Source organism: Riemerella anatipestifer (assembly GCF_009663465.1).
Lineage (GTDB): Bacteria > Bacteroidota > Bacteroidia > Flavobacteriales > Weeksellaceae > Riemerella > Riemerella anatipestifer_C.
Window position 1 is genome coordinate 1 of the sequence record NZ_QXHU01000002.1, and the last position, 115,343, is coordinate 115,343.

Annotated in this window: 96 protein-coding genes, 3 tRNA genes, 1 rRNA gene, 1 other RNA gene and 2 pseudogenes (1 of these 103 running past the window's edge); 65 read left to right on the top strand and 38 right to left on the bottom strand. The window is 35.1% G+C overall.

Features of this window, described 5'->3' with window-relative positions:
* The first annotated feature begins 216 nt into the window (after nucleotides 1–216).
* Nucleotides 217–324, top strand: a 5S ribosomal RNA gene (rrf, locus tag D1003_RS02255).
* Nucleotides 325–1,049: 725 nt separating this feature from the next.
* Here rrf and D1003_RS02265 read toward each other — a convergent pair.
* The 4 genes from D1003_RS02265 to D1003_RS02280 form a co-directional block, all read right to left on the bottom strand.
* Nucleotides 1,050–2,678, bottom strand: coding sequence for a S41 family peptidase (locus tag D1003_RS02265; protein ID WP_153935569.1), 1,629 nt, complete (start codon nucleotides 2,676–2,678; stop codon nucleotides 1,050–1,052).
* Nucleotides 2,679–2,776: 98 nt separating this feature from the next.
* Nucleotides 2,777–2,860 (bottom strand) — tRNA-Leu (locus tag D1003_RS02270).
* A 10-nt stretch (nucleotides 2,861–2,870) separates the two neighbouring features.
* A tRNA-Gly gene (locus D1003_RS02275) sits at nucleotides 2,871–2,943 on the bottom strand.
* A gap of 6 nt (nucleotides 2,944–2,949) precedes the next feature.
* A tRNA-Leu gene (locus D1003_RS02280) sits at nucleotides 2,950–3,031 on the bottom strand.
* Nucleotides 3,032–3,283: 252 nt separating this feature from the next.
* On the opposite strand from D1003_RS02280, the gene D1003_RS02290 reads away from it, so the two are divergent.
* Complete coding sequence (locus tag D1003_RS02290; RefSeq protein WP_079207358.1) at nucleotides 3,284–3,667, top strand: DUF3127 domain-containing protein; 384 nt, start codon at nucleotides 3,284–3,286, stop codon at nucleotides 3,665–3,667.
* 77 nt (nucleotides 3,668–3,744) lie between these two features.
* Nucleotides 3,745–4,428 (top strand): leucyl/phenylalanyl-tRNA--protein transferase, encoded by a 684-nt coding sequence (gene aat / locus D1003_RS02295; protein ID WP_079207356.1) that lies wholly within the window; start codon nucleotides 3,745–3,747, stop codon nucleotides 4,426–4,428.
* Nucleotides 4,429–4,703: 275 nt separating this feature from the next.
* Here aat and feoB read toward each other — a convergent pair whose 3' ends face one another.
* Both feoB and D1003_RS02305 read right to left on the bottom strand, forming a co-directional pair.
* On the bottom strand, nucleotides 4,704–6,743 hold the full coding sequence (feoB, locus tag D1003_RS02300) for a ferrous iron transport protein B (RefSeq protein ID WP_153935571.1): 2,040 nt from the start codon (nucleotides 6,741–6,743) through the stop codon (nucleotides 4,704–4,706).
* Between the two features lie 33 nt (nucleotides 6,744–6,776).
* Nucleotides 6,777–7,028: a FeoA family protein gene (locus D1003_RS02305; protein ID WP_014937627.1), complete on the bottom strand. Its 252-nt coding sequence runs from the start codon at nucleotides 7,026–7,028 to the stop codon at nucleotides 6,777–6,779.
* A gap of 914 nt (nucleotides 7,029–7,942) precedes the next feature.
* Here D1003_RS02305 and mnmA point away from each other — a divergent pair.
* Together mnmA and hflX are read left to right on the top strand one after the other, a co-directional pair.
* Nucleotides 7,943–9,130 carry a tRNA 2-thiouridine(34) synthase MnmA gene (gene mnmA, locus D1003_RS02315; protein WP_153935573.1) on the top strand — a complete coding sequence of 396 codons (1,188 nt, stop codon included), beginning with the start codon at nucleotides 7,943–7,945 and terminating at the stop codon, nucleotides 9,128–9,130.
* 16 nt (nucleotides 9,131–9,146) lie between these two features.
* Nucleotides 9,147–10,367 carry a GTPase HflX gene (gene hflX / locus D1003_RS02320; protein WP_153935574.1) on the top strand — a complete coding sequence of 407 codons (1,221 nt, stop codon included), beginning with the start codon at nucleotides 9,147–9,149 and terminating at the stop codon, nucleotides 10,365–10,367.
* Nucleotides 10,368–10,432: 65 nt separating this feature from the next.
* On the opposite strand, the gene D1003_RS02325 is transcribed toward hflX, so the two are convergent.
* The gene (locus D1003_RS02325; RefSeq protein WP_153935575.1) at nucleotides 10,433–11,197 is read right to left on the bottom strand and encodes an NUMOD4 domain-containing protein; all 765 of its coding nucleotides are present in this window, start codon (nucleotides 11,195–11,197) and stop codon (nucleotides 10,433–10,435) included.
* A gap of 130 nt (nucleotides 11,198–11,327) precedes the next feature.
* Nucleotides 11,328–12,941, bottom strand: a complete 1,614-nt coding sequence (locus D1003_RS02330) for a hypothetical protein (protein ID WP_153935576.1) — start codon at nucleotides 12,939–12,941, stop codon at nucleotides 11,328–11,330.
* A gap of 86 nt (nucleotides 12,942–13,027) precedes the next feature.
* Between D1003_RS02330 and D1003_RS02335 the strand changes: the two genes are divergently transcribed.
* The 4 genes from D1003_RS02335 to D1003_RS02345 all read left to right on the top strand — a co-directional run bounded on the left by D1003_RS02335 (nucleotide 13,028) and on the right by D1003_RS02345 (nucleotide 17,156).
* Nucleotides 13,028–13,660: an NAD(P)H-dependent oxidoreductase gene (locus D1003_RS02335; RefSeq protein ID WP_153935577.1), complete on the top strand. Its 633-nt coding sequence runs from the start codon at nucleotides 13,028–13,030 to the stop codon at nucleotides 13,658–13,660.
* A gap of 9 nt (nucleotides 13,661–13,669) precedes the next feature.
* Complete coding sequence (locus D1003_RS11370) at nucleotides 13,670–14,203, top strand: rhodanese-like domain-containing protein (RefSeq protein WP_311709681.1); 534 nt, start codon at nucleotides 13,670–13,672, stop codon at nucleotides 14,201–14,203.
* 34 nt (nucleotides 14,204–14,237) lie between these two features.
* Entirely contained in the window at nucleotides 14,238–14,480 is a 243-nt protein-coding gene (locus D1003_RS11375) for a rhodanese-like domain-containing protein (protein WP_311709783.1), read from the top strand.
* Nucleotides 14,481–14,699: 219 nt separating this feature from the next.
* Nucleotides 14,700–17,156: a TonB-dependent receptor gene (locus D1003_RS02345; RefSeq protein WP_153935578.1), complete on the top strand. Its 2,457-nt coding sequence runs from the start codon at nucleotides 14,700–14,702 to the stop codon at nucleotides 17,154–17,156.
* Nucleotides 17,157–17,238: 82 nt separating this feature from the next.
* Here the strand turns inward: D1003_RS02345 and D1003_RS02350 are convergent, their stop codons facing one another.
* Nucleotides 17,239–19,605 carry a TonB-dependent receptor domain-containing protein gene (locus D1003_RS02350; protein ID WP_153935579.1) on the bottom strand — a complete coding sequence of 789 codons (2,367 nt, stop codon included), beginning with the start codon at nucleotides 19,603–19,605 and terminating at the stop codon, nucleotides 17,239–17,241.
* A gap of 547 nt (nucleotides 19,606–20,152) precedes the next feature.
* On the opposite strand from D1003_RS02350, the gene D1003_RS02360 reads away from it, so the two are divergent.
* The 4 genes and pseudogenes from D1003_RS02360 (at nucleotide 20,153) to D1003_RS02375 (ending at nucleotide 23,091) form a co-directional block, all read left to right on the top strand.
* Nucleotides 20,153–20,860: a DNA alkylation repair protein gene (locus tag D1003_RS02360; RefSeq protein WP_153935580.1), complete on the top strand. Its 708-nt coding sequence runs from the start codon at nucleotides 20,153–20,155 to the stop codon at nucleotides 20,858–20,860.
* 301 nt (nucleotides 20,861–21,161) lie between these two features.
* Nucleotides 21,162–21,890: a siderophore-interacting protein gene (locus D1003_RS02365; protein ID WP_153935581.1), complete on the top strand. Its 729-nt coding sequence runs from the start codon at nucleotides 21,162–21,164 to the stop codon at nucleotides 21,888–21,890.
* A 600-nt stretch (nucleotides 21,891–22,490) separates the two neighbouring features.
* A pseudogene (locus tag D1003_RS02370) lies at nucleotides 22,491–22,619 on the top strand (DNA alkylation repair protein); the annotation flags it as partial.
* Complete coding sequence (locus D1003_RS02375; RefSeq protein WP_153935582.1) at nucleotides 22,606–23,091, top strand: YdeI/OmpD-associated family protein; 486 nt, start codon at nucleotides 22,606–22,608, stop codon at nucleotides 23,089–23,091. The pseudogene D1003_RS02370 and the gene D1003_RS02375, both read left to right, overlap by 14 nt.
* A gap of 3 nt (nucleotides 23,092–23,094) precedes the next feature.
* Here the strand turns inward: D1003_RS02375 and D1003_RS02380 are convergent.
* Nucleotides 23,095–23,241: pseudogene (locus D1003_RS02380) on the bottom strand (rhomboid family intramembrane serine protease); the annotation flags it as partial.
* A gap of 645 nt (nucleotides 23,242–23,886) precedes the next feature.
* A complete protein-coding gene (lon, locus tag D1003_RS02390; RefSeq protein WP_153935583.1) occupies nucleotides 23,887–26,277 on the bottom strand; it encodes an endopeptidase La in 2,391 nt (796 codons plus the stop codon).
* A gap of 196 nt (nucleotides 26,278–26,473) precedes the next feature.
* Here lon and msrA point away from each other — a divergent pair, with 196 nt between their 5' ends.
* Nucleotides 26,474–27,103, top strand: coding sequence for a peptide-methionine (S)-S-oxide reductase MsrA (gene msrA, locus D1003_RS02395; protein ID WP_153935584.1), 630 nt, complete (start codon nucleotides 26,474–26,476; stop codon nucleotides 27,101–27,103).
* Nucleotides 27,104–27,111: 8 nt separating this feature from the next.
* On the opposite strand, the gene D1003_RS02400 is transcribed toward msrA, so the two are convergent.
* From D1003_RS02400 to D1003_RS02410, 3 genes are all read right to left on the bottom strand, one after another.
* The gene (locus tag D1003_RS02400) at nucleotides 27,112–27,579 is read right to left on the bottom strand and encodes a GNAT family N-acetyltransferase (RefSeq protein WP_153935585.1); all 468 of its coding nucleotides are present in this window, start codon (nucleotides 27,577–27,579) and stop codon (nucleotides 27,112–27,114) included.
* Nucleotides 27,572–28,198: a ribosome biogenesis GTP-binding protein YihA/YsxC gene (gene yihA, locus D1003_RS02405; protein ID WP_153935586.1), complete on the bottom strand. Its 627-nt coding sequence runs from the start codon at nucleotides 28,196–28,198 to the stop codon at nucleotides 27,572–27,574. Before yihA ends, D1003_RS02400 begins: the two co-directional genes overlap by 8 nt.
* Nucleotides 28,199–28,264: 66 nt before the next feature.
* A complete protein-coding gene (locus D1003_RS02410) occupies nucleotides 28,265–29,029 on the bottom strand; it encodes an alpha/beta fold hydrolase (protein WP_153935587.1) in 765 nt (254 codons plus the stop codon).
* A 217-nt stretch (nucleotides 29,030–29,246) separates the two neighbouring features.
* On the opposite strand from D1003_RS02410, the gene mraZ reads away from it, so the two are divergent.
* The 13 genes from mraZ (at nucleotide 29,247) to ftsZ (ending at nucleotide 44,882) form a co-directional block, all read left to right on the top strand.
* Entirely contained in the window at nucleotides 29,247–29,747 is a 501-nt protein-coding gene (mraZ, locus tag D1003_RS02415) for a division/cell wall cluster transcriptional repressor MraZ (protein WP_311709686.1), read from the top strand.
* Between the two features lie 19 nt (nucleotides 29,748–29,766).
* Nucleotides 29,767–30,660, top strand: a complete 894-nt coding sequence (gene rsmH, locus D1003_RS02420; protein WP_153935588.1) for a 16S rRNA (cytosine(1402)-N(4))-methyltransferase RsmH — start codon at nucleotides 29,767–29,769, stop codon at nucleotides 30,658–30,660.
* A gap of 22 nt (nucleotides 30,661–30,682) precedes the next feature.
* Nucleotides 30,683–31,039, top strand: a complete 357-nt coding sequence (locus tag D1003_RS02425) for an FtsL-like putative cell division protein (RefSeq protein WP_153935589.1) — start codon at nucleotides 30,683–30,685, stop codon at nucleotides 31,037–31,039.
* Nucleotides 31,029–33,020, top strand: a complete 1,992-nt coding sequence (locus tag D1003_RS02430; protein WP_153935590.1) for a penicillin-binding protein — start codon at nucleotides 31,029–31,031, stop codon at nucleotides 33,018–33,020. Before D1003_RS02425 ends, D1003_RS02430 begins: the two co-directional genes overlap by 11 nt.
* A gap of 13 nt (nucleotides 33,021–33,033) precedes the next feature.
* A complete protein-coding gene (locus D1003_RS02435) occupies nucleotides 33,034–34,494 on the top strand; it encodes a UDP-N-acetylmuramoyl-L-alanyl-D-glutamate--2,6-diaminopimelate ligase (protein WP_153935591.1) in 1,461 nt (486 codons plus the stop codon).
* A 33-nt stretch (nucleotides 34,495–34,527) separates the two neighbouring features.
* Nucleotides 34,528–35,769, top strand: a complete 1,242-nt coding sequence (gene mraY / locus D1003_RS02440) for a phospho-N-acetylmuramoyl-pentapeptide-transferase (protein ID WP_153935592.1) — start codon at nucleotides 34,528–34,530, stop codon at nucleotides 35,767–35,769.
* Nucleotides 35,770–35,796: 27 nt separating this feature from the next.
* Entirely contained in the window at nucleotides 35,797–37,122 is a 1,326-nt protein-coding gene (murD, locus tag D1003_RS02445) for a UDP-N-acetylmuramoyl-L-alanine--D-glutamate ligase (protein WP_153935593.1), read from the top strand.
* 6 nt (nucleotides 37,123–37,128) lie between these two features.
* Nucleotides 37,129–38,370 carry an FtsW/RodA/SpoVE family cell cycle protein gene (locus tag D1003_RS02450; RefSeq protein ID WP_153935594.1) on the top strand — a complete coding sequence of 414 codons (1,242 nt, stop codon included), beginning with the start codon at nucleotides 37,129–37,131 and terminating at the stop codon, nucleotides 38,368–38,370.
* Between the two features lie 26 nt (nucleotides 38,371–38,396).
* A complete protein-coding gene (gene murG / locus D1003_RS02455) occupies nucleotides 38,397–39,524 on the top strand; it encodes an undecaprenyldiphospho-muramoylpentapeptide beta-N-acetylglucosaminyltransferase (RefSeq protein ID WP_153935595.1) in 1,128 nt (375 codons plus the stop codon).
* Between the two features lie 2 nt (nucleotides 39,525–39,526).
* Nucleotides 39,527–40,885 (top strand): UDP-N-acetylmuramate--L-alanine ligase, encoded by a 1,359-nt coding sequence (gene murC, locus D1003_RS02460; protein WP_153935596.1) that lies wholly within the window; start codon nucleotides 39,527–39,529, stop codon nucleotides 40,883–40,885.
* Between the two features lie 81 nt (nucleotides 40,886–40,966).
* On the top strand, nucleotides 40,967–41,656 hold the full coding sequence (locus tag D1003_RS02465; RefSeq protein WP_153935597.1) for a cell division protein FtsQ/DivIB: 690 nt from the start codon (nucleotides 40,967–40,969) through the stop codon (nucleotides 41,654–41,656).
* Between the two features lie 22 nt (nucleotides 41,657–41,678).
* The gene (gene ftsA / locus D1003_RS02470; protein WP_052911311.1) at nucleotides 41,679–43,046 is read left to right on the top strand and encodes a cell division protein FtsA; all 1,368 of its coding nucleotides are present in this window, start codon (nucleotides 41,679–41,681) and stop codon (nucleotides 43,044–43,046) included.
* Between the two features lie 30 nt (nucleotides 43,047–43,076).
* On the top strand, nucleotides 43,077–44,882 hold the full coding sequence (gene ftsZ / locus D1003_RS02475) for a cell division protein FtsZ (RefSeq protein WP_052911312.1): 1,806 nt from the start codon (nucleotides 43,077–43,079) through the stop codon (nucleotides 44,880–44,882).
* An 81-nt stretch (nucleotides 44,883–44,963) separates the two neighbouring features.
* Here the strand turns inward: ftsZ and D1003_RS02480 are convergent, their stop codons facing one another.
* From D1003_RS02480 to D1003_RS02515, 8 genes are all read right to left on the bottom strand, one after another.
* Nucleotides 44,964–46,337: an aldehyde dehydrogenase gene (locus D1003_RS02480; RefSeq protein ID WP_153935598.1), complete on the bottom strand. Its 1,374-nt coding sequence runs from the start codon at nucleotides 46,335–46,337 to the stop codon at nucleotides 44,964–44,966.
* An 8-nt stretch (nucleotides 46,338–46,345) separates the two neighbouring features.
* A complete protein-coding gene (locus D1003_RS02485) occupies nucleotides 46,346–47,155 on the bottom strand; it encodes an SDR family oxidoreductase (RefSeq protein ID WP_153935599.1) in 810 nt (269 codons plus the stop codon).
* Nucleotides 47,156–47,167: 12 nt separating this feature from the next.
* Nucleotides 47,168–48,076, bottom strand: a complete 909-nt coding sequence (locus D1003_RS02490) for a YihY/virulence factor BrkB family protein (RefSeq protein WP_052911315.1) — start codon at nucleotides 48,074–48,076, stop codon at nucleotides 47,168–47,170.
* Between the two features lie 13 nt (nucleotides 48,077–48,089).
* Nucleotides 48,090–50,411 carry a BamA/TamA family outer membrane protein gene (locus tag D1003_RS02495; RefSeq protein WP_153935600.1) on the bottom strand — a complete coding sequence of 774 codons (2,322 nt, stop codon included), beginning with the start codon at nucleotides 50,409–50,411 and terminating at the stop codon, nucleotides 48,090–48,092.
* 17 nt (nucleotides 50,412–50,428) lie between these two features.
* Nucleotides 50,429–55,405: a translocation/assembly module TamB gene (locus D1003_RS02500; RefSeq protein ID WP_153935601.1), complete on the bottom strand. Its 4,977-nt coding sequence runs from the start codon at nucleotides 55,403–55,405 to the stop codon at nucleotides 50,429–50,431.
* Between the two features lie 109 nt (nucleotides 55,406–55,514).
* On the bottom strand, nucleotides 55,515–57,320 hold the full coding sequence (locus D1003_RS02505) for a DUF885 family protein (protein ID WP_153935602.1): 1,806 nt from the start codon (nucleotides 57,318–57,320) through the stop codon (nucleotides 55,515–55,517).
* Nucleotides 57,321–57,359: 39 nt separating this feature from the next.
* The gene (locus tag D1003_RS02510) at nucleotides 57,360–57,890 is read right to left on the bottom strand and encodes an RNA methyltransferase (RefSeq protein ID WP_153935603.1); all 531 of its coding nucleotides are present in this window, start codon (nucleotides 57,888–57,890) and stop codon (nucleotides 57,360–57,362) included.
* 82 nt (nucleotides 57,891–57,972) lie between these two features.
* On the bottom strand, nucleotides 57,973–59,595 hold the full coding sequence (locus D1003_RS02515) for an ABC-F family ATP-binding cassette domain-containing protein (RefSeq protein ID WP_153935604.1): 1,623 nt from the start codon (nucleotides 59,593–59,595) through the stop codon (nucleotides 57,973–57,975).
* 96 nt (nucleotides 59,596–59,691) lie between these two features.
* On the opposite strand from D1003_RS02515, the gene smpB reads away from it, so the two are divergent.
* The 3 genes from smpB to D1003_RS02530 all read left to right on the top strand — a co-directional run bounded on the left by smpB (nucleotide 59,692) and on the right by D1003_RS02530 (nucleotide 62,538).
* Nucleotides 59,692–60,150 (top strand): SsrA-binding protein SmpB, encoded by a 459-nt coding sequence (smpB, locus tag D1003_RS02520; protein ID WP_153935605.1) that lies wholly within the window; start codon nucleotides 59,692–59,694, stop codon nucleotides 60,148–60,150.
* A gap of 76 nt (nucleotides 60,151–60,226) precedes the next feature.
* Nucleotides 60,227–61,693: an OmpA family protein gene (locus tag D1003_RS02525; RefSeq protein WP_153935606.1), complete on the top strand. Its 1,467-nt coding sequence runs from the start codon at nucleotides 60,227–60,229 to the stop codon at nucleotides 61,691–61,693.
* A 104-nt stretch (nucleotides 61,694–61,797) separates the two neighbouring features.
* The gene (locus D1003_RS02530) at nucleotides 61,798–62,538 is read left to right on the top strand and encodes a YebC/PmpR family DNA-binding transcriptional regulator (RefSeq protein WP_153935607.1); all 741 of its coding nucleotides are present in this window, start codon (nucleotides 61,798–61,800) and stop codon (nucleotides 62,536–62,538) included.
* Nucleotides 62,539–62,584: 46 nt separating this feature from the next.
* Here the strand turns inward: D1003_RS02530 and D1003_RS02535 are convergent, their stop codons facing one another.
* A complete protein-coding gene (locus D1003_RS02535; protein WP_153935608.1) occupies nucleotides 62,585–63,007 on the bottom strand; it encodes an OsmC family protein in 423 nt (140 codons plus the stop codon).
* A 149-nt stretch (nucleotides 63,008–63,156) separates the two neighbouring features.
* Between D1003_RS02535 and prfA the strand changes: the two genes are divergently transcribed.
* The 5 genes from prfA (at nucleotide 63,157) to D1003_RS02560 (ending at nucleotide 67,422) form a co-directional block, all read left to right on the top strand.
* Nucleotides 63,157–64,245 carry a peptide chain release factor 1 gene (gene prfA / locus D1003_RS02540; protein WP_004917087.1) on the top strand — a complete coding sequence of 363 codons (1,089 nt, stop codon included), beginning with the start codon at nucleotides 63,157–63,159 and terminating at the stop codon, nucleotides 64,243–64,245.
* Entirely contained in the window at nucleotides 64,245–64,658 is a 414-nt protein-coding gene (locus D1003_RS02545) for an RNase adapter RapZ (RefSeq protein ID WP_153935609.1), read from the top strand. The genes prfA and D1003_RS02545 overlap by 1 nt, the downstream gene beginning before the upstream one ends.
* 54 nt (nucleotides 64,659–64,712) lie before the next feature.
* Nucleotides 64,713–65,618, top strand: coding sequence for a DUF4835 family protein (locus tag D1003_RS02550; protein WP_153935610.1), 906 nt, complete (start codon nucleotides 64,713–64,715; stop codon nucleotides 65,616–65,618).
* 35 nt (nucleotides 65,619–65,653) lie between these two features.
* Entirely contained in the window at nucleotides 65,654–66,856 is a 1,203-nt protein-coding gene (lysA, locus tag D1003_RS02555; protein ID WP_079207128.1) for a diaminopimelate decarboxylase, read from the top strand.
* A 71-nt stretch (nucleotides 66,857–66,927) separates the two neighbouring features.
* Entirely contained in the window at nucleotides 66,928–67,422 is a 495-nt protein-coding gene (locus D1003_RS02560) for a hypothetical protein (protein ID WP_154137704.1), read from the top strand.
* 60 nt (nucleotides 67,423–67,482) lie between these two features.
* On the opposite strand, the gene ctlX is transcribed toward D1003_RS02560, so the two are convergent.
* Nucleotides 67,483–68,403, bottom strand: coding sequence for a citrulline utilization hydrolase CtlX (gene ctlX, locus D1003_RS02565; RefSeq protein WP_153935877.1), 921 nt, complete (start codon nucleotides 68,401–68,403; stop codon nucleotides 67,483–67,485).
* Nucleotides 68,404–68,527: 124 nt separating this feature from the next.
* Between ctlX and D1003_RS02570 the strand changes: the two genes are divergently transcribed.
* The 4 genes from D1003_RS02570 to D1003_RS02585 all read left to right on the top strand — a co-directional run bounded on the left by D1003_RS02570 (nucleotide 68,528) and on the right by D1003_RS02585 (nucleotide 74,760).
* Nucleotides 68,528–69,142, top strand: a complete 615-nt coding sequence (locus D1003_RS02570; protein WP_079207123.1) for a TetR/AcrR family transcriptional regulator — start codon at nucleotides 68,528–68,530, stop codon at nucleotides 69,140–69,142.
* Nucleotides 69,132–70,478, top strand: coding sequence for a TolC family protein (locus D1003_RS02575; protein ID WP_153935612.1), 1,347 nt, complete (start codon nucleotides 69,132–69,134; stop codon nucleotides 70,476–70,478). Before D1003_RS02570 ends, D1003_RS02575 begins: the two co-directional genes overlap by 11 nt.
* Nucleotides 70,479–70,484: 6 nt before the next feature.
* The gene (locus tag D1003_RS02580) at nucleotides 70,485–71,540 is read left to right on the top strand and encodes an efflux RND transporter periplasmic adaptor subunit (protein WP_079207120.1); all 1,056 of its coding nucleotides are present in this window, start codon (nucleotides 70,485–70,487) and stop codon (nucleotides 71,538–71,540) included.
* Nucleotides 71,541–71,604: 64 nt separating this feature from the next.
* On the top strand, nucleotides 71,605–74,760 hold the full coding sequence (locus tag D1003_RS02585) for an efflux RND transporter permease subunit (protein ID WP_153935613.1): 3,156 nt from the start codon (nucleotides 71,605–71,607) through the stop codon (nucleotides 74,758–74,760).
* 65 nt (nucleotides 74,761–74,825) lie between these two features.
* Here the strand turns inward: D1003_RS02585 and D1003_RS02590 are convergent, their stop codons facing one another.
* The 5 genes from D1003_RS02590 to D1003_RS02610 all read right to left on the bottom strand — a co-directional run bounded on the left by D1003_RS02590 (nucleotide 74,826) and on the right by D1003_RS02610 (nucleotide 83,547).
* The gene (locus tag D1003_RS02590) at nucleotides 74,826–75,845 is read right to left on the bottom strand and encodes an alkaline phosphatase D family protein (protein WP_153935614.1); all 1,020 of its coding nucleotides are present in this window, start codon (nucleotides 75,843–75,845) and stop codon (nucleotides 74,826–74,828) included.
* A gap of 28 nt (nucleotides 75,846–75,873) precedes the next feature.
* Nucleotides 75,874–77,280 (bottom strand): SusD/RagB family nutrient-binding outer membrane lipoprotein, encoded by a 1,407-nt coding sequence (locus D1003_RS02595; RefSeq protein WP_153935615.1) that lies wholly within the window; start codon nucleotides 77,278–77,280, stop codon nucleotides 75,874–75,876.
* A gap of 12 nt (nucleotides 77,281–77,292) precedes the next feature.
* Entirely contained in the window at nucleotides 77,293–80,172 is a 2,880-nt protein-coding gene (locus tag D1003_RS02600) for a SusC/RagA family TonB-linked outer membrane protein (RefSeq protein WP_260393294.1), read from the bottom strand.
* 157 nt (nucleotides 80,173–80,329) lie between these two features.
* The gene (locus D1003_RS02605; protein ID WP_153935616.1) at nucleotides 80,330–82,549 is read right to left on the bottom strand and encodes a TonB-dependent receptor domain-containing protein; all 2,220 of its coding nucleotides are present in this window, start codon (nucleotides 82,547–82,549) and stop codon (nucleotides 80,330–80,332) included.
* Nucleotides 82,550–82,806: 257 nt separating this feature from the next.
* Nucleotides 82,807–83,547, bottom strand: a complete 741-nt coding sequence (locus D1003_RS02610) for a carboxypeptidase-like regulatory domain-containing protein (RefSeq protein WP_185148328.1) — start codon at nucleotides 83,545–83,547, stop codon at nucleotides 82,807–82,809.
* 174 nt (nucleotides 83,548–83,721) lie between these two features.
* Between D1003_RS02610 and ssrA the strand changes: the two genes are divergently transcribed.
* Nucleotides 83,722–84,121: a transfer-messenger RNA gene (gene ssrA, locus D1003_RS02615) on the top strand.
* Nucleotides 84,122–84,184: 63 nt separating this feature from the next.
* Here ssrA and D1003_RS02620 read toward each other — a convergent pair.
* A complete protein-coding gene (locus tag D1003_RS02620) occupies nucleotides 84,185–85,189 on the bottom strand; it encodes a bifunctional oligoribonuclease/PAP phosphatase NrnA (RefSeq protein WP_153935617.1) in 1,005 nt (334 codons plus the stop codon).
* A gap of 171 nt (nucleotides 85,190–85,360) precedes the next feature.
* Here D1003_RS02620 and rpmH point away from each other — a divergent pair, with 171 nt between their 5' ends.
* Both rpmH and D1003_RS02630 read left to right on the top strand, forming a co-directional pair.
* A complete protein-coding gene (gene rpmH, locus D1003_RS02625) occupies nucleotides 85,361–85,516 on the top strand; it encodes a 50S ribosomal protein L34 (protein ID WP_004917131.1) in 156 nt (51 codons plus the stop codon).
* A 168-nt stretch (nucleotides 85,517–85,684) separates the two neighbouring features.
* Nucleotides 85,685–86,395: a cell division ATP-binding protein FtsE gene (locus tag D1003_RS02630; protein ID WP_153935618.1), complete on the top strand. Its 711-nt coding sequence runs from the start codon at nucleotides 85,685–85,687 to the stop codon at nucleotides 86,393–86,395.
* Nucleotides 86,396–86,414: 19 nt separating this feature from the next.
* Here the strand turns inward: D1003_RS02630 and D1003_RS02635 are convergent, their stop codons facing one another.
* Genes D1003_RS02635 through D1003_RS02645 form a run of 3 tightly spaced genes read right to left on the bottom strand, consistent with a single transcriptional unit; the run spans nucleotide 86,415 to nucleotide 89,164 of the window.
* Nucleotides 86,415–87,122 (bottom strand): tRNA1(Val) (adenine(37)-N6)-methyltransferase, encoded by a 708-nt coding sequence (locus tag D1003_RS02635; RefSeq protein ID WP_052911338.1) that lies wholly within the window; start codon nucleotides 87,120–87,122, stop codon nucleotides 86,415–86,417.
* A gap of 5 nt (nucleotides 87,123–87,127) precedes the next feature.
* Nucleotides 87,128–88,582 carry a HAMP domain-containing sensor histidine kinase gene (locus tag D1003_RS02640; protein WP_153935619.1) on the bottom strand — a complete coding sequence of 485 codons (1,455 nt, stop codon included), beginning with the start codon at nucleotides 88,580–88,582 and terminating at the stop codon, nucleotides 87,128–87,130.
* Nucleotides 88,583–89,164 carry a riboflavin synthase gene (locus D1003_RS02645; RefSeq protein ID WP_153935620.1) on the bottom strand — a complete coding sequence of 194 codons (582 nt, stop codon included), beginning with the start codon at nucleotides 89,162–89,164 and terminating at the stop codon, nucleotides 88,583–88,585.
* A gap of 49 nt (nucleotides 89,165–89,213) precedes the next feature.
* Here D1003_RS02645 and pdxA point away from each other — a divergent pair, with 49 nt between their 5' ends.
* The 8 genes from pdxA to D1003_RS02685 all read left to right on the top strand — a co-directional run bounded on the left by pdxA (nucleotide 89,214) and on the right by D1003_RS02685 (nucleotide 96,443).
* The gene (gene pdxA / locus D1003_RS02650; RefSeq protein WP_153935621.1) at nucleotides 89,214–90,299 is read left to right on the top strand and encodes a 4-hydroxythreonine-4-phosphate dehydrogenase PdxA; all 1,086 of its coding nucleotides are present in this window, start codon (nucleotides 89,214–89,216) and stop codon (nucleotides 90,297–90,299) included.
* A 78-nt stretch (nucleotides 90,300–90,377) separates the two neighbouring features.
* Nucleotides 90,378–90,917: a DUF177 domain-containing protein gene (locus D1003_RS02655; RefSeq protein ID WP_153935879.1), complete on the top strand. Its 540-nt coding sequence runs from the start codon at nucleotides 90,378–90,380 to the stop codon at nucleotides 90,915–90,917.
* A 42-nt stretch (nucleotides 90,918–90,959) separates the two neighbouring features.
* Complete coding sequence (gene rpmF, locus D1003_RS02660; RefSeq protein WP_004917152.1) at nucleotides 90,960–91,163, top strand: 50S ribosomal protein L32; 204 nt, start codon at nucleotides 90,960–90,962, stop codon at nucleotides 91,161–91,163.
* A 94-nt stretch (nucleotides 91,164–91,257) separates the two neighbouring features.
* Complete coding sequence (gene accB / locus D1003_RS02665) at nucleotides 91,258–91,746, top strand: acetyl-CoA carboxylase biotin carboxyl carrier protein (protein WP_153935622.1); 489 nt, start codon at nucleotides 91,258–91,260, stop codon at nucleotides 91,744–91,746.
* An 85-nt stretch (nucleotides 91,747–91,831) separates the two neighbouring features.
* Nucleotides 91,832–93,187, top strand: a complete 1,356-nt coding sequence (gene accC, locus D1003_RS02670; protein WP_153935623.1) for an acetyl-CoA carboxylase biotin carboxylase subunit — start codon at nucleotides 91,832–91,834, stop codon at nucleotides 93,185–93,187.
* Nucleotides 93,188–93,320: 133 nt separating this feature from the next.
* Entirely contained in the window at nucleotides 93,321–94,571 is a 1,251-nt protein-coding gene (gene rocD / locus D1003_RS02675; protein ID WP_153935624.1) for an ornithine--oxo-acid transaminase, read from the top strand.
* Between the two features lie 65 nt (nucleotides 94,572–94,636).
* Nucleotides 94,637–95,431, top strand: a complete 795-nt coding sequence (locus D1003_RS02680; protein WP_153935625.1) for a glycosyltransferase family 2 protein — start codon at nucleotides 94,637–94,639, stop codon at nucleotides 95,429–95,431.
* 4 nt (nucleotides 95,432–95,435) lie between these two features.
* Entirely contained in the window at nucleotides 95,436–96,443 is a 1,008-nt protein-coding gene (locus tag D1003_RS02685) for a glycosyltransferase family 2 protein (RefSeq protein ID WP_153935626.1), read from the top strand.
* Here the strand turns inward: D1003_RS02685 and D1003_RS02690 are convergent.
* Both D1003_RS02690 and D1003_RS02695 read right to left on the bottom strand, forming a co-directional pair.
* Nucleotides 96,440–97,378: a glycosyl transferase family 90 gene (locus D1003_RS02690; RefSeq protein ID WP_153935627.1), complete on the bottom strand. Its 939-nt coding sequence runs from the start codon at nucleotides 97,376–97,378 to the stop codon at nucleotides 96,440–96,442. The genes D1003_RS02685 and D1003_RS02690 overlap by 4 nt on opposite strands.
* Before the next feature lie 12 nt (nucleotides 97,379–97,390).
* On the bottom strand, nucleotides 97,391–97,732 hold the full coding sequence (locus tag D1003_RS02695) for a phosphomannose isomerase type II C-terminal cupin domain (protein WP_052911348.1): 342 nt from the start codon (nucleotides 97,730–97,732) through the stop codon (nucleotides 97,391–97,393).
* A 147-nt stretch (nucleotides 97,733–97,879) separates the two neighbouring features.
* Between D1003_RS02695 and D1003_RS02700 the strand changes: the two genes are divergently transcribed.
* The 15 genes from D1003_RS02700 to pyk all read left to right on the top strand — a co-directional run bounded on the left by D1003_RS02700 (nucleotide 97,880) and on the right by pyk (nucleotide 112,050).
* Complete coding sequence (locus D1003_RS02700) at nucleotides 97,880–100,006, top strand: peptidylprolyl isomerase (protein WP_153935628.1); 2,127 nt, start codon at nucleotides 97,880–97,882, stop codon at nucleotides 100,004–100,006.
* A gap of 104 nt (nucleotides 100,007–100,110) precedes the next feature.
* Nucleotides 100,111–101,049: an MlaD family protein gene (locus D1003_RS02705; protein ID WP_153935629.1), complete on the top strand. Its 939-nt coding sequence runs from the start codon at nucleotides 100,111–100,113 to the stop codon at nucleotides 101,047–101,049.
* 14 nt (nucleotides 101,050–101,063) lie between these two features.
* The gene (locus D1003_RS02710) at nucleotides 101,064–102,401 is read left to right on the top strand and encodes a (Fe-S)-binding protein (RefSeq protein WP_153935630.1); all 1,338 of its coding nucleotides are present in this window, start codon (nucleotides 101,064–101,066) and stop codon (nucleotides 102,399–102,401) included.
* A gap of 40 nt (nucleotides 102,402–102,441) precedes the next feature.
* Nucleotides 102,442–102,984: a GNAT family N-acetyltransferase gene (locus D1003_RS02715; RefSeq protein ID WP_153935631.1), complete on the top strand. Its 543-nt coding sequence runs from the start codon at nucleotides 102,442–102,444 to the stop codon at nucleotides 102,982–102,984.
* A 57-nt stretch (nucleotides 102,985–103,041) separates the two neighbouring features.
* The gene (locus D1003_RS02720; protein ID WP_052911353.1) at nucleotides 103,042–103,827 is read left to right on the top strand and encodes a (Fe-S)-binding protein; all 786 of its coding nucleotides are present in this window, start codon (nucleotides 103,042–103,044) and stop codon (nucleotides 103,825–103,827) included.
* Nucleotides 103,828–103,852: 25 nt separating this feature from the next.
* Nucleotides 103,853–104,347 (top strand): hypothetical protein, encoded by a 495-nt coding sequence (locus D1003_RS02725; protein ID WP_153935632.1) that lies wholly within the window; start codon nucleotides 103,853–103,855, stop codon nucleotides 104,345–104,347.
* Nucleotides 104,348–104,460: 113 nt separating this feature from the next.
* Nucleotides 104,461–105,816, top strand: a complete 1,356-nt coding sequence (locus tag D1003_RS02735; protein WP_153935633.1) for an oligosaccharide flippase family protein — start codon at nucleotides 104,461–104,463, stop codon at nucleotides 105,814–105,816.
* Between the two features lie 235 nt (nucleotides 105,817–106,051).
* Nucleotides 106,052–106,555 (top strand): hypothetical protein, encoded by a 504-nt coding sequence (locus D1003_RS02740; protein WP_052911358.1) that lies wholly within the window; start codon nucleotides 106,052–106,054, stop codon nucleotides 106,553–106,555.
* A gap of 223 nt (nucleotides 106,556–106,778) precedes the next feature.
* Entirely contained in the window at nucleotides 106,779–107,168 is a 390-nt protein-coding gene (locus tag D1003_RS02745) for a hypothetical protein (RefSeq protein ID WP_153935634.1), read from the top strand.
* A 57-nt stretch (nucleotides 107,169–107,225) separates the two neighbouring features.
* On the top strand, nucleotides 107,226–107,741 hold the full coding sequence (locus tag D1003_RS02750) for a hypothetical protein (RefSeq protein ID WP_153935635.1): 516 nt from the start codon (nucleotides 107,226–107,228) through the stop codon (nucleotides 107,739–107,741).
* A 154-nt stretch (nucleotides 107,742–107,895) separates the two neighbouring features.
* Nucleotides 107,896–108,135, top strand: a complete 240-nt coding sequence (locus D1003_RS02755; RefSeq protein ID WP_004917181.1) for an acyl carrier protein — start codon at nucleotides 107,896–107,898, stop codon at nucleotides 108,133–108,135.
* 28 nt (nucleotides 108,136–108,163) lie between these two features.
* Nucleotides 108,164–109,408, top strand: coding sequence for a beta-ketoacyl-ACP synthase II (fabF, locus tag D1003_RS02760; RefSeq protein ID WP_014937892.1), 1,245 nt, complete (start codon nucleotides 108,164–108,166; stop codon nucleotides 109,406–109,408).
* Between the two features lie 3 nt (nucleotides 109,409–109,411).
* Nucleotides 109,412–110,155, top strand: a complete 744-nt coding sequence (locus tag D1003_RS02765) for a ribonuclease III family protein (protein WP_153935636.1) — start codon at nucleotides 109,412–109,414, stop codon at nucleotides 110,153–110,155.
* A complete protein-coding gene (locus tag D1003_RS02770) occupies nucleotides 110,142–110,612 on the top strand; it encodes an IPExxxVDY family protein (protein ID WP_153935637.1) in 471 nt (156 codons plus the stop codon). Before D1003_RS02765 ends, D1003_RS02770 begins: the two co-directional genes overlap by 14 nt.
* Nucleotides 110,605–112,050, top strand: a complete 1,446-nt coding sequence (pyk, locus tag D1003_RS02775) for a pyruvate kinase (RefSeq protein ID WP_153935638.1) — start codon at nucleotides 110,605–110,607, stop codon at nucleotides 112,048–112,050. The genes D1003_RS02770 and pyk overlap by 8 nt, the downstream gene beginning before the upstream one ends.
* An 81-nt stretch (nucleotides 112,051–112,131) precedes the next feature.
* On the opposite strand, the gene D1003_RS02780 is transcribed toward pyk, so the two are convergent.
* From D1003_RS02780 to D1003_RS02790, 3 genes are all read right to left on the bottom strand, one after another.
* A complete protein-coding gene (locus D1003_RS02780) occupies nucleotides 112,132–113,415 on the bottom strand; it encodes an NAD-dependent succinate-semialdehyde dehydrogenase (RefSeq protein WP_153935639.1) in 1,284 nt (427 codons plus the stop codon).
* Between the two features lie 446 nt (nucleotides 113,416–113,861).
* On the bottom strand, nucleotides 113,862–114,620 hold the full coding sequence (locus D1003_RS02785; RefSeq protein WP_153935640.1) for an alpha/beta fold hydrolase: 759 nt from the start codon (nucleotides 114,618–114,620) through the stop codon (nucleotides 113,862–113,864).
* 231 nt (nucleotides 114,621–114,851) lie between these two features.
* Nucleotides 114,852–115,343 carry the 3' portion of a protein-disulfide reductase DsbD gene (locus D1003_RS02790; protein WP_153935641.1) on the bottom strand. It continues 1,581 nt past the right edge of the window, so 492 of the gene's 2,073 nt are visible here — the last part of the coding sequence; the start codon falls outside the window, past its right edge; its stop codon occupies nucleotides 114,852–114,854.

A 115,343-nucleotide genomic window follows, 5' to 3' on the forward strand; every position in this document is an offset into this window, starting at 1 on the left:
CATAGCCGAGTAGTACTAATTACCCGTAGATTTATAGCCTAATGGGTTATGTTAAATAAGCCTTATAAGTGCGAGCAAGGTTTTGTCTTTGTGATGAAAATTACCGATAAAATAGACGTTAGATTAAAGATGTTAGACGTTAGTATAATAAAGATAGTTACCTGTTTTTAAACTCTAAGTTCTAATATCGAACCTCTAATCTCTTATAAAGACCTTTAGGGTGGTTTTAGCGGTGGGGCTCACCTGTTCCCATTCCGAACACAGAAGTTAAGCCCACCAGCGCCGATGGTACTACGAAAGTGGGAGAGTAGGTCGCCGCCAGTTTTTATTTTTGAAAAGCCTCTAGCATTACTGCTAGAGGCTTTTTTGTTTGGAGTGTTCAGGAAGGAGGTGTGTTGTCTTATCAGACGCCACATCGGCGTAGCCTAAGACAACGGAGTGTTGTAGGGTAAAGCAACACATCGGCGTAGGATTATAAAACTCCTTGCACCGTTTTGATTAAAACGGTGCGAGAGATAGGATAACTTCTCGCAGTGTTTTCTGAAAGTTTAAAAGAGTTGGAACTAAGCGATTGAAATTTGTATTATGAATGCCGTTGCGTGAGGGCGAAGGGCATTGTTGGAGCTCATCTTACAAAGGTGTAAGGGATAGGTGTGGGCTTTGTAAGATAGCGACTGCCCGTAGACCGACCCTAGTGCTGGGGTAGACTTGGCAAAGGGACACGCCAAAAAAACTCACTCCACAGAATAATGGAGCGAGTTGTAATTGTTAGCGGATTATGTAATCTTACTGAAATTTAATGTTCATTCCGAACATAAAATTAGTACCCGCTTGTGGGAAGAAGTAGGCATCTGGTGCCCAAACATAACCATTGTTAGCGTATTTCCTATTAAATAAGTTATTTACAAGTAAGCTAAAATCTATATTGGTTCTGTTGAGTTTTAAGTTATATTTTAAAATTTATAATTCTAAAAAAAGCTCAAAAATGGTCATTATCAAGCCGTAATATGAACCAACTGATGCTTATTTTTAACGAAGGAAATCCGAATCTAATTTTTTATGATGGAAGATTGAGGAATTAAATCATAAAGCACAAAGTTTAACATTCTATCATCTTCTTCGATAATATTTTCTGCTTTTTCTTTGAACTCAATATTAGGCATTACTCCTCTTCCCTCTTTATCCACTTTATAAGTAGGCTCTATACTAAGCAATCCAAATCTTATATTGAGTTTTGAATATGGTAACTCAAATCTTGGCATCATACCAGCTACTGTTCCATTGTGTGCACCACCTGTTTCTTCTCCTATCAAGGTTACATTCGGTAAAGATTTGAGATATGCACTAATGATACTAGAGGCAGAAAAACTTTTACCATTGATTAACACATAAACTTTATTGGTATAGCAAGGTGATTTAGGCTGTGTTTTTCGTGATTGTTTAATTGGAGTACGCCAGTATCCGTTAGCATCTTTATAAGTAGAAATTGTATTTTTAAGAAAAAGAGGAATAGTAATGGGAGAAAGCAATATTTTACTCACAATATTCCCGCCTCTAAAGTAATTAAGATACACCATTTTATTTGTTACTATGGGGTCATCAGCCATACGAAACTCCTTTTGAGACAAGTATTTTGATAAGTGGTATATTTGAGAAATACGACCTCCTAAATTATTTCTAAGGTCTAATACTAAGTGTCTAACTTCACGCTCTTTTAATATCTTAAAAACTTCGTCATAAGCCTTCTTACGACCCGAAGAAAAACTTCTGATTTTAAGAACCGCTATACTAGAATCTCCTTTCACGGGGAAAGATAAATCATTTATATAAACTTTTTCATCTGTATCATAACCATAAATTCTCTTTTTCTTATTAGTCTTTCTCTGCTCTAATCTTTTGGCTATTTTTTCCTCTTTCGTCAATTGGTCAACCTCATTTTTAATTTTAGAAAGAGTGTCTTTATTTTGTTCTTTAGGTTTTACTTTTTTGTGAATTGTCTTTTTAAATTCCCTTTTAGCATTAAAAAACACTAAACTATCCGAGCATTTTGCTTTTATCTCTAGACTATCTACAAAACCTAGTTCATTTAGATAGAAACGATTAACCATATCTGCAAAATAGTAAGGAATAAAGGTTTGATTATAACCATCTGACGTAAGACTAGCTCTATATTTTTCATATAACTCCTGAGGTGTTACTCCATTAACCGACACGATTTCCATACCCCTAAGAAGTACATCAGCCTCTTTTTTTGTATTTTTCTCTATAAATAGCCTACCATCTTCATAATAATACCTTAAACCACTCAAAGGGTTTTTAGATTCCTTATATTTGCTTTTCTCTGATTTTGAATAAGTTTTAAGGAGAGGTCTCATAGTGATATGACCTTGTTTTATCTTAGCCACCACTGGAGTTATTTTAAAATAAAATTCCTTTGGAGTTAATGGCTTGTCTATTGTTTTTCTCAAAGAATCAAAAGAATAATGCAACGCTTTTGGGTCTATGTACCAATCTATTTTAGGGTGATTATTAAATAAAACCCTTTCCACATAGTTAATATCCTTTATCAATTTCTCTTTGGAAATGGGCGTTTCTATACGTCGATTATATCTATCTAGCGAATTACAACTCACTAGCACAATCACTAGCAATACAATATAACTTACCTTTGAATGCATACATTTATTTTCTTAAAAAACAAAAGTAAACTTTTTTCATAATGAGAAGTCACAAAACAAAAAACCGTTGAAAATCAAAAAGATTAACAACGGTTTAGTACCCCAGGCGGGACTTGAACCCGCACGCCAAAAGAGGCACAGGATTTTAAGTCCTGCGTGTCTACCAGTTCCACCACCAGGGCATATAGACAGAGCGAAAAACGGGGTTCGAACCCGCGACCTCAACCTTGGCAAGGTTGCGCTCTACCAGCTGAGCTATTTTCGCAAACAGTGCGGATGAAGGGACTCGAACCCCCACGCCTCTCGGCACTAGATCCTAAGTCTAGCGTGGCTACCAATTACACCACATCCGCAAGATGTTTTCTTAAAAGTTTATATTAAAAAGCGTTTACTCTCCGCAACTAGGAGATAACTCCCATTTTGTGGTTGCAAATATAGAAACTTTTTTTAATTCTATCCAACTTTTTTTGTTAATTTTTATAATATTATTTTTATCAACCTGATAATCAATACAAATAAACAATAAAAACAAAGCTTAAAACTGGTATTTTGTAAAATATTTATTTTTAATTCTTATCTTTACCGCTCAAAATATATTTCAGACAATGGAGTTACAAGGTACAATTAAAAAAATAGGAGAAACACAAACATTTCCAAGTGGATTTCAGAAAAGAGAATTAGTTTTACTAACCCAGGAACAATACCCGCAACCTATCAATGTAGAGTTTTTACAAGAAAAGGTTCACGCCTTAGAACCTTTTTCTGAGGGTGATGCCGTGAAAATAGGCATTAATATTAGAGGTAGAGAATGGACAAGCCCTCAAGGTGAAGTAAAGTATTTTAACTCTATTGTAGGTTGGAGAATAGAAAAAACCGAAGGTTCTAGCTACCAAAACGAACCTACACAAGCTATGAATGCTCCACAAGCAACCACCTCTTCATCTAACGAAAATCCTTTTGAAGATGATGATGACGATTTACCATTTTAATTAAAAGAATCACCTAATACCAATCCCACCATTTTACTCTCAATCGGTGGGATTATTATTTCATTTTTTTAACTTCTATGTTTCTTTTACCCAAAGAGCCGATTGTTTTCCCTAACCCCTATTACCAAAAAGAAGATATTATAGCTGTTGGTGGAGACCTTTCTCCCAAAAGGACTCTATTAGCATATCAAAATGGTATCTTTCCTTGGTTTAACGAAGGGGAGGAAATCCTTTGGTGGTCTCCATTAGAAAGATTTGTGTTATTCCCTAGACAGATAAAAATATCCAAATCAATGAGGAAAATTATGAGGAGTAATTGCTTTGATTTTAAAGAAAACTTTGATTTCGAATCTGTTATTAAAAATTGTGCTCTTATAAAACGCTCCGAGCAAGATGGCACTTGGATTACCGAACGAATGATAGAAACCTATCTCGAACTACACCAGCTAGGAGTTGCAAAAAGTATAGAAGTTTATCAAAACAGTATGTTGGTAGGTGGATTTTATGGAATTATAACTAACAATATATTCTGTGGAGAGAGTATGTTCAGTAAGGTAAGTAACGCCTCTAAAGCTGGGCTTATCTATTTTGCAGAGAAATATTGCAACCAAATAAGATTGATAGATTGTCAGGTTTATTCTCAACATTTAGAAAGTCTTGGAGCTACCCTCATAAGAAAAGAGATTTTTCTTGACATTTTAGACCCTCAAATCAAAAATAAAAAGCTGTGTGAACTAAATAGTTACACACAGCAATCCTAATAAATCTAATAAAAAGTAAAAATGAAAGGCTGCAAATCTACTACTTTAAGTAATACAAAACAATAGTCTTTGTTATTTTTTTGAAAATAAATTTTATTACTTCTCTTAAATAATAACTCAAGAACAGCCACAATCTTTATCACAATGGGTTCTCTTACTTTTAAATTTAGTAGGAGAAACACTTTTTTTTATCCCTTTAAAAAGGGAATAACTCGCCATTAAAACAATAAGTAGGATAATAATATACTGTAGCCAAAGCATATTCATCATTTGGTTTACTTGAATATTTGATACACAATTAAAGATGCTATATATGCTAATCCTGACATTCCTATGATTTGGAGCAAAGTCCACTTCCAGCTTTTAGTTTCTCTATAAACTACGGCTATGGTAGAAATACACTGCATCGCAAAAGCGTAAAACAATAATATGGAAAGCCCTGTAGCAAAACTAAATACTTTCTCCCCATTAGCTTTTGTATCTTGTTGCATTTTCTGGACGATAGTACCTTCTTCCACATCTTCATCTAAACTATACAGGGTAGACATTGTTCCCACAAATACTTCTCTCGCTGCAAAACTAGTGATTATCCCTACGCCCATTTTCCAATCGTATCCTAACGGACTAATCGCTGGTTCTATGGTTTTGCCCATTTTGGAAAGATAAGAGTTTTCTAAAGCTACATCGGTACTTATCCATTCGTCCGCCGATTGCTTCGGTCCAAAGTAGCTTAAAACCCACAATATGATACTCACCGAAAAGATAACCTTACCTGCCCCCGTAATAAAATCCCAAACTTTACTTAAGACCAGCTTCAAGTCGTATCCAAAAAGAGGTATTTTATAAGTAGGCAAATCCATAACAAGGAAAGATTTTTCTTTTGTTTTAATAATACTTTTCAGTAATAAAGAGGCTAGAAGAGCCGTAATAAAGCCTAAAAGATACATACCCATAAGTGCCATCGCTCTATAGCTTATCCCTAAAAAATAGTTGTCTGGAATAACCAAAGTAATAATAATGCTATACACTGGCAGCCTTGCGGCACAAGTCATAAAGGGCGTTACCAAAATAGTAATGAGGCGCTCCTTGATATTTTCAATATTTCTGGTGGACATAATCGCAGGTATTGCACAAGCCGTCCCAGAGACTAAAGGCACGATACTTTTGCCATTAAGCCCGAAAGGTCTCAACAATCTATCCATAAGAAAAACCACTCTTGCCATATAGCCAGAATCCTCCAGCAAATAGAGAAAATAGAGAAGAATACCTATCTGTGGTGCAAAGATAATAATCCCCCCAAGCCCTGGTATTATCCCACTGGATACTAAACTATTGACTGGTCCTTCTGGTAATATCTCCGCCGATTTTTCTGCCAACCACGCAAAAGCCTCATCTATCCAAGTCATTGGATAGTCTGCCAGAAAAAATACACTTTGGAAGATAATCATCAATAAAATACCAAAAATAAGATAGCCCCAAAATCTATGTACTAAGAGCTTATCTAGCTTTTCCGTCAGAGTTTCTACCATTTGTGGTGTTCTAGAAATAACTTCTGCTATAACCCCATCTATGGTCTGGTATCTCCTTATCGTTTCTTTAACTTGCAATCTTTTAGGGACAACGCACTTGGCGTCTTTACTATCAAGTTTCTGCTTAATACTTCTAACCTGCCCTAAATATTCGTCTGATGCCAATAAAGTCCATATCTTATAATGGTTACTTTCTTGGATTTGCTGTGATAATTTCTGTATTAAGCCTGATTGTTCGCTAGGTATACTAAAGGCGTTTCCGTTTGAAACCCTAAATAAATTTTGATAAATCGCCTCTTTGATACTGTCTAATCCTGCATTCTTTTTAGCATTTGTGGCTAAAACCTTAACACCTAAGTTTTTTTCTAGAAGTGCAATGTCTAACTTAATCCCCTTTTTCTCCGCTTGGTCTATCTGATTAACCACCAACAAAACAGGTATGCCTAAATCTTGTATTTGCTGAAATAGCAACAACCCTCTCTTAATACTGATGGCTTCTAAAATATACACCACACCAGAATATTCTTCTTGATGGCTAAGGAGGTACTGGCTGAAAACCGCCTCATCTTCCGATGAAGGATAAATGCTATAAGCCCCAGGCAAGTCTGTAACTTGTACTGTTTCGTTATTAAAAATATAAGTTCCTGAATGGCTAGACACCGTAACTCCAGCATAATTACCTGTTTTTTGCTGAAGATTGCAAAGTTTATTAAAGATAGTAGATTTCCCCACATTAGGATTACCTACTAGGAGTATTTTTTTAGCGGTCTTATCTTCCGTCATCATTAAGTATTTTTAGTTTTGGCAAACTCTAAAACTTTACATTGGCTCCACTAGAATATAAGCCGCCTCTTCCTCTCTAAGAGCGATGCGATTTTTTTCCTCTCCAAATTCAATATACAAAGGTCCGCTGAAAGGAGCTTGATAAAGTATTTTAAATACCGTATTGGGCAAAAGCCCCATCTCCATAATCTTCGTAGGCATTTCTAGCTGGCTATCATCATAGCCTAAAATTCTACCAAAAGTATCTTTTGGAAAAAAACTTAACTTATCTTCGGCTGTGAGTTTCAATAGAATTCAGTTTTAGATTGCAAATATAGCTATTTAAAACAAATCTAAATAATAAATTACACTAAAACCAAAGATGATAATCATCAGTAAGGTTAGTACAGCCATTATTTTATGTAATACTATAAACCACATTAAGCAGTATTCTTTTATTTTAATCCAGCGACTTCTCACCAAAGCTCATCTAGTGTAATGTTAAATTATTACTGTCCCAAAGTGCCTTCGGTTAAGGCAAAAGGATAACTCATAAATTCTATGCCTATAAAAATTATTTTTATGCTTATAAAAAAAAATCCGATGCTTATAAGTTTTAGATTTTATAGGCATCGTTTTTTTAAGGGGTACTTAGGGATTACTCCAAACCTTCTCGTAAGTGAGTGCCGCTAGGGTATCTTTTACCTCTTTGGTAGGAATGAAAACGCTTTAGCCTGTTAGTAGTACTAGCAGTTATTTCTTTCTCTGTAGCTTCGCTTCCCTGCCGAGGTTCACGCAAAGACAAGTTGAAATTATTAAAAACCTAGCTAGAGATTCACAAAAACCTAACTAGGTTTTAGGCAAAACCTAGCGTCCTTTTGGGTAAAACCTAGTTAGGTTTTGTAACGCCTATGGATAGGGGCTTCCCGAAGGCTAGCTGAAGGGGCTAAAAACCTGCGCAGGTTTTGCCCAAAACTACCGCAAGTTTTACTCAAAACCACAGCAGGTTTTATATAAAACTACCGCAGGTTTCTCTTGAAACCTGCGGCAGGTTTTTTTAGGCTTATAGATAGAGTGGTTTGCTTTTTCAAAACCTGCTACCTCACCAATACCAGCTTTCTATCTAACCAAGAGTTTTTATCAAAAACAAGGTTAAAAATTGTAACTTTGCGGCGTTATTTCGGATTTATATGTGAAATAATTATAATTTTTAAATCATCAAAATGAAAGTAGTTGTAGGTTTATCAGGCGGTGTAGATAGCAGTGTAGCAGCGTACCTTTTGCAGCAACAAGGGCACGAAGTCATCGGCTTATTTATGAGAAATTGGAACGATGCTTCGGTAACGCTAGAAGACGAATGCCCTTGGATTGAGGACAGTAACGATGCCCTACTAGTTGCCCAAAAGCTAGGCATTCCGTTTCAAGTAATAGATATGAGCAAACTCTACAAAGAACGCATCGTAGATTATATGTTTGAAGAATACGAAAAAGGAAGAACCCCAAACCCTGATGTCTTATGCAACAGAGAAGTCAAATTTGATGTATTTATGAAAACCGCTCTTTCTTTAGGAGCAGACAAGGTAGCCACTGGGCATTACGCAAGGCTAAGCACCACAGAAGATGAGAACGGAACTACCACCTATCATCTTTTAGCAGGGAAAGACCACAACAAAGACCAAAGCTATTTTCTGTGCCAGCTCAATCAGGAGCAACTTTCTAAAGCACTATTCCCTATTGGAGAACTTACTAAGCCTGAGGTAAGAGAAATAGCTAAAGAAATAGGGCTGGTAACTGCCAACAAAAAAGACTCCCAAGGGTTATGCTTTATAGGAAAGGTAAGTCTGCCTCAATTTTTACAACAACAGCTAAAACCTAAGGAAGGCCAAATCATAGAAATCTTTAAAGATTTTAAAGCCTATCATCAACCGCTCCCTAGCTTTAGCAATAAGTATGAAGAGTTAAAATACCTTTCCAAAAAAATCACTTACCAAAAATCCGATGGTAAGAGTATTGGTAAACATCAAGGAGCTCAATTTTTCACCATCGGGCAAAGTAAAGGTCTGGGCATTGGTGGGCATAAGGAGAGTTGTTTTATCATTTCTAGAGATGTTAAAGAAAACCTCATCTTTGTGGGAGAAGGCAAAAATTTCCCGGGCTTATTCCAGAAGGTAATTAAAATAGAACCTTCCGATATCCATTGGGTAAGAGAAGATTTGGAACTGAAAAACAACGAAACTATGGCTGTGATGGCAAGGATACGCTACCGCCAACCATTGGAAAAAGCGACCTTACACAAATACGAAGACGGGCTATACATAGAATTTGAAAACCCACAGTCTGCCGTAGCAGAAGGGCAATTTGCCGCTTGGTATTTAGAAGATGAATTGGTAGGAAGCGGTGTAATTTCTTAATTAAAGAATTAAATTTATGTTAGAAAAAAAAGAACATTTATACGAAAAAGCCGTTTTGGTAGGCTTAATTACCAAAGACCAAGACGAAGATAAACTCACCGAATATCTGGACGAACTAGAATTTTTAGCCTATACTGCAGGAGCTACGGTAGAAAAACGCTTCACTCAAAAACTCTCTCAACCAGACTCCAGAACCTTTGTGGGCAAAGGAAAAATGGAGGAAATAAGAGATTTTGTAAAGGAAAACGAAGTAGGAACCGTTATTTTTGATGACGAACTTTCGCCTTCGCAGCTTAAAAATCTTGAAAGGGAAATAGATGTAAAAATCCTAGACCGTACGAATTTGATTTTGGATATCTTCGCCCAAAGAGCTCAAACCTCTTATGCTAGAACACAGGTAGAACTTGCACAATACGAGTATCTACTCCCTAGACTTACTCGTATGTGGACGCACTTAGAACGACAGCGTGGTGGTATCGGAATGCGTGGTCCTGGGGAAACCGAAATTGAAACCGACCGAAGAATCATTAGAGATAGAATTTCTTTACTAAAAGAAAAACTAAAGACCATTGATAAACAAATGGCAACCCAAAGAAATAACCGAGGGAAAATGGTGCGTGTGGCTTTAGTAGGCTATACCAATGTGGGCAAATCTACTCTAATGAACGCCATTTCCAAATCGGAAGTATTTGCAGAAAACAAACTCTTTGCAACGCTAGACACCACGGTAAGAAAAGTGGTGATTGGCAACTTACCTTTCCTTTTGACAGATACCGTTGGTTTTATCCGAAAACTTCCTACCCAATTGGTGGAAAGTTTCAAATCTACACTTGACGAAGTGAGAGAAGCTGACCTATTGGTACACGTGGTAGATATTTCGCACGAGAGTTTTGAAGACCATATAGAGTCTGTAAATCAGATTTTACAGGAGATAGATGCTCATAGGAAACCTGCTATTATGATTTTTAATAAGATAGATGACTTCTCCTATGAGAAAAAAGACGAAGATGATTTAACACCTGCCACCAAGAAAAATATATCGCTAGATGAATGGAGAAAAACTTGGATGGCGAAGTCTAAATTTCCGACTGTATTTATTTCTGCATTAACGAAGGAAAACTTCCCAGAAATGAAAAAATTAATCTATGACGAAGTCCACCGCATACATATTTCTAGATTTCCTTATAATGATTTCCTTTTTCAGTATTATGACAATGATGCCGAAATAGAAGAATAATAAACCAAAAACTCGTTTTGATGATTTTCAAAACGAGTTCTTTTTTATTAAAAACATAATTTTAGCTATGATTCTGGAATTTTGATATGAGCCCAATTTTCGCCACTTTTAATTCGCCAAACTTGCATCGTTGAAATCTCAAATTGCTTTGCAATTTGTTTAACTGGACGATTTCTTTTCAGTTGAGTTTTGATATGTATAACTTGGGTAGAGGTCAATTTCATTCCCTTTGTGCGGTTACTTCCTCTGTATTTACGCCACTTTCGTTCTGATATTACTTTGGGACTATTATTTTGATGGGCTTGATTTTCTTCAAAAGTCATCCATTTAAGATTGCTTACCGTATTATTAGTTTTATCAAAATCTAAATGTCCTACAACAGTTTCCTCTGGTTTTGGTTTTGGCAGAAAATAAGTCGCTACCAAACGGTGTATCAAAAAATGATGGTTGATGGTTCGTTTCTTTAGATTCCTCGCTAATTTTTGACTTAGCTGTTTCTTCTTTTTTTCTAACAACAATGTTGTAGCTTCAAAACGTGCTATATCATTATATTTTTTAATATACTCTCTTCTTTTCTTGTATAACTCCGAGATTTCTGCTTTAAGTTCATCAAACTTTTGCTGCTCTTTTTCTGTTCTTGGTCTATATAATTTAAGTCTAATTATTTTGTATCCTCCAATAGTAGAACCATTTAAAATTCTACCTTGTGAAACTTTATTAAAACTTCTTACTCTCCCTAAGTTAGAAACTTCAAATCTACAATCGTTAGTAAATTCAAAATCAAACTCAATAGGCTTCCAAACTTCTTTACTAAAATCGTTATTATTCATATTTTCAACAATCTGTATAACGAAAAATTCTTTATGAATGATGTACTACAAATATTTTTTCAGGATTTATAAAAGGGATACAAAGGTACAATTTTTAAATTAGACTTCAGAACTTTATTTAGTTGCTTGTTTAAAACCTAGTTGCTAATCCCCAATGTATTTTAACATCTTTAAACCTAAAAGGGCTGCCAAAAGCAGTACCATTAGAGATTTGGAAACTCATAATCCCCAGTGGTAATCTAAAATTGAACCCGGTACCTACACTATAAAAATAGTTCTGAATGCTACTGCTAGAAGCCCTTACTTGAGCCAGTTGTCCAAATACATCAAAAAAAGCCTGTTGCCCTACCAAATAACGATACTCTGCTCCCCCGTATAAATAAGCATTTGTAAGCAGGCTTTCCTCATTGAAGCCTCTTAAAGAGTTCCAACCTCCTATCCTATACAGCTCGTTTACAGACAGGAGTTCTCTAGTTTGCAATCGAGCAGAGTTAAGATGCAAATTGAGATAATGCTTACCCTTGAGGTTTATATTTCTTTCTGCAAAAATCCTATAACGCCACTGCGAAGCCTTACCATCTGTATATTGAGTATTCAGCATATCTGCTTCTGCATTTACTTTCATAAGATACGGCATTAGTTCATTGTCGCTATTTTCAGCGTAATCATACCAAAGCCCCACTCCTTTTCGGCTAAACTCTCTTGCTAAATTGTAAGTTTCGGAAAGCACCGAAGACAATTCAAAACTTACTCTAACACCTATTTTATGTTTAAATTTCCACTGATAATACAAACTTGGCTGAACTTTAACATAAGCAAAAGTAGAGTCTTGCCTAAAAACAGACATTTTAAGCTGCGTTCCTATATCAGAATTAAACAAATAAGGTATCTCAATACCTACATCAAAGGTTTGTCCGCTGTTAGGTGTCCTTTGCCAAAAAAGATTGAGGGTTTCAAAGCTATTAAAAAGGTTTTTTAGGCTAAAATTAAGTGTCCCATTAAGCGTTAGCTTTTCAGACTGATTGTTACCAAATCCTAAAACGCCGTCAAAACTATTGTTTTTCTTTTTTTGTAAAAATAAAAATACTTGGGTGGAATCTAGTGTAAATAATGTCTGAGGTGGTCGTTCTAGCAAAACAAAGCTATGATTTTGCAACCGTTTGTGTAGAGCTATCAATTGGGTAGAGTGGTGTAATTTCCCTTTAAATTCCTTCTCTAAATTATATATAAATCGCTTCGGCACTTTATCGTAGCCTTTTACTTTGAAAACATCTATTACTCTTTTTTTATCTTTAATTACAGAAATACTAGCTATTGGTTTGCCTGTACTACTATCTAAACCTAAAAAATTAGATTTAATCCGGTTAAATGCAAAGCCTTTTTCTAAATAAATTTTATTGATGGTATTTTTCAAAGAATCTAGATTCGTGGTAACAAATGTATTTTTCAAGCCTAATTCGTTCGCTATGGAATCTGATAACTTTACTAAAACTTGCTGATAATTTTGTCCTTTATCAAAATAAATATCAATTCTGTTACCAGTTTTTTCTGTTTTGACTAACTTTGTGGAATAATACTTATCTTCTACCAACGAATCTAAAAACTTAACAGCAGAAAGCGAATCGTTTTTTATAACTATTTTCTTAGTGGCAGTATCGTGCAAAAAATATTGTTTATCTTGTGCAAAGCCTATGGTATACCACAGTAGACATAGGAAATAAAAAAAAGTTTTTAAACTCTGCATTTTCTTATTTTATTGTTTGCAAATATAGGTGTAAATGTGATATACAAATAATAAGGCTTTTTCGGAAATGTTTATATATTTGCTGAATGAATTATATAGATGCTCTCAACAGACGCTACTCTGTAAAGAAATTTGATATAGAGAAAAAAGTTTCGGAAGAATCTCTAAACCGCATATTAGAAGCAGGCAGGCTATCGGCTAGTTCTTTAGGTTTGCAACCATATAGAGTATTGGTAATTTCTTCTACCTCAAAAAAAGAAAATTTAGCTTCGGCTTTTTATAATCCTTCGCAAACTTCCACTTGCTCCCACCTATTAGTTATCATTTCCAAGAAGGAATTAGAGAGAAGTTATGTAGACCGTTACTTTAACCTCATCGTTAAAGAACGGCAAGTTTCTCCAAATTTATTACAACCATTTAGAAATAGTGTAGAAGGCTATATTGGTAAACATAACAGCGAAACGCTTCTTTATTGGAATGAAAAACAATCTTATATACTGCTAAGCAACTTGATGTTTTCAGCCGCTTTGGAGCAAGTGGATACCTGCCCTATGGAAGGATTTGATGCAGAAAAACTAGCGAAAATGTTAGAAATAGACACTTCTAAGGAAATGCCTACTGTATGTTTGGCATTAGGTTATAGAGCCAAAGATGATTTATTTCAACACGGTAAAAAAGTAAGGAAATCTTACGAAGATTTATTTCAATACATTAAATAATATTCCCAAATGTCTCCCATTATTTCAGTAAAAGAATTACAAGACTTAGATATTTCAAGTATAATTTTAGTTTGTGCAGGTAATAATTCTGATAAATACTCGGAGGAACATCTTAGAGATGCATTGTATGTAGATTTAGACAAAGATTTAGCAGAAGTTCCGTCAAATCCCGCTATAGGAGGCAGACACCCGTTACCCACTCTGGATAAATTTCTAGAACTAATTCGTAACTTGGGTATCACCAAGAAAAGCCACGTTGTTATCTACGACGACCAAAATGGAGCAAATGCTGCTGCTAGATTTTGGTGGATGTTGAAAGCCGTGGGTGTTGAAAAGGTACAAGTACTTAGTGGAGGATTAGCTAAAGCCAAACAAAACGGTTATCCCACATCAACGGAGGTTATAAAACCTAGCCCCACAGAAGATGCCATCAAAGTGAACCAATGGCAACTCCCTTTAGCTGATATTTCTTTTATGAAAGAAATATATAAAGACCCAACTTACACCATTATAGACGTGAGGGACTCCACAAGATACTATTGACCTCATTGCAGGACATATCCCAAATGCAATCAACATTCCATTTAGTAAAAACTTAGCTTCTGATGGACAATTTAAAACACCTGATGAACTCAAAATATTTTATAATACTCTACTCAAAGGGAAAGATTTACAAAAAATAGTAGTACACTGTGGTTCAGGAGTTACTGCCTGCCACACTCTTATTGCAATGGTTCATGCTGGACTACAGCCACCTATGCTTTATGTAGGCTCTTGGAGCGAGTGGAGTAGAAATAATCTCCCTATCGAAACATTATAAATTTAATTGTTTAGCAAAAAAAGGAGATGAAAATTATTCTACACATAATTTACCCTAACAAAATAAACAGAAATAAAACACTAACAAACAGTAAATTAAGTATCAAAAATACTATTTTTGTCAATTCAACTAAAAAAATTAACACAAAGTTAAAATTAGTTAAAAAATAATTAACGATATTTGCCCCCGAAAAACTTATTTTTAGATATAATAAATCTTATGAAAATTAAAGCTTTAAGAAAGACGGCGTTCACAGCCGTAGTAACACTCTCTACTGCAAGTGTTTATTTCGCACAGTCGGTGAAAGATTCAGCAAGGTCTAAAGATATTGAGACCGTAGTTCTTACAGGCGTAGCAGATATTGCCAAAGACAGAAAAACGCCAGTTGCTGTTTCTACCATTAGGGAGGCACAGATAGTAGAGAAGCTAGGAAATCAGGAATTTCCTGAGATACTTAACACCACCCCGTCTATTTATGCTACTAAATCTGGTGGGGGATTTGGTGATGCTACAATTCGTGTAAGAGGTTTTGACCAAGTAAACACTGCTATTCTTATCAACGGTGTTCCTGTCAATGATATGGAAAATGGTAAGGTATATTGGTCTAACTGGGCTGGGCTTTCTGATGTTACTTCTGCAATGCAGGTACAAAGAGGCTTAGGTTCTTCTAAACTGGCTATTGCATCAGTGGGTGGTACTATCAACATTCTTACTCGTGCTGCAGATAGAAAGAAAGAAGGTACCGTAACAGCTAGTGTGGGTAATGACCAATATCACAAGCTTTTATTTGCTTACAATACAGGTAAATATGGAAATGGCTGGTCTTCTTCTTTCCTTATGAGTAGAACAGCAGGTAATATGTATTTTAATGGTTCAGAATTTGAAGGATACAACTATTACTTTGCTCTTGGCTATAACCCTAGCCCTAAGCATGACCTCCAATTCACCATCACGGGAGCTCCACAATGGCACCACCAGAGATATGAAACCAGCATCAAAGATTTCTTATTCTACGGTGAAGATGGGAAACCTAATAGAAAATATAACCCTAACTGGGGGTACTTAGACGGGCAGGAGTTTTCTATGATTAGAAACTACTACTATAAGCCTGTTATTTCATTAAACTGGGATTATAAAATATCTCCATCTACTAAACTTTCTTCTGTATTCTATGCATCTAATGGTAGAGGTGCTGGTACTGGTGATGCAGGAAGAATTAATGGAAAAAACATCTACTCTCTAGCTAGAACTGCTGAAGGTCTTATTGATTTTGACAATGTAGTGGATTGGAATAGAGGTGCTACTGTACCTCAGTTTGGTGCGAATAATTCTGCTCCTTTCACAGGAGGAGTTGTGAGAAGAGCTTCTGTAAATTCTCATAACTGGCTTGGAGCTATTGTGAGCTTGAATCATAAATTAAATGACTATCTAAGTCTTAATCTAGGTCTGGACGGTAGGAGCTATAGAGGATACCATTACAGGGTAGTTTCCAACTTCTTAGGAAATACTAGTTATAAAGATACTTCTAACATCAATAATACCCCTAATATCGTAACTAATTCTTATGATGCAGTTCCTACTTGGAATCCATTAGGTGGCAAAAACCATGATGTAAAAGATCAAATAACCTATAGTAATGATGGTATTGTTAAATGGTTAGGAGGTTTCGGTCAATTAGAATATTCTAAAGATAATCTTTCTGCTTTCATACAAGGGTCTGTTTCTAACCAAAACTTCCAAAGAGTAGATTATTTCTTATACAAGGAAGATAAGCAGAAAAGTGAAAAGAAATCTCTTGTGGGGTATAATGTAAAGGGGGGGGTAAACTATAACCTAAACTCTCAGCACAATGTATTTGCTAACGCTGGTTATTACGAGCGTCAGCCATTCTTCAATGCCATATATCCTAGTCTCAATAATGATGTCAATGCTGGAGTAACTAATGAGAAAGTTCTTTCTTTTGAGGCTGGATACGGATTTAGATCTCGTTATTTTACTGCTAATTTGAATGCTTACCTTACAACTTGGGGGGATATATTCAGAAGAATTTCATACAAAGATGCTTCAAATGCAACTTATTATGCTAATTTACAAGGGCTTACACAGAAGCATCAAGGTATAGAATTAGACTTTACTGCAAAACCTAGCTCTATAGTTTCTTTCAATGGTATGGTTTCAGTAGGTAAATTTGAGTTCAAAGGAAACCCTTCTGCTACCATCGTTGATGATGAAAATAAAGTAGTAAACAATACTACTCTCTACCTAGATGGGTTGAAAGTGGGTGATGTAGCTCAACTCACAGCTGCATTAGGAGCAGATATCAAATTTGCGAAGTGGGCTAAGCTAGATGCTACCTACAGATATGCCGATAACCTATACTCTAGATTTGAACCTACCAGCAGAGTTACTCCTGACGCAAACATGGCATTAAAACTTCCTAGCTTTGGGCTAGTGGATCTTGGTCTTAGCTTTAACCACGAATTAAGCTCTGGAGAGAAGTTCATCTTGAGATTCAATGTAAATAACTTACTGGATAAAGTATATATCTCTGAATCTGCTACCAATATACCTGAAAGCACTAACCCTGCTAATAACTGGAACGGCATCAATGTTGACAACCGTGTGAACTTTGGATTCGGTAGAACTTGGAATACTTCTGTTACATTTAAATTCTAAGAAAATAGACTATTTCAAATAGAAAAAGCCGATACATTTATGTATCGGCTTTTTTCTTTTTAGGAGTTATAAGTTATTTCACTTAAAAACTCACATCTATACCTGTGTAAAAGTTGGCAGGCATAATGGGAGCATAAATAATTCCACCATCAAAATAATTACTAAAAGGATTTTTAGCATCTATGATTGGGCGTTCTTGTGTGTAAGAAGTCAAATTTTCTGCTCCTAAATACAATCTAATATTACGATTAAAAAATCTTGATATTTGAGCATTAAGTAGAACATAAGGCTTTGTAAACACTTTCGTTTGATATTCTTCTGGATTTTGGTAAGTATTAGGCAATCTTTGAGTGCCTATCCACTGCAAAGTTGCATCTAAATTCCAGTAAGCCTGTTTGCTGTTTTTCACAGTAGAATATGCCATGTTTATGAAACCTCTGTGTTTTGCGGTAAATGGCACATCCCTTCTTCCCCCTAGATAATCCGCCCATACATCATAATACTTATAAGCTAGCCTAAAATCTAATCTGTTGGCTGGGCTAAAATCCATCTGAGTCTGGAAGGCCAATGCCCTAGACTTGCCTTCTAAATTATAAAAAAGCATCTTTTGAGGAGAATAGTCTAAATCTACAATGACCTGATTTTGAAAATCGGTGCGAAATACATCTGTTACCCACAATGCTTTTCTCTTAAAAAGTTTAAACTCTTTCTGTAAACTTAGTCCATAGTTCCACGCAATTTCTGGAGAAAGTCCATAAATTTTACCGTTAGGATTTAGCACTTCTATTGTTCTATTAGAGGCGAAAAAGTTTTGGTTTTCCGCAAAGATATTAGCCGTTCTAAATCCTCTCCCCGCACTTAGTCTTACAATGGTTTTATCATCAATATCATACTTGAAATTCAATCTAGGAGAAAGTTGCGTTCCTGCCAAATTATGGAAATCAGACCTCAACCCAGCTACCAAAGTATAAGCTGCTCCTGTGAGTGTATATTCTGCAAATACTCCTGCTACTCGCTCTGTTCTTATAAAATTTTGAACTAAATAATCTTCATCATAAGCATCATACAAAAAGCTCCCTCCCACTTTATATTTATGATTGGTATTTCCAATAATACTTTCAAAAATTAAATTGGAATAGAAAGATTGTTGCTTTCCAAAATAAGTTCTCTCTCCGAAAAAGCTATCCTGCTGATGATAAGTAAACTGATTGATGAATCCCAAACTTTGATAAGGTTTTCCTTTAAAAATATAACCTGTTTTATTCCAAATTTGGAACCTAGAAATATCAACACCCACGCCATAAAGATTTTGTTGATGTTGTGTTTTCTTCCAATCATAACCAACCTGCCCTGCTTTTCTTTCATCTTTAACTACATTCAGACCTAAATGATTGCCCCAACCCGTATGGTCTAAATCAGTATAGTTCAACAGGTAAGTTACATTAAGTTGATGACCTTTAGGTTGGTCTAAAAAACCATCTTTATTTCTGTCCATTTCTGGGAAAGTTCCATTAGCGTGTACTAAAATAGACTGATTCCAATGTTCAGAAAGTAGTGAGGTATTAACGAGGTTAAACTCTGTACGCCCGTTTTCATCAGCAAAGAAATTAAGTTCTGTTTTTGGATTTTGGTTAAACTTGACTAACTCTGTGTTAATTTGTCCCGTAATACCTTCGTAGCCACTAACCACGGTACTTCCTCCTTTGGTAAGCTGTATGCCACCAATCCATCTACCAGGAATAAAATTAAGTCCATAAGCGGTTGCCAGTCCTCTTATTTCTGGTAAAAGTTCTTTGGTAAGAGTAGTGTATTTTTGCTCCAAGCCTAGCATTCTGAGTTGCTTTGTTCCTGTTACAGCATTGGTAAAAGCTACATCTACTGTTGCATTGGTCTCAAAACTTTCGGAGAGATTACAGCAAGCGGCTTTTAGTAGCTCTTTGGAAGAAATATTAAAAGTTAAGCCTACCTCTCTTTTATTTAGTGAGGTGGCTTCTCCTACTTTGGTAACCACAACCTCATCTATTTGCTTCGATTTTTGATGATGGTCGTGGTGGTGGTCTTCTTTTTGAATGGAATCTTCCTCGGATTTTAGTGTGATATTAGAAAGTCGTCTAGTGTATAAACAGCATTGGGGCAGCTTTTTATAAGTATCCTCATCTGCTCTATACAACTCATTATCATATCCTACTTCTGCGATTTTTTTGAGAATTTTTTCTTTTGAAGTTTTTTGAGAATCATAAGTATAAGTAAGGATTTTCTTTTCTTTGTCCCAAACGGCTTCCACTACATTTTCCTCATTAGCTGCTTTTTCTATGGTTGCTTTACACATACCACAGTTACCTAATACTATAGCAGTTTCTGTTTTAGGGTTTTGAATTTGTGCTTTTATATGGTTTGCAAACACCAATATTAGAACAATTAACATTGTTCCTTTTAATCTATTTTTCATTGATTTTAGGTTTAATTTATACGATACATTGCCATTTCATCATTTGACGAAACGATATTTAACTACTATTCTTAGGTTATCTCACCTAAAAAAATATCTATAAACTAACCTATCTTGGGTGGTTGCCAAATCTCTACTAAAGGTTTAGTAGGAATAAATCTGAAATAATATGTATTAGGCTTTTTATGAAATTTTAAGTGGCATAATACACTCCATTGATTTATACTTAAAGAATAAACTAATTGATTAAATGAATAAACATTAGGACACTTACTACAATCCGAACCACAAGGGTTCTGGTGTTGGCTTTCTCCTTTAGAATGAGTAGAACAACATTCTTTAGTGTGTTTTTTTCCACAGCAATTAGAAGTTTCTACTTGCCGGTGCAGGGTTTTTGCTACATTTGCATAAAAACCCTGTTTAGGAAAAATAAAAATACCCAAACACAGTAGCAAAAACAATATGCGGACTTTTTGACTCATTAGCAGGACAAATATAATCATTATTTTTTAAGTAACTCTATGCCGTAATCTACTACATTTGCAAAATGATTTTACTAGAAATTAAACAAGCACTCAAAGATTTATCCGACAAGCAAAGAGCTACATTTAGTCTTAAATATTTTAAAGCTAATAAAGGAGAATATGCCGAGGGAGACCAGTTTATTGGTGTTACCGTACCAGACCAAAGACAAGTTGCAAAAGCGTTTTGGCAAACAGTTTCTTTAGAAGAAATTAAGCAACTCCTACAGTCAGAAATACACGAACACAGGCTAACAGCACTGCTTATGCTCGTCCTGAAATTTGAAAAAACACCTCCAAAACGAAAAGAGTTAGTAGATTTTTACTTATCAAATCTTGAAGGTGTTAATAATTGGGATTTGGTAGATACTTCCGCCTATAAACTTTTGGGTAGATATTGTTTTGATAACGATGCTGAATCTCTTTTGGATAGTCTAGCCAATTCTAAAAACCTATGGCACAATAGAATTGCAGTAGTATCAATGCTTTACTACATACGGAAAGAACAATATACGCTTCCTCAAAAACTCATATTGAAACACCTTAATCATCCTCACGATTTAATGCACAAAGCTAATGGCTGGATGTTGAGAGAACTAGGCAAAAGAAACGAAGAAGTATTATTAGAGTTCCTCAAACAGCACTATACTGCTATGCCAAGAACCACTCTAAGATACGCCATAGAAAAACTAGATGAACCTCTAAGACAAGACTTTCTAAATGGAAAAATTTAATAGAATCTATTTTAAATAATTAGCTTATTGTGTTAAATGCACAAACAGAGGTATATATGATTGTAAAACTATCAAAATTTGGACTTTTAAACTCATAGCGTTATTGTAAAGGCTATGGATAATCATTAGTATAGAAAATATTCGGTATTATTTTACATGATGGCATTCTCCTTAATTATCTCTTCTAATACAAGCATCTTGTTCACGCCAAGAATAAGGTAGAAACAATTTTATCAGAAAAATCATATTTTAAAAATTTTAATTACATTTGTTATTTAGAATAATTAAAAAAAATAAAATTATGCCTAAGACACCGAAATGGATGGCAGATGCCTTTGAAGCACTTTTTAGTGGAAGTTATCATCCAGTACAAGTAACGTATACCGAAATGTTGACGAAAACCTTTAAAAAAGTACGATTTGAAGGAGATTTGTCTAAAATTAAAAAACATTTTACCGCAGGAAATATCATTGAATTTCGGGTAAGCGATACCCAATTTCGGCATTATACACCTTCGTATTTTAATCAAGAAAAAGGGGTTTGCGAGGTGTTATTTTATGTTCACAACCAGGGAGTTGGTAGTAAGTGGGTGGAGCAATTGAAAGTTGGGGATAATTATAAACTGATTGGGCCAGGAGGTAAAAACACACTTCGTACCGATGTGGATTTTCATTTTATCTTTGGAGATGAAACTTCTTTGGGTTTAATGGAATGCCTTACTCGTGAAATACCAGAGAGCTACTATTGTTTGGCTGAACTGGACGATAAAAATTTGAATATCGCTGATGAATTGGATTTTGAAATAGAAACTTGCAAAAAATCTACTATCAACAAGGCTCAATATGCTATTGAAAAAACGAAAGAATTTTTAAATAATTATCAAGGAAATAAAGAAAATATTGCTTTTTATTTGACTGGAAATGCAAAATCTATTGCCAACTTACGAAATACTTTAACCAAACTAGGGATTAACCAAAAAACACAAATACAAACTGAGCCATATTGGGTGGAAGGAAAACAAGGTTTGTAAATTTAGATATATTATTTAAATCGGTTGTGTATTTTAAAAAGGAAGTTATTTTGGCAAGTATCCGTGTTTTAAACCTATCGAGTGATTTAGCATAATTACATCGTATCATAATAGGTGTTTCCTCTTTGATAAGTCAAAAGTTGATTTTTCTGATATTTTTTGTAAAACTTGTAAAGCAAGTTGTAACTTGCACTATAGGTTGTTTATTGTATTTTTTTTTAACTTTAACTTAAATAATTATAATACACAACGGATTATGTATAATATTTATAAGAATTCGTTCACATAATAAAAAGAGATTTTATTTAAATGAAAAAATATATATTGTGTTCTCTTATTATAGTTTCTGTTTTTTTTGTTACTTACAATTTTTATTGAATTATAACAGATTTTGAGAATATAAGTATTTTAAATTTGATAGGTAATGCAATTGTATCTATCTATATAGTTGTAAGCATAATATAATATTGAAAAATAAGACGAACATTAAGTAGAGTATAATACAAAATCCTTATCACTTATAAGGATGGATATGAGAGAAGTAACAGACCAGAAAGCATCTCATTACTAATGATGCTTTCTTATTTAAATATTATGATAAAAAACGAAGATGTATTATTAGAGTTCCTCAAACAGCATTATACTGCTATGCCTAGAACCACACTAAGATACGCCATAGAAAAACTAGATGAACCTCTAAGACAAGATTTTCTAAATGGAAAAATTTAATATGAAAACTATTAACTTCACTGCAGAAATTATCCAACACGGAACAGACAATGCTGGTTATGTGGTTTTCCCTTTTTCCACCGAAGAACTTTTTGGTAAAAAAGGACAAGTAAAGGTAAAAGTGCTATTTGACAATAAAGTGCCATACCGAGGAAGCCTTGCTAAAATGGGCAAATCCTACCATTTTTTAATTTTAACTAAAGAAGTGAGGACTTCATTAAATAAAACCTTTGGAGACACTGTAGAGGTAAGCCTTGAGCAAGATTTGGAGGAACGAGTGGTGGTTGTACCCGAGGACGTATTAACTATATTTAATGCTTATCCTGAAGTAGGGTTAGCTTATAACAAGCTATCGTACACCCGAAAAAAAGAACTAATGTTATGGATTACCTCTGCCAAAAAAGAAGAAACTAGAGAAAGAAGAAAGCAACAACTACCTTCCATTATTTTAGAGGAAACCAAAAATAAATAGTTATTACTGCCTACGCAATCTATTAAGTTCTTCCCATATATCAGGTTCCTTCAGTTTTGGGAGTTCCTCAAAATCTTCGGGGTGTTCTTCTTTGTAGGTTTGCCAAAGTTTGTCATCTCTTTCGCTGTAATAATTGGGATATGAAGAGATTAAAACTATGAGCAATAAAATAAGGAACTTATGGAATCGTGGGATATTATATTTTTAAGTTCTAGAGGACTTATCGTTTTATAAGTGCCTTAATCGGAGCATTCTAAACACAGAAGTTAAGCCCACCAGCGCCGATGGTACTACGAAAGTGGGAGAGTAGGTCGCCGCCAGTTTTTATTTTTGAAAAGCCTCTAGCAGTATTGCTAGAGGCTTTTTTGTTTGGAGTGTTTAGGAAGGAGGTGTGTTGTCTTATCAGACGCCACATCGGCGTAGCCTAAGACAACGGAGGGTTGTAGGGTAAAGCAACACATCGGCGTAGGATTATAAAACTCCTTGCACCGTTTTGATTAAAACGGTGCGAGAGATAGGATAACTTCTCGCAGTGTTTTCTGAAAGTTTAAAAGAGTTGGAACTAAGTGATTGAAATTTGTATTATGAATGCCGTTGCGTGAGGGCGAAGGGCATTGTTGGAGCTCATCTTACAAAGGTGTAAGGGATAGGTATGGGCTTTGTAAGATAGCGACTGCCCGTAGACCGACCCTTGCTAGGGCTTTAGAATTGGAAAGGGACACGCCAAAAAAAACTCACTCCACAGAATAATGGAGCGAGTTTTTATGTTTAAATAAGATAGATTTACCCCTAATTTCAACTTTCTAAGGCAAGATTGATGACTTCTTCCATTGTGTTTACATAATGAATTTTTAGGCTATTTAAAGACTTATCTTTTATCTCTTCGTAGTCCTTCCTATTATCTTCGCATAAGATAACTTCTTTGATGCCTGACCTAGATGCGGCTAATAGCTTTTCTTTAATACCTCCTACTGGGAGCACTTTACCTCTTAGAGTAATTTCGCCCGTCATAGCGATATGAGGTCGTACTTTTTTATTTCTGAAGCTAGAAACCATTGAGGTTAGCATAGCTATACCTGCTGAAGGACCGTCTTTTGGTGTAGCCCCTTCGGGAATGTGCAGGTGTATATTGTTTTTGGATAGAGTTTCTTGTTCTATTCCTAGGCTTTGGTGCTTTGCTTTGATGTATTCTAGTGCAATGGTGGCAGATTCTTTCATTACATTTCCTAGATTACCCGTCATAGTGAGATTTCCTTTTCCTTCGGATAAAATACTTTCAATGAAAAGAATATCACCCCCTACGCTCGTCCACGCTAGACCTGTAACTACACCAGGAACATCGAGCATTTCGGATAGATTTTTTTTGATAGGAACGCCTAATATTTCGTCAATGGTAGCAATGTTTATTTTAGGATTATACTCTTTTTCCATTGTAATTTGCAGGGCAATCCATCGTGCTATTTTGGCTATTTTTTTCTCTAGATTTCTCACGCCGCTTTCTCTAGTGTGAGATTCTATGATATGAGTGATTTCTTTAACTCCTAGTTTTAGTTGGGTGTTTTTTAATCCGTTCTCTGCAATTTGCTTTTTTATTAAGTGTTTTTTTGCAATTTGTACTTTTTCTTCTACGGTATAGCCTGAGAGCTGAATGACCTCCATTCTATCCAATAGTGGTCTTTGAATGGTACTTAGGCTATTGGCGGTTGCAATAAACATTACTTTAGACAAATCGTACCCTATTTCTAGAAAGTTATCATAGAAAGTTTTGTTTTGTTCTGGGTCTAGAACTTCTAGCAAGGCAGAGGAAGGGTCTCCGTGTATGCCTTGACCTATTTTGTCTATTTCGTCTAATACGATAACGGGGTTGGAAGTCCCTGCTTTTTTGATGGATTGGAGTACGCGTCCTGCCATAGCACCGATGTAGGTTTTTCGGTGTCCTCTAATTTCGCTTTCGTCGTGTAGTCCTCCTAAAGAAATTCTGATGTATTTTCTTCCTAAAGCATCTGCAACGGATTTTCCTAATGAGGTTTTCCCCACGCCTGGAGGTCCTACAAGGCAAAGGATAGGCGATTTCATATTGTTTTTTAACTTGAGAACGGCAATGTATTCTAGAATCCGTTTTTTAACATCTTCCATACCGAAATGTTCGGAGTTGAGTACATTTTCGGCTCTATTCAAATCAAATATATCTTTGGAGTAGTGTTCCCAAGGTAAATCTGTGAAAAAATCAAGATAGTTCCTTTGTACATTGTAGTCTGGAGAATGAGGGTTTTGTCTGTTAAGGCGATGTATTTCTTTTTGGAAATGTTGTTCTATCTCCTCACTCCACTTTATTTTTTTTGCTTTCTCTTGGAGTTCTGCGGCATCGTTTTCTGGACCTCCGCCAAGCTCTTCTTGTATGGCTTTTATTTGTTGATTCAGAAAATATTCTCTTTGGTTTTTATCCATCTCCCTTGTGGTTTTTTGATGGATAATGCTGCGGAGTTCTAATTTATTAAACTCATCGTGCATCAGTTCGTAACATTTTTTTGCACGAACTAAAAAGCTCTTGGTTTCTAATAATTTTTGTTTTTCCTCAGCGGTAAATTTTGCATTAGCACAGATGTAATTGAGGAGTTCTTCTTGAGATTCAATATTTGTAATTGCAAACCTTGCCGAGTTAGGAATTTGTGGGTCTAGCTCTATAATTTTAAGAGCTAATTCTTTAATGTTTTCTATAAGAGCTTCGTACTCTTCTTTGCTTTTGGTAGAAGTTTCGTTTAGTTTTTCTATTTCAGCTTTTAAGAAAGGCTCTTTTTCTACGAGTTTATTTAGTTTAAACCTTCCGACACCTCGCATAATTGCGGTGATATTACCATCAGGAAGTTTAATGATTTTAAGTATTTTGGCAGTAGTCCCTACTTTGTATAAATCTTTCTCTGTAGGGTTTTGCTCTTTAGCATTTTTTTGAGAAATGATGCCTATAACTTCGTTATTAAGCTGTGCATCTTGTAGTAATTTTATAGATTTCTCTCTCCCTGCAGTAATAGGCATAATAATTTTAGGAAACATCACCATATCTCTTACAGGAAGGATAGGAAATAAGTTTTGCTCTGTATTTTCTGCCTTTTCTTTAATTTCTTCAGTTACGAAACTGAAATTTTCATTTAAAAGTCCGTCTAGAGAAAGTTCTTCAATATCAATCATATCTTTATGGCTTCAAATAAATGTTAAAAGTGACAAACTGTCGCTTTTTTGTTTTTATAATCGTTACTTTTGTCTTTATTTTACTTTTAAATAAGTAGAATTAAAGCAGTGCTTTATAGTCCCAATTCCTATGCCAATTTTAGGTGTAGGTTTTTAAGATAGAAATTGGCTATTAACAAAATGAAAACTTGTTTTGATGAAGAATTTTTTAATACTTTTGGTGAGTTTTATAAGTTTGGTTAATTGTAAAAATAACCAAGTTTCTTTAAATAAAAATGAGAATATGGAAAATATAGAATACTTAACCATAGGAGGTGGTTGTTTTTGGTGTGTGGAAAGTTGTTTCAATATGCTAAAAGGAGTGGAAACGGTAGAGTCTGGCTACTCAGGAGGTCATAAAGAAAATCCAACTTATGAAGAGGTGTGTACAGGAGAAACAGGACATGCGGAGGTGGTACAGATAGCTTACAGACCCAATGAAATCTCTTTTGAACAGCTGATGGAGGTGTTCTTTTTTCTACACGACCCAACTCAACTCAACCGACAAGGAGAAGATATAGGAACACAATATCGTTCAGTTATTTTCTATCGTTCGGAAGAGGAAAAACAAAAAGCGGAACAGGCTATAAAAACATCTGAAGCAACAGGAAAATGGAGTGGTACTTATGTTACAGAGCTTGCTCCTTTTAAAAAGTTTTGGAAGGCGGAGAGTTACCATCAAGGGTATTATAAAGATAATCCCACTCAGCCTTATTGTAGTGCGGTGGTGGGACCAAAAGTCGCTAAATTTAAAGCTTATTTTGGAGCTTTAGGTTGGTTGAAGTAATATTAAAATTACTGTCGAACCATTTCTGTGTGTGGTAAATTATCTTCTAAATACTTTTTGTCAGTATCAGAAAAACCGTATTCTGAATAGAATTTCAAAAGATAGTCTTGGGCAGATATTCTGATTCGGGAAGTTTTATATATATTCTCTATGGCTTCTATGGCGTAAGATACGAGTTGTCTTCCTATGCCTTTTCCCCTTCCAAGAGAGGTAGTGAGTACTCTTCCTATTGAGGTTTCGTTGTATTTTACACCTTCAGGGAAGATTCTACAGTAAGCCAATAGTTGCCCTTTGCTATTCTCTGCCCATATATGAAAGGCTTTTTGGTCTGTGTTATCAGCGTCTTGGTATTTTACATTTTGTTCTATAATAAATACTTCTTGCCTAGCAACCATAATTTTATAAAGTTCCGAAACGGAAAGTTCGTTGAAGGCTTTAATATGCCAAGTTAAATCTGTATAGTTGATGCTATTCATTAAAGTTAACTTTATTCTGTTGTAAAAATAGGTTGGTTTGTTCTATGTATTCTAAAATAGCTTCTGTGCCTGTTTTCTTTTCGGCGGAAGTAATATACATTTGTGGAGCTTCTTCCCAATTTTCTAATAGTTTTTTGGTATAGTCTTCTACATTTCTTTTAGCGGCATTAGGCTTTAGTTTGTCTTCTTTTGTGAAAACAATAGAAAACGGAATGCCACTTTCTCCACACCATTCAATAAATTCCAAATCTATTTTTTGAGGCGTATGTCTTATATCTACAAGAATGAAAAGGTTTACCAAATTTTTTCGATTGAGGATATAATTGGTGATTAGTTTTTCAAAATCTTTTCTTTGGGTCTTAGAAACTTTGGCATAACCATAACCAGGGAGGTCAGTTAAATACCACTCTTCGTTGATAATGAAATGATTGATGAGTTGGGTTTTTCCAGGAGTTTGGGAGGTTTTAGCTAAATTTTTATTTCCTGTAATGGCATTGATTAACGAGGATTTGCCCACATTAGAACGCCCTATAAATGCATATTCTGGAAGATTAGCTTCGGGGCATTCTTGCCACTTTTGGCTACTTTTAACAAACTCGGCACTTTTTATAGAAATCATTTTTATTAGTATTAAATTTTAAATAATAAAAAAGGAAGCATTTAGGCTTCCTCTATTTTCTAGTTCTTATTTATTAACCTTCTTGAGCCAAGAGAGGAGAATTTCGTTGAACTCTTGTGGTTTTTCCATCATAGCTGCGTGTCCACATTTATCTATCCAATATAAATCTGAATTGGGGATATATTTGTGCATATCAACTGCTACCTCTGGCGGAGTTACACTGTCTTGTTTACCCCAAATAATGCAGGTAGGACAAGTAATTTTAGGAAGGTCTTTTACCATATTGTGTTTTATGGCACTTCTAGCTAGCATTACGGTTTTGATGCCTTTCATTCTATCATTAACCACAGAGAATACTTCATCTACTAGTTGGTCTGTAGCTACGGCAGGGTCATAAAAAACTTCCTGTGTTTTTTTTCTGATATATTCTTTATCGCCTTTTCTAGGGAAACTATCTCCAAAAGATTTTTCATATAATCCTGAACTACCTGTAAGAACTAGGTTTTTAACAAGTTCAGGTTTGGCTAATGTCAGGATAAGACCTATGTGCCCTCCCATAGAATTACCTACGACAGTAACCGGCTTTTTAATATCTTCTTTTATAAATTTTGCGACGAACTTAGAAATAGCAGTTAAATTAGTATTTAGAATAGGAAGGTCGTATATGGGCAATTCTGGTACATAGACTTTATATCCTTCTTCAGAAAAGAATTTTATCATATCATCAAAATTGCTCAGCCCTCCCATAAGCCCGTGCAGGAGTACCAGAGGGTGACCCTCTCCCTCTTCAATAAAATTGAATTTCTTTTCTTTTTTAGTTTTAAAAATCATAAAACACTACTAAACCTTGCAAAAATACGAATTAATGATTAAACAAACGATATAAAAATCATAATGTTTTATTTTTATTATACTTAGAAAACCTTGTGTAATTGCAGTTTTGATGGAGGGGAGTTAAATATTTCGTTACACTTAGATAATCAGATAATTAGGCTGCTTTATTGGATTGGATAAAACTTATCCACAATGAGTTAAAAAGTGGAAAAAAGTGGAAATTTTTAGAAAATATTATCTATTTTTGTATCCGATGAATTATTTCTTTGAAACATATGAGTGTAAGATAGATGATAAGGGCAGAATAAAGCTGCCCTCGGCGTTAGCTAAACTTTTGTCAGAAGCTCACGGAAAAGATTTTGTGATAAAGAGAGCGGTGTTTCAGAAATGTTTGGAAGTTTATCCTGTAAGTACTTGGGAGGCTCTAATGGAGCGGCTAAATAAACTGAATAGGTTTGTAAAGAAAAATGTAGATTTCATACGAGTTTTCACTGCGGGAGTAAAGGCGGTAGAGGTGGATAAATCGGATAGAGTTCAGATACCTAAAGATTTAAAAGACTTTGCTGGTATGGAAAAAGAAATCGTAATTTCTGGTGTAGGAGATTTTTTTGAAATATGGGATAAAAAATCCTATGAAGAAAATATAGTAATGAAAGAAGAGGACTTTGCTAGTTTGGCGGAGGAAGTAATGGGGAGTGATTGGGAAGGTTTGTAAATTATAGTAAATTAAAAAGATGTATCATCAGTCAGTTTTATTAAAAGAAAGTGTAGATGCTCTTGTGCTAAATGCAGATGGGGTTTATGTAGATTGTACTTTTGGAGGTGGTGGACATTCTAGGGAAATTGTTTCTAGATTGTCTTCTGCTGGAAGGCATTTTGGCTTTGACCAAGACTTAGATGCTTTGGAAAATAAATTAGATGATGAGCGTTTTACAATTATCAATCAGAATTTTAGGTTTTTAGAAAACTCTCTTATGCTTTATGGGGTTACCCAAGTAGATGGGATATTGGCTGACTTGGGAGTGTCTTCTCATCAGTTTGATGCAGCGGAAAGAGGTTTTTCTACAAGGAGTGATGCGCCGTTAGATATGAGAATGAATGTAATGCAAGGTTTGAATGCTCAAAAGGTGGTTAATGAGTATGAAGAAGAGCATTTGGCTGATATATTTTATCACTATGGGGAGTTAAGAGAAGCAAGGAAATTGGCGAGAGAGTTGGTTCATTACAGAAAATCAAAACCGATTAAGACAACGGAAGATTTAAAAAGTGTTTTTAAATATATTCCTCCACATAAGCAGAATAAATTTTTCGCACAGTTATTTCAAGCGATAAGAATTGAGGTTAATCAAGAATTGGAGGCTTTGAAGGAAATGTTAGAACAAGCTTATAGAATTCTAAAACCTGGAGGAAGATTGGTGGTAATATCTTATCATTCTTTAGAAGATAGGCTGGTAAAACGTTTCTTGAAGAATGGAATGTTTGATGGTGAGCCAGAAAGAGATATTTATGGGAACTATACCAAAGCATTTGAGTTGTTGCAATCCAAAGCATTTGTTCCTACGGAAGAAGAAATTGAGGCTAACTCTCGAGCGAGAAGTGCTAAAATGAGGGTAGGTATTAAGGTGTAAATGTTTTTTTTGAAAGTTAGAGATGGCTAAAAAACAAACATATAAAAAAAAGAAACTAACCTTTAGCGATATTGTTAAAGGTAATTTCTTAAATCGTGATGAGATACAAGCTCATTACAAATACTTTATATTATTAGCCGTGATGATGGCAGGGATTATCTATACCAACCATTTAGCGAGCAAAAAAATAAAGCAAATCAATACTTTGAAAGAGCAAACGGAAGAATATAAATCTAGAAATGCATACGCACAAAGTAAACTAATCAAAATAAAACTAGAGAGTGAATTGGGAAAAGAAGTACTGAAGGATTCTTTGGTTCCGCTAGAGAATCACCCTCATAAATTGATTATAAAATTAGATTCTACTAATGCAAACTAAGAACGAATTTGATAGAAAAAGAACCAAGACATTGATGTGGGGGTACCTTTTTGGAGGTGCTGCTTTCTTTTTGTTTATTACTTTCATTATTCGTATTTTCTTATTGCAAAATACTAATGTTCAGGAGATAGAAGAAGATTATATCAATAAAAACTATAGAGAGGCAACGCTAAAAGCAGTGAGAGGCAACTTGTATGCCTCAGATGGTTCTATACTTGCCACTACAGTTATGAGGTATGATGTTTATATAGATTTTAAGACTATAAAAGATACTTTATATAGTAAGAATATAGGAGCGCTTACCGATTCTTTAAGTAAAATGTTTGGGAAACCTAAGCATTACTTCAGAGAAAATTTTGATGTTCAGCGGAAAAAAGGCAATCAGTATTATTCTCTTAAGCGGGATTTAGATTTTGATGAGTACGACCGTATAAGAAAGTTCCCTATCTTTAATAAAGGTAAAAATAGAGGTGGCTTTATTGTTGATAGAAAATACAAGAGAGAAATGGCTACCGCAAAAATAGGTTCAGGGACTATAGGTATGGATAACGAAGCCTATAAATCTGGACTTGAGGGAGCGTTTAGTGAATATCTGTCGGGTAAAGACGGTTCAAGACTGGAGCAAAGAGTTAATTCAACCCAGTGGAAACCTATTGACCATTGGAAAGCTAAAGAACCTGTTGATGGGCAAGATGTCTATACCACTCTTGATTTAAGGATACAAGATATTGCTCATTCTGCATTAGAAAAGCAGCTAATAAGTTTTAATGCAGACCACGGTACGGTTATCGTTATGGAAACCCAGACGGGAAAGGTAAGAGCTATGGTAAATCTTAGGAAAAAAGAAAATGGAGTTTATGTAGATTCATACAATTATGCCATAAAAAATGCTACGGAACCAGGCTCTACTTTTAAGGTGGTTTCTCTTTTGGCGGCGATGGACGATGGTTTTATAGATGAAAATACAACCGTAAATGTAGGTGATGGAGTATGGACTTATGCTAAACAAAAGATTTCTGATGGACATAGTGGAGGAACTTATGAGATTAGTGATGTTTTGGCAAAATCAAGTAACGTAGGTACTGCCAAACTCATCACCAAATATTATGCGGATAAACCAGAGGTATTCCTTAATCATCTTAGAAGATGGAAGATGTTTGATAAGATGGATATAGAACTCCCTGGTATTACAAAACCAAAGATAGTTACTCCAGAGGATAAGAGGTGGAACAAGGCTACTCTAGCATCTTTGTCTTACGGTTATTCGTCCAGCTTTACATTGTTGCAGTTAGCTACATTTTATAATGGTATTGCTAATAATGGTAAAATGGTAAAGCCTCTTTTTATAGATAAAATAATGAAAGACGGCAAAACGACATACGAGGCCAAACCAGAGGTAATGGTAAATAAGATGGCATCAGATAAAGCTATAAAAATGATGACAGACGCTCTTACCAAAGCAGTGGAAAAGGGGACAGCGAAGAGTATCTTCACACCTAATCTTAAAATGGCAGGAAAAACAGGCACGGCAAGATTTGAATACTGGAAAGCTGGTCCAATGAAATATCAGGCATCTTTTGCAGGATTTTATCCTTCGGATAATCCAAAATATACTTGTATTGTTATGGTTAATCAGCCCGATACTTCTATTGGGTTTTATGGAGGTACAGTGGCGGCTCCTGTATTTAAAGAGATAGCAGGGAAAACCTTCTTAAAAACGCCTCTGAATGTAGAAAAAGAAATGCTTCAGGATAAAAAAGTGAACTTAAACAAGATGACTGCTCCTAAGGTAAAGATAGCAATAAACCGTCGGCAGATGCCTGCATTAGTAGGTATGGCAGGTAGAGAAGTTATTCCACAGTTGGAGAATTTGGGTTATCGTGTAGATTATAAAGGTGTAGGTAAAGTCTTAGAACAGTTTCCTAAAGAAGGAACTATCATAAAGAAAGACCAAAAAATTTACCTTACACTACAAAAATAAAAATTGATAAAATATGTTACTCAGAGAGTTATTACATAATATACCAGTTTTAGAAACCATCGGTGCATTAGACATTGAGGTAAACTCTATTATTTTTGATAGTAGAAAGGCAGAAGCAAAAAGCCTTTATGTAGCTATCAAAGGAAGTGTTTCAGATGGACACCAGTTCATTAGTTCTGCAATAGAAAAAGGAGTTAATGTTATTGTATTGGAAGATTTACCTGAAATTTTAGATGAAACAATCACTTATGTTAAAGTGAAAAATTCGTCTAAAACATTGGGGCAATTAGCATCTAACTTTTATGGTAATCCTTCTGAAAAGCTTAATCTGGTAGGTGTTACTGGGACTAATGGTAAAACATCTGTATCTACCTTACTTTTCGATGTATTTAAAAATTTAGGTTATCCGTCTGCACTTATTTCTACGGTGGAGTATAGGATTGATGATGAGGTTTTCCCATCTACGCACACTACACCAGACGTGGTTAAACTTAACGAACTATTAGCAAAAGCAGTGGCACAAGGTTGTGAGTATGCCTTTATGGAAGTTTCTTCTCACGGTATTCATCAAAATAGAACGGAAGGTTTACATTTTAAAGTGGCAGGTTTTACCAATATTACCCACGACCATTTAGATTACCATAAAACCTTTTTGGAATACCTTAATACCAAAAAATCATTTTTAGATAATTTGCCAGATTCGGCGGTGGCAATTACTAATCTAGATGATAAAAACGGATTGGTAATGCTCCAAAATACCAAGGCTAAAAAGAAAACCTATGCGTTAAAAACCTTGAGCGATTATCATGGTCGATTATTAGAAGTGGATTTTAACGGAATGCTGCTTAATTTTAATGGTAAAGAAGTTTGGACGAGCCTAACAGGGAAGTTTAATGTTTATAATTTACTTTTAGTGTTCGGTATAGCTAGAGAGCTAGGGTTTGATGAGGTGGAAATACTTACGGCAATTTCTCAGCTGAAAAGAGTTAATGGCAGGTTTGAAACGATAAAGTCAGAAGGCGGAATCTTTTTTGTAGTAGATTATGCACACACGCCAGATGCTTTAGAGAATATTCTGGACTCCATCAACGAAATACGAACTAAAAACGAAAGGTTGATTAGTGTGTTTGGTTGCGGTGGTGATAGAGACCAAAGTAAACGCCCTGAAATGGGTAAAATAGCTACACAGAAATCTACTTTAGCAATTATTACATCGGACAATCCTAGAACAGAAGACCCTAATGCCATTATCCAAGAGATAGAGGCGGGCGTGGAGCCACAATGTTTTAGTAAATATACGGTAGTCCCAGATAGAAGAGAAGCTATTAAAATGGCTATAAAATTTGCAGAGCCAAAAGATATTATACTCGTGGCGGGGAAAGGTCACGAAACTTATCAGGAAGTTAATGGGGTAAAACATCACTTTGATGATAAGGAGGTAATATTAGAATTGTGTAAAATGATGAGTAAATAGAAAAACAATAATTTAAAAATAAGAAATACAAATATGTTATACTACTTATACGAATATCTTACGGCTAACGGCATACATATACCAGGTCTTAACCTGTTGAGGTATATTTCTTTTAGGGCTGCTATGGCGGTTCTATTGTCGCTTATTATTGCGTTGGTTTATGGTAAAAAAATCATCAATTTTCTCCGTAGAAAACAGATGGGAGAGTTGGTGCGAGATTTAGGATTAGATGGGCAAAAACAAAAAGAAGGTACCCCTACTATGGGAGGTCTTATCATCATTATAGCTACCTTAATACCTGTATTATTGTTTACTAAGATTACGAATATCTATATTATTCTACTCATTGTATCTGTGCTTTGGATGGGAGCGATAGGCTTTATAGATGATTATCTTAAAAAAATAAAGAAGAATAAAGACGGTTTAAGTGGTAAATTTAAAGTCATAGGTCAAGTTGGTTTAGGGCTGATTGTTGGTGTTACAATGTTTTTTAATTCTGATATTACCGTTAAAAGAAAATATGCAGATGCAAAAGAGATTAATCGCAACAATGTAGAGCAAAACTTTATGAAGGAAGAAAAAAAAGTGATTTCTACCGTACCGATGATTAAAAATAATGAGTTTGATTATAGTGGTATTCTCTTTTGGATGGACGAGCAAGAAGCAGAAGAATTGGCTTGGGTAGTTTTCATTCCGATGGCGATATTTATTGTTACGGCTGTTTCCAATGGGGCTAATATTACCGATGGTATAGACGGTTTAGCTGCAGGTACGAGTGCCGTTATCTTACTCACATTGGCTTTCTTTGCGTATGTTTCGGGGAATATCATCTTTGCAGATTATCTCAATATTATGTTCTTGCCTAATATGGGAGAAACTACCATTTTTGCGGTAGCTATGGTGGGGGCGGTTATTGGTTTCTTTTGGTACAATACCTATCCTGCCCAAGTGTTTATGGGAGATACAGGGAGTTTAATGCTAGGAGGAGTTATTGCAGTTTTATCCATTATTCTAAGAAAAGAATTATTGATACCTGTGCTATGTGGAATCTTTTTAATTGAAAACTTATCGGTAATGCTTCAGGTAGCAGTGTTCAAATACAGAAAGAAAAAATATGGATTAGAATATGCTCAAAATAACCGATTGTTTAAAATGTCTCCTCTTCATCATCATTATCAGAAGAGTGGTTACCACGAAAGTAAGATTGTTAATAGAATGATAATCATAGGGGTAGTTTTAGCAATTATATGTTTAATTACACTTAAAATCAGATAAGTATTTTCAATAAAAACATTAAGGAATATGAAAATAGTAGTTTTAGGAGCTGGAGAAAGTGGTTTTGGGGCAGCCTACCTTGCTAAAAAGAAAGGTATGGAGGTTTTTGTATCCGATAGAGGAAGTATAAAAGAAGAGTATAAAAAACAACTGATAGAGAATAATATAGAATTTGAAGAAGGTCAGCACGATGAAGAACGAATTTTAAATGCCGATTGGGTGGTTAAAAGCCCAGGTATTCCTAAAAAGGCAGATATTGTATTTAAAATCAATCAGAAAGGGATAAGACTGTCTTCCGAAATAGAATTTGCATCGGAATTTACTAATGCTAAAATTGTGGCAATTACAGGCAGTAATGGTAAAACTACTACTACTTCTCTCATCTATCATATCCTTAAAGATAATGGGATGAATGTAGGTTTGGGAGGTAATATAGGGAAGAGTTTTGCTAAACAAGTAGTCGATGAATCTTTTGATTATTATGTTTTGGAAATCAGTAGTTTTCAATTAGATGATATTCAGAATTTTAGACCATACATTTCGTTGCTTCTTAATTTGAGTCAAGACCATTTAGACCAATATAATTATAATTATGAGGAGTACGCTTTAGCTAAATTCCGAATTACTGAAAATCAAGAATATGATAATTTCTTCATCTATAATAAAGATGATGAGATGAGTCAAAAAATTCTTCAGGAGTTAGATTTAAAGGTTAAAAAAGTGCCATTCTCCATAAAAGAAACTCTAGCAGAGGGCGGATATATGGACGATGAAAGCATTGTGGTAAAACTTAAAGATGAGTTTACTATGAAAATTAGAGACTTAGCTCTTATCGGAAATCATAATGTGGCTAATAGCTTAGCAGCGTCTATAGCGGGTAAAATACTTAATATTAGCAATGAAAGTATTAGAAATTCATTGATGACCTTCCAAGCTGTGGATCATAGGTTACAAGAAATAGCTAATCTTAACGGAGTTAAATTTATCAATGATAGTAAAGCTACTAATGTAAACGCTACTTATTACGCTTTAGAAAGTATGACACAGCCTACCGTTTGGATTGTAGGAGGAGTGGATAAAGGCAATGATTACACCGAAATAGAAGAATTAGTTAAGAAGAAAGTAAAAGCAATTGTTTGCTTAGGTATAGATAACCAAAAGATTATAGATTTCTTTAGAGATAAAAAAGAGTTTATCTATAATACTTCTAGTATGGAAGAAGCTATTAAAATTTCAAAATCCATAGCAGAAGCGGGAGATGCTGTACTCCTTTCGCCGTGCTGTGCAAGTTTTGATTTATTTGAAAACTACGAAGATAGAGGTGAAAAGTTTAAAGCTGAGGTTCTAAAATAATAAACAATGGAGCATACAGAAGTAAATAAAAAAATAGAATATCTAAAAGGAGACAGAGTGCTGTGGATTACAGTAATTCTAATTTCTGTATTCTCTATACTTCCTGTTTATTCGGCGAGTTCTAATTTAGAATACATTGTAAATACAGGGACAACCACTAGCCACCTTATCAAGCATGTGATGTTTATTGCTTTGGGATTGTTTTTGATGAGAGTCATCGGAGCTATAAAATATGAATTTATAGGGAAGTTGAGCTCCATACTTCTTGTACTTTCTGTGATTCTTTTAGGAGTTACCATTTTTACAGGGCAAACCATAGATGGGGCTAGTGCTTCTAGATGGCTTAAAATACCAGGTACGGCAATTTCATTTCAGCCGTCGGCGTTGGCAGCTTTGATGTTAGTTATCTATCTATGCCGTTATTTAACCAAAAATATTCAAAGACAAAGGCTTCCCATAGAAAACATTATGTATGTTTTTGGACCAATACTATTGGTATTTATTTTAGTAGCCAAAGATAACGGTTCCACAGCACTTATGATTTTAGCTACCTCTCTAATTGTACTTGTAATAGGGCAATTCCCGTGGAAGTATATTGCAGGATTTGTCTCTTTGTCGGGCTTAGCTTCTATTATTTTTATTTTGGTAGCATTGAACACTAATTTAATGCCTAACAACCGTGTTCATACTTGGATAAGTAGGGTAGAATCTTTCTCCTCCTCAAAAGACGCACAATTAGATAGTGCCGAAAGAGATGCAGTAAAGGCTAAAAATTATCAAGTGATGCACGCTAAGGCAGCTATAGTACATGGAGGTATTACAGGTAAAGGACCAGGCAAAAGTGCTCTTAAACAGAGGTTGCCGCAGTCGGCATCGGACTTTATTTTTGCCATTATTGTGGAAGAATATGGTGTAATAGGCGCAGTTGGCTTATTGGGTATGTATTTTATTATCATTATAAGAATACTAATTATAGCGAGTAGAACTAGGGCTTTTTTCGGTTCTCTATTGGTTATTTCTTTAGGAATTATGATTTTCATTCAGCTCAGTGCTAATATTATGGTGGCACTTAATCTCATTCCTGTAACGGGACAACCTTTACCATTGATAAGCTACGGAGGTACTTCTATGTTAGTAACTTACGCTCAATTAGGTTTAATACTCAATATTAGCTCTAGGATACAAATTTATGATGAAGAAGGCATTGGTAAAAAACAAAACATCGAGGAAATAAATGATATTGCCTAAAAGCTAATTTAATATTAAAGAATAAAATGTCAGAAAATATATATCATATCAATCAAGATTTTGCACCTCGAGTTTTAATGAGTGGTGGTGGTACAGGGGGACATATTTTCCCTGCGATAGCCATTGCTCAAGAGATACAAAGACGATTTCCTAAAGCGGAATTTTTGTTCATTGGGGCAGAGAATAAGATGGAGATGGAGAAAGTGCCTCAAGCTGGGTTTAGAATAGAAGGACTTAACATTTCAGGATTTAATAGGAGCAGTCTTTTAGCGAATTTTAAACTGCCTTTCAAAATTGTTTCTAGTGTTAGGAAAGCCAATCGCATAATAAAAGATTTTAAACCTCATGTGGCAATAGGTACAGGCGGATTTGCCAGTGGTCCAGCTTTATATATGGCTTCTCGTTTGGGTGTGCCTACTTTTGTTCAGGAGCAAAACTCTCTACCTGGGAAGACAAATCTTTTCTTAGGAAAGAAAGCTAAAGCTGTTTTTACGGCGTATCCTGATATGGCTCATTTTTTTCCAAAAACCCAGACGATTTTTTCGGGAAATCCTATTAGACAATCTTTAATGGAGGGGCTTACAGATACTGCTACGGCTAAAGAAAAGTTAGGATTAGACCCTAATAAATTGAGTATTCTTTCCGTAGGAGGTTCGTTGGGGTCTAGAACACTTAATAATGGCTGGTTAGAAAATTTGGAAAGGATTAAAAAGGAAGGTTGGCAACTGATTTTGCAAACAGGAAAAACAGAATATCAAACGATTAAAGATAAGGTTAATTTAGAAGAAGATACAATCCAACTAAAGGAATTTATCACAGATATGGCATTAGCTTATTCTGCGGCAGATGTGATTGTGTCCAGAGCAGGTGCGATTGCTATTTCGGAGTTGGCGGTAGTTAAGAAGCCTATTTTATTAGTGCCTCTTCCCTTCGCAGCAGAGGATCACCAGACCAAAAATGCAATGGTTTTAGTTGAGAAAAATGCAGCAAGAATGGTAAAAGATGTGGAGATGAAAGAGCGTTTTTGGAATACGCTTTCAGAAATTTGTGGTAACGAAAATTTACGAAAGGAAATGGGGCAAAACCTATCTTATTTCGCAAAACCAAAGGCTACAGAGGAAATTGTAGATGAAATAATTAAAGTTTTTAAATAGAAATGCAAAATATTAGTACATATCAAAATTTTTATTTCATAGGCATTGGAGGGATAGGAATGTCTGCTTTGGCGAGATATTTCCATTCCATTGGAAAAACGGTTTTAGGCTATGATAAAACTTCTACTAAACTAACTTCGGCACTTATTTCGGAAGGGATAAAAATCAGTTTTGAAGATAGTATTGATGAGCAAATAAAAGCCTTTAAACCCGAAGACACTTTAGTGATTTATACGCCTGCAATTAAACAACTAGGTATTTTAGATTTTTTCCAAGAAAAAGGTTTTACGATACTTAAAAGAGCGAAGGTTTTAGGACTTATTACTAGCGAAACCGAGTGCATTGCTGTTGCTGGAACTCACGGTAAAACTACTACTTCTAGCTTGGTAGCCCATCTTTGTAAGGAAGTTAATTTACCATTTTCTGGTTTTTTAGGAGGTATTGCCGAAAACTTTGGGTCTAATTTTATATTTAATGGGAAAGATTATTCCGTAGTGGAAGCCGACGAGTACGATAGAAGTTTTCTTAATTTAGCTCCAGATTGGGCAATTATAACTTCTACAGATGCAGACCATTTAGATATTTATGGGGATAAAACTACCATAGAAAAAGGCTTTAGAGATTTTGCCTATTTGGTATCGGAAGAGCGTCAGCTTTTTGTACGAAAAGGTATAAACTTGGATAGAAATGCGACTACCTATGCTGTAAACGAAAAGGCAGACTATTATTCAGACGAGTTGAGGCTGGAGGGAGATTTTATATCGTTTAATTTCTATACTCCAGATGGAGAAACTCAACGCTTTAGTTGGGAAATACCGGGCATTCATAATGTGGAAAATGCCACGGCAGCACTGGCTGTTTTACATAAAATAGGTGTTTCTTTAGAAGATTTAAAAGAGGCTTTGGCTAAATTTAAAGGCATTAAAAGGAGATATACCAAGCATATTTTCCCTAACGGAAAGATTTATATAGACGATTATGCTCATCATCCTACGGAGCTTAATGCGGTAATTGGCTCTATACGAACATTCTATCCAGATAAAAAACTTTTGGTAGTATTCCAGCCGCACTTGTTCAGTAGAACGCGAGATTTTGCAGATGATTTTGCTAAAAGTTTATCGCAAGGAGACGAGTTGATGCTTTTAGATATTTATCCTGCGAGAGAATTGCAGAAGGATTTTGAGGGCATTAGTTCAGATTGGTTGCTAGAAAAAGTAACACTGGCAGATAAAGAGGTTTCTAGTTTGTCGGAGGCTTTTGGTAAAATTAAAAATAAAAACTTTGACATTTTACTTACAGTAGGTGCAGGAGATATAGACACGCTTTATGATGGTATTGTAAGCTGGTTAAAGGAAGCATAGAACTTTAAAATGAAGAACAAATACAGAATATTAAAAATAGCTGTTACGATTATCCTACTGGGATTTTTGTTAAACTTTTCAATGAAAAGATTTAATAATGCCTCTATGGATAAAGTGGCTGTTAATATTATTCAAGGAGAGAAGCCAGTCTATTTTATTGATGAGAAAGAAATAGAAAGCATTGTTAAAAAAGCCAATACTACCAATAGAGTTGGGGATATTGATATCCCAAAATTAGAAAGAAAAATTGCAGAATATTCTGCAGTAGATAGTGCCAATGTTTATCTTAGTCTTGATGGTATATTGCATATAGATATTATGCAAAGAGTGCCTGTGTTTAGGCTAAGTAAAGGGAAGAAAGAGTTTTATGTAGATGAGAAAGGGGTGGAATTTCCTATCAATCGTAACTATTCAGCATCGTGTATGCTCATAAGTGGTAATGTGCAACCAGAGGAATATCCTCAATTGATAGAATTGGTAAAAAAGATAAATCAAGACGACTTTAGTAAAAAGTTTTTCATTGGTGTTGTAAAAGAGAGAGAAAATTATTATCTTATTGCCAATGAAGAAAACTACAGAGTAGAACTAGGAAGTTTGGAAAATATAGATTTCAAAGTAAAAGGTTTCAAAGCGTTTGTAGAAAAATATTTGGTTTATCAACCATCTGATAAATATACCAAAATATCATTGAAATATGATAATCAGATTGTAACTACACTTAGTAAAGGTTACAAAGAAGAAACAGATAAAGAAGAAGAAAAGAACAAATAAAATCAAATTCAAATCAAGATAAATGGAAAGCCAAGAGTATTCAGTAGGATTAGACATTGGGACCACCAAGATTGTTGCTATCGTTGGTCGTCGTAATCAGTACGGTAAGATAGAGGTTATGGGAGTAGGGGTGGCTCCTAGTTTAGGTGTACATAAAGGGATTGTAAACAATATTGCCCAAACCATCAATTCCATTAAAACAGCTGTTAGCGAGGCTCAAAAAAGTGCAGGCGTACCTATTACTAAGGTAACGGTGGGGATTGCAGGTAAACATATCCGTTCTTTGCAACACTCGGATTATATTATGCGAGAAAATCCAGACCAATACATCACAGAGGAGGATATAGAAGAGCTTAAAAATCAAGTTAAGAAATTGGTGATGCTTCCTGGCGAAGAGATTATCCATGTACTTCCACAAGAATATAAGGTAGACTCGGAGGGCGAAATCCAGGAGCCAATAGGAATGCACGGGAAACGTCTTGAAGCTAATTTCCATGTGGTAGTAGGGCAGATGAGTAGCATTAAAAATATCAGCAGATGCGTTAAAGAAGCAGGGCTAGAGATGGAGTCGCTTACTTTGGAGCCATTGGCATCGTCCGAAGCAGTTTTGACTAAGGAAGAAAAAGAGGCTGGAGTAGCTATTGTAGATATAGGTGGTGGTACTACTGATATTGCAATATTTAAGGATAATATTATCCGTCATACTTGTGTTATCCCTTACGGAGGAGGTATTATTACAGAAGATATTAAAGATGGCTGTTCTATTATAGAAAAACACGCGGAGCAACTTAAAGTTCGTTTTGGGTCTGCTGTTCCAGAATTGGAGAAGGAGAGTACTTTTGTTACCATTCCTGGGCTTCATGGAAGAACTGAAAAAGAAATTTCTCTAAAAACATTGGCTAAAATTATTCATGCCAGAGTGGAAGAAATTTTGGAGATGGTAAACACCGAACTTAAAGCCTATGGAGCACACGAGAAAAAAAGAAAACTCATTGCAGGGATTGTGCTTACAGGTGGTGGTTCTAACCTAAAGCATCTAAGACAACTCGCAAATTATATCACAGGGTTTGATAGCCGTATAGGTTACGCTAATGAATATATTTCGAACGATAAAAATCAGCATTTAAAAAGCCCTGAATTTGCAACATCTATAGGGCTTTTAATGGAAAGTTTGTCTATTAGAGATAAAAAAACTAATTCTTTAGTTCAGGAAGAAGTATCTGTTTCTAGCCAAACAGTTTCTGATGAAACCAACCAAGAAGATAAAATTTTAGACAGCGATAAACCAACTCATAATGAGACTGTGATTCAGCAAAATGCCTCTAAAAAGCCTACTATAGGGCAAAACATCTTAGAAAAGATAAAAAAATTCTTTGAGGAATCGGAATAATTAAGTAATTTAGTCATTTAAAATGAAGTAATGGAAAATACCAATAAAACAGGTTTTGAATTTGATTTACCAAAAGGCAACTCATCTATTATCAAGGTGATAGGTGTAGGTGGTGGAGGAAACAATGCCTTAAAACATATGTATGAAAGAGGGATTCACGGCGTAGATTTTGTCATTTGTAATACAGATGCCCAAACGCTAAATAACAATCCTGTTTCTAATAAAGTTCAGTTAGGTATCACAACTACAGAAGGCTTAGGTGCTGGTGCAGACCCAGAAGTGGGAGAAAAGGCTGCAATAGAAAGTATAGACGAAATAAAAAGCACTCTAGGGCAAAATACCAAAATGGTGTTCATTACTGCTGGTATGGGTGGTGGTACAGGTACAGGTGCGGCACCTATCATTGCTAAGGCGGCTAAAGAAATGGGTATTTTAACGGTGGCTATCGTTACAGTTCCGTTTTCTTTTGAAGGAAAAAGAAGATTAGACCAAGCTGAGGCAGGACTAGAGAAACTAAGAAATAATGTGGATTCTCTCATCGTGATAAACAACGATAAACTAAGACAACAGTTTGGTAACTTAGGATTTAAACAAGGTTTTTCTAAGGCAGATGAGGTGCTTACCAATGCAGCCAAAGGTATGGCAGAGGTAATTACGGGTTCTTTTGTTATCAATATTGACTTCCGTGATGCTAAATCAGTATTACAGAATTCAGGTACAGCCTTGATGTCCACAGGAAGTGCTACGGGTGAGAAGAGAGCAGAAGAAGCTGTTAAAAAGGCATTAGACTCTCCGCTTCTTAATGATAACAAAATTACAGGAGCTCAAGATGTATTGCTTCTTATTCAGAGTGGTTCTGATGAGGCTTCTGAAGCTACGATGGACGAAATTGGTCTTATCAACGATTATATCCAAAACGAAGCAGGAAATACAGCTAACATTATCTTTGGTGTAGGGACAGATGAAGAACTTGGCGATGCTATTAGAGTATTGGTAATTGCTACGGGATTTACTAATGAAAACCACATCAATGCAGGTCCTACGGAAGTAGTTAAGGTACCATTGCACGAAACGGCAAATTCGGTTAGAAGAGAATCTCCATTTAAAATTTCTTCTGATGCTAAGAATGCAGGACTAGGTTCTGTTGTTACAGAGAAAAACATCGTGAAGTTAGATGAAGAAGATGATTTTTCTTCGCCACAATTTTCAGCAAATAGATTAAGCGGAGAGCAGTTAGCGGTTCAAGAAGTGCAACCAATGACCTATGTTGAAGAGGTTAATGAAGAGTTTGAAGAAGGAAGTAATGAATTAGATTTATTCTCTTATGATGAAGGATACGAAGAACCAAAAGGAATATCTTTTACTTTTGAATCAAAAGACGAAAGTAGCATACAACCTACCAAATCTTTATTCTTAGATGAAAGACCTGTAGAGTTCAGCTTTAAAATAAAAGAAGAAGAGCCTACTCTTGAAGAGGAAGTAAAAACAGTATCTAATAATGTTGTGTCTCAAGAGCCTCAAGTAATTCATGAAGTAGAAGAAAAACCTATATTTCGTAATGAAGAAATAGCTCAAGAGGAAACGCTTTTTACTTTTATAGAGAAAAAAGTAGAAGACTCTAAAGTACAGGAGAGAAGAAATAAGCTAAAAGAATTTAATTCTCGTTACCAAAATGTAGATGAGGAAAATACTTTTGAAACAGTGCCTGCTTTCAGAAGAAAAAACATTAAGTTAGATGATAGCCCTTCTGATGAGCGTATCAGTAGTTTTTTAGCTGATAACAATGGCAGAGTAGAACTTAGAGAAAACAAATTTTTGAATAAAGATGTAGATTAGTTTCTACATTTTTGATACTTGATTGACTTCTTTAAAAACCTCAGAATAGATATTCATTCTGAGGTTTTTTTATTGGTAAAACTATATCATTTTCTTTACCCATTCAAAAAACCTGAAAGGAACGTACTTGAACGGAAGGTCTAAAAATGTTGGTGTGTTTATGATAGCTCTTTCATTACTGAAGGCTAAAAAACTGTACTTTCCGTGATATTTGCCCATACCACTATTCCCAACACCACCGAAAGGAAGACGATGATTGGCAATATGCATAAGCGTATCGTTGATACAACCTCCACCCGAACTTGTTTTTGAAATTACCTCTTTAGCAGTTTTATTTTTACCAAAATAATACAATGCTAATGGCTTTGCATATTGGTTGATGCACGAGATAGGCTCGTCAATATGGTCGAATGCCATCACAGGTAATAAGGGGCCAAAAATTTCCTCTTGCATAATAGCGAAGTGAGGCTCTACATTATCTATAATAGTTGGTGCTATATATTTTTGATTAAAATCTACTTCTCCGCCTAAATAGATATTTCCTTCATTAAGAAATTTAGAAAGCCTTTCTACGGATTTATCATTTATAATACGAGGATAAAAAGGACTAGATTTAACATCGGAGCCATACATTTCTTTGATATGGTAGGCTATTTTCTCAAGAAGTTCTTTTTTTACTGAACGGTGTACCCAAAGATAATCTGGAGCGATGCAAGTTTGTCCAGCATTGATGAGTTTTCCCCACGCAATCCTTTTAGCAGCAAGGTTGAGGTTTGCATCTTTATCCACAATACAAGGGCTTTTGCCACCTAATTCTAACACGATAGGCGTTAAATTTTCTGCCGCCGCTTTCATAACCACTTTTCCTAAAGATGGACTTCCTGTAAAGAAAATGAAATCAAAACGTTCCTCTAACAAGTAGGTGTTGGTTTCTCGTCCACCTTTAACGAGGGTAATGTACTCTTTTGGAAAACATTCTGTTAGCATTTTCTCCACTACATTAGCGAGATTTGGAGCGTCAGGAGAAGCTTTTAGTAAAGCACAACAGCCAGAGGAAATAGCTCCTACTAGAGGATTGATAAGAAGCTGGAACGGATAATTCCACGGAGAGATAATAAGAGCCACACCCAAAGGTTCGTAAATGATACGGCTAGATGCAGGAAGTACCGAAATAGGCGACCAAACCCTCTTAGGACGAGCCCAACTTTTTAATTTTTTTAAATGATAATTAATTTCACTTAGAACAATGCTGATTTCCGTAAGGTAAACCTCTTCTTTAGATTTGTGTAAATCTTTCCATAAGGCTTCTTCTATTTCGGGCTGATACTTTAGTATGGCTTGTTTTAGTAAAGATAGTTGCTTTAGTCTAAAATCAATAGCCTTGGTTTGTTGAGTCGCAAAAAATGCTTTTTGTTTTTGGACGAGTGCTGATATTTCGGCTTTTGAAGTTTCCATTGGTATAATTATTTTTTATGACCTTTAAAGTCAGCCATTGTTTTATAGATTCCTAGTAAACTTCCTGCAAACCAATCAAAAAAACGAAGAGGAAATAGTCCTTGACCTATACGAGTTAAACGATAGATATACCTAGGAAGCGTTACCATTTTTCTGTTGTTTTCTATAGCACTAATGATGGTTTTAGCCGCTTTTTCAGGGTCTAATATAGGTAGAACGGATTTTACACCATCAAACATTCCTGTGTTGATATAGTAAGGCATAATAGTGGTTACCTTGATGTTTTTTTTCAACTGTTCCATTTCTAACCTAAGGCAGTCGGACCAACCAACAACAGCCCATTTGCTCCCTGCATATACGGACATTTTGGGATTAGATACCAATCCTGCCGAAGAGGCAATGTTGCAGATATGTCCTGAATTTTGCGTAAGCATATCCTGTAAAAATAGATTAGTAATTACCATAGGTGCATTGGTATTGATTTCTATGGTTTTTAAAATATCCTTTTGAGAATGTTCGTGGAAATATTTGCCTACCACAATCCCTGCATTGTTAATTAGAATATCAATATTACCAATCTTTTGTTTAGTTTTTGTGGCGATGTGTTGTACTTCGTCATAATTGGAAACATCTACCTTATATCCGAAGATAGAACCTAGTGATGAAAACTGGAGGATAGTTTCATCAATTTTTACTTGGTCAATATCCCAAATAATCACTTTAGCACCTTTCTCCAACGAAAGCCTAGCCATAATTTTCCCGATGCCGCTAGCGCCTCCCGTGATGAGGATATTTTTATGCTGAAATTTTTTGTTCATACCTTGAAATAGTTAGTATGAAGAAGGCTCTCTTCTGTCAGAAGTCCATTCGGCATGTAGAGATGGTTGTATTTTTAGTCCTTTACGGTAGGTATAAACTTTGGTAAATACTGCTCCAAAAAAGATGAGTCTGCAAGTATAATTTATCCACATCATAATTAGAATAACGGAGCCAGCTGCTCCGAAAGCAGATGTAGGTTTAAAATGGCTGAAGTAAAGACTTAATAGAGATTTACCTAAGGTAAACAAAAAAGCAGTAATGAATGAGCCTACCCATACAGAATGCCAAGAGAGTTGGACATCGGGAAGGACTTTAAACATAAGAGCAAACAGTAGAACAACAATAAGGAAACCCACAAGTATATTTATGATTTGTATAATATAGTAGGTTTCTAGCCCTAGGTGTTGAGAGATAAAATCATTAGTTAGCCCTATAAGTGTAGATAAAATCATTGTAATCATCATTAGAAAGCCAATAATGAGTATCATTCCTAGTGAATTTGCACGGTCTACTAGAAATTTGAGTATAGCCTTTTGGGGAGCTGCTTTTACACCCCATAATTCATTGAGAGACTTTTGAAGTTGAAAAAATAGGGTTGTCGCCCCAAAAATGAGAGTTACCACTCCAATAATTCTCATAATAATTCCGTCTTGGTCTATCATAGAAGATATTAAGATACCATCTAAACTTTTGGCGGTATCTTCTCCCATAATTTTTGTAACCTCTTGTAATATTTTTTGTTGAAAATTGGTATCTCCGAAAATAATCCCCATAACCCAAATTAAAATTATAAGTAATCCAGGTATGGAAAATATAGCATAGTAAGCAATTCCTGCCGCATCTCTATCTGCATTTGAGTTGCTCCAATCTGCTCCTGCTTTTCTAATGGTTTCCCAGTAAAATTTAAGATTATCTTTCATAATGGTCTTTTTTCTAAAAAGGATAGCCTATGGCTATGTTTAGGATTAGGTTATCTTTTCTCCAAGAAGAATTGTTAAAATCAATATGGTTAAATCTCCATCGTTCCCCTTTGTTATAATAGGGTACTCTTATAGGAATGGCAAGATCCGTCCTTAGTACAAATATATTAAAATCAAATCGAAGTCCTAAGCCTCCTCCTATAGCAATTTCAGAAGCCCAATCTTTACCAAACTTAGCACCTGGGCGAGTAGGATCATCATTGATAAGCCAAATGTTACCAGCATCTAAAAAGAGACCTAAGTTAAGAAAACGATAGAGGTTTAAACGATATTCTAAATTAGTTTCTAGCCTAATATCTCCTGCTTGGTCTAAAAAGAAACTACCTTGTTGGTTTCTTGGGTCATAACTACCTGGACCTAGTGTCCTAGCTCTAAAGGCTCTTATACTATTACTTCCTCCCACGAAAAATTGTCTAGAAAAAGGCACTGTGAGAGAATTACCATAAGGATAAGCTAATCCCATCATTAATCTTGCAGTCAAAGTATTTTTAGAGTTTATATTGTAGTAATAGCGAAAGTCTGTGTCCAATTTCGCATACTGGCTAAAGGGTACTCCTAGTATGGTTTTTTGTCTTCCTTCTTTTGCATTTGCATTGGATAATAGCCCTGTAAGGTTAGCTGATAAATCGGCTAATCCGTGAAAATAGAACTGATGTGTTCTAGGTATGATGGTATTGGTGTATGTGTACTGATACACAGGTCCAAAAACCAACTGTTTTTCTATAGCTCTAGCTAAACTAGGATAAAGATTTGCTAAAGATTGATATTCTTCTGAAATATTCTGAGGGTTAACATAAGTGGCGCTAAATATCTTAAGGTCGTGTTCTCTCTCTGCATTTTCTTTCCATAAATAGCCAAAGGAGGTACTAAAGTTATGCAGAGTATACTGCCCCGTTCTACGCTGATAGTCGTATCCTAGATTTACTTGTGTCCTTGGTACAAATTCTGAACTGGTATGAAACTTAAAAGGAGCTATAATCTTTGGAAAAGTAAGTTGAGCATTGCCTCCAAATCTTAATATATTGCTGAAAGCTCTCGGTCCTCCAGCTTGCACATCAATCCCTCCATAAGCAGTAATCCTTAGTTGCTCTGCCCCTCTAAATAAGTTTCTGTGAAGCCAGTTGATATTTATCTCTCCACCGTTAAAATTTGCAGAGTTGGTTTTGCCTAATGCTTCCATACGGAATGATTGAAAATTGTTTGGAGTAAGTAGGTAGTAAGCATCAAACTTGTTGTTTAGAGAATCCGAAATGATAAACTGGTTTTTAACAAATTTAAAAACGCCCAAATTTATGAGTCTTTTAAGTGTAAGATTATGGTCTCGTCTATTATAAAATTCACCTGAATGAAAATACATCACCTTATCAAAAATCTGAGGTTTGAATTTTTTTTCGGGGTCTACAATGTACATATCTTTGTAGACTTCTAGTCCATTGGTTGTGGTAGGAATGGCTATGCTTCCTCGCTCTATATTTTGTATGCTATAATCGGGGTAAATAATTACTTTATCTATACTAAACTTTTTTTTACTAAGTTCTGGAGTTTGGTCTTTTAGTTTTACATTGACTGCAACTTTGTTGTTTCCTATAGTGCTATCCGCTTGAATAATAATGTTATCTGGACTAAAATAATAATATCCATTCTCCTTCATATAAGTATCTATGCGGAGTCTTTCTTTTTTTATTATTTCGAGATTATAAGGTTCTTGTGGTTTTATTAGGCTTTGTTTTTGTGTAGCTTTTATATCTTCCATTACCTCTTCGTTAGTATTAGATAGGAAGTTTACGGTATCTATAAAATATCTATTGTAAGGAGTTATAGTATATAAAACCTTAGCAGTTCTACCTTTTGTAAGGGTGTCATATTTTGCTTTAGTATTAAAATAACCAATATTTTCTGCATAATTAACTGCAATTTCTTTATTAAATTCTCTATCCACACCCTGCAGAAGAATAGGTTTTTCTCCTAATTTATTTTTAATCCAATATCGCAGACCTTTATTTTGTTTAGTTTCTCCCGCCCATTTATAAAAATACAATCTAGGGCGCATTCCCAAAAACGAAGCATTAGGTTTAGGAGAAAGTTGACTCTCTGTGCCTTTTTTCAGTTCAGAAATATCACCTTTGTTTAATCGGTCTGATTTTATTTTGACCTTAGCTCCAGTATATAAAATTTCTCCTTCTTTAAGAGTAGAGGCTCCAGAGCATCCTGTGACAAAAATACCAGTATAAACAATGTATATTAGTATTGAATATCGTTTGATTATATGTTTCATTATAATGAAGATATCTATTACTTTTTATTCTTTTTCTTTTTTAATATTTCTCTAAGGTCATTGTAATCCAAAGTAATTACAAAGCCCAATCCTGTTTCTATAACTTGCCCTTGTAGCGCTACTTGATATTGATTTTTTCGGTAAGTTCTCAGAAGATATCTGCCGTCTTTAGAAAGCATATAATCTACCATAATATCTCCCGCTATATTAGAGGCTTCTTCTCCAGGTCTAGTAGCTCCTTCTAGTCCAAAATTACTACCTAAGGATACCTTGAGCCTATCATTAAGTAACTTTTTACTCAAAGCTACATTTAGGTCTGTTCTTGAGGTTCTTTCTCCAGTAGAATAATCGTCTGATGATTCTAAATCAAAATTGAGTTCTACACCAGCAATCAAATCTCCAGCTAAGTTATTTAAACTTTGACTTAAAATCCTACTAACACTTTGCTTAGCCATTGATTCGGCCGACATTCCTGAACTCGTTTCAAAAGGGTTTTCTCCAATAAAACGGTTGAGGAGCAGAAGGGCGAAAACCTGTTTGTTTAGCTCTGAAGACTCTTGACGAAGCTGTGCTAGTCTTTGCTCTGTATTTAATATTACGGTAGAACTTACTGCGGCGTTCTTATCCTCTGTTGTAATGTCAAAAGAGATTTCGGGCTTCATGAGTTCACCTTTCATAATGAGATGAGTATTAAATGGAATACGCTGTTTATACTGATTAAGTTCTCTTGGGCTAAGTCCTGCCAATTGTTGCTGTACTAAATCTAGAGGAGCCGTTTCTGTGGTATAAATTGCTGTTATATTCATATCAGCTTCAGTAGGTTCTCCGTTCCATGTAATGGTACTTCCTTTTTTTATTTCAAATTTTCTTTTGAGCATATTCACGGACATTTCATAGACTCCAGAATGTACCTCATAGACACCTACTAGAGTGGTTCTTCCCGAAGGAGATATGCCTCCTGTGAGCTGTGCTTGCCCCTGTAGTTTTACAAAATCGCCATTGGCTTTGTCTATGACCAAAGACATTTTCGCATTTTTATCTACATCTATATTAACCGAGACCTCCATACCTTTAAGTTGATTTTTGGAGCTTAAAGTGTCTGCTGCCTCATTTTTAGCCAATCCAAATTTGGCTTTGTCTACAAATTCAACGATACCTTCTCTATCCTGTTTTGTAGGAGTACTTTGAGGGAGTATAAAGGTAAAATCTGTGGCATCGGTTACAGATAATGTCCCGTCCACTTTTGGCAAATCCAAATTACCTCTTATCCTTAGATTGGTATCTAGGGAGAGTACGCCATACATCATCTTATCATTATCTTTTTCAGAATTTACTAGCTTAAAATCTTTGGCATTAACATCAAGATTGAAAGCATATTTCTTGAAATATTCGGTTTGTATATCTCCGTTTACGAGTAAACTGTTATTTTCTGCATCGCGTAGTTTAAATTGTTCAAAAACAATATTTTGTCCTGAAAATCTTATTTCATCTTCAATATTTTTAAAAACGGTTCCTGTTTTAGCAATCTCTAGCCCTACATTATTGAATTTTATCCCACCTCTTATTTGAGGTTTTTGAGTCGTACCATTGATGTTTAGTTTTCCACTAAAATAGCCCTCTCCATTTTTTATATTACCTAGTGCAAATGCTTCTAAAGTTTTAGTAGGGAGAGTGTTAAGGTTTACAATAAATCCTAAATCCCCTTTCTTGAGATGATAATTGCCTTCTAATTGTACATCGTTACCTTCTCCCGTGAGAGCAATTTTGGTATCAATTAAATCAACCGCTTTGGTATTGGCTTGTATATCTAGATTTCCTACTTTTTTTCCTTTTAGTTTTAGGTTAGATATATTCACATCGGCTTCTACTTTTAAGTTGGGCTTAAAAGTAGAGACCAATGCATTCCCATTGATAGAACCACTAGCAATGAGGCTATCTTTTTTTACCATCTCTGTAATATCTTCTACTTTAAAATTAGAGATGGAGATACTTAATGGGCTACCTAATTTTTGTTCTTGGCTTTGCAACGAAATGGAAGAGTTTCCTTTGGTAAGATTAAAATTACTAGCAAATACACCTTCCCGCCCAAAACCGATAACATTTTGCTCTTCTACTCGCCATCTATCATAGTTGAGCATTAAACCTTGCGGAACGAAACTGAATTTGTTGATGTTTTTTTCATTTCTAAATATACCAGCTAATGCATATTGCTCTGTTCCTTTGGAGTCTTTGGTACTAAAGTTAATTCCGATATTATTATTGTTAATGGTTCCATTCAAATCGAGTTGATGTAAGGCTAAATTTTCATTAGTTACCTCCATTAGACCGAGTCTATATCTTAGTTCTTCTTGATTGTTGTTTACATTAAGTGATAGCCCACTAAGTTTATATTCTGCATATTCTACTATTGGAAAATCCGCCTGAAACTCTATCTTGTACTGGTTTGAATCAAAAGTTCCTGTTATATCTCCTCCATTAAAATATTTTAAATCAGGTACAAATATTCTTAGAAGGTTGTCATCTTTTACCTTAGCATTCAGTGTGAAGTACTGGTTGGGGGCTAAGGTCTTTTTGTACTTAGATGCAGGGCTAAATTCATAGTAACTATTAAGTGTTTTTAATAAAATATCAGAAATTTGAGTAAGTTTATATTTTCCCTGTATAGAAGCATCTACAACTTGAGATTTTAAATTTATTTTGTTCTCGGTGAGGGTAGATAATGCTTCAAGTTTAATTTCTTGTAAAGGTAAAGTTTGGTCCTTATGTGTAATTTTAAACTTCTCTAAAAGAATATAACCGTTGAGAAAATCTGGGTTGATATTACTAAAATCACTATCTATTTTACCTGATAAGGCTAGAGGCTCTTTGTATAAATTTAGTTTGTATAGGTCTAGCAATTCAATATTTCCACTAAGTTGTACACTTGAGGTTTTGTTGAGGTTTCCAGCTAGCTTGAAATCTAAATTGGCATTAGGGTCTTTAGATAGAATGTGAGCATTTAATTTCCCCGTCATTAGACTCCCTTTCAGATTAACACCTGTATAGCGATAGCCTTTAAAGTCAAATTTTTTAATATTTCCGTTGACTGATGTTCGAGTTGTTTTAGGATTAAACCCTACTCCATTTGCTTTTATTTCTCCTGAAAATATTCCTAAATCTTTATTCCTTAATAATTTTCCTAGAACGAGTTGTTCCGCTTCTGCTAAGATGGTGTATTTTTCTCCATTTTTGGGTTTAAGGTTGGCGTATGTATCTAGTTTAAGGTTTCCTAAACTGGTATTTATATTTAGATGGGATAGAATAGAGGAGGTATTACCTCTGGCATTACCTTTTAAAGAAATAGTTTGGGGTAGCTCAATGTTTGAGGGGATACTATTTCTAGGAGCTAAATTTTGTATATCTTTTTTAGTTGTCTTTAACTCGTTAATGGCGATATTGTAATTTAGTAAATTAGGATTGGTTACATTTTTTATTTGTCCCGAAATATCCAATGTTGTACTACCTAAACCACTAATGTGTAATGTGTTTATATTTAAGTCATTTACTTTCCCTCTTAAGTTAGCATCTATGTTTAGCACCGAATTGGGATATTGTTTAAGTATCTCGTTTTTCTTTAAATCAGGAGCAAATAAATACAAATCACTGAAGCCTATTTTAGAGTTTCTAAGATTGATGGCTAGTCCAGCAGAGCCTATGTTACTAGATAATTGTTGCGGAGAATTATAGGTAATTACAGCTTCGTCTCTAAGAATGGTGTTGTTGGTTTCCAAAAGCAGATTTTTAAAATAGGATACATTTTTCTTGTATGCAAAATCTGTTTTGAGGTTCTTTATTGTAAGTCCACTTTTTTCGTAAAGTTCTACTTTTTTTATGGAACCAGTCAGCTCTTCATTCAGCATTCTAAAATCTGTGATATTTACATTGAGTTTTTTGAAGTTTAAATGATTAGCATCAAATCCTTGTTGATGTTTTTGGGCATTATCATTATAGGACAATATCACATCATCTAAAGCTAGTAAATTAAGTTTTACATTAGGGGACTTACTTTTAACCTTTGCAGGATTTTTTGGAAATTCATCTTGTAAAGATTTGTTTTGAGAGGAGCTTTTGAGGTCCACATTTATCTGGGCACCTAGAAGTTTAATTTGGTCTATATCATATTTGTTTTTAGGTAAATCTATATTATTAAAATCCCCAGATAGTTCTTTAAATAAAACCTTGAAATAAGATTGAGTAGTATTGTCTGCATAGTCTACATCAAAATTGGTAAAACGCAGAGAATCTAGTTTTATCTGCATCGGTTTTTTGGCTGAAAGACTATCTATTGTTTTTGCAGTTTCTTTTATAGCTTCCTTTAATATCTCTTGTTTTAATCTTAGTTTGAGACCATCAGCAGTAAGACCATTGAGGGCATAAATGTTTTTCTCAAGATTAAAGTCTTTAATCTTTGTTTCGAAATTATTGAACGCTATTTTCAGATGGTTTCCTTCCTGAAAATCATTAAAATTGACATTAACGCGTTGCAGTTTTATTTTATTTAGAGATAGAATGAAAGGCTTAGAATCTTGTCTTTCTTCGTCTTTGTTGCTAGCGAAAGCGTCCAGTATATAATCGAAATTAAAACGCCCTTTTTCGTCTCTTTTCACATTGGCTCTAAGTCCATCTAATTCAATAGATTTAAAATCAGCTTTGTTTTGTAAGAGTTGAAAAATATCTAAACCAATGTCTAATTTGTTGATGTGCAGTAATGTATCCTTGTTTTTTTCTTCTAAATAAAGTTCTTCTAACCCTAACTTATTAGGGAAGCTAATATATACTCTTTTTAGACTTACAGGGGTTTTTATTTTGGTTTCAACATAACTAACAATACGGTCTTTAACGAAATTCTGAACGGCAGGGATATTAAGACTAAGGGCTAATATGACTAATATTATAACGACACTGGCGAAAATAATACCTCCTATTTTAAATGTTTTTTTTATCTTATTTTTCAATGAATGTAGTTTAATAAGTTTATATAAATTTTGTGTTAAAAATGATGAGTTTTTTCTCTTTGCTAGAAAGAGCCTTTAAGAAATTATATATTGCATTTATTTCAAAATCTTATTTTTGGGTGTTTGCCCAAATTTCCATTTTTCTTTCAAGAACTTGTAGAGGGAGGCAACCTTGATTTAAAAGTTCATTATGAAATTTTGCTAAATTAAATTTAGTGCCTAAATCTTTTTTATATTTATCTCTTAGTGCTTGTATCTTTAATACTCCAGTCTTATAGCTTAGAGCTTGTCCTGGCATAGACATATAGCGTTCTACCTCCGCTGTAGCACCAGCTTCATCGTATGCTACATTACTTAGAAAATATTTTATAGCCTCTTCTCTATTGAGTTTTCCAGTATGCAATCCAGTGTCTATAACGAGCCTAATAGCTCTCATCATTTCATCACTTAAAGCTCCCATTTTTTGATAAGGGTTAGTATAAAGTCCCAATTCTTTTCCTAAAGACTCACAATAGAGCGCCCAACCTTCGCCATAAGCACCTATCCAACCAAAACGCATAAATTTTGGTAAATTAAGATTCTCTTGTTGTAAAGCAATTTGATAATGATGCCCAGGAATAGCTTCGTGAAGGAAAAGAGACTCCATACCAGAAGTTACATTAAAGGCTTTAGGATTCGGAATGGGAATGTAGAAAATACCGTTTCTTTTTCCGTCTGGAGTTCCAGGTTGATATTCTGCACTAGCAGATGCCTCTCTAAATTTCTCGGTTTGTCTAATTTCAAAGCCTGTCTTTGGAACATTATTAAACATCGTTTTGAGCTTGGGCTCAATCTTAGATAAGATAGCCTGAAATCCGTCTAAAATTTCTTGAGACGTTTGGTAAGGCATTGCCTTAGGGTCGGATTTTAAATGAATCAAAAAATCCTCTAAAGTTCCATTGAACTTCAGTTCTTCTTTTACTTTTTCCATTTCGCCTCTTATTCTAGCAACTTCTTTTAATCCGGTATTATGTATTTCTTCTGGTGTTTGGTTGGTAGTTGTCCAGCGTTTTACATGATAATTGTAGATTTCCTTACCTTTTGGTAGAGCATTGTAGCCGTCTGTAGTTCTTGCTTTTGGTAAATATTCTTGCTCAAGAAAATCGCCCATTTTCTGATAAGCAGGAATGATTTTGGATATAATTACCTCCTGATAGTTTTTAGTAATACGATTTCTCTCTGCATTACTAAAGCTAATGGGGAAATTTTTAAGAGGCTTATAAAATATGTTTTTGTTGGAATCTTTAGATATAATTTCTTCTGCTCTCATTTGAGGAATCATCTTTACCACTAGACTTTTTGGTAAAACAATATTATTTTTGATACCTAGTTTGAAATTCTCTTGAGCTATCTCCATCCATTTAGGAAATTCTTGCATTCTTTTTAGCCAGTTATCATAGTCTTCTACCGTTTTGAATGGCTGATTTCCACTTCCACTTCCCAAAAGAGGGAAGTCCAATGGTAACCCCGAGAATTGTGTAAACGGTATATATTCTGGATGATAGGCATAGCCCTCTACTAAATCTTTTAATAAGTAATCCAGTACATTAAAAACAGTTTTTTTATCATCGGGAAGATATTCATAATCTACGGTTTCTAGTTTTTTAATTATATCACTGTAGAAAGCAATTTCTTCAGTAATTTTAGTTTTTTCTAGGCTAGGTAGCCTATCGTTGTATCTTGGGTCGCCTTGTGAGGTAGCTTCTAATGGGTGAAACTTAAGATAGCCTTCGTAGTACTCTTCTGCTATGCTGTCTAAATTGGTTTTAGACGTGGTATTTACAACAAAAGGTGTATCTCCCTTTTTACACGAAAATAAAGTTAGTACAATGGAGGGCAATATAATAAACTTTGAAAAAAACTTTGTAATATTCATATTCAATAAATTATGTATCAAGCAAAAGTAATAAAAATTTTATACTAAGACTTTAAAAAAGGACCATATTACGATGCCTCCACAAACACTTACATTAAGAGAATGTTTGGTGCCGAGTTGTGGTATTTCTATAAAGCTATCATATAAAGAAAGAGCTTCATCTGATAGTCCCTCAACTTCGTTACCTAAGACTAAAGCGTACTTTTGGTTAGGATTTATTTCAAAATCGGATAAAGAAATACTGTCTGTGGTTTGTTCTATTCCAATAATGTTATAACCTTGTGTTTTCAGCTCTTCTATTGCTACCGAAATAGTTTTTTGATAAACCCAATCTACACTTTCGGTAGCCCCTAATGCCGCTTTGTGTATTTCTCTGTGAGGTGGTTGTGGTGTGATACCACAAAGTACAATTTTCTCTATTAAGAACGCATCGGCAGTTCGGAACAAAGCACCAACATTGTGCATACTTCTAATATTGTCTAAAACAACCACGAGAGGCGTTTTAGATGTTTTTTTAAATGTTTCTATATCAATTCTACCTAGTTCTTCTAGTTTTAATTTTTTTGTCATAGCTTTATCTTTATTATTGAAAAAGAGGACTGAAATCTACCAAATTACAGCCCTCTTTATACGTGTTATTATTATTTTCTTCTTAAGAGTACATCTGTTGTCTTAGTTCTTTCACCTTTTTATCCTGAAGGTACTCATCATAAGTCATATATCTATCAATAATGCCCTTAGGAGTCAGTTCTATAATACGGTTACAAACAGTTTCTAGCATTTCGTGGTCATGAGATGCTAAAAGAAGTGTGCCTTTAAATGCTACCAAAGAGTTGTTAAGTGTAGTAATACTCTCTAGGTCTAAATGGTTGGTCGGTTCGTCTAATAGTAAAATGTTAGCTCTTTGAAGCATCATTCTACTGAACATACAACGCATTTTTTCTCCTCCTGAAAGAACTTTACAGGATTTAAGAGCTTCGTCTCCAGAGAAAAGCATTTTTCCTAAGAAACCTCTCATATATTCCTCGTGTCTTTCTTCGTCGTTTTTAGTAAACTGTCTTAGCCAATCCACTAGGTTAATGTTCTCTTGGAAAAATTCAGTATTATCTAACGGCATATAAGACTGTGAAGTGGTTACGCCCCATTGATAAGAACCTTTATCAGCCTCAGAATTACCAGAAATAATTTGGAAAAACTCTGTAATAGCTAGGGAGTTTTTAGATAATACAGCCACCTTATCCCCTTTTTTCAGGTTGAGGTCTATTCCTGAAAATAGCAACTCACCATCTTTGATTTTTTCTAAATCTTTAATTTCTAGAATTTGGTCTCCCGCTTCTCTTTCTTGTTCAAAAATAATGGCGGGGTATCTTCTAGAAGTAGGTTTTATATCCTCAATGTTAAGTTTATCTAGCATTTTCTTTCTAGCGGTAGCTTGCTTTGCTTTAGCCACATTAGAAGAGAATCTGGCAATAAACTCCTGAAGTTCTTTTTTCTTTTCCTCTGCTTTTTTATTAGCTTGTTGTCTTTGCTTAGTCGCTAGTTGAGAGGCTTGATACCAGAATGAATAATTACCCGTATAAAGATTGAGTTTAGAATAGTCTAAATCTCCAATGTGAGTACAAACAGCGTCCAAGAAGTGTCTGTCGTGGGATACTACGATTACTGTATTCTCATAATCTGCAAGAAAATCTTCTAGCCAAGCTATAGTATCAATATCTAAATCGTTAGTAGGCTCGTCTAAGATGAGTACATCGGGACTACCAAATAAAGCTTGAGCAAGTAATACCCTTACTTTATCTTTGTTTTCTAATTCACTCATCATTTGGTAGTGCATATCCTCTTTAATACCAACGTTAGAAAGCATAGTTTGAGCGTCAGCTTCAGCATTCCAACCGCCCATTTCATCATAAATAACGCCTAATTCACCAGCTTTTATACCATCTTCGTCAGAAAAGTCAGGTTTAGCATATAGAGCGTCCATTTCTTCCTTGATTTCAAAGAGTTTTTTATTGCCTCTTAAAACGGTTTCCAAGACTGTATATTGGTCGTATGCGAAGTGATCTTGTTCTAGCACAGACATTCTTTTGCCTGGTTCTAAAGACACATTACCTGTAGTAGGATCTTGTTTACCGCTAAGTATTTTTAGGAAAGTAGACTTTCCAGCACCATTAGCACCGATGATACCATAGCAATTTCCCTTAGTGAATTTTATATTAACCTCGTCGAAAAGAACCCTTTTCCCGAATTGTAAAGATAGGTTTGATACTGTTAACATATAGTTTTGTAAATTTGCACAAAAGTAAGAAGAATTTTTAAAATACAACTTTTGTATTTCAATGATTGGTATAGTAATTGTATTTACAGTTAAACGATGAATATTCAGAGGACAGTCAGTATTTCTAATAAGAGAGCTCGTTTTGAGTATGAAATTTTAGAACAAGTTGAAGCTGGAATAGTTTTAACAGGGACAGAAATTAAAGCTTTGAGATCTTCTAAAGCGTCCATTACAGAAAGTTTTTGTCAATTTATAGAAGGGGAGCTCTATGTTATCAATATGACGATAGATGAATACAAATTAGGGACTTTCTATAATCATAAAATAAAGCGAGAACGAAAGTTACTTCTTCATAAAAGAGAGTTGGATAAGTGGGGTAAGAAGATGAAAGATGTAGGGAATACCATAGTACCTCTGAAAGTTTATATTAACGATAAGGGCAAGGCTAAGGTATTAGTGGCATTAGCTAAGGGTAAAAAACTTTATGACAAGCGAGAGGCTATTAGAGAAAGGGAAACAAAAGTTAATTTGAGCCGCGTTTTAAAAAAAAGATAGAAAAAAAGCCAAAATTTTGGCAGTAACAAAAAAATATATTTAATTTGCATTATCAATTATTTAATTATTTAATTCTATGAAAAATCTAAAATTAGGAATTTCGGTATTGGCGCTTACAGTTGCTACTACCGTTTCTGCGCAGACTACCAGCAATCCTTGGTTAATAGGTGTTGGTGCTCACGGCGTGAACCATGTGGCTACAGGAGGAGGTGCAGGAGATGTTTTTAAAACAGCATTTACAGGTAAGAGATTGTACAATATCAATAATTTTACAATCACTCCGCCATTGTCTAAACTTACTGTTGCTAGAAACTTGAACAAAGTATTAGTTCTTGACTGGCAAACTTCAGTAGGTAATGTTGATAATAAGAGAATAGGTATGGACAAGGAGTTTATGTTGATGACTGGTCTTGGTCTTCAGCTTAAATTTGCTGGTCTTCTTTTTGGAAACGAAGATGCGTGGTTTGACCCATATGTAAGAGTTGGAGCTAACTATTTGAGACACGACTATACAGGTCTTACATTCCCAGTGAGAGATAACTACAACGATGTAACTTACTTAGGGTATAGCGAAAATAAGCCATACACTCAGAGAAGAGCGGATCATTTTGCTTTATCAACAGGTTTAGGTACAAACATTTGGTTAACTAAGAACTTTGGTCTTGGTATCCAAGGGGATTATGTTTCTACTCCAGTAGATAAGTCTGGATTGGCTAACTTCTGGCAAGCGTCAGCTTCATTGAACTTTAGATTTGGTAACAGAGATAAGGATAAAGATGGAGTATTAGATAAAGACGATTTATGTCCAGAAATACCAGGTTTACCTGAATTCCAAGGTTGTCCAGATACAGATGGTGACGGTGTTCCAGATAAAGATGATAACTGTCCAGAAGTAGCAGGACCAGTAGAAAACAATGGTTGCCCTTGGCCAGATACAGACAAAGATGGTGTATTGGATAAAGACGATGCTTGTGTTGATGTAGCAGGACCAGCTGAAAATAACGGTTGTCCTTGGCCAGATACAGATAATGATGGAGTATTAGATAAGGATGATGATTGTCCTAATGTTCCAGGTCTTCCAGAATACAAAGGTTGTCCTAAGCCTCAGGAAGCGTATGCAGTTGAAGCAACAGGAGCATTAAAGGGTATATTCTTTAACTTTAATAAAGCATCTATCAGACCTGAGTCTAATGCTAAGTTAGATCAAGCTGCTGAAGTGATTAAGTCTTCTAACGGAGGTACTTTCTTAGTAGTTGGTCATACAGATGTTAAAGGTAATGCTAACTATAACTTGAAACTTTCTAGAGAAAGAGCTGCATCTGTAGTAGCTGCTTTAGAGGCTAGAGGTGTTAATCCATCTCAGTTAAAATCTAAAGGAGTTGGTTCTGCTGAATCTACAGTACCTGCATCTGCTTCTGACGAAGAAAGAATGAAAGATAGAAAGGTAGTTGTAGAAGCTGTTAGTGGATCTGCTTGGGAAGCTCTTCAAAAGTCTGATCTTCCAGTAGTGAAGAAAAAAGTAGTAAAAAAGAAAAGAAAATAATTAGTATTTTCTAATCTTAAAAATAAAACGCCCTCTTCAAAAGAGGGCGTTTTTTTATTGTATTAAAATTAGTATTTTTGCACATCTAAATCATTATTATAATTATGGGACGTGCGTTTGAATATAGAAAAGCCTCTAAGATGGCTCGTTGGGATAAAATGGCAAAAACTTTTTCTAAAATCGGAAAAGATATTGCGTTAGCAGTAAAAGCTGGCGGTCCAGATCCAGACTCTAATCCAGCGTTGAGAAGATGTATACAAAATGCTAAAGGGGCTAATATGCCTAAAGATAATGTAGAAAGAGCTATTAAGAAGGCAAGTGGTGCAGATGCTGAGAACTATGAGGAGATTACTTACGAAGGTTACGGACAAGGTGGAGTTGCATTTTTTGTAGAATGTACAACTAATAATTCTACTAGAACCGTGGCTAATGTAAGAGCTATTTTTAACAAATTCGATGGTAATCTCGGAAAAAATGGGGAGCTTTCTTTTCTGTTTGATAGAAAGGGGATATTTACTTTAGAAAAATCTTTGATAAAGATGGATTGGGAAGAGTTTGAAATGGAAATGATAGATGGAGGTGCAGAAGATATAGACTCTGATGATACAGAAGTTATGGTAACCACAGCATTTGAGGATTTTGGTCCATTATCACATAAGTTAGATGAGCTGGGGATAGAGGTTAAGAATGCAGAACTGCAAAGGATACCTAATATTAGCAAATCCGTATCAGAAGAGCAGTTTATTGCGAATATGAAAATGTTACAAAGGTTTGAGGAAGATGATGATATACAGAATGTATATCACAATATGGAAATTACAGACGAGCTGATGCAGAAACTATAAAATAGAAGGCTACTTTGAATAAGTAGCCTTTTTGGTATTTCCTCACTTATGAAAGGAGGAAACCATTGAGATAAACGTTATAATCAATATTGACATTGGGTTCTAAAGTTTTGGATACTGAACAATATTTTTCAAAAGAAAGTTGAGCTGCTTTCAAGGCTTTCCTTTCGTCTATCTCTCCCTCCAATAAAAATTTTACAGAGATTGCTTTAAAAGGCTTAGCATCATCAATAGGTACCCTTGTGCCTTCCACCTCTGCTTTAAAACTCGTTAGATTTTGTCTTTGTTTTTTTAGGATGGAAACCATATCTATTCCGCTACAACCCGCTACTGCCATCAGTATGGTTTCCATAGGAGAAACGCCTTTGGGATTAGGTTGAGAGGTATTATCTAGAAGTATACTATTGCCTGCACTATTAGTACATTCAAATAAAAAATCGTCATTAATTCTGTTGAGTGTTATTTTCATTTTTTTGTAATGATTAGTTCTGCTTGTAAAGATAGTTATTTTATCAGAAATATTGTCAATGGTATTCGGTATTTGAAAAAGAGAAATGCTTAGTATCTCTTACTACATAAAAAAATCCTTATCTTTGCTCACCAATAGTTTAGATAACAATGTCAAAGAGTTTAATACCAAAATTAGAAGCCATAAAACAACGCTATAACGAAGTAGCGGATTTGATTATTCAACCTGATGTAATTTCTGACCAAAAAAGATATTCTTCACTTAACAAAGAATATAGTGATTTGGGAAAGATTGTAAGGGTTTTTGATGAGTATTCTACTGCACTCAATGCCATCAAAGAAGCAGATGAAATTATAGCTGATGGTTCTGATAAAGACTTGGTAGACCTTGCTAAAATGGAGAAGCAAGAGGCGATAGACCGTATTCCTTCGATAGAGGAAGAGTTAAAATATTTACTCATTCCAAAAGACCCTGCAGATGATAAAAATGTAATGGTGGAACTTCGTGCGGGAACAGGAGGAGATGAGTCGGCTATTTTCGTTGAAGATGTTTACAGAATGTACACCATGTATTTTAAATCTAAGGGTTGGAAGCATGAAGTAACCGATTCTAACGAAGCATCAAAGGGATATAAAGAACTCATTATGCGAGTGGAGGGAGATGGTGTTTATGGGATTATGAAGTTTGAATCTGGAGTACACCGTGTGCAAAGAGTTCCAGAAACAGAATCTCAAGGACGAGTACATACTTCTGCAATTACGGTGGCGGTATTGCCTGAAGCTGAAGAGGTAGATGTGGAAATCAATCCTGCTGATATAGAAATGCAAACTTCTCGTTCTGGAGGTGCTGGTGGGCAGAATGTAAACAAAGTAGAAACTAAGGTACAGCTTACGCATAAACCTACAGGTATTGTAGTCGTGTGTCAGCAAGCTCGTTCTCAGTTAGCTAACAGAGAGTTAGCAATGGAGATGCTTAGAACAAAACTTTACGATATAGAGTTGCAAAAAGTACAAGGAGATATTGCGGCTCAAAGAAAAACGATGGTTTCCACGGGAGACCGTTCGGCTAAAATTAGAACTTACAATTATCCTCAAGGAAGAGTTACAGATCATAGAATTAACAAGTCTATTTACAATTTGGATAATTTTATGAATGGTGATATTCAAGAGATGCTAGATGCCTTAATTATGGCAGAAAATGCAGAGAAAATGAAAGGTGAGGAAGAAAATATAGGATAATGGAACAGAACAAATTAAAGATAAAAGTATATAGCTTTTCCTATAAAAAAGGAGGTATTCCTAAAGATGATACAGACAATGGAGGCGGTTTTGTATTTGACTGTAGAGGCATCCTAAATCCAGGGAGGCAAGAGGAATATAAGTCCAAAACAGCAGCGGAGCATGAGGTACAACTCTATTTAGAAGAAAAAACCCAAATGCCTCAGTTTTTAGGCTTGGCACAGAAAATTATCTCTATAAATATAGAAGATTATTTAGCAAGAGGTTTTGAGAGTTTACAAGTTTCCTTTGGTTGTACGGGAGGTCAACATCGCTCTGTGTATGCGGCAATTAAAACTGCAGATTTCATTAGAGAAAAATATCCTCAAGCGGAAGTGTGTTTGAGGCATAATGAGCAATCTCACCTTAACTAAGAAAATATATTCTCTTTTTGAGCGTTAAAGACACTTGGTTTATAAGTTTTTGATATGAAAAAAATTATCGCTTTTTTTGGAATTCTATTTGGAGCTTTGGCTTTTGGGCAAGAGTTTCAAGCTAATGTGCAGATTAATTTTGCACAGGTAGGAGGGAGCAATACACAAGTATTTAAGACGCTAGAAAGAAACTTAAGAGAATTTATAAACAATACCAGCTGGACAGGAAAAAAACTTCAAAATTTTGAAAAAATAAAGTGCAATTTTGCCATCATTATATCGGAAAGAACGGGGAGTAATTCGTTTAGAGGTAGTTTAGTGGTGCAATCTACGCGTCCTGTGTTTAATACGCAATACGAAAGTCCACTTCTTAATATTAACGACACTAACTTTAGTTTTGAATATGCTGAAAACGAAAATTTAATTTTTAATGAAAGACAGTTTTCAGGCAAAAATTTAATAGATGTGATCAGTTTTTATATTTACCTTATTTTAGGTTACGATGCGGATTCTTTCCAAAATAAAGGTGGCGAACTTTGGTTTGAAAAATCACAAAAAATAGCCCAAAACTCTCAGAATCAAAATTATAAAGGGTGGTCGCAAATGGAAGGTCAAAGGACACGTGGGGCATTGATAGATAATATTCTGAAACCAGATTTTTCTACTTTTAGACAAGCGTTCTATCGATATCATCGTCAAGGGTTGGACAATATGTACAAACTAGATGCTAATAATAACTCTAAAACGGCTGTCGCTGATGCTTTATTAAGTCTTAAAACTTATGAAAATGGGTTTCAAATGAATTATCCTTTCAATATTTTTATTGATACAAAGAAAGACGAAATCTATAATATTTTCAATAGTGGTAACAACGTTTCCATAAATATGGTAGAACTTAAGAGTCTTATGTCTGTATTTGCTCCCAAAGATATAGATGGCAAGTGGGATAAGTGGAAGTAGAAAAAATACGTTAACTTTACAATAATTATAATGTTATGATAACCAATCAGAATTTGCTAAGTGTAGCAGAAGAGTTCGGTACACCTGTATATGTGTATGATGCAGAATCTATCAAGCAGCAGTACGAAAAATTAACCTCTTCGTTTTCGGAAAAAACAAGGTTTTTCTACGCAGCTAAGGCACTTACAAATATCAATATACTTAAATATGTAGAACAGTTAGGAGCTTCTTTGGACTGTGTGTCTATTAACGAGGTTAAGCTAGGGCTTAAGGCTGGTTTTTCTAAAGATAGAATTTTGTTTACACCTAATTCTGTGGATATTTTAGAGGTAGAGGAGGCAGTAAAGTTGGGAGTGCATATCAATATTGATAATATTTCTATTTTAGAACAGTTTGGGACTAAATTTGGAGGTTCTTATCCGATTTTTGTAAGAGTAAATCCACATATTTTTGCAGGGGGTAATTACAAAATTTCCACAGGTCATATAGATTCTAAATTTGGTATTTCTATTCACCAAATGCGTCATATTGAGAGAGTAGCTAAGACTACCGGGCTTAATGTGGAGGGGCTTCATATGCATACAGGAAGCGAGATTAAAGACCCAGATGTATTTTTACAAGGCTTAGAAATTATGTTTGAATTGGCAGAGCATTTCCCTAACCTTAAGTATATAGATATGGGGAGCGGCTTTAAAATTCCTTATCAAGAAGGAGATATGGAGACTGATGTTAAAAGTCTTGGTAAAAAAGTAGAAAAGGCTTTAGCTAAATTTAACGAAGAGCAAGGTAAAGAACTTCAACTTTGGTTTGAACCAGGTAAATTTTTAGTAGGGAAATGTGGGCATTTCTTAGTGAAATCTAATGTAATTAAACAAACCACAGCAACGGTGTTTGTTGGAGTTAATTCTGGATTCAACCATTTGATTCGTCCAATGTTTTATGATTCTTATCATAAAATAGAAAATTTGTCCAATCCTAATGGACCAGAGCGAATTTATACTGTGGTAGGAAATATCTGCGAAACGGATACATTTGCTTGGGATAGGAAAATAAACGAAGTGAGAGAAGGTGATATTTTAGTATTCAGAAATGCAGGAGCTTATGGTTTTGAGATGAGTTCTAATTTTAATTCTAGACTTAAGCCTGCAGAGGTATTTTGGTTAGATGGTAAGGCTCACTTGATAAGAAAAAGAGATGAGTTTGAAGACTTATTAAGAAATCAAATAGAGGTGATTTAATAAGTAAAATGCCGTTTTTAGAGCGGCATTTTTTGTACCTTTACATTAAGAATTTTGAAAAGAGAAGGAGTATGAAAAAGTTAGTTCTATTATTATTTTATTTGATTTCAACTGCTGCATTTGGACAGGATATAGAGGATATGCAGGAAGGGTATAATTTCTTTGGAGGTACAGATACTCACATTCTTGTTAGAATAAGTAAACCAATATTTATAACGGATAATAAGTGTTCTTTAAATTATGAACATTCTAGATTTGAAGGAGGAGATGCACTTTTTTCTAAAGACTTAGCGAAGTATTTGGTGGCTTATTTGGATAAAGATACTTACTATGCCAAAGGGCTGTTCTCTATCAATTTAGAAATAGATGAAAAAGGAAAAGTAGGCAAAATAGAGGTACTTCCAAGATTAAAGAATGACGATTATTTTCAAACCGATATAAAGTATGCAATAAAGCGTGTTAAAAAAAATTGGAAGCCAGCAACCTGTAACGGTATTCCAGTTAAGTCTAATATAAAAATTAAGACTTTATTCAGTCCAGAATCTTACGATACTTATGGGTTATAGATAAAAAATGGGCGAAAACCTTCTAGATTTTGCCCATTTGTGCTTATAGTTTCTTGTTTTTTATTTAGGTAAGAAAACTTCTGCAAGCATACATCTTGCACTACCGCCGCCGTTGGTTTCTATAGTGCTGAGGTCAGAATAAATGATTTCTGAATATTTCTCTATATTTTCTACCTGATTAGGGGAAAGAGATTGGTAGGCACTTTGGCTCATTACCAAAAATTTCTTTCCTTCGTTATTATGTACTTGAAGCATATTCCCAGCAAAATTTTGCATTTGTTCTTCGGATATTTCTATAATTTCTTTTCCAGATTTTTTTATTGTATCTACTACATATTGGCGTTCCTCAAGGTTGTCAATACAATCTAGACAGATGACAACAAAGCGGTCTGCAACGCACATCATCACATTGGTGTGGTAGATAGGCAATCTCTCTGTACCAGCTGTTTGGTAAGAATGAAAAACTACAGGCGTATAACCAAACTTCTCACAAAACTCACGGAAAAGCTTTTCGTCTAATCTTAACGAAACTGAGCCGTAAGCCAATTTGTTATCATGGTCAAAAATAATACTGCCTGTACCTTCTAGAAAAACACTGTCTTTTTCAGAAGAGGTTAAATCTACAACTTCACTTATTTTGAATCCTTGGTTTTTAAGATTGTCTAAAATATCCATACGGCGTTCGTCTCTTCTGTTAGGAGCGTACATAGGGTAGAGGATAACTCTCCCATCAGCACCAAAACTCACCCAGTTGTTTGGGAAAATAGAGTCAGGTGTGTGTGGCTCTAAAGTGTCTTGTATGCTTACAACAGCGATGCCTTTAGAACGAAGTTTTTCTACAAAATTTTTAAACTCTTGTAAAGCTTTAGATTGAGTATCCTCATTTTCTGAATTAACTTGAAAATAATTATTTTCTGCGGTTTGTGCGTTGTAGCCAAATGCTACAGGTTCTATCATTAAAACGGTATTGGTGGTTTGCATAAAAATATTTTTCACAAAGATAATGTTTTTTCGGGATTGAGAACCAAAGGCACTAAAAACAAAATAAACTTGGAAACTTTTTTTGTTTATTAGTTTTTTGTTCTATATTTGCAGCATTGAAATTATGGAAGATAAAAATATTTTTTTGAAAAAAGTCTCGGATCTTTTTCTTCAGAATGGAGCTAAATCTCTCACTATGGATGAGATAGCTAGGGCTTTTTCGATGTCTAAAAAAACGTTGTATCAAAACTATAAGAACAAAGAAATACTGCTAGAGGAAGTTTTAAATTTCTTATTGAAACAGCTTCTAGAACAGCTTAAAGCAGAGGAAGAGAAAAATCTAAACCCGGTAGAAAAAATGCTTTTGAGAGAGCCTAAAATAGAGCAGATTTCTAAAAATAACAAGACATTTTTTGTGCGTCAGCTCATCAAATATTATCCAGAGATTTACAATATGCACATTGTGAATGTCTATAAAGGTATTTACGAGATACTTAAGCATAATGTTATTAAAGGTAGAGAGCAGGGGCTTTATGAAAAAGACTTTGATATAGAAACCTATGCTAAGTATTTTTTAGAACTGATGTTTGCCTTTGATAGTTCTCCTCTTTTTGAAGAAGAACAGAAAGAGGGCAGGAGTAATTACTGTCAAGGGGTGGTTAGGTTTTATCTCAATGCCATAGTAACACCTAAAGGAAAAGAAATTTTAAATCAACTAGAATATAACAATGAAAAATAGCATTAAAATTATAGGTCTTGTGGCTTTATTTTTTCAGGGTGCTTTTTCGGCTCAGGATTCAAGAATGTTGTCCTTGTCCGAAGCTATAAATCACGCTATGGAGCATAAAGCAGATGCGGAGAAAGCAAGACTAAACATAAAAAAAGGTGATGCCGAAATAGCAGAGGTTAAAGCTAATGCTTTCCCAAAGATAACCATCAATAATAATACTACTTATAACCCTTTGTTACAGGAAATTATTATGCCTAATTTTGTAAACCCTACTCAAAATATGAGGCTTACATTGGGGCAAAGATGGCAGTCAACTCATATGGCGCAGCTCCAGCAGGTGCTTTTTAACCAAACAGTTTTTACTGGGTTGAAAGCAGCTAAATCTACTAAGGAGTTTTATCTCATCAATGCACAACTTACGGAGGAGCAGATTATAGAAAAGGTGGCTAATGCCTATTATCAAGTTTATCAGACGGAGCAAATGTTGCAAAATCTGCAAGATAACCTAAAAATTGTAGAGCAAACAGTTAAGATTATTAAGGGATTATATGATGCTGGTTTAGCAAAGAAAATAGATTATGATAGGGCTTTGGTTTCGTTTAATAATGTAAAGGCAAATCAGCAACAGCTTATCAATGCTGTGCAGTTAAGTAAAAATGCACTTAAATTTATGATAGGTATGCAGATGGAGCAAGAGATAGAGCTTCCAGAGCAGAGTTTTGAGCCGTCTGTACTTATTTCGGAAAGTTCTAACTCGGATTTTTCTGAAAGAACAGAGCTTAAGGTGTTGAAGAAACAGCTAGAACTACTTAACTGGAAGAAAAAAGCTTCGGAATCTGAATATTATCCAACCGCAACTCTAATTGCCAACTATGGTTGGCTAGGGCAAGGGGCTAAAATGCCTTGGTGGCACGGGGAAAAAGATAAGGTCTATTGGTCGGATATGGCCTCAATAGGTCTCAATATTAGTATTCCTGTTTTTAATGGATTTTCCACCAAATCAAAAATAGAAAAAGATAAAATAGATATTGAAAAGGCACAAGCTGACTTAAAGGAAGCACAATTGGGATTAGATTTAGCTTATAAGAATGCAAAAACTCAATTGGAAAATAGCAGTATTACCATTAAAAACCAAGAGAATAACGTAAAGTTGGCAGAAGAAGTTATGGCGAATACAAGGGCAAATTATCAGTATGGCTTGGCTACGCTTAACGATATTTTGGGGGCGGAAAGAGATTTGGCTGATGCGAAAAATAACCTTACAAAATCTAAGCTAGATTATAAATTAGCGGAAATAGAGCTCCTAAAATCACAAGGTAAACTAAGAACTTTAACAGAAAAATAAATTATCATGAATAAAAAAACATTATTATCTATTATAGCGGTAGTAGGCGTAGCTGTGGGCTTTTTCTTTATTCTTCAAAAAAATAAAGCCAAGAACCAAGAGCAGGTAAATATCGTAGCAGAAAAAAATAACGAAATAGCGGTAAAAGCCGAAGCTGTGAAAAGAGAGGAAATAGGAGGTGCTTTTAGTGTTAATGGTACTTTTTTGGCAAAAACACAGGCTAATATTTCGGCAGAGATGGGTGGACAGTTGGTAGCTCTTTATGTAAAGGAGGGCAGCTATGTGAGAGTGGGGCAAGTAATAGCCAAACTCAAAGGAGATAAAATAAATGTGAATGTAAGCAATGCTCAAGCTAATTTAGACCAAGCTATTTCGGCACTTAACCGTTTTGAAGCCGCTTATAAAACAGGTGGAGTAACAGCACTACAACTAGATCAAGCGAGATTGCAGGTGAAAAATGCTAGAGCGCAGGTACAGTCGGCTCAACTTATGTCTGGCGATACTAACGTTGTGTCTAAAGTGAATGGTATCGTTAATCAAAAAATGGTAGAACTAGGTAGCGTTGTGGGGGTAGGAACACCTATTGTACAAGTGGTGGATATTTCATCACTTAAACTAAAAGTGGAGGTAGATGAGTCTCAAGTAACACAACTATCGGTTGGTAACACAGTAAAAGTAAAACCTAGTGTGGTGGATACCGAGATAGATGGGCAAGTATCCTTTATAGCACCCGCATCTAATGGAGCTCTTAAATTTCCTGTAGAAATTACAATCAATAATGCATCTAATATTTTAAAAGCAGGAATGTACGGAACGGCAACATTTGACAGAACTGGAGCAAAAGAAATTTTGAGTATTCCTAGAAACGCTTTTGTGGGCGGTGTGAGTGATAATTTGGTTTTTGTAGTGAGAAACGGTGTAGTTCATCTTACCAAAATTCAAAGTGGTGCTAACTATGGTGATAAAGTAGAGGTTACAGGAGGACTTAATGCAGGAGATATGGTAGTAACTAGTGGGCAAATCAACTTAGTAGATGGTGCTAAAGTTAAAGTATTAAAATAATCATTTGGATTTAAGAAATCAATGCGTTTTTTGATTTTTTAATGACTTAATAGAGGAATATAAGATGAAATTAGCAGAAGTATCCATAAAAAGACCCAGTCTAGTTATTGTAATCTTGTCATTACTTCTCATAGGAGGATTGTTTAGTTATAAACAACTTAATTATGAGTTAGTACCCAAGTTTGAAGTAAAGGTAGTTACTGTGGCTACCATATATCCAGGGGCATCTCCTACCGAGGTAGAGAATACAGTGTCTAAAAAAATAGAAGATGCTGTTTCTGCACTAGAAGGGGTGAAGAAAATACAAACTAAATCTTACGAAAGTCTTTCCATTGTTATCATTCAGTTTAATAATGATGTCAATACAGACTTCGCAATGAATGATACCCAAAGGAAAATCAATGCCATTAGATCAAACCTTCCTGATGGAGTTAAAGAGCCTTCGTTATCACAGTTTTCGCTTTCAGATTTACCTGTTGTAAGTATGGGGGTTACCGCCAACTTATCTGAAAATGAACTTTATGATTTGATAGACCAAAAAATTCAACCAGAATTTTCTAGAATCTCAGGTGTCGCTAAGGTAAATATTGTAGGAGGGCAAGAGCGAGAAATTCGTATCAATTTAGACCCTAGTAAATTACAAGGTTATGGGCTTAGCATTCCGCAGGTGGTTCAGATAATTACAGCGTCTAACCTAGATTTCCCAACAGGAAATTTGCAGACTAGAGATAACTCTACACTTATCCGTCTTTCAGGGAAAATAGCTTCGGTAGAAGAACTTAGAAACCTTACCATTGCTTCTATGAATGGTATTAATATTAAACTTTCTGATGTTGCCGAAGTACAAGATACTCAGAAAAAGGTAGATAAAATTGCTCGTATCAATCAACAGAACACCTTGTTACTTCAAGTTCAGAAACAAACTGATGCCAACGCCGTTACAATGAGTGAGTTGGTTCAGAAGAAAATGAAAGTTATAGAAGAACAATATAAAGACCAAGGGCTTAAAATCAATTTGGCTAATGATACTTCGGTATTCACACTTGCGGCGGCGGATTCGGTGCTGAAGGATTTACTTATTGCGGTGGCGTTGGTGGCGTTTGTGATGTTGTTTTTCTTGCATAGTTTTAGGAATGCTCTTATCGTAATGGTGGCTATTCCAACCTCTCTTATTGCAACATTTATAGGGATAGCGTTGTTTGGGTTCTCTCTCAACTTGATGAGTTTACTTGCGTTATCTTTGGTAGTAGGGATATTGGTGGATGATGCCATTGTGGTAATAGAGAATATCCACCGCCATATGGAGATGGGTAAGAATAAAGTTCGTGCCGCGTATGATGGAGCTAAAGAAATAGGCTTTACCGTTACCGCTATTACTTTGGTAATTGTGGTGGTGTTTTTACCTATAGCCTTAAGTAGTGGTTTGGTATCCGATATTATTAGACAGTTTTGTGTAACGGTAGTTATCGCTACAATGTTGTCTTTATTAGTATCGTTCACCGTAGTACCTTGGTTGTTCTCTCGTTTTGGTAAACTTGAGCTGATTAGCAAAGATTCTATCTTTGGTAAAGTGATTTACACTTTTGAAGATGGTTTAACTAAGTTCACTCATTTTGTAACAGATTTACTTAAATGGTGTCTAAATAATAAGATTAAAACCTTTGTTGTAACCTTTTTACTTTTCGTAAGTTCTATCGCCTTGCTCGTAATGGGCTATATTGGGTCAGACTTTTTCCCTAGAACTGATAAAGGAGAGTTTTTGGTTCAAATAGAAATGCCAAAAGATGTTTCTATAGAGCAAACCAACTTTATGACTCAAAAGGCAGAAAACTATCTTGCTAAAAACTCTAATGTAGCTACGATGATTACCACGGTGGGGCAGTCTAGTGGTGGTATGGGAGCAGTACAGTCCACGCCGTATAAATCTGAAATTAATGTTAAACTTATAGATAAATCTAAAAGAAGTGAGCCGAGTAATGTTTTTGCTGCAAAAATAAAACGAGAACTAGAGCCTATTTTAGTTGGTGCAAAAGTAACTACTGTACCTATGGGGCTTATGGGAGCTGAACAAGCACCGTTGCAGATGACAGTAATGGGTACAACACTAGACGAAGCTCTAGGCTATGCTAAAGAAGCAGAAAAGGTACTGAAATCTATAGAAGGAGCTACGGAAGTAAAGTTGAGTGTAGAAGAAGGTAACCCAGAAATTTCGGTGAGTGTAGATAGAGATAAAATGACGGCTCTAGGTCTTAATGTGGCAACCGTAGGGCAGACATTGAGAACGGCTTTTAGTGGAAATACCGATAATAAATTCCGTACAGGAAATAGTGAATACGACATCAATATCATCTTAGACGAATCTAAAAGAGGTAGCATAGATGATGTGAGAAATATTGAGTTTACCAATGCTCAAGGACAGAGAATAAAACTATCACAATTTGCTATGGTTGATTTCTCTTCTGGTCCTGCCGTTTTGGAGAGATACGACCGTTCACCAGCTGTTACTATACAAGCCCAAACCATAGGTAAAAGTATGGGAGCTGTGGCTAATGAATGGCTTGCCAAGTTAGAAAATGTAAAGAAACCTGCCAGCGTAAAATGGGTATGGGGTGGTAATATGGAAAACCAAAGTGAAGGTTTTGGTTCTTTAGGATACGCATTACTAGCGGCGATATTATTAGTGTATATGATTATGGTGGTGCTTTATGATGACTTTGTAAAACCGTTTATTGTCCTGTTTTCTATTCCTCTTTCCTTTATTGGAGCACTGTGGGCATTGGCTCTTACCAATCAGAGTTTAAATATCTTTACCATTTTAGGGATTATTATGTTGATTGGTTTGGTGGCGAAGAATGCCATTCTCTTGGTAGATTTTGCGAATCATAGATTAGAGCAAGGTGAAACCATAGAAAATGCTTTAATACAAGCCAACCACGCTAGACTTCGTCCTATTTTGATGACTACGATAGCGATGGTATTTGGTATGCTTCCTATTGCGATGGCTTCGGGAGCGGCGGCAGAGATGAATAACGGTTTGGCTATTGTGATTATTGGAGGATTGTTATCATCATTATTCCTTACATTAGTGATTGTTCCAGTGGTATATTTAATTGTAGTAAAACTGGAAAGAAAACTTGCTAAAGAAGACAAAGCAGATTATGATGCTCTAATGAAAGCAGATTATAAACACCTTCATCCAGAAGATGAAATAGAATTTTAGAATAATAAAAAAAGAGGCTTCAAAAAATGGAGCCTCTACTTTTAGCCTAAAGAAAAAATAGTATTTTATTTAAATTTTAAAGTCTTTAAATCTAGTTGATAATTTAGCTTTAGAATATCTTTATGGTCATAGAGTTTAAATGTGATTTGGTTTTCTCCATCGTACTCTATTATTCCGTAGTTGGGTTCTACAACAGCCTCTCCTATTCTAAATTTATTAGGCTCTAGGGACGGCCATTTTTCGGTTAAACCACTAGACGTTAAATCATAGATAGGATATTGGTTGGGTAGGCTGTACTTTGATAACTCTCCCCAATGTACATCTCCAGATATTACAAAAAGATTTTCGGCTTTAGTTTTCTTAATTAAATCCATCATTTTTTGTTGTTGGCTAGGAAGGTTTGTCCAAGATTCCCAACCATTGTATTCGTGTGAGAACTGGATACTAGAAACCAAAATCCTTAAATCTGCAGGAGTTTTTAGAATTTCCTCTAGCCAGTTCCATTGAGCTTCTCCTAGAAAACTTTTAGAAGTATCTCGGCACGGAACATAGTCGTTCTTTCCGAAAGGCATTGTACTTTCAAATTTACAAAGAGCATCACGATTAAATCTAGTGTCTAAAATAATGATTTGAATTTTTTTGTTTTTAAAAGTGAAATATTCTACTCCATAAATACCGTTAGCGTTGGTCTGTCTGAATTTATTATTAACCTCCCAATATTTTAAAAACAAGGCTTTAGAGGCTTCTTTGTGAGGGTATTCTTTCCCCGCATCATTCCAACCATAGTCGTGGTCGTCCCAAGTAGATAGCATCGGAACATTTTTCTTTAGGTTTTTAAAATGAGGATTGTTGGTTAATTTTTGATACTTAGCTTCTAGAACCGTCATATCGTAGGTGTCTCCATAGATGTTATCTCCCATCCATATAAATAAGTTGGGTTTCTTTTCAACCACTTTATCTAATAGTGATAAGTCTTTATCTTGTTTAGAACAAGAGGCTATTCCTATGATAAATTTCTCTTGAGCATTAGCAATGAGTAGTCCAGAAAATATAGATATTGAAAGTAATTTTTTTAGTAATGTCATTGTTTATTTTGGTTTAAAATTTAGAAGTTTAGTTTTGCCACCACATTTTAGAATTAATATTATCTCCACCTAGTAGATTAGAGGCTTTTTGATAATTATCTCTATTTACAGATTGTTCAATAGAAGGATATATTAGCCTTGATGGTATTTTATTACCGTTAGTATTGCCTTCACTTGGTTTCAGTTGAGGTAATCCTGTTCTTTTAAAATCGTTCCACGCCTCAAAGCCATTCCAAAAGAAGGCTAACCATTTTTGTTCTGCTATCAATACAAGTTTGTCTCCTGTATAAGCAGCAGTTTCTGTAAGATAGTTTTGAGGCATTGCGGTATTCCAGAATTCAAAACTAGCTTTGACTCCGTTTTCGTAATGTTGCTTTGCAGGAAGGTTAGCCCAACCTTTTTCTGCCATTTCTGCTAAAATGAACTCTAGCTCGGAGTAAGTCATTAAAATTCCTTTAATTAGAGTAGGATTGTAATGGAAATTTAGGTTAAGCATAGAGAGGTTTCTGTAGTCAGTGGAATAAGAACCTGGCTTGATGGCTTTGTGTTCTGTATGGCTACTATTTTGAGGTTTGTTATACCAAGTGTCAATTCTAGGGTCGTTGTATTTTTTTGCTAAGTCTAACATTGTGGTAGATAAGGCTGTAAGTTGCTCAATTTCATAAACTCTGCCTCTACCAGCGGAGTAAGGAGAAACATCATTTCCAACGCCTGAATAATAATAGATTGCAGCATCTTGGTTGGATTTGAATATTGGATATTCGTTAGGATTGGAGAGGATTTCTCTAATTTCTGAACTTACGTCTTTTTTATTCATTGTTTTTATTAGAACCCTTAGACGTAAAGAATTGGCGAATTTTCGCCATTTACTTATATCGCCTCCGTAGAGTTTATCACCCTCTATTGTTGCTCCTTTTGTTAGTATTTGGTTGGCTTCTTTGAGCATTTGGTTTGCACCTTTGTAAACTTCTTCTTGAGAGTCATACTTTGGAGTAAGTATTCCTTGTTTGTACTGTCCTGCTTCGGACATAGGGATAGGACCATAGGCATCGGACATTTGAGTAAAAATAAAAGCTTTTAACACCTTGGCCACACCTATGTATTCTTCTTTATGAGATTTTTTGCCTATGTATTCTATATCGTTGAGGTTTTCTATTTGTCCATAAAGTTTCCAATAACTATCATTGGCAGTCCATGTATAAGTATCTATTTGGTTATATTGTATGTAGCTAATCATTTGTGATACTTTATTGCCTAGACTAAAATTATTGTCTACATTGGTATCCGCTATGCGATAAAGAATATTGGGTAATAATAGATTTACACTTACCGTTTCTTCGGTAAAATTATCTTTATCTTTGTTCATTTCCTCAAAACCTCTAGTGCAGGAATTGAAGACAAAAGTACTGGTTAAGATTAAAAATATTTTTTTCATTTTTTCCTTGATTTAGAATTTAATATTAAAGTTTACGCCGTACCCTATAGCTACAGGATATTGCATTACCTCCATACCTGGTAGCAGAGTACCACCAGACATAGCCATAGATTCTGGGTCTATATGTTGAGGTGTTTTAGTCCATCTTAGGAGATTTCTACCAACTAAAGAGATATGTAACTCTTCCATTCCAGCAGATTTTATCCACTCTTTTGGCAATGAGTATCCAAGGCTAACTTCTCTTAATTTAATGAACGAAGCATCAAACGAGTTAGACTCGGCGTTGTTTCTAGTGTAATAGCCTCCAAAATGATAATATTTTTCTGGATATACTCTGACATCGTTAGGCACATATGTGCCATTTTCTAGTTTAACTCCTTTTCCTATGATACCTGTTTCTCTCCCTTCTAGTGTATATGGTAGTACCCCAGACTCTCCGCCTATGGCATTGGTGTAAGAATAGATAACGCCTCCTTTTCTAATATCAAATAGCACTCCGAGTGAGAAGTTTTTATAATTGAATTGATTTCTAAAGCCTAGCATAAAATCAGGATTGTAGTTTCCTATGCGCTCTTTGGTGTCTGATAGTACAGGGAGTCCTTCATTAAAGATAATTTGACCGTCATTAGTTCTTTTAAATACATAACCATATATATCGCCCATTCTTCCACCAGGTCTAGCTTCTATGGTTACATCTGCAGGACCTTCAGCGATAATATAAGATTGCAAATCTTTGTAAAGCTCTCTAACCCAGCCTCTGTTTCTAGTAAAGTTGAAACTCATATTCCACATAAAGTTTTTAGATTTTACGGCTGTCCATCTTAGGAAGGCTTCTATACCTTGGTTTTCCACCAAACCAGCATTTACTAGGTTGGCATTATATCCTGTGGCGTCGGATATTCTTACAGGGATAATCTGGTTTTTGGTTGCGTTTTGGTAGAAAGAAGCATTAAACTCTAGTCTGTTTTTAAATCCAATAAACTCTAGTCCGACTTCTTTTGTGGTGGTAGTTTCAGGCTTTATGTCTGTATTTGGAGCTACTGTAGGATTGGTAACAGTACCTAGCAAACCTCCAGAAAGATATTTTTTTTGTAAAAATTCGGGAGAGGTTCCGTTGGCTATAATGGCCCAGTTGGTTCTTATTTTGAGCAGATTGATGGCTCTACCCATATTTAAAGATTTATTGAGTAGCCAACTGAAAGAGGCTGATGGATAGAGATAAGTGTTTTTATTTGTGGGCAGGGTAGAGAACCAATCGTTACGGGCGGTTACTTCTAAAAATGCATAATCTTTATATCCCAAATTGATGCTTCCTAAAACAGAATTAATTCTTTCTTGGGTAAATTCGCTGTATCTAGATACAAAATTCTGTGTATTGTTTAGAGAGTAGATGCCGTGGGTCATTAAAGCGTTGGATTGCAGAAACTTTTCACTAAGTTTTCTATCCATTCTACTCAAGCCACCTAGTACATCTAGCTCAAAATCACCAAATTTATTTTGATATTTTAAGAGCATATCCACATTTACTTCATTAAAGTTGAGGTCTTGCAGTCTTAGCATTCCCTTTCTATACCTATGAGATGCCATAGGTCTTCTAGAAGTTCTATCTTCATTTTGATAATCTAGTCCAGTTCTTATGAGGGCAGAGAAGTTTTGATTAATTTTATAGTCTAGCTGAATGCTACCAAAAAATCGGTCTCTATTAAAGGCATTGATGTTCTCATTGGCGATTAAATAAGGGTTATCTGCCCACCCTAGAGAGTAGTTTTGTTTTACTCCAGGTTCTAGCCAATAGTTTTTTGCCCATTTTAAATCGTTATTTAGATGATTCCAATACAGTACATACATAAGTCCTTGAGAACCATATCCTGTTACGGGGACATTATCACTTTTAGTATTCACAAAATTTAGGCTAGTGGATAAGTCAAACTTAGGTGTTAGTTTAAAGGTACTGTGGGTTGAGAATGTATTTTTATGTAAATTAGTGTTTGGGATATAACCTTCGTTTTGATTATTAGTATAAGATATACGATAAGAAATATCGTCGGTAGTTCCTTGTACGCTTATGTTGTTTACGATTTGAGTTCCTGTTTTGAAAATATCTCTTAAATCATATCTTCTAACAAAAGGTATTTTTACACCATCGGCATATTCTGGAGAGCCGTTTTGAAGAAGGTATAAATTAGGGTCAAACTTTGGTCCATAATTTTCTCCTAAACCATTTAATAGTTGAAATCTTTCTCCTGCACTATTGGTGCCTCCTTGTCCATATACCGATTGGAACTCGGGAAGAATAGGACTTTGGAACATAAAAGAAGAATTGTAGTTCACTGCAAATTTGCGTCCCTTTTGTCCCTTTTTGGTGGTAATCATAATAACTCCGTTTGCTGCTCTGGAGCCATATAGTGCGGCGGCACCACCTTTTAATACGGACATATTTTCAATATCTTCAGGATTGATGTCCATAATGCCACTTCCATAGTCAGATGGAAGGTCTCCTTGATTGGTTGGTGAGCCTCCAACTCCAAAAATACGGTTAGAAATAGGTATTCCATCAATAATAAACATTGGCGAATTATTGTTGATGTTAAGAGAGTTATCACCTCTTATGACAATTCTTGATGAACTAGCAACGCCAGAAGTTCCTGCGGTAATTTGGACACCAGATACTTTTCCAGAAAGATTGTCTAAAGGATTTACCGTTTTAACCTCGGTAAGTTCCGAACCAGATAGAGCCTGTATAGCGTTTGCTGTTTTTTTCTTTTCCTTTTTAATTCCTAGAGAAGAAATTACTACTTCATTGATTTGATGCTCTTTTTCATTTTGTTGGGCATCTATTTTTCCCATTATCATACAAATGAGCCCAATAATACATAAACGATTTTTTTTCATAAATACCTGCTTGATTTTGGGCCAAAACTATAAACTATGCTGTTAAAAGATATTAAGAGAGTTTTAACATAAGGTTAAGTTTTGTTAAAAAAGAAAAGCCTAAGCGTTACACTTAGGCTTTGTAAATTTTGTATGTATTTAAAGTAGATATTGAGCGTTATTTCCCAGTTCTATTTTGGATATCGTTATTAGAGTTTTCGTTTTTCTTTACTTTTTTAACCTTTTGGTTTCCGAAATTGTAAGTAACCGAAAAAGCATAAGTTTGGTTATATTGTCTTTGTGTAACATCACTGATATATCCATTCTCTTGTTGGTTTTTTACACGAATGTATCCCATTGTATTAAAGACATCATTCGCTGTAAAACGGAAAGTCCAATTTTCCCAATTCTTTTTTATGGAGAGGTCTAGCTTTTGTAGAGAGTCGATAGTTCCTATTTCCATTTTTTGTTTAGAAACCCAAAAGTAATCTACATCTAACCAAAGATTTTTGGCTTTGTTAAGAGCAATTTGGTTGTTAGAACTTAACGCTAGATATTCGGTAGTTCTATCCACAACATAAGTAGGGAAAACTTCTTGAGTTAAAGGGTCTTTGCTTACACTACCACTAAAACGAGTATAAACTCCAGTAGCGTTAAAACTTCCCATCCATCTACCATTAAAGAAAGCTTTTTGCATACCTATACTTGCAGATAGCTGGTTTTTGTTACCATAGTTAGTTCTTATATATCTCAGCTCCGTAATGTTGCCAGTGGTTTTTTGTAAAGGTATTTGAGTGGCTGCATCTTTAGTATAGTTTTGGCTAAGGCTTAGGAAATAAGTACTCTTAAACATATACATTAGCTGTTGGTTGTAGCTAGTAGAGGCTTTCATAAAAGGGTTGTTTTGCCCAAAGTTCGTTTCTGTGGTGTACATTCTTACTGGATTGAGTTCCCAAAACGAAGGTCTTCGTACTCGGCTAGAAAAAGAGTAGCTAATAGAATGATTGTCATTAGCTTGATAGGCCAAATTAAGGAACGGAAGCAAATTACTGTAATTATTTTTGAAATGATAATAAGGGTCATTTTTTCCTTCTACATCACCTTTTGTAGCGGTCATTTCGTATCGTAAGCCTACTTTTGTAGAAAGTTTTTCGCCAAAATTTCTCTCGTAGTTGGTATAGAAAGCACCTATCTTTTCTTGGTAGATAAAGTGGTTACTCAATGCATTATTTCTGTAAAATACTAAATCCGAAGCAGCAATATCAAAAATAGTATTGTTATCTGTTTTGGTAGTGCCAAAGTTTCCGCCTACGGATAGAGTAGAATTATCTTTGAGTTTCCAAATGTAGTCTAAAAATCCAGAAGTATTATTGATGTTTTGAGGCGCCTCTTGATTCATAGCCGAATTAAGAGAAACGGCATTATTGCCTATGCCAGAATAAAACAGCAAATTGCTACTATTTTCTCGGTTAAACTTGAGGTGAGATAGGTTGATTTTTAGAGTGCTCCCATTTTTATCTGTTTTTAAATCATAGTTAAGAGCGGTAGAGAAATTTTGAGTGTTTTCTTTCTCTAGGCCTTCCGATGGGCGTATTTGGAATAAATTTCCATTGATGAAGTCTTGGTTGTTAGAAGTAGTTTTGCCTTCTTTCTGAAAAGAAAGCCCAGAATTAAAACTGAAGTTTAAGTTACTCTTTTCAGTAAGTTCATAATCTGCGGTAATATTGAAATTAGTTCTTTGAGAAGGCATATCAATATCCACAAGGCTAAGAGTTTTGGTTATAGAGGTTCCGTTCTCTATCGTAAACTTTTGTTTATAGTTGTCTTCGCCATACCCTAAGCTTGTGCTTATGCCGAGTTTATTTTTTCTGTAGTTTAAGCTGAGGTTAGACGAAGTATTATTATAAAATGCTTGTTCGTTTTCCATTCTTAGAACTCCATTAAAACCATCGGTATTCTTCTTTTTCATAACGATGTTAATGATGCCTGTGTCGCCTTCCACATTGTACTCGCTACCAGGAAGGCTAATAACTTCTATCTTAGAAATGTTTTCAGAAGGAGTGTTTTTTAGTAGAGCTAGCAAAGCATCAGCATTCATATTTGCTTTTCTTCCGTTGATGAAGATGGTGGTGCTAGACTTTCCTAAAATTTTAAACTCTTTCCCATCTGTAGTAGTAACGGTTGGTGTTTTTTGCAGAAGTTCCAAAACCGTATTCCCTTTGGCTGCAGGAGATGCTGCTACATTGTACACCATTCTATCAGATTTTTGCTGAATAAATTTCTTAGTGAGCGTAACTTCTTCTAGCTTTTTAGTTTTAGTAGAATCGGTTTTCGCAGTAGTTTGTGAAAATACGGTTGTAGAAACCAAAATTCCGAGTAAAAAATAAGTCTTTTTCATAGCTTTTGTTTTTTAAAAAAGAGCCGAGTGGTGGTTATTAGTTTAAATGAATGTAAAACTCGACTCTTTTGTTTAAGATTATTAGTTTTATTTTCTGGTACAAAGATTATAAATAAATTACTATTATGCAATACAAAGTAGTATATATTTTGTATAATATGCTTTAACTATTTGATTATCTGTGTAAAAAAATAAATCTGTTTAGACTTTCTATAGAGTAAGACGCAAGAAATTATAAAAGGTTGTCTAGGGAATACTTATTTTTTTTGAAAAAGAGGTCGTTTTTGTTCTGCTAAAATCATAAACTGAACTAGGTCGTTAGGGGTGAATCTCCCATATTTTAAAATATCTTTCGTGTCGAAATCTTTAAGCACAAAATAAATGAAGGCATCTTTTTCGTCATAGTTTATATTGAGTTCCTTAAAGTAGTCTTCTCCCAACTCTTTATTCAGAATTTGAAGCAAATCTAGTAGTGTCCATTTATTATTTACTTTCCCTAAAGAGAATCCTTCTCCTTTGGGTTGAGTAAAAAGCATAGGATTTTCTAGTTTTGATTTTCGGTAATAGCTGTAAGGTGTTTTCTTATAGTCAATAAATAAATCCGACTTTAGTTGCTCCAAATTTTTATTGGGTTTAAATTGTTTTAGGTCTTCTTTTATGTTGCCTGTGGTCTTTATACTTAGCTTCACTTCTTCTATTTCTTTGTAGGAGGGGAGTAGTGTTATGTTTAATTCGTTGTTAAAACTTTTGGGAGATACTTTATAAGCCACCCTTTCATAGCCGTATTTTACAAATCTTAGTTCTTCGTCTTCGGAAGCACGGATATTAAAGGCTCCATTGTTATCCGTAGTGCTTTGCTGATTGGTGGCTATATTGATGACAAGCGTATTGCCTAAAGGAATATGATTTTCATTAACGACTTTCCCAGTGATTATCTTTTGAGAAAACAAAGTCTGATTGAGCAATAAAGGAAGGATAACATATAGAGTTTTCATCATCGTTTTAATATAAAGTTATGTAGTTTTCAAATGTACTTCAAAAAGTAATATAGAGTTGTTGGTTTAACAGCAGGTTAATAGACTTTAAGACTATTTAACGGTTATCATATAAACTTAGGTTAAAGATTATTCCTTAAACAGAAAAATTACTATCTTTGCGGACTAAAGTTTACGGGGGCTGACTGGTTTCGACAGCAAGGTCAGTAGGTAAGTAAGCATGCAGAGAACCGTAGCGCGATCTCTTTAATCCCTTGCTACAAAGTTTAACTGGCAACGAAGAGTTTGCTCTTGCTGCTTAATCCGAAGCATTAGTAGGATAAGCCTTTTCCCGAAGTATAGTAAGGAAACAAGATGTCTCACGGAAGCTCTGTTCTGCGGCGTCCGAGTATGAGGCATAGGAAATGCAGAAATAAGCCTTTAGAAGCTTTGGCTAAAGGACGAAAATCTTAAAAGATAAGCATAAAGTTGGCGGTCTGTTGTCTGCTTTATGACGAAAACTAAAAACAGACTAAGCATGTAGAAAGCTTGCGTATTGCTTGTTTGGACGAGGGTTCGAATCCCTCCAGCTCCACAAAAAACCACCAAAATCTAAAAATTTGGTGGTTTTATATTTTTGGTTATAATTATGGTAAAACTCTTAAATATCCCACTGTAAGGCAATTTCTTTAAAATCATGTATAGTTTCTTCTATACTTTTGTGGTATTTACCTCCCGCTGCATTGATGTGTCCACCTCCGTTAAAATATTGTCTAGCAAACTGGTTAACATCAGCAGTATCTTTACTTCTAAATGAAATTTTTATAAAATCCTCATAAAGGTCTTCCATAAAGAAAGCGGAAACTTTTACACCAAGTAAACTAAGTCCATAGTTTACAAAACCTTCGGTATCTCCCTTTTGGAAACCATACGTTTGTAGCTCAGAGCGTTTGAGCCAAAGAATGGCGATTTCTCCATTTTTTATCAATTCTATTCTGCCTAATACAAGAGATAATAGGTTGAGTCTTGAAATAGTATTAGTATCCCAAGTGTTTGATGTAATATTGGCGGGGTCTGCTCCGTGTTCTATCAATTGAGCAATAATTCTATGAGTAGTAGCACTTGTAGATCTAAACCTAAATCCGCCTGTGTCAGTCATAATTCCTGTGTAGAGGCATTCTGCAATAGATTGGTTGAGTTTTTGAGTGTTCTCTAAAGCCTCTATAAAATGAAATACCATTTGAGAAGTCGCAGGAATACTTGTGTCAGAATAGACGAAGTCAAAAGCATCTGGCTGTTGATGGTGATCTATTAAAATTTTAGTAGCAGGAGATTTACTCACCCATTCTCCTACAATACCAATACGAGAAAGTGTATTGAAATCTAGACAAAAAATAACATCAGCATCTTTTATCAGTTCTAAAGCCTTTTTCTTTTTATACTCTGCGATGGTAATTTTTTTGGCTTCGGGCATCCATTTGAGAAATTTTGGAAAATCGTTGGGGACGATAACTTCTGCCTCCACACTTAAAGTTCTTAGAAAATGTTTTAGTCCCAAACTAGAGCCTATAGCATCTCCGTCTGGGTTATAATGAGTGATGATAACAATTTTATTATCAGGCGTTATCAAGTTTTGTATATCTTTAATTTCTTGTGAATTAAACATTTTTTGTTCTTTTTTGATGAGATTGCAAAGATAGATAAGCCAAATTAAAATGAGATGTAAATACAAGAATAAAAAAATATTTTTGTGTTGAGGTTTGTATATTTTAAAAAAATATTTATCTTTGCAGTCTCAAAAAAGAAAGAATATTACTGACCTATAATAAAGACTGTAATGAAAAGAACATTTCAACCATCAGAAAGAAAAAAGAGAAATAAGCACGGATTCCGTGAGAGAATGTCAACGCCTAACGGTAGACGCGTATTAGCGGCTAGAAGAGCTAAAGGGAGAAAAAGATTAACAGTGAGTGTATCTCGTGCTAAAAGATAGTAGTATGTATGATATCTGTTGATACAGATGTCTGTGCTATTTTACTTTACTGTATAAAAAGTGCTTGAAAACTTTTTTCAAGCACTTTTTATTGTTAAAATTTCCTAAAATTGGTTTGAACCTCAAAAGTTTTATTTATTTTTGAGATTCAAATTAAAAATATCCAAAATGCCACATAGAAACGAAGAAGGAGGTAGTATCATAAGTCTTAAGAATGCTAAAATAGTCCAAAAAAACTTTACAGTTTTAGACGGTGTTGACCTTGAAATTAAAAAAGGTGGTTTTTGTTATCTTATAGGTAAAACGGGTTCAGGTAAAAGTTCCTTACTTAAGGTTCTTTATGGGCATCTTCCGCTAAAAGAAGGTAAGGGTACTGTGGCAGGGTTTGATTTGGCAAGTCTTAAAACATCGGATATTCCTAATCTTAGGAGAAAATTGGGGATTGTATTTCAGGATTTCCAGCTTCTTACGGATAGGAGCGTAGAGAAAAACCTTCGTTTTGTACTTCAAGCAACAGGTTGGAGCGATAAGGCAAAGATGGAGGTGAGAATAGATGAGGTATTGGCGAGTGTGGGTATGAAAACCAAAAAGCATAAAATGCCACACGAATTATCTGGTGGAGAGCAACAGAGGGTAGCGATAGCGAGAGCTTTGCTTAATCATCCGCAGCTTATTTTGGCTGATGAACCTACGGGGAATTTGGATCCAGAAACCTCTAACGATATTATGACTTTACTGAAGCAAGTAGCTCAAGAGAATGGGGCGGCGGTACTTATGGCAACACATGATTATCATATGATACAAAATTTCCCTGGAGAGGCTATTAAATGTAGTGCAGGTAAGGTTTCAGTAATGGCTACAGAGGAACTGTTTGAGTAATATATAATCATATAATCTTTTAGGAATTGAAAATATGAAAGTCTTTTGTGGCTTCTAAATATTGGTCCGAGTATTGTCTCGGACTTTTTTCTATAATAAAATCCTCGTCTTTTATTTCTTTTTTAGAAAAAGAAAATTCTAATATTACTCGTTTTTTGGGGTTATGTTCAATCCCTTTTATGTTAATTTTTTTTTGTGGGAAAAGTGAATGTATTTTACAGATTTGGGTAAAAGATTTTTCGTATTCAGCGGGGATGATGACGCTAAATATCCCATTTTTTGATAGAAGTTGAGTGCTTCTCTCAATTAAACATTCAAAATCTAGAGTGAGCCTTTGTCTTGCTATTTTGTCTTTATCAGAAGGGTTGGTTTCAAAATAAGGAGGGTTAGAGAAAATAAGGTCAAACTTTTGCTTGGGTTGATATTCTTTAAAATTGATATTGATGGCTTTAAGTCGCTTATGGTAGATAGAGTTATCAAAGTTTTCTTGTGCTAGATTGGAAGCATTCTCATCAATGTCAATCGCTATAATAGAGCAACTGGGATTTCTTTGAGCGACCATTAGACTGATGATGCCAGTGCCACAGCCCACCTCAAGTGCAGTTTCAATATTTTCTACTGTTGTTAACGCTCCTAATAGAACGGCATCTGTACCAACTCTAAAAACGCTGGAATTTTGTTTTATAGAGAAATTCTTAAAACAAAAAGGTTTTAAATCTTTTGACATTAGGTTTAAATGTTTTTGGGAATGGTAATGATGAACTTAGTCCCTTTATCTAGAACAGACTCTACATTGATACTTCCTTTATACTCTTCAATCATTTTCTTAACCATAGTAAGCCCTAGTCCCATTCCACTAGATTTAGAAGTAAAATTAGGTTCGAATATTTTTGTCATTTTATCTTCACTCATACCTTCTCCGTTGTCTTCTATGGTGATTCTTATAAGGTTGTAACGTTCCTCTAAATCTATGTTGATGATGAGCTTTCTGTTTTCAGATTCAGCTTGTATGGCGTTGGTGATAAGGTTATTGAGGATTCTTGTGAAATAACTTTTGTCTAATGGGAAAATAATATTAGCCTGATTAGAGTGAAAGAAGATATTTTTATTATTAAAAATAGTAATGATGTTTTTAATCTCTTCGTTTAAATTAAGAGGATGGTCTTCTTTTTCGGGTAATTTAGCAAATTCAGAGAAAGCGGTGGCTACTTTAGAAATAATGTCTATTTGAGTAATCATAGAATCGCTGAGTTTTTTTACCTTTTGTTCCACATCTGGAGCATTGGCGTCAAACCTCCGTTCAAAACTTTGCATAAGTAGTTTCATAGGGGTCAAGGGGTTTTTAACTTCGTGGGCTACTTGTTTAGCCATTTCTCTCCAAGCGGTTTCTTTTTCAATGTGTGTAAGTCGCTCTTTTTGAGCATCTATCTGATAAATCATACTATTGTAAGATTTTACTAAGATGCTTAGCTCATCATTCCTGTTGTATCTAATTGGCTTTAATTCTTTATTAAATAGATTGATTTTAGATAAAAATTCGGATATTTTAGTAAGGTTTCTGGTAACTCTTCTAGAGATAAACCAGCTTAGGATAATACTTGTTAGAATGAGTAGCAAATTGATGATAAAAATATTGTAAATGTATTTATCTATTAAATCAGAATAAGAAATATCGCTATGGTAAGATGGGTAGTAAACAATACCAATAGGTTCAAAAATATTGTTTTTTAAAACTAAATAAGATGAAGTAACTTTATTGTTAGTGGTGCTATCGTGGGTTTGTATATCCATTCTAGCATCGGATGAGATGATTTTTTTTAGAAGTTCATTTGGGATTTTTTTCTCTTTTATTAAAGAACTATTTTTATTTGATAAAAGGAATTGTCCTTCTAAATCATAGATGATAATATCGTGTTTATTGATGTCAGCAATTTCCTTAATTTTGTTATTTAGAACTTTTTTAATATTCTTTGGGGTTACAGTTTCTCTACTTATAGCATAATCTAGAGAAGCAGTAAGGACTTCTGCGGTTTGTTGTACTTTTATTTTGTTTTGAGTGATAGCACTTTGTCTCAACATCATATAAGATATAAAGGTAGAACCTACTATACTTAGAATACAGATGAGTAGAAAACCAAAGAAAATCCTATTTCTTATACTGAAACCACGGTAGTTTTTTTGTAGCATTTATTTTAAATTCATTAGTTTAGCAACATATTTACCAATGATATCAAACTCAAGATTAACGAGGTCTCCCGTTTTAATCTGTTTTAGATTGGTATGTTCCCAAGTGTACGGAATGATAGCAACGGAGAATTTTTTATCCATACTTTTGGCCACTGTTAGGCTAATACCATTGATGGTGATAGAGCCTTGTGGAACAGTTACAAAATCCGAAGTATAGGCTATTGTGATAAGGTGGCTTCCGTTAGCATCTTCTATGGCCTCTACGGTTCCTATGCTATCTACATGACCTTGGACGATATGTCCGTCTAGCCTTCCGTTCATTATAGTACACCGTTCAAGATTGATGAGGCTGCCTTCTTGCCACTGGGAAAGGTTGGTTTTTTCTAAAGTTTCATTGATGGCGGTTACGGTATAGAGATTTTCATTGATGTCCACTACGGTTAAGCAGCAACCATTGTGGGCGAGGCTTTGGTCTATTTTGAGTTCTTGTGTAAAAGGGCAAGACAGAGTAAAGTGAATATTATTACCTTCTTTACTAATTTTTTTGACAATTCCTGTGGCCTCTATAATTCCTGTGAACATATTAAATAATTTACTAAATTTGTAACTTTGGAAAACAAAGATAAGTAAAATGAGTGTAAAACATCACAGACCTAGAGTAGGAATTTCCATAGGAGATTTTAATGGTATAGGCCCTGAAATTATTCTAAAAACATTAAAGAATAAGTCTATTACAGAATTTTTCACTCCTGTGATATTTGGTTCAGGGAAGCTTTTTTCTTATCAAAAAAATATATTTAAGATTCAGGCTAACTTTAATTATGTCAATAAAGCAACAGAAGCTTCTGTTGGCAAGATTAATATTGTTAATCTTTGGAAAGATAATATTAATGTAAATTTAGGAGTGCCTACGGAGGAGTCCACAAAAATGGCGATAGATTCTTTGGAGGCAGCTACAGAGGCTTTGAGACAGGGAGAAATAGATGTTTTAGTAACTGCACCTATCAACAAAGATGAAATGCTAAAGCATGGGTTTAAATATGCAGGACATACAGGGTTTCTAGAAGCGAAATTTGAAAAAAAAGGATTGATGTTTTTGGTAACCGAAGATTTAAAAGTGGCCGTGGTAACGCATCATATCCCAATTTCGGAGGTGGCTCAAAATATCAGTAAAGAAAGGATAAAAACTCATTTGAATATACTAAATACAGCTTTAGTAGAAGATTTTTGTATTGCTAAACCTAAAATAGCAGTTTTAGGACTTAATCCACATGCTGGTGATGGTGGTGCAATAGGTAGAGAGGAGCAGGAAATCATTATTCCGGCGATAGAAGAGTCTTTTAATAATGGTATTTTAGCGTTTGGACCTTATCCAGCAGATAGTTTCTTTCAACCGCAAAAATACAAAGCGTTTGATGCGGTTTTAGCAATGTACCATGATCAAGGTTTGGCGCCGTTTAAAACTTTGGCGTACGAGGAAGGAGTCAATTATACAGCGGGGTTACCTTTTATACGAACTTCTCCAGACCATGGTACGGCTTACGATATAGCAGGAAAAAATATGGCAGACCATAGGTCTTTTGAGGAAGCTGTGTTTACTGGAATAAAGATTTTTCAAAATAGGAGTGAGTATCACAGCTTGATGGAAGGTAGATTGAGGGTTAAAAGGAGTGGAAATAATGGTATAGATGAAGATTTGCCAGATGAAGAGTCTTAAAAATAGAAGGTGTTTATTTAATTTGTAGTGTAGATTTTGTTATATAAAAAAAAACGCTTATTTTTGCAGACCATTTTTATGGATAAATTTAGAAAATATGATATTGTTTTCTCGGGCTTGAAAAATGGGAAACACCAGTTTGAGTTTGAGATAGATAAAGAGTTCTTTAACTTGTTTAATGCAGATATAGACTTTAGTGAACCTAAGGTTCTATCGAGTGTTTTGCTAGAAAAACACACTACTTTCTTGGAGTTTTGTGTAAAGGTGTCGGGAGAGGTGTGTTTGATTTGTGATGTAAGTGGAGACGATTTTCCTTATGAAATAGAACATGAACTCAATGTTTTGGTGAAGTTTGGAGAAAGTTATGATGATAGTAACGAGGAGGTGATTACCATTCCATCAAATGATTGTCATTTTAATGTGGCTCAATTGATTTACGAAGCAGTGATTTTATCTATTCCAATGAAGAAAATTTCACCAAAGGTAGAAGGTAATGAAGAGTATGAGGCTTTATTAGAGAAGTATAGTCCTAAAGTCTTAGATGAGTTGGAAGAAGATAAATCTAAGGAAGATATAGACCCTAGATGGCAGGCATTAAGCAAGTTGAAAAATAAATAGAGAAGAGTTTAACGTAATATAGAAAAATAAAAAACAGTAATAATGGCACATCCTAAGAGAAGACAGTCGTCAACCAGAAGAGATAAAAGAAGAACTCACTACAAAGCAGTAGTTCCTCAGTTAGCTAAAGATGCTACTACGGGAGAGTTGCATCTTTATCATAGAGCTCACTGGCACGAAGGAAAACTTTACTACAGAGGAAAGGTAGTAATGGAGAAAAATGTAGAAACTACAGAAGAGAACTAAACTACTGTAGTAGAAATTATTTTATGCATAAAACCGCTCTTTTTTTTGGATTGAGTGGTTTTTGTTGTTATATTTGGGTGTTAAAAATTATTTTATGGATTTAAAAGATTTACAAAACCTCATTAAGTTTGTTTCTAAATCGGAAGTAGCTGAGGTTAAATACAAAACGAAGGATTACGAAATAAATATTAAAAATCCTGGCTCTAATGACAATATAACTTACGTTCAGCAATCTTTACCACAATCTCCTGCAGTTTCGCCTGTGGCATCGCCAGTAGCTCCTGTAGCAGTATCATCATCTGCTCCTGTAGCTCAAGAGCTTAAAACGGATGATGATAGTAAGTATATTACCATCAAATCTCCAATGATAGGAACTTTCTATAGAAAGCCATCTCCAGACAAAGAGGCTTTTGTAAATGTAGGAGACTCTGTATCTGAAGGTAAAGTAGTTTGTGTGATAGAAGCGATGAAACTATTTAACCAAATAGAAAGTGAAGTAAGTGGTAAGATAGTTAAAATATTGGTAGATGATGCTACCCCTGTGGAGTATGATCAGCCATTATTCCTTGTTGATCCGTCTTAAGTAGAGAAATTTTAAGTCAAAAAAGTGTTACAGTTTGCTCTGTTGATATGGAGTGATTTATTTTTAATTTAAAGTTTCTTATAAAATGTTTAAAAAAATATTAATAGCCAATCGTGGAGAGATTGCAATGAGGATTCTCCGTACTTGTAGAGAGATGGGAATCAAGACTGTTGCGGTTTATTCTACGGCAGATAAAGATAGTTTGCATGTAAGATTTGCAGACGAAGCAGTTTGTATAGGACCTCCAACGAGTAAAGACTCTTATTTGAGTATTCCCAATATACTTGCAGCTGCTGAAATTACCAATGCTGATGCTATTCACCCAGGATATGGATTTTTGTCAGAGAATGCTAATTTTTCTAGAATTTGTCAGAAGAATAACATCAAATTCATAGGAGCTAGCCCAGAACAAATAGAAAAAATGGGGGACAAGGCGACAGCGAAAGCAACTATGAAAGCGGCAGGTATACCTTGTGTACCAGGTTCAGATGGATTGATAGACTCTTATGATGAAGCAGCAAAAATAGCAGAAGGAATTGGTTATCCAGTGATGATAAAAGCAACAGCAGGAGGTGGAGGAAAGGGTATGCGTGCTGTTTGGAAAGCGGAGGATCTTAGAGATCACTGGGATTCTGCGGTGCAAGAGGCTGTCGCTGCTTTCGGTAATGGCGGTATGTATATGGAAAAACTTATAGAGGAGCCTAGACATATTGAAATACAGATAGCTGGCGACCAATATGGTAAGGCTTGCCATCTTTCTGAAAGGGATTGTTCTATACAGAGGAGAAATCAAAAGCTAACAGAGGAAACTCCTTCTCCTTTTATGACTGAAGAACTTCGTGAAAAAATGGGAGAGGCTGCGGTAAAGGCTGCAGAATATATAGGCTATGAAGGTGTGGGTACGATAGAGTTCTTAGTAGATAAGCACAGGAATTTCTACTTTATGGAAATGAACACTCGTATTCAAGTAGAGCACCCAATTACAGAGCAGGTTATAGATTATGATCTTATTAGAGAACAAATTCTTCTAGCAGCAGGAACACCTATATCTGGTGTAAATCATTATCCTAAATTACACTCTATTGAATGTAGAATTAATGCGGAAGATCCTTATCAAGATTTTAGGCCATCCCCAGGGAAGATTACAAGTTTAAATATTCCAGGAGGGCATGGAGTGAGGGTGGATACTCATGTTTATTCTGGTTATACGATACCATCTAACTATGATTCTATGATAGCTAAACTTATCACTACAGCTCAAACTAGAGAGGAGGCTATTGCTAAGATGAAGAGAGCTTTGGAGGAGTTCTATATAGAAGGAGTTAAAACCACAGTGCCGTTCCATAGACAGTTGATGGATGATCCAGATTTTGTAGAGGGTAATTATACTACTAAGTTTATGGAAAATTTTAAAATGAATAAAGATTACGAAAATATGTAATTGTTTAGCCCCTAGAAATTAAACTTTTTAGGGGTTCTTTATAAAAATAAGTAAAGGATTAAATGTTTAAACTTAATTTAAAAATCACTAAATTTGCCACTAGTCTTATTCTATTTGTAAATAAATAAAAAATATGTTAAATAAAAAGAATGTAAAAAGCTCTCAATATTTTATAGATTTAGAAGAGCATCATGGAGCTCACAACTATCATCCACTACCAGTGGTTTTAGATAGGGGGGAAGGTGTCTTGGTATGGGATGTAGAAGGGAAGCAGTATTATGATTTTCTCTCTGCTTATTCGGCGGTTAATCAAGGACATTCTCACCCTAAAATTGTAAATGCTTTAGTAGAACAAGCTAAGGTGTTGTCATTAACTTCTCGTGCATTCTATAATTCTAAATTAGGAGTTTATGAAGAGAAGATAACTAAACTTTTAGGTTTTGATAAAGTGCTTCCTATGAACTCTGGGGCAGAGGCTGTAGAAACAGCTATAAAACTAGCTAGAAAATGGGCTTATGAAGTAAAAGGGGTTCAAGGTAATAATGCTAAAATTATTGTTTGCGAGAATAATTTCCACGGAAGAACGACGACGATAGTTTCTTTTTCTAACGACCCTGATGCTCACAGTAATTATGGTCCATTTACGCCGGGTTTTATAAGAATACCTTATGATGATTTAGATGCTTTACAAAAGGTATTAGAAGAAGAAGCTGAAAATGTAGCTGGATTTTTGGTAGAGCCTATACAGGGTGAAGCTGGAGTATATGTACCTACAGAAGGTTTCTTGAAGAAAGCACAAGAACTTTGTAAAAAGCATAATGTTTTGTTTATTGCAGATGAAGTACAGACTGGTATTGCTAGAACGGGTAAACTAATAGCGTGTCATCACGAAGAGGTGCAACCAGATATTTTAATTTTGGGTAAGGCGTTGTCTGGAGGAATGTATCCAGTATCTGCTGTTTTAGCGAATGATAGTATTATGAAGGTAATACACCCAGGGCAACATGGTTCTACCTTCGGAGGTAACCCTTTGGCGTGTGCTGTGGCAATAGCTGCTTTAGATGTGGTTCAGGAGGAGAAATTATCTGAAAGAGCAGAAAGGTTAGGTAAAATATTCCGTGCAGAAATAGAGAAAATTATAGCAAAAACAGATTTAATCTATAAAGTAAGAGGAAAAGGTTTGTTGAATGCTATTCTTATCAATGACAGCCAAGACAGCCCAACGGCGTGGAATCTTTGCTTAGATTTAGCTAAAAATGGACTACTAGCGAAGCCTACACATGGTAATATTATCCGTTTAGCTCCACCTTTGGTAATTACAGAGGAACAGTTAATGGAATGTATAGCTATCATAGAAAAAACGGTTTTGGACTTTGAGAAATAGATATATTAACATAGCTCTCAATGCTATATTTGAATAGTAGATACTTTAATTAGTAAAATTTAATTTTGAAAATAACTCTAATAATCGCAACTTATAATTGGGTAGAGGCGCTAGACTTAGTACTGGAGAGCGTTCAGAAGCAGTCGGTTCTGCCTGATGAAATTTTAATCGCAGACGATGGCTCTAAAGAATCAACACGGGAGCTTATCAGCACTTGGAAAATAAAATCAAAAGTACCAATCACTCATGTGTGGCAAGAAGACAAAGGTTTTCGCTTGGCTGAAATAAGAAATAAAGCTATAGCGAAAGCTCAATATGAGTATATAATTCAGATAGATGGTGATATAGTTTTACATAAGGATTTTGTAAAAGACCATAAAAGATTTGCGGAGAAAAATTGCTTTATTACAGGCTCTCGTGTATTACTTATGGAAAAAACAACTCTGAGAGTGTTTGAAGACAGAAAAATTAATTTCGGATTTTTTACAAAAGGTGTAAGAAATCGTTTTAATGCTTTACGATTTCCTTTGTTTAATACCTTTTTTAAGCCACAAAACTCTCCTATTGAGAAAATGGGTTATCGTATAAGAGGGTGTAATATGAGCTTTTGGAAACAAGATTTACTAGATATAAATGGTTATGATGAAGGTTTTGTGGGGTGGGGAAGAGAGGATACAGATGTTGTATTTCGTTTAATAAAAAAAGGTTGTTATAGAAAAAAAATAAAATTAGCTTTAATACAATTTCATTTGTATCACAAAGAACACTCTAAAGAAAATTTGGAGGCTAATCATAAACTAATGGAAAGAACATTATCTAACGAATCTTATCGTATAAAAAATGGGATTGTAAAGTCATAAATATATGGATAACTATAACGAAAAAGTAACGGTAATTATTCCTGTATACAATGTTGAAAAATATGTAAGGAAATGTTTGGATTCAGTAATAAAACAAACTTATGAGAATCTTGATATTATCATTGTAAATGATGGCTCTACGGATAATTCAGCTAGAATCTTAGAAGAATACGCCCAGAAAGATAAACGAATTAGAGTCTTTCATCAAAAAAATAAAGGGCTTTCAAGTGCAAGAAATAAAGGTATTTTTGAAACAAGAACAGAGCTATTAACTTTTGTGGATAGTGATGATTGGCTTGATGAAAGATTGATAGAGGTATTATATCAAGATATAAAAGAATATGATGCGGATATCAGTGCTACAACATTTTTTTACGAATATCAGGATAAAACTAAATGTAAAGGGAGGGATAAAGATGGAAAAATAAAGGTTTATTATCGTAACGAAGCTTTAAATTCTATTTTTTTTGATGAAGACTTACAGAGCTATGCATGGGCTAAACTTTATAAAACAAAATTGTTTGATAATTTAGAGTTTCCAGTAGGTAGGATTTATGAAGATTACGCTTTTACCTATAAATTAATTGCAAGGTCAGAAAAATTTGTAAAAAGGAATGAGCCTCTTTATCACTATTTACAGCTACACTCAAGTTTATCTAAAACAGATAGTGTAAAGCATAATTATCATTTTTTATTAGGTCTTTTTGAACGCTATGATTTTGTTTTGTCTCATCCAGATGCTATTTTAAATCACGAAAGATATCGAAATTTAGTGGCAAAGAATATGTTTTTCTGTTTAAAAAAAATGATAAGACTTTCAAGGGGTAATGAAAATAAACAAGAAATACAATATGTAATTAACAAAATGGATGAATTCTTAAAAGGAAATATAAGAGGGGTGAAAATCTCTATTTTGTTAAAACTTAAAACAATGATTATTTTCCCTCGATTGTATTCAAAGTTTTTAAGACTTACAAAGAAAAAGAAAAAGGAAAAGGAAAAAATGTTTTAATTTGTAAAAACATTCTCAAAATATTTTTTTAGTACCCATAGGCTACATAAGTCTTCTATGTCTGGATTCCAAAATTGCTGACAATGTTGATGGGCATTGTGGATGATTTCCAGGCAAATATCAGTATTTTCACTATAAAAATTAAGTTGTTCTTCCAAATCCGAATAGTCGGGTTTTACTTCAATGTAGTGCTTTCCACCAACTAGAGTTCCTTCCATAAACCAAGATTCTATAGTAGGTTTAGGCATTACAGCGATAGAATTGGAAGACATAATCCATTTAAGATTGGTAGCTACATCATTGCCCTGTAAACTCAAAATGAATTTGTATTTTAAATGTTCTTTTAGGGTGATTTTGGGTTTTATCCATTCAGGATTTCCACCCTGTTGGTTGGTTTGCCCCAAATTACATAACGGATGTTTAAAATATTTTTGGTAAAAATCTATCCGATGGTTTTGTACCACCGCACCTCTTCCTATTAAGAGTGTTTCTTTTTCTGAAAACGGAATATCATGTTTTACCCAAACAAAATGACGTACTTTATCTAGATTCAGCAGAATACTATTTGTATTATTAGGTGTTATAGGTCTACTTTTTACAATACTCGGAGTGTTGGGAATATGTGCCACATCGCCAAAAACACAATCAAAAAAGTGATGACTGTCAAAGAAACGAGCGTACTCATAAGTATCAAAATAATAAGCTTTAGGATTTTTAGGCTTTTTTAAATCTTTGATTTGTAAGTTTTTATTTATCTGTGTGGTTGTATTTATTTTATTGTAGTAATCTACACGACGCCTCACTCTTTCCAACGTTATATCAGAAAGGGGAGCAGTCAGTTTTGCAATTTTTTTGTCAAAATCAAGTGACGGGTGGAGAAATCGGGCGTAGCTCTCAAGGTAGTAAAGAAGTTTATTTTTTTTGATTATTTTCATGAAAACTTTGAGCTATTCTCTTGCGTAATCATCTTGTAGCCTCACAATATCGTCTTCGCCGAAGTAAGTTCCCGTTTGGACTTCAATGAAAACAAGTAAATCCTCACCTATATTTTCTATCCTATGCTTCGCACCCAAGGGTATAAGTACAGTTTCTCCATACTTATAGATGGTTTCTACATCATCCAAAGTTACTTTAGCAGTGCCTTGTATAATGGTCCACGCTTCTTGTCTCTTGTTGTGGTATTGGTAAGAGAGGCGCTGCCCAGATAATACTTCCACACGTTTTAGTTTGTAATGTGGCATATCAGCCAATACAAAGTACTTCCCCCAAGGTCTTTCTCCTATTTCCATACAGTTCTCTTTATTATTGAGGACACAAAAGTAAATAAATTTGTTTATTTCCTAAAGTTTTGGGAGAAAAATAAAAGAAAATAATGTTTTATATTATTCTAAAAATGTGTATTTTCGCAAATTGATTTTAAAAATTAAATATTAGAAATGGCAGTTTTAGGAGAAATTAGAAAAAGACCTTGGATATTGATAGGTTTTATTGCTATTGCACTACTAGCGTTTTTGGTAAATCCAGATAGTTTAGATAAGGTTTTTGGTAAAGATCCTAACATTCTTGGTAAAGTAAATGGGGAGGAGATTACTAGGGACGAATACAACGAGCAGTTGTTGCTTATGCGTAATCAAGCAGAAAGCCAAGGGCAGCCTTTGGTGGGATTAGAAGAGCAGGCGTGGCAGACCTTGGTGCAGTCTAAACTTATCAAGCAACAGTTTGAAAAGATGGGATTGGAGCTTACCGAAGATTTCTTTTGGAATCAGCTACAGTATGACCCAATGTTTTCACAGAATCCTCAAAATTTTGATGCTAAAGGAAATTTTAAATTAACTGAAATTAAAAAGGAGATAGAAGGTCTTAGAGAAAGTGGTAGAGTACAGGAGTACAATCAGTGGCTGAATGTCAGAAAAACAATAGAGTACAGAATGATGGCTCGTCAGCTTTTTGCTAATGTAACTAATGGTATTACGGTGGGTAAAAAGGAAGCAGAGCTTATTATGAAAAATAGAGATCAGGTGGCCGATATAGACTTTGTGAAGATAGACTATAATACTTTTGCACAGAAGAATCCTGTTAAGGTAACATCTGAGGATTTGGCTGATTTTATAAAGAAACACCCGGTTGCTTTTAAGGTAGAGACGAGCAGGAACTTAGGTGTGGTTTTGTTTCCAGCTAAGCCTAGCATTGCAGATGATAGTTTAGCACTTAAGGAGTTAAGAAAACTCTATAATGGTGAAGGAGAAAACTTCTTAAATTCGCCGAGCGATTCTATGTTTGTAGAAATCAATTCAGAAGCTCCTGTTAAATATGGTTTTGTTTCAGAGCAAGAAGTGCCACAAGAAGCACAGTCTTTTGTGAAGACAGCTACGGTGGGGCAGGTTTATGGACCATATAAATCAGGAGATAAGTATTATGTAACTAAATTGGTAGGTAAGAGTGAGGCTACTTTACCTAAACATATTTTGATTGCTTTTGCAGGTACAGATGTTGCTAAACAAGACCCATCGATAAAAAGAACGAAAGAAGAAGCTAAAAAATTAGCAGATAGTATAGCGGCTCAAATTAAGGCAGACCCTGCTAAGTTTGTTCAGTTTGTTTCGTTGTCAGCAGATACTGGTTCAGCACAGCAAGGAGGAATGTTGCAATGGGTGCTTCCTGGTAGAAGTGGTTTTGTAAAGCCTTTTGCAGATTGGGTAGAATCTAACCCTAAAGGTGCGGTAGGAGTTGTTGAAACTCAATTTGGATACCATGTTATGGTGAACGAAAATAAGATGCCTGTTTATAAAATAGCCAACTTAGCTAAAGATGTTAGAGCATCTAAGGAAACACAAAATAAAGTGTATGCTCAAGCAAATACTTTTATACAGCAGATTCAAGGTAAGTCATTTAATGAGTTTGCTAATTTAGCTAAGAAAAGCAACTATCAGTTCGCTAATCCTAAAATGGTAAGTCGTTTTCAAGGACAGATACAAGGTTTAGGTACAGATAAAGACGAAGAAGTTTTGGCTTGGGCTTTCAATAAAGACACGAATAAGGGAGATACAAATATCTTTACTACAAGTAACGGAGATTATGTAGTAGCTTATCTTAATGGAAAACAAGAAGCGGGATTGGCAGATCCAGAGTCAGTAAGAGAGCAAATAGAACCAATAGTTAAAAATCAGCTTTTAGCTAAGAAGATTGTTGAAAAACTAGATGCTTCTAAAGCATCATCATTGGATCAGATAGCTAAGTTGTTTGGAGCAGTTAAGGAAAGCGGGCAAATAAATATGCTAACTCCTAGTTTAGGAATGGCAATGGAACCTAAGGTTGCAGGTGCAGCTTTTGGGGTAGCTCCTAACAAAATTTCTAAACCAATCGAGGGTAATACAGGGGTTTATGTCGTGGTTAAGAAAAAGGTATCAGAGAATAAACAACCAGGAGATGCTAAGCAGTTTGTACAAATGTTGGAGCAACAGAATATTCAAATATTTACACAGAGTTTGTTAAAGAGTCTTCAGGATAATGCAGATATAAAAGACTATAGAATTGAGGTTTTTAATAAAACTCAAGAACAGTAGTTTAGATTTAATATAAATATGATTAAAAAGCGACTTTAAAGTCGCTTTTTTGATGTTAAAAATTAAAAATCTTATCTTTGCTCGGTTGAACCTAATATAATAAAATGAAATTTTCTAAAGAATTAAAAGCAGGGCTTATTGCAATATTGGCTATTGTAGGTTTTGTACTCCTGTATCAGTTTATGAAAGGGGGGAATGTGTTTTCTACAGACGATGTATATTATGTGAAATACGACAATGTACAGGGGCTTTCTGCATCTAATGCGGTATCCATAAATGGGCTGAAGGTTGGACAAGTAAAAGAGATAAAGCCTGTTAAAGCAGCTGACGGACATATTTACTTTGTAGTTAAAATTACGGTAGATAATAAGTTTGATTTCTCTAAAAAATCTACGGTAGAGATATTTGAACCAGGACTGATGTCTGGTAAGGAGGTTAGGGTTAATTTGGTATATGATGGTGAGCAAGCTAAGAATGGAGATACTCTGATGGGAGTGCTTCAGCAGTCGGTATTTAATAGTCTATCTTCTGAGGTTAAACCTGTTAAAGACCAGTTGTCTCATGTCCTAACCAACTTAGACTCTACTCTTGCGAGTACCAATAAAATTATGGACGAGCAAAATAGGAGAGAAATCAAGCAGTTGTTACAAAGTCTTAACCGTACAGTAGAATCATTTAGGCAAACCTCTCTTCAGACCAACCAAATGCTTTCTAGCACAGACCCTAAGATACAAAAAATGTTAGATAATGCAAATTTGGCAACAGTGAGTGCAAAGACAACATTAGACAAATACGGCAATGTAGCGGAGAAATTAGATGTTAATAAGTTGAATGATGCCATAAGTAAGTTAAGCCTTACTTCTGATAAGTTAAATACGTTAATTTCTGGAATACAAAACGGAGAGGGGTCTTTAGGTAAGATAGCTAAAGATGAACAGCTCTATAATAATCTTAATCAGACTTCAAAAAACCTTAATGGGTTGATAGAGGATATCAAAAATAACCCGAAACGTTACATCAACATCTCTGTGTTTGGGAAATAGAAAAAACAGTTACAATGCAGTACATAGATAATATATTGTTCCTTATTTGTTTGGTGGTAGGCTTTGGTCTATTTATTAAGAGTTTAAAAGAGATTTATCGTAATATCAAACTTGGTAAAGCCATTGATAGAACTGATAATAGGCCTAAAAGATGGCGTACTATGGCAAATGTAGCCTTAGGTCAAAGTAAAATGGGAGCAAGACCAGTGGCTGGGGCTCTGCACGTTTTGGTATATGTTGGCTTCTTGGTCATCAATATGGAAATGTTAGAAATAATAGTTGATGGACTTTTGGGGACACACAGATTTCTAGCGAGTGTAATGGGAGAAACGCTATATGCTCTGTTTACTGCTACATTAGAAATTATGGCTCTGCTGGTCTTAGTTGCAGTAGCTGTATTTTTTGTAAGAAGGAATGTGTTGTCTGTAAAGCGTTTCAATATGAAAGAAATGTTCGGTTGGCCTAAGAATGACGCCAACTGGATTTTAGTAATTGAGTTTGTGCTTATGATGGCATTTCTTAAAATGAATGCAGCAGACTCTATTTTACAGACTCGTGGAGTAGAAGGTTATCATCATTTAGGAGCTTTCCCCGTTAGTGGAACATTTTTAGTGCCTATTATGGAGGTATTTCGTTTTGATAGCCCCTTTCTTATCTTCGTTGAAAGAAGTGCTTGGTGGCTACATATATTAGGTATTTTATTCTTTATGAACTACCTTTACTATTCCAAACATTTACACATTATTTTTGCATTTCCTAATACTTGGTTTGCTAATCTTAATCCTAAGGGAGCATTTAATAATTTGGATTCTGTTACAAAGGAAATTAAGCTAATGATGGATCCTAATGCAGACCCTTATGCGGCTTCGCCAGATGGGGCTGAACCACCAGCGAAGTTTGGGGCAGAAGATGTTTTTGATTTAAACCAAGTACAGTTGCTAAATGCTTATACTTGCACCGAGTGTGGAAGGTGTACTGCGGTTTGTCCAGCTAATTTGACAGGAAAAAAATTATCTCCTAGAAAAATAATGATGTCTACAAGAGATCGTTTGGAAGAAGTAGGGCAAAACATCAACAAGAATGGCAAATTTGTAGATGATGGTAAAAAGCTACTAGATGACTACATTACTCGTGAAGAACTTTGGGCGTGTACCTCTTGCAATGCTTGTGTAGAGGCTTGTCCTGTACTTATAGACCCATTATCTATTATTTTTGAGATGAGAAGATTTTTGGTAATGGAGCAGTCGGCGGCACCACAAGAGCTTAATTTGATGATGACCAATGTAGAGAACAATGCTGCACCTTGGCAATACAATCAGGCAGATAGACTTGATTGGGCTGATGAAAATTAAGCGTTTATTTTTTAATTATCTGTAACTTGTAACATTTGTAATGGAAGAGATTTTACCCAAAATTGAGACTGAAAGACTAATATTAAGTCTTCCTAAAAATGTTGATTTAGATAGAATCACTGAAATATTGAATAACGAAGTTTATTCAAAAAACACCATCAATATTCCCTATCCCTATACTAGAAAAAATGCTGAGTTTTGGTTACAACTTGCTAAAGATGGAATTAACAATCAAAATCAATATATTTTTGCCATTCGCTTGAAAGAAAATAACGAAATTATTGGAGGAATTGATTTGGGATTAAACAAACGCTTTAATAATGCAGAGTTAGGCTATTGGTTAGATGAAAAATATTGGAATAAAGGCTATATTACCGAAGCTGTGAAGTCAATTATACAATTTGGATTTGAAACTTTAAAATTGAAAAGAATTTTTGCGTCACATTTTGATTTTAATATTTCTTCGGGTAGAGTTTTAGAAAAATCAGGAATGAAAAAAGAAGGGGTTCTTAAGTGCCGTACATGTAAAAATGGTCAATATCAGAATCATATTTTATACGCAATAATAAATGAACAGATGTAGCCATACAAGTATAGTATACAACCAAAGTGAAGTAAAATAATTTAAGATTACAAATAAATGGAATTCAAAATAAAAACAATGGCGGAATACGCTGCCGAAGGTAAAGCTCCCGAGGTTTTGTTTTGGGTAGGTTGTGCAGGAAGTTTTGATGATAGAGCTAAAAAAATCACCAAAGCCTTTTGTAAAATCCTCAACAAAATAGAGGTAGAATTTGCGGTATTGGGACAAGAGGAAAGTTGCACTGGGGACCCAGCTAAGAGAGCAGGGAACGAGTTTGTTTTCCAAATGATGGCTCTTACCAATATAGAAATCCTTAATGCTTATGAAGTCAAGAAAATAGTAACGGCTTGTCCACATTGTTTTAATACATTAAAGAATGAGTATCCTAGTCTTGGTGGGAATTACCAAGTGCTACATCATACACAGTTTTTAAAGCAACTTATGGAGGAGGGAAGACTGAAGATAGAAGGCGGTAAGTTTGAAGGTAAGAAAATCACTTTCCACGACCCTTGTTACCTCGGTAGAGCCAATAACGAGTATGAAGCACCTAGAGAACTACTCAAAAAATTAGATGCAGAGCTGGTTGAAATGAAGCGTTGCAAACAAAACGGATTGTGTTGTGGTGCAGGAGGGGCACAGATGTTTAAAGAGCCAGAAAAAGGAAAAAAAGATATAAACATAGAAAGAACAGAAGAGGCTTTAGCAAAAACACCTAATGTTATCGCGACGGGTTGTCCTTTCTGTAATACGATGATGACGGACGGTGTGAAGCATTTTAATAAAAACACAGAAGTAGAGGTTAAAGATATTGTAGAACTTTTGGCAGAAGCAGAGGATTTATAGTTGAGTTATCTTATAAACTTGTTATATGAAAATAGAAGAATCTAATATAGTAGAAACCAACGATTATAGAGTGCTTATTTATCCAGCCTCTAGACCTTTTTTACCTAAGGAAAGTAAAGAAATTACAGAAAAACTTTTTGACTTTCTTTCCGTTTGGGCGGCGCACGGCAAACCATTGTCATCGTCTTTTAAGATTGAAAAAAATCAATTTATCATCATTAGTATAGATGAGGAGCAAGAGGTGGCTTCGGGGTGTTCTATAGATGCTCTTAATGGTGTGATGAGGGAAATAGATACCACTTATCAACTAGGATTATTTGACCGAATGAAGGCCTGTTTCGTAGAAAATGGCGAAGTGAAAACTATGAAATTACAAGAGTTTCGCTCGGCATTAAGGGAGGGGAAACTCTCTCAAGAGATAGAAGTGTTTGATTTTTCTAAATCTACCTATGTGGCTTTTTTATCGGATTTTCTTCTGCCGCTTAAGAGAAGTTGGGCAGGTATTTATGTAGAATCTTAGGGAGCTGAGAGATATTGCTCCACTGCGACTTTGAAATAAAGAGCAATCCTAAAACCCATATTTCCACAAAAAGCGTATTGCTGAAAAAGTACAAAAATAAATGAAGTCCTACGATGCCCCAACCTAAAAAGGTATCGTATTTTATTTTTGGTAGGCTATATTTAGGAAAGTCATCTGTAAGTTATTATTTTTACCGAAACAAAATTACAGCTATTTTGTCAGTATTAAAAGTCTTAAAATCAAATATACTTTTTCTAAAATCTTTTTTCAAGAACGACGGTTTTTGGACGGCTTCGGCAATGCTGATTTCCAAATTAGCCTTGCTCCTCGTTAATATTTATGTCGCTAGAGTATTACTAAAAGAAGATTTGGGAATGGTGTTTAAGGCTCAAAATTTTATTTCTTTTTTTATTCCTTTTGTGGGGTTGGGTACTTATCAAGGATTGCTAAAATACGGCAGTCAGCTGGACCACTCAACCGATTTTAAAAACCTAGAGGCTTATTCATTACACTACGGTTTGTTGGGGCAGTTGGTTATAAATGCGTTGGTCTTCATACTTGCATTGGTAATGTTTGGGCAACAATTAGAAGTCTTTTTTTTGGTGTTGTGGTTCTTGGTAAGGCTTGTGGGATTATTCTTTTTGGAAGTCTATAAAGCCTCTTGTAGAGCCGCTTTCCGTAATAGGAAATTTGCTCTTTTGGAGATTGTCAGTAGTGTTGCCTTGTTGGCGTTGGCATTGGGGCTTACACCGTTGTTAGGGCTTAGGGGTTATGTCTTAGCCTTGTGTTTGTCGCCTTACTTTATCTTCTTTTTGGGGTTTAGGAAGTTCAGAAAAGTAGAACTGAAACCACTCTCGGTAAAATCACTTTGGCGATTTAACCTTTCTACCGCCGCTGCGAGCCTTATGCAAGAGTTGTTTTTGCTTACGGATATATTTATGATTGGGGTGTTGTTTAGTGAGGGGGTCTTGGCGGAATACAAAACGGCTTCGCTCATACCGTTAAATTTAATTTTCTTATCACGAGTGTTCATTCATAACGATTACCCTAAACTGTGCAAACACCATCAAGATAAAGCATTTATCAAAAGGTACATTACTCAATATTTAGTCTTATTCTCGGCGCTATCAGTATTGATTTTGGGCTTGGGAACAGCTTATGCCAATGAAATTATGAGTCTTTTTGGAACTCAATATTTAGGGCAAACTCACTTATTTAATATTTTCTTAGGAGCGTCGGTGATAGGTATGATGCTTAGGACGCCGTTTAGTAATTTGGTCTTTGCGATTGAAAAGACGAGGTTGCATCTTATCATTTCCACGCTGTCGGTAGTATTGCTCGTCCTCCTCATCTTTGCCTTACAACCCTATTTTGGGATTTTAGGGGTAGGGTACGCCCATCTATTAGCCGTTTTTTTTTCAGGAGTTCTTTATAGTGGAGTGGTTGTAAAATATCTAATAAAACGCTAAAAAGTCTTAGTTTTTGTTCAATTTATTGCTTTTTTTTATCGTTTAGTTTAATGTCTAAGCGGTTTGGAGTGCTTAATATTAAAAAAAATACGGCGAGGTATTGCGTATATAAATGCAAGTATGTAAATTTGGTTCACACTCAACGATAGAAATGCAATGATTTTGGCTTATTGTTATTTTTATATTTGAGAAATAGTGTAATTCGTATATTTTTAACACCAAAAAAACAAAAGAAATGGCAATTGACAATTTAATTTCAGTAGAATTTTCGGCACAAGAACTCAAAACGATAGATGATGCCATCGGAGCGATACTCGGCGTTATCCAGTCCAAGGCAATCAACCTCTCTCCAGAAGAAAGAAGGCAATATGGGCGTATAGCAGACAAAAACAAGGTGCTGGTAGACAAATGCAAACTCTATATGGAGCAAGACCCTAGCACAGTGCCGCCTACCATAGACAAGGCAGAATTTGATAAAGACTATCTCGCAAGAACCCAGCTAGAAGCCCCTCTGAAGAAACTAGACCGAGTGATAGAAATGATGACAGACACTAAAACACTTTTGGATTACGACAACTACACCGCTGCAGTATCTTACTACCGTTATGTAAAATTCTTAGCCACCCAAAACCAAGCAGGGACTACCAGTATTTACAAAGATCTTAGCACCCATTATCAGACCAGAGCAGCCGCCACTAGCGGTACTACCAATACCAAAGACGAAGAAAATAAAGCCTAGATAATAGTATAATGAAGGCTAAAGGGGCAAACGAAGACCTTACAAGGCTAAAAATAGAGTTGGGAGGCTTTAATTTAGACCTTACCACCACTAGATTTACCTCTGTAAGGTCTTAACTGAACCCCGTAGGCTCTATTTTAGACCCTGCAACCTCCAAAACAGACCCTATAGGGTGTAAATTAGACCTTGTGGAGATTAAAATAACATTAACTAAAATAAATTTATGAGAAGATTTGTATATATGATGGGGGTATTTACTGCCCAATTTATGTTTTATTTATTAACCATAATGGGGGTAATGCTATTAGAAGATGAAGATTTTAAAAGTGAAAATGCATACTGTATAGCTAACATAGTGTCATTAGCTTTTGTAATTGTGTCTTATGTACTATTAGATAAGGCATTGTTAAATAGGCCTCATATATTTGAAGGACTGGATACCGTTATATATTTTTTGATTTTATTCGTATTAACTGGAATTCAGATAGCTATGATCAAAGAATATTATGAATATGAGTATTATATGTCATTAATTATAGAAATATTTAATTTATTATGCATATCTGGAGGTATGTTACAGATTAGGCTAACTAGTAACAATAAAGTTAAATAATGCTTTAGATATACAAGAGTCTATGAGATTAGGGAATTGATAACAAATTACTAAGTAATGAAAAAATTAACACTTTTAATAGGATTAGCCTCCACTCTTTGCTTTGGGCAAGAAGGAGGGAAAGTAGAACCCACCGCCTACAATGTGCAGGTAGGATTTGTGGGAGCGTGGGTGAATACCGAAGTAGGTCTGGCAGACCAACTCGCACTACGCACCGAATTAGGAACAATGCCCAAATGGTATGTAGGCACAGGCACGGCTTGGTTTCTAGATGCATCTGTAGAACCGAGATACTACTACAATATCAAAAAAAGAGCAGAGAAAGGGCGAGATACTTCGTCTAATGCGGCCAATTTCTTAACCGTAGGCATATCTTACAGACCCGAAAAGTCTTTTAGTTCAAATTATACCGATTACAGCAGTATTTCCATTGTTCCCAAATGGGGGATTAGACGTAATTTGGGCAACAACTTGCATTATGAGGTAGGAGCAGGGCTAGGCTTCCGACACGAGTTTAATAATCGTAACTATGGCGAGATAGACCTCCATCTAAGGTTGGGCTACAGTTTCTAAATCACAGCCTCTATATTCTCCATCAAGGGTATAGAGGCTTTCTATCCACCCACCTACTCTACCTAAACTACCTTAAATTTTTTCAAAAAGAATATAATTTGATATGAAATTTCATATATTTGCACCGAATAATAATTTTTAAAAACGTAATATTATGTCAGACATTGCATCAAGAGTAAAAGCGATTATCGCAGATAAGTTAGATGTGGAGGAAACAGAAGTAACTCCAGAAGCTAGTTTCACTAATGATTTAGGAGCAGATTCGCTAGATACTGTGGAGCTTATTATGGAATTTGAAAAAGAATTCAATATCCAAATCCCTGATGATCAAGCGGAGAAAATCACTACAGTAGGGCACGCAATTGCTTATGTAGAAGAAGTGGTAAATAAATAATTAGTATTTTTATCAAAAACTTAAATTTATGGAATTGAAAAGAGTAGTTGTTACCGGATTTGGTGCTATTACACCTATTGGAAATAATGCTAAAGAATATTGGGAAAACCTTGTAAAAGGTGAGAGCGGTGCTGCTCCAATTACTCTTTTCGATGCCACTAATTTTAAAACTAAATTTGCTTGCGAGGTTAAAAACTTCAATCCATTAGATTTTTTTGACAGAAAAGAGTCAAAGAAAATGGATAGAAATACTCAATTGGGAATTGTAGCCGCTAGAGAAGCCATAGAACACTCTGGTATAACTAGTACAGAGGTTGATAAAAACAGAGTAGGGGTTGTATGGGGGTCTGGTATTGGTGGACTAGAAACCTTTGAGAAGGAAGTTTTAGACTGGGCAAAGTCGGATATTCCTAGATTTAATCCGTTTTTTATTCCTAAAATGATAGCGGATATTACACCAGGGCATATTTCTATTGAATATGGTTTCCACGGACCTAACTATACTACGGTATCGGCTTGTGCGTCTTCGGCAAATGCAATCATAGACTCTAAAATGTTAATCCAGCTTGGTAAAGCTGATGTTATTGTTTGTGGAGGTTCCGAGGCTGCAGTAACGGCAAGTGGAGTGGGCGGCTTTAATGCGATGATGGCACTTTCTACAAGAAATGACGACCCTAAAACAGCTTCTAGACCTTTTGATAAAGATAGAGATGGTTTTGTTCTAGGAGAAGGTGCGGGGTGTATTATCTTAGAAGAGTATGAACACGCTAAGAGAAGAGGGGCTACCATCTATGCAGAGCTTAAAGGTGGGGGTATGAGTGCAGATGCACATCATATGACGGCACCACACCCAGAAGGATTGGGAGCTTATTTGGTAATGAAGAACTGTTTAGAAGATGCAGGCGTAACTGCTGATGAGGTAGATCACATCAATATGCATGGGACATCTACGCCATTAGGAGATATTGCAGAATCTAACGCAATTTCTAGATTACTTGGCGACCACGCCTTTGATATACAAATCAATTCTACAAAGTCTATGACGGGGCATTTGCTAGGAGCTGCGGGTGTTGTAGAAGCTATTGCTGCCATAGGAACTATTATTCACGATGTTGTTCCACCTACAATTAACCATTTTACAGACGATGAAAAAATAGATAGTCGTCTTGATTTTACTTTTAATAAAGCAGTAGAAAAAAAGGTTGATGTTGCAATGAGTAATACTTTTGGCTTTGGTGGACACAATGCGTGTGTGCTATTCAAGAAAGTCTAAAGAATGAAAATCGGACGCTATTTCAACAGGATTTTAGCTAGACGAAAGAAGCCAAAATATACACAAAGAGAGACTTTTATAGTAAAAGAATTGAAAAAAATATTAGGTATACAGCCTAAAGAAGTCTCTTGGTATCAGGAGGCTTTTTCTCTCAAAAGCCCTTCTAGTCAGCTCAATTATGATAGATTGGAGTTCTTAGGAGATGCCGTTCTAGGGAGTATAGTTTCTTATTATCTTTACAGGCAGTATCCACAGGAGAGCGAGGGGTTTCTAACCCAGATGAAATCTAAGATTGTTAATAGGAAGAACCTTAATCAGATAGGAGAAAAGTTAAATTTGACTTCTCTAGTTTTGAAAAATGGTTCTAAGTTTGGAGCAGACCTGTCGGGAAATCTCTTAGAGGCTTTGGTTGGAGCTATTTATATGGATTTTGGCTACGAAAAATGTCAAAAAGTGGTGTTATCTAAGATTCTTACTCATTCGGAAATGCTTAAACTTGAAAATAAAATTATAAGTTATAAGAGTTTGTTGTTAGAGTGGAGTCAAAAGAATAAAATTAAGATAGACTACAAAACCGAGGAAGAGTTTTTACCAAGTAAAGTAAAGATGTTTAAAACCTATATTTTTGTAGGTGGTAGTAAAGTGGCTAGTGCTACGGAAACTTCTAAGAAAAAATCGGAAGAAAAGGCTGCACAAAGAGCATTTTATACATTAAACAAAAAAGAAAAGATAATTGAAAGACAATAAAATATTTCTTGATCTAGAGGAAGAAGAAATCTCAATAGGATTATTAAGACTTTCTCGAAAAATACAAGATTATGAATTGTTTTTTAATATCAACCTCCTAAATAGCTTTAAGTTTAGCAGAGAGAAGGATTTTATTTTAAAAAAAGGAGAGCGCTTGTATTTGTTTGTACAGTATCAAACTTATGATGAAATTACTAAATGTACATACACTTTTATAGCGAATAAATATTATGATACTAGACTAGAGGACAGAGGTCATTATGATTTGTTTTCAAATCTAGTGGAGGAGGTCTATTTGTTGCCAGAGTATAGAGATGTAGATTATATTCTGTTAACAAAGGATTTTTTATATGATTTTTCTGTAATTTTGTTGCCTAGTAGCTTGGTATTTCCAATACAAGAAATATCATTAAGCCCAGAGCAAGAACTCTATCAAACCATTCAGTACTATGAATAAGAAATTAAAGAAAACGAAAATAATAGCAACATTAGGACCGGCATCATCTTCCAAAGAAACGATGTTGGAGTTGGTTAAAGCAGGTGTAGATGTTTTTAGAATAAATTTTTCTCACGCAGATTATGATTTGGTGAGAAGAAATGTGGAGCTGATAAGAGAAATCAATCAGGAATATGGTTACTCAGTTTCGATATTAGGAGATTTACAAGGTCCTAAACTAAGGGTAGGGATTGTAAAAGAAGGCTCTTATCTTAATCCTGGGGATATTCTTACTTTTACTAACGAAAATGTAGAGGGAGATTCAACTAGGGTATATATGACTTATCAGCAGTTCCCTCAAGATGTAAAAGTAGGGGAAAGAATCTTAATAGATGATGGTAAGCTGGTGTTGGAGGTTATCGAGACCAACTTAAAAGACACCGTTCGTGCTAAAACGATACAAGGAGGACCATTAAGTTCTAAAAAAGGGGTTAATCTTCCTAATACCAATGTGTCGCTTCCTGCACTTACAGAGAAAGATATTAAAGATGCTAATTTTATTTTAGACTTAGAGTTAGACTGGATTGCATTGTCGTTTGTTCGTCATGCACAAGATATAAAAGATTTAAAGGAACTTATTAAAAATCACCCAACGAATAGCTTTAAAACACCTATCATCGCCAAAATAGAGAAGCCTGAAGGAGTGAAAAATATAGACGAAATTCTCATGGAATGTGATGGGATTATGGTGGCTCGAGGAGATTTAGGAGTGGAAGTGCCTATGGAGGAAGTTCCTGTAATTCAAAAAACTTTGGTTAAAAAAGCTAGAGCTTACGCTAAGCCAGTAATTATTGCTACCCAAATGATGGAAACAATGATTACAAGCCTTACACCTACTAGAGCAGAGGTAAACGATGTGGCAAACTCGGTGTTAGATGGTGCTGATGCGGTGATGTTGTCGGGAGAAACCTCTGTAGGGCGTTATCCTGTAGATGTAGTGAAGAATATGTCTAAGATCGTAAAGAGTATAGAAACGACCAACTACTACTACGACAGAAATAGTATTTTGGATAATCAGATAAGTTGTGTGGACGAAAGGTTTATTACGGATAAGATTTGTTTATCAGCAGTTAATATAGCCAAGAGTTCAGGGGCGGAGGCTATTGTTACACTGACTCATTCTGGCTATACAGCGTTCCAAATTTCTGCACATAGACCAAACTCTCACATTATTGTTTATAGTGCTAATAGAAGGGTACTTACGATGCTTAACTTGCTTTGGGGCGTTAGAGCGTTCTACTATGATATGGAGAAAACTACGGACGAAACCGTGATACAAGTTAATATGCTTACTTGCAACTATGGCTTTGTAGAAAAAGGAGATTTTGTGGTTAATCTTAATGCAATGCCAGTACATAATGGTGGAAAAACCAATACACTAAGGCTATCTACAATATAGAGAATTATACTATTAAAGATAAAAAAGAAAACATCAGATTTTATGTCTGATGTTTTTTTATTTAGGTGATGAAATTTGATTCTAATTTCCTACGACGGTTTTAGGATAAGTAAACTCTTTAAGTGCTAAAGTAGATAATTCTGTCCCATAGCCTGATTTTTTAGCTCCACCAAACGGAAGTCTTGGGTCAGATTTGGTCATAGAGTTGATAGCCACAGTGCCAGAATTTAGTTTTAGAGCAAAATCAAGGGCTTTGTTTTGGTCTTTAGTCCAGACGGAGTTTCCTAATCCAAATGGAATATCATTGGCTAAGTCTAGAACTTCATCATCGGTTTGAACTATCATTACCATACCGAGAGGTCCAAATAATTCTTCGGCTAAAATAGGATTTCCTTTTTTTACTAAGATAAGCCCTGGTTTAAATTCTTTATCAGACAATCGTTCTAAGGGAATGATGATTTCTGCTCCGTTAGTAATTGCTTTTTGATATTGTTGTTCTAGTTCATCAGCGAGGTCTTTTCTTGCCATACCCGACAATATGGTGTTGGGATTTAGAGGGTCTGATGGTTGATACTTTTGATAGGCTTTAGTAAACAATTCTAGGAAAGTATTGGCTACATTATGGTGAATGATAAACCTTTTGGCAGCGACACAAGTTTGTCCACAGTTTTGTAATCTTGCTAAAGCACCTACTTCTGCCGCTTGTTCTAAATCAGCATCTTCTAAAACAATAAACGCATCACTACCACCAAGTTCTAAAACTGATTTTTTGATTTCTCTTCCCGCTATGGAAGCTACACTACTTCCTGCTAAATCACTGCCTGTAAGGCTTACACCTTGTACAGCGGGGTGCTTTAGTATAGTTTCGATGTCTTGATGCCCTACTTTTAAATGTTGGAATACACCTTTAGAAAAACCTGCTTTTAGAAAAGCCTCCTCTATGGCATCTCCACTTTGGGTACAAATGGACGCGTGTTTTACGATAATGGTATTTCCTGCTAAAATAGTAGGTACTGCAAAACGAAGTACCTGCCAAAAAGGAAAATTCCAAGGCATTACACCTAAAATTACCCCTAGAGGCGTATGGTGAACTTGGCTAATATTAAAGTCTGTTTCGATATGTTCTGGAGCTAGTACATCAGCGTCTATATTGGCGTAGAAACGAGTCATCATTGCTGATTTTTCTATCTCCGATAAGGCTTGAGAAATGGGTTTATTCATTTCTGTGGTAATGATATTAGCATAAGTGTTTTTCTGCTCGTCTAATATATCTGCTAAGTTTTTGAACAATAGTTGTCTCTCTTGAAAAGAGCGGTTTTTCCATTGGTTAAATTCGGTGTTAGCAAGGTCAATTTTATCAATCATTCTTGTTTATTTTTAAATTGAAGCCCCTATTTAAGGGGAGAAAGCTACAAATTTAAGTATAAAATGTTGGATTTTGTTAAGTTTATACTCTTAATATTGATGGGATTTGTCATTTTGGCAGTCTTTTTTTACAGGGTATCGCTTCGGGGTAGGTTCGAGAGGTGTTCGAGAGAACTTCGACTAAACCCCAAAATCTGACTTTGCTTTTTGTGTCAGTTTGACAGTATTTTTTTTTCTAATTCTAATATATAAAGTCCTAAATTTTAACTTAGAGGTTAAAAAGGTCTTCTTTATTTTATAAAGTAATGAGTTTTTTTGAGATGAAAAAAAATTAAATATTTATTTAATAATTTTCTTATTTAGAAAATAAATTTGATAAAAGCAAAGGATAGGGGGCTAATGGAACTTCCTATTTTCACTTTAATTAATTTTTGACTAGTATTTTTTTAACAAATCAATTCTTTATTGATAATTTCTGCACAATTTTTAGGGAGTTCCCAATGTCCGTTGTGTCCACAATCTAGGAGATAGTGCTTTATAGAGGCTCTTTGTGGCAAAAGATTAAGCAATGCTTCGTGGTTTATAGCGGCATCGTATCGCCCTGCCAATACCAGTACTTTGGTTTCTATCTGTTCAAGTAGATTTCGTTTATTTGTTCGTTCAATCATACCTTTTACGGCGGCTAGAGCCCCTTGTGTAGGTGTGCTTAGTGCGATTTTCTTGGCTTGTTCTATTTTAGAATCCAGCTGTTCTCTCTCGTTTGGATTGAACAAAAGCGGAACGCCAGCTCCCACATAAGTAGAAAAACTTTCTTGTATGATTCTAAAACTTTTTCTTCTCAGTTCCTTTTTAGCGTCGTCATCAGCTTGGAAGGTAGAGAAAAAAAGCGTGAGGCTTTTAAGTTGCGTATGCCATTTTTCTGCAAAAGCAAGACTTACATAACCGCCCATAGAATGCCCCAAAATATGAAATCTAGACAGATTGAGGTGGTCTGTTACCTTTTTCACTTCTTCCGCCATTAGTTCCATCGTATGGACTTTGCCCATCACCTCCGATTTTCCGTGTCCTGGTAAATCTATTTTGATTAGGCTAAAATGCTCGGATAAATACGGCTCCAAATCGTTCCAAATACTATTGTTTTCCAAAAAACCGTGCAACAAGACCAAAGGTTCTTGTCCCTCACCAGAAATTTCGTAATTAAGCATATTCAGCAAAAAGTTATTTTTTTATAATACTAAGATAAGGGCGTATCCCTTTGCCTAGGTTATTCCCACGGCTAGGGTCGGGCTATCGCTTCTACTCCTCGGTCATTGCCGCTCCGCTTCGCTCCGCGGCTTCTTCCCTGTGGGGTATCCGCTCTATCCCTTACGCAGTAGGCGTTTATACAAACAAAACCCCTCCGCTAGACTTTAAGGAAGGGATTTTGTATTTTTAAATTACTTTTTATTTTTTTTGAACCAATTTACACCACATTCTAAGAATTGTTTAAACTCTTCTTTTGGCATATATCCAGAGACAGGTTTATTGATGACTTTTCCGTCAGGCGTTACCAATACATAATGGGGTTGAGAATTATTATTGAAATTCACTTGTTGGAAAAGGCTCCAGCGGTCTCCTATTGTTTTCACTTTTTTCTTCTGACCGCCCCCCATATCTATTTTTATTTGTTCGTTTTCAGGAAGTTCTTCTTTATCATCTACATATAAGGACGCTAGGACAACTTCATTTTGTAAGATAGGCAAGATGTCAGGTTCAGACCATACGAACTCTTCCATTTTTCTACAGTTTTCACAACCATAGCCTGTAAAATCTATCAGTATAGGTTTGTTTACCTTTTTAGCTTGTTCCAGAGCTACGAAAAAGTCGTGTTCTGGGTGCATACCTAAGATGCCTTCTTGTTCGTTGTGTAAGTAGCTTACATTGATAGG

What these genes read in the sequence shown, in the direction of transcription:
- D1003_RS02265 (WP_153935569.1), bottom strand. Translation starts at nt 2,678, where the DNA reads ATGCATTCAAAGGTAAGTTATATTGTATTGCTAGTGATTGTGCTAGTG.
- D1003_RS02290 (WP_079207358.1), top strand. Translation starts at nt 3,284, where the DNA reads ATGGAGTTACAAGGTACAATTAAAAAAATAGGAGAAACACAAACATTT.
- aat (WP_079207356.1), top strand. Translation starts at nt 3,745, where the DNA reads ATGTTTCTTTTACCCAAAGAGCCGATTGTTTTCCCTAACCCCTATTAC.
- feoB (WP_153935571.1), bottom strand. Translation starts at nt 6,743, where the DNA reads ATGATGACGGAAGATAAGACCGCTAAAAAAATACTCCTAGTAGGTAAT.
- mnmA (WP_153935573.1), top strand. Translation starts at nt 7,943, where the DNA reads ATGAAAGTAGTTGTAGGTTTATCAGGCGGTGTAGATAGCAGTGTAGCA.
- hflX (WP_153935574.1), top strand. Translation starts at nt 9,147, where the DNA reads ATGTTAGAAAAAAAAGAACATTTATACGAAAAAGCCGTTTTGGTAGGC.
- D1003_RS02325 (WP_153935575.1), bottom strand. Translation starts at nt 11,197, where the DNA reads ATGAATAATAACGATTTTAGTAAAGAAGTTTGGAAGCCTATTGAGTTT.
- D1003_RS02330 (WP_153935576.1), bottom strand. Translation starts at nt 12,941, where the DNA reads ATGCAGAGTTTAAAAACTTTTTTTTATTTCCTATGTCTACTGTGGTAT.
- D1003_RS02335 (WP_153935577.1), top strand. Translation starts at nt 13,028, where the DNA reads ATGAATTATATAGATGCTCTCAACAGACGCTACTCTGTAAAGAAATTT.
- D1003_RS11370 (WP_311709681.1), top strand. Translation starts at nt 13,670, where the DNA reads ATGTCTCCCATTATTTCAGTAAAAGAATTACAAGACTTAGATATTTCA.
- D1003_RS02345 (WP_153935578.1), top strand. Translation starts at nt 14,700, where the DNA reads ATGAAAATTAAAGCTTTAAGAAAGACGGCGTTCACAGCCGTAGTAACA.
- D1003_RS02350 (WP_153935579.1), bottom strand. Translation starts at nt 19,605, where the DNA reads ATGAAAAATAGATTAAAAGGAACAATGTTAATTGTTCTAATATTGGTG.
- D1003_RS02360 (WP_153935580.1), top strand. Translation starts at nt 20,153, where the DNA reads ATGATTTTACTAGAAATTAAACAAGCACTCAAAGATTTATCCGACAAG.
- D1003_RS02365 (WP_153935581.1), top strand. Translation starts at nt 21,162, where the DNA reads ATGCCTAAGACACCGAAATGGATGGCAGATGCCTTTGAAGCACTTTTT.
- D1003_RS02375 (WP_153935582.1), top strand. Translation starts at nt 22,606, where the DNA reads ATGGAAAAATTTAATATGAAAACTATTAACTTCACTGCAGAAATTATC.
- lon (WP_153935583.1), bottom strand. Translation starts at nt 26,277, where the DNA reads ATGATTGATATTGAAGAACTTTCTCTAGACGGACTTTTAAATGAAAAT.
- msrA (WP_153935584.1), top strand. Translation starts at nt 26,474, where the DNA reads ATGAAGAATTTTTTAATACTTTTGGTGAGTTTTATAAGTTTGGTTAAT.
- D1003_RS02400 (WP_153935585.1), bottom strand. Translation starts at nt 27,579, where the DNA reads ATGAATAGCATCAACTATACAGATTTAACTTGGCATATTAAAGCCTTC.
- yihA (WP_153935586.1), bottom strand. Translation starts at nt 28,198, where the DNA reads ATGATTTCTATAAAAAGTGCCGAGTTTGTTAAAAGTAGCCAAAAGTGG.
- D1003_RS02410 (WP_153935587.1), bottom strand. Translation starts at nt 29,029, where the DNA reads ATGATTTTTAAAACTAAAAAAGAAAAGAAATTCAATTTTATTGAAGAG.
- rsmH (WP_153935588.1), top strand. Translation starts at nt 29,767, where the DNA reads ATGTATCATCAGTCAGTTTTATTAAAAGAAAGTGTAGATGCTCTTGTG.
- D1003_RS02425 (WP_153935589.1), top strand. Translation starts at nt 30,683, where the DNA reads ATGGCTAAAAAACAAACATATAAAAAAAAGAAACTAACCTTTAGCGAT.
- D1003_RS02430 (WP_153935590.1), top strand. Translation starts at nt 31,029, where the DNA reads ATGCAAACTAAGAACGAATTTGATAGAAAAAGAACCAAGACATTGATG.
- D1003_RS02435 (WP_153935591.1), top strand. Translation starts at nt 33,034, where the DNA reads ATGTTACTCAGAGAGTTATTACATAATATACCAGTTTTAGAAACCATC.
- mraY (WP_153935592.1), top strand. Translation starts at nt 34,528, where the DNA reads ATGTTATACTACTTATACGAATATCTTACGGCTAACGGCATACATATA.
- murD (WP_153935593.1), top strand. Translation starts at nt 35,797, where the DNA reads ATGAAAATAGTAGTTTTAGGAGCTGGAGAAAGTGGTTTTGGGGCAGCC.
- D1003_RS02450 (WP_153935594.1), top strand. Translation starts at nt 37,129, where the DNA reads ATGGAGCATACAGAAGTAAATAAAAAAATAGAATATCTAAAAGGAGAC.
- murG (WP_153935595.1), top strand. Translation starts at nt 38,397, where the DNA reads ATGTCAGAAAATATATATCATATCAATCAAGATTTTGCACCTCGAGTT.
- murC (WP_153935596.1), top strand. Translation starts at nt 39,527, where the DNA reads ATGCAAAATATTAGTACATATCAAAATTTTTATTTCATAGGCATTGGA.
- D1003_RS02465 (WP_153935597.1), top strand. Translation starts at nt 40,967, where the DNA reads ATGAAAAGATTTAATAATGCCTCTATGGATAAAGTGGCTGTTAATATT.
- ftsA (WP_052911311.1), top strand. Translation starts at nt 41,679, where the DNA reads ATGGAAAGCCAAGAGTATTCAGTAGGATTAGACATTGGGACCACCAAG.
- ftsZ (WP_052911312.1), top strand. Translation starts at nt 43,077, where the DNA reads ATGGAAAATACCAATAAAACAGGTTTTGAATTTGATTTACCAAAAGGC.
- D1003_RS02480 (WP_153935598.1), bottom strand. Translation starts at nt 46,337, where the DNA reads ATGGAAACTTCAAAAGCCGAAATATCAGCACTCGTCCAAAAACAAAAA.
- D1003_RS02485 (WP_153935599.1), bottom strand. Translation starts at nt 47,155, where the DNA reads ATGAACAAAAAATTTCAGCATAAAAATATCCTCATCACGGGAGGCGCT.
- D1003_RS02490 (WP_052911315.1), bottom strand. Translation starts at nt 48,076, where the DNA reads ATGAAAGATAATCTTAAATTTTACTGGGAAACCATTAGAAAAGCAGGA.
- D1003_RS02495 (WP_153935600.1), bottom strand. Translation starts at nt 50,411, where the DNA reads ATGAAACATATAATCAAACGATATTCAATACTAATATACATTGTTTAT.
- D1003_RS02505 (WP_153935602.1), bottom strand. Translation starts at nt 57,320, where the DNA reads ATGAATATTACAAAGTTTTTTTCAAAGTTTATTATATTGCCCTCCATT.
- D1003_RS02510 (WP_153935603.1), bottom strand. Translation starts at nt 57,890, where the DNA reads ATGACAAAAAAATTAAAACTAGAAGAACTAGGTAGAATTGATATAGAA.
- D1003_RS02515 (WP_153935604.1), bottom strand. Translation starts at nt 59,595, where the DNA reads ATGTTAACAGTATCAAACCTATCTTTACAATTCGGGAAAAGGGTTCTT.
- smpB (WP_153935605.1), top strand. Translation starts at nt 59,692, where the DNA reads ATGAATATTCAGAGGACAGTCAGTATTTCTAATAAGAGAGCTCGTTTT.
- D1003_RS02525 (WP_153935606.1), top strand. Translation starts at nt 60,227, where the DNA reads ATGAAAAATCTAAAATTAGGAATTTCGGTATTGGCGCTTACAGTTGCT.
- D1003_RS02530 (WP_153935607.1), top strand. Translation starts at nt 61,798, where the DNA reads ATGGGACGTGCGTTTGAATATAGAAAAGCCTCTAAGATGGCTCGTTGG.
- D1003_RS02535 (WP_153935608.1), bottom strand. Translation starts at nt 63,007, where the DNA reads ATGAAAATAACACTCAACAGAATTAATGACGATTTTTTATTTGAATGT.
- prfA (WP_004917087.1), top strand. Translation starts at nt 63,157, where the DNA reads ATGTCAAAGAGTTTAATACCAAAATTAGAAGCCATAAAACAACGCTAT.
- D1003_RS02545 (WP_153935609.1), top strand. Translation starts at nt 64,245, where the DNA reads ATGGAACAGAACAAATTAAAGATAAAAGTATATAGCTTTTCCTATAAA.
- D1003_RS02550 (WP_153935610.1), top strand. Translation starts at nt 64,713, where the DNA reads ATGAAAAAAATTATCGCTTTTTTTGGAATTCTATTTGGAGCTTTGGCT.
- lysA (WP_079207128.1), top strand. Translation starts at nt 65,654, where the DNA reads ATGATAACCAATCAGAATTTGCTAAGTGTAGCAGAAGAGTTCGGTACA.
- D1003_RS02560 (WP_154137704.1), top strand. Translation starts at nt 66,928, where the DNA reads ATGAAAAAGTTAGTTCTATTATTATTTTATTTGATTTCAACTGCTGCA.
- ctlX (WP_153935877.1), bottom strand. Translation starts at nt 68,403, where the DNA reads ATGCAAACCACCAATACCGTTTTAATGATAGAACCTGTAGCATTTGGC.
- D1003_RS02570 (WP_079207123.1), top strand. Translation starts at nt 68,528, where the DNA reads ATGGAAGATAAAAATATTTTTTTGAAAAAAGTCTCGGATCTTTTTCTT.
- D1003_RS02575 (WP_153935612.1), top strand. Translation starts at nt 69,132, where the DNA reads ATGAAAAATAGCATTAAAATTATAGGTCTTGTGGCTTTATTTTTTCAG.
- D1003_RS02580 (WP_079207120.1), top strand. Translation starts at nt 70,485, where the DNA reads ATGAATAAAAAAACATTATTATCTATTATAGCGGTAGTAGGCGTAGCT.
- D1003_RS02585 (WP_153935613.1), top strand. Translation starts at nt 71,605, where the DNA reads ATGAAATTAGCAGAAGTATCCATAAAAAGACCCAGTCTAGTTATTGTA.
- D1003_RS02590 (WP_153935614.1), bottom strand. Translation starts at nt 75,845, where the DNA reads ATGACATTACTAAAAAAATTACTTTCAATATCTATATTTTCTGGACTA.
- D1003_RS02595 (WP_153935615.1), bottom strand. Translation starts at nt 77,280, where the DNA reads ATGAAAAAAATATTTTTAATCTTAACCAGTACTTTTGTCTTCAATTCC.
- D1003_RS02600 (WP_260393294.1), bottom strand. Translation starts at nt 80,172, where the DNA reads ATGAAAAAAAATCGTTTATGTATTATTGGGCTCATTTGTATGATAATG.
- D1003_RS02605 (WP_153935616.1), bottom strand. Translation starts at nt 82,549, where the DNA reads ATGAAAAAGACTTATTTTTTACTCGGAATTTTGGTTTCTACAACCGTA.
- D1003_RS02610 (WP_185148328.1), bottom strand. Translation starts at nt 83,547, where the DNA reads ATGATGAAAACTCTATATGTTATCCTTCCTTTATTGCTCAATCAGACT.
- D1003_RS02620 (WP_153935617.1), bottom strand. Translation starts at nt 85,189, where the DNA reads ATGTTTAATTCACAAGAAATTAAAGATATACAAAACTTGATAACGCCT.
- rpmH (WP_004917131.1), top strand. Translation starts at nt 85,361, where the DNA reads ATGAAAAGAACATTTCAACCATCAGAAAGAAAAAAGAGAAATAAGCAC.
- D1003_RS02630 (WP_153935618.1), top strand. Translation starts at nt 85,685, where the DNA reads ATGCCACATAGAAACGAAGAAGGAGGTAGTATCATAAGTCTTAAGAAT.
- D1003_RS02635 (WP_052911338.1), bottom strand. Translation starts at nt 87,122, where the DNA reads ATGTCAAAAGATTTAAAACCTTTTTGTTTTAAGAATTTCTCTATAAAA.
- D1003_RS02640 (WP_153935619.1), bottom strand. Translation starts at nt 88,582, where the DNA reads ATGCTACAAAAAAACTACCGTGGTTTCAGTATAAGAAATAGGATTTTC.
- D1003_RS02645 (WP_153935620.1), bottom strand. Translation starts at nt 89,164, where the DNA reads ATGTTCACAGGAATTATAGAGGCCACAGGAATTGTCAAAAAAATTAGT.
- pdxA (WP_153935621.1), top strand. Translation starts at nt 89,214, where the DNA reads ATGAGTGTAAAACATCACAGACCTAGAGTAGGAATTTCCATAGGAGAT.
- D1003_RS02655 (WP_153935879.1), top strand. Translation starts at nt 90,378, where the DNA reads ATGGATAAATTTAGAAAATATGATATTGTTTTCTCGGGCTTGAAAAAT.
- rpmF (WP_004917152.1), top strand. Translation starts at nt 90,960, where the DNA reads ATGGCACATCCTAAGAGAAGACAGTCGTCAACCAGAAGAGATAAAAGA.
- accB (WP_153935622.1), top strand. Translation starts at nt 91,258, where the DNA reads ATGGATTTAAAAGATTTACAAAACCTCATTAAGTTTGTTTCTAAATCG.
- accC (WP_153935623.1), top strand. Translation starts at nt 91,832, where the DNA reads ATGTTTAAAAAAATATTAATAGCCAATCGTGGAGAGATTGCAATGAGG.
- rocD (WP_153935624.1), top strand. Translation starts at nt 93,321, where the DNA reads ATGTTAAATAAAAAGAATGTAAAAAGCTCTCAATATTTTATAGATTTA.
- D1003_RS02685 (WP_153935626.1), top strand. Translation starts at nt 95,436, where the DNA reads ATGGATAACTATAACGAAAAAGTAACGGTAATTATTCCTGTATACAAT.
- D1003_RS02690 (WP_153935627.1), bottom strand. Translation starts at nt 97,378, where the DNA reads ATGAAAATAATCAAAAAAAATAAACTTCTTTACTACCTTGAGAGCTAC.
- D1003_RS02695 (WP_052911348.1), bottom strand. Translation starts at nt 97,732, where the DNA reads ATGGAAATAGGAGAAAGACCTTGGGGGAAGTACTTTGTATTGGCTGAT.
- D1003_RS02700 (WP_153935628.1), top strand. Translation starts at nt 97,880, where the DNA reads ATGGCAGTTTTAGGAGAAATTAGAAAAAGACCTTGGATATTGATAGGT.
- D1003_RS02705 (WP_153935629.1), top strand. Translation starts at nt 100,111, where the DNA reads ATGAAATTTTCTAAAGAATTAAAAGCAGGGCTTATTGCAATATTGGCT.
- D1003_RS02710 (WP_153935630.1), top strand. Translation starts at nt 101,064, where the DNA reads ATGCAGTACATAGATAATATATTGTTCCTTATTTGTTTGGTGGTAGGC.
- D1003_RS02715 (WP_153935631.1), top strand. Translation starts at nt 102,442, where the DNA reads ATGGAAGAGATTTTACCCAAAATTGAGACTGAAAGACTAATATTAAGT.
- D1003_RS02720 (WP_052911353.1), top strand. Translation starts at nt 103,042, where the DNA reads ATGGAATTCAAAATAAAAACAATGGCGGAATACGCTGCCGAAGGTAAA.
- D1003_RS02725 (WP_153935632.1), top strand. Translation starts at nt 103,853, where the DNA reads ATGAAAATAGAAGAATCTAATATAGTAGAAACCAACGATTATAGAGTG.
- D1003_RS02735 (WP_153935633.1), top strand. Translation starts at nt 104,461, where the DNA reads ATGCCCCAACCTAAAAAGGTATCGTATTTTATTTTTGGTAGGCTATAT.
- D1003_RS02740 (WP_052911358.1), top strand. Translation starts at nt 106,052, where the DNA reads ATGGCAATTGACAATTTAATTTCAGTAGAATTTTCGGCACAAGAACTC.
- D1003_RS02745 (WP_153935634.1), top strand. Translation starts at nt 106,779, where the DNA reads ATGAGAAGATTTGTATATATGATGGGGGTATTTACTGCCCAATTTATG.
- D1003_RS02750 (WP_153935635.1), top strand. Translation starts at nt 107,226, where the DNA reads ATGAAAAAATTAACACTTTTAATAGGATTAGCCTCCACTCTTTGCTTT.
- D1003_RS02755 (WP_004917181.1), top strand. Translation starts at nt 107,896, where the DNA reads ATGTCAGACATTGCATCAAGAGTAAAAGCGATTATCGCAGATAAGTTA.
- fabF (WP_014937892.1), top strand. Translation starts at nt 108,164, where the DNA reads ATGGAATTGAAAAGAGTAGTTGTTACCGGATTTGGTGCTATTACACCT.
- D1003_RS02765 (WP_153935636.1), top strand. Translation starts at nt 109,412, where the DNA reads ATGAAAATCGGACGCTATTTCAACAGGATTTTAGCTAGACGAAAGAAG.
- pyk (WP_153935638.1), top strand. Translation starts at nt 110,605, where the DNA reads ATGAATAAGAAATTAAAGAAAACGAAAATAATAGCAACATTAGGACCG.
- D1003_RS02780 (WP_153935639.1), bottom strand. Translation starts at nt 113,415, where the DNA reads ATGATTGATAAAATTGACCTTGCTAACACCGAATTTAACCAATGGAAA.
- D1003_RS02785 (WP_153935640.1), bottom strand. Translation starts at nt 114,620, where the DNA reads ATGCTTAATTACGAAATTTCTGGTGAGGGACAAGAACCTTTGGTCTTG.